The following is a 111,474-nucleotide window of genomic DNA, read 5'->3' as shown; positions in this document are numbered from 1 at the left end:
CAGCACGACAAAGCCACGGAACAATGACATTGGACACTCCCTGTTCAATACACCGGAAAAACGCCAGCCGAGCCTAGCAATGCAGACCTTCGTGCGGCGTTAAACAAAAAACGGCGCCCTGCGGCGCCGTTCTTCTGCTCCCGGTGGAATTACTCCACCACCACCGGAATCTTGCCGATGCGGGCCTGCCATTCGCGCGGGCCGGTCTTGTGCACCGATTCGCCGGTGGAATCGACCGCCACGGTCACCGGCATGTCCTGCACGGTGAATTCGTAGATCGCTTCCATGCCAAGGTCAGCGAAGCCGACGACCTTGGCCGCCTTGATCGCCTTGGACACCAGGTAGGCCGAACCACCGACGGCCATCAGGTAGGCCGACTTGTGCTTCTTGATCGCCTCGATGGCGGCCGGGCCCCGCTCGGCCTTGCCGACCATGCCCAGCAGGCCGGTCTGTGCCAGCACCTGCTCGGTGAACTTGTCCATGCGGGTGGCCGTGGTCGGGCCGGCAGGGCCCACCACTTCGTCGCGCACCGGATCGACCGGGCCGACGTAGTAGATGAAGCGACCCTTCAGATCGACCGGCAGTTCCTCGCCCTTGTTGAGCATGTCGACCATGCGCTTGTGCGCGGCGTCGCGGCCGGTCAGCAGCTTGCCGTTGAGCAGCAGGGTCTGGCCCGGCTTCCAGTTGGCCACGTCTTCCGGGGTGATCGTATCCAGGTCCACGCGGGTGCCCTTGGACGCGTCGTAGGTCAGCTTCGGCCAGTCTTCCAGCGACGGCGGGTCCAGCATCACCGGGCCGCTGCCATCCAGGGTGAAGTGCGCATGGCGGGTGGCCGCGCAGTTCGGGATCATCGCCACCGGCAGGTTGGCCGCGTGGGTCGGGTAATCGTTGATCTTGATGTCCAGGACGGTGGTCAGGCCACCCAGGCCCTGTGCGCCGATGCCCAGCGCGTTGACCTTCTCGTACAGCTCCAGGCGCAGTTCTTCGATGCGGTTGGACGCACCACGGGCCTGCAGCTCAGTGATGTCGATCGGCTCCATCAGCGCTTCCTTGGCCAGCAGCATCGCCTTTTCAGCGGTGCCGCCGATGCCGATGCCCAGCATGCCCGGCGGGCACCAGCCAGCGCCCATGGTCGGCACGGTCTTCAGCACCCAGTCGACGATGGAATCAGACGGGTTGAGCATGGCGAACTTGGTCTTGGCTTCCGAACCACCGCCCTTGGCGGCGACGATGACGTCGACGGTGTTGCCCGGCACCACCTTGACGTTGACCACGCCCGGGGTGTTGTCCTTGGTGTTGACGCGCTTGCCGGCCGGATCGGCCAGCACCGAGGCGCGCAGCTTGTTCTCCGGGTGCAGGTAGGCACGGCGCACGCCCTCGTTGGCCATGTCTTCCACGCCCATGGTCGCGTCATCCCAGCGCACGTCCATGCCGATTTCCAGGAACACGGTGACGATGCCGGTGTCCTGGCAGATCGGACGGTGGCCTTCGGCGCACATCCGTGAGTTGATCAGGATCTGGGCCATCGCTTCCTTCGCGGCCGGCGACTCCTCGCGCTCATAGGCGGCGGCGAGGTTCTTGATGTAGTCGACCGGGTGATAGTACGAGATGTACTGCAGCGCGTCGGCGATGGACTGGATGAGGTCTTCCTGCTTGATCGATGTCACGGCTTGCTCGCTTGCTCGAGGCTGGCGGGGGGTAATCCGCCCATTTTACCCCCTCCCCCGGCCGCAGGATCACAATCGCGGGGTCGGATCCCTTGCAGAGGGCTCCGACCCCACACTCTCTGTCACGCTTGCCACCTCCCCGGCGTCCTGGTCGCATGAACACTGAAGCCACCTTCCAGACCCATCGCCCGCGCCTGATGGCACTGGCCTACCGCCTGCTCGGCAGCCGCAGCGATGCCGAGGACGTGGTCCAGGATGCCTGGCTGCGCTGGTCCGGCGCCGATGCGTCCGCCGTCCGCGACCCCGAGGCCTGGCTGGTCACCACCACCACCCGGCTGGGCCTGGACCGGCTGCGCGCGGCCCGGCGCGAGCGGGTCCACTACGTTGGCCCGTGGCTGGCCGAGCCGCTGGAGATCAGCCTGGAACCTGAACCGTCCAGCGACCCGGCCCTGGCCCATGCCCGCGCCGATGAGGTGTCGGTGGCCTTCCTCACCCTGCTGGAGCAGCTCGGCCCGGAGGAACGGGCCGCCTTCCTGCTGAAGGAGGCCTTCGACCACGACTACCGGCAGATCGCCGCCCTGCTCGGCCTCAGCGAACCGAACTGCCGCCAGCTGGTACACCGGGCAAAACAGCGCCTGCAGGCCGGGCGGCCGCGCTTCAACGCCGACGCCGGCCAGCACCGGCAGTTGCTGGCGCGCTTCATGGATGCCACCCAGCAAGGCGACAGCGAGGCCATCCAGGCGCTGCTGCATGCCAACGCGCGGCTGGTGTCCGATGGCGGCGGCGTGGTCACCGCGGCGGTGCGCCCGCTGCTGGGCGCCGAGCGCATCGGCCGCCTGTTCTGGGCCATCGCGCGCCGCGGCCTGGGCCATACCGCGCAGCTGGGCTGGGTCAATGGCGAGCCGGCGATCCTGCGCTTCCAGGGCGATCGCCTGCACTCGGTCACCACCATCGAAGTGGCCGATGGCCGCATCGCCAACGTGTACAGCGTGCTGAATCCGGAAAAGCTGCACGGGACTGTCACGAACGCGGACGGTGCGGCGTCCTTGTAATGAAAGACGGCCACCGTGGCCGTCGTGGAGCTGAAAATGTCCGACCACGCCTCTCCCCGCGTCCCCTACACCCGCCTGGCCGCCGAGGCCTTCAAGGGCCTGCTGGCCACCAGCAAGGCGGTGCATGACAGTTCGATCGACCCGACGCTGATGGAACTGCTGTTCCTGCGCGTGTCCCAGCTCAATGGCTGCGGCTACTGCATGGACATGCACGGCACCGCGCTGCGCAAGGGCGGCATCGAGCCGCGCAAGCTGGACACCCTGCCGGCCTGGCATGAAAGCCGTTTCTTCGATGCGCGCGAACGTGCCGCGCTGGGTTGGGCCGAGGCCCTGACCCGGCTGACCGAAGGCGCACCTTCGCAGGCCGCATTCGATGCGCTGGCACCGCACTTCGATGAGAAGGGCATCAGCGACCTGAGCATGGGCATTGCGGTGATCAATGCCTGGAACCGGCTGGGTGCAGGGCTGCTGCCGCCGCTGCCGTAAGAGGCGAACGGGGTCAGAGCCCTTTGCGTCGCAAAGGGATCTGACCCCATCTGCACCGGTGGGGTCGGATCCCTTCGCATGGCGAAGGGCTCTGACCCCGAAGCGCGGTAGTGGGGTCAGAGCCCTTTGCGATGCAAAGGGATCTGACCCCATCTCCACGACCCCATCTGCACGCCGCACGCGCGCACAATGGCGGCATGCCTGCTGCCCCCGAGAAGAAACCGAGCCTGCGCCAGCGCTTCAAGGCGATGCGCAACCTGCCGCCCTTCCTGCGCCAGGTGTGGCAGACCAGCCCCGCGTTGACCCTGACCAGCCTCGGCCTGCGCCTGATCCGCGCGTTGCTGCCGGTGGCGATGCTGTACGTGGGCAAGCTCATCATCGATACCGCGCTGCACCTGAGCCAGCACGAGGCCGGCTTCCCGCCGCTGGGCGAGGCGCTGTCCAGCGGCTTACTCAATCCGCTGCTGGGCCTGCTGGCGCTGGAATTCGGCCTGGCCATCGCCTCGGACCTGCTCGGCCGGCTGGTCAGCTATGCCGATGCCCTGCTGTCGGAACTGTTCGCCAACGCCACCAGCGTGCGCCTGATGGAACACGCCGCCACCCTGGACCTGGAGGACTTCGAAGACCCCGACCTGCAGGACAAGCTGGACCGCGCGCGGCGGCAGACCATGGGCCGGATGAACCTGATGAGCCAGTTGTTCGGCCAGGTGCAGGATGCGATCACCGTGGCCAGCCTGGCGGTGGGCCTGCTGGTCTACGCACCCTGGCTGATCCTGCTGCTGGCCCTGGCGCTGGTGCCTGCCTTCATCGGCGAATCGCATTTCAACGCAGCCGGCTACAGCCTCAACTTCCTGTGGACGCCCGAACGGCGCCAGCTGGACTACCTGCGCCAGCTTGGCGCGAGCGTGGAAACGGCCAAGGAAGTGAAGATCTTCAACCTGCACCGCTTCCTGGTGGATCGCTACCGGCGGCTGTCGGCGGCGCTGTTCCTGGCCAACCGGGCACTGGCGCGGCGGCGCGCGTTCTGGGGCACGGTGCTGGCCGCACTGGGCACGCTGGGTTACTACACCGCCTATGCCTACATCGCCTGGCGCACGGTGCGCGGTGATTTCTCCATCGGCGACCTGACCTTCCTCGCCGGCAGCTTCCTGCGCCTGCGCCAGTTGCTGGAAGGCCTGCTGATCGGCTTCTCGCAGGTGGCCAGCCAGGCGCTGTACCTGGACGACCTGTATTCGTTCTTCCAGATCGAACCGGAAATCCATTCGCGCGAGAGCGCGGTGGCCGTGCCGCGGCCGATCCGCGAGGGCTTCGTGTTCGAGAACGTGGGCTTCCGCTACCCGGATGCCGAGCAATGGGCGGTGCGCCACCTCGATTTCCAGCTGCACGCCGGTGAAGTGCTGGCCCTGGTGGGCGAGAACGGCGCGGGCAAGACCACCCTGGTCAAGCTGCTGGCGCGCCTGTACGAACCGGACGAAGGCCGCATCCTGCTCGATGGCCGCGACCTGCGCGACTACGACCTGGACGACCTGCGCGCCAACCTGGGCGTGATCTTCCAGGACTTCGTCCGCTACAACCTGACCGCTGGCGAGAACATCGGCGTCGGCCAGGTGGAGGCGATGGCCGACCAGGCGCGCATCGCCGATGCCGCACGCCGGGGCATGGCCGAAGAAGTGATCGATGCCCTGCCCGGTGGCTACGGGCAGCTGATCGGCCGCCGCTTCAAGCAGGGCGTGGACCTGTCCGGCGGGCAGTGGCAGAAGATCGCCATCGCCCGTGCCTGGATGCGCGACGCGCAGGTGATGATCCTCGACGAACCGACTGCCGCACTCGATGCACGCGCCGAATTCGAGGTGTTCCAGCGCTTCCGCGAACTGGCCGACAAGCGCACCGCGGTGCTGATCTCACACCGTTTTTCCTCGGTACGCATGGCCGACCGCATCCTGGTGCTGGCCGAGGGCCGGCTGGAAGCCAGCGGTACCCACGACGAACTGATGGCCCAGGGCGGGCGTTACGCCGAGCTGTTCGAACTGCAGGCCGCCGGCTACCGCTGAACGGCCCTGAGAACGCCTCTCGTTCCGGATAATGAGAACCCCTCTCATTTGAGGTAGAATGGCGGGGACGAATCCATTGCCTGAATGTGCCCCCATGTCTTCCGCTTTCGGCGCCGAAACGGTGCTTGAGGTCCGCCACTGGACCGATGCCTACTTCAGCTTCACCCTCACCCGCGACAGCGGTTTCCGTTTCGAGAACGGCCAGTTCGTGATGATCGGCCTGGAAACCGAGGCCCGGCCGCTGCTGCGCGCGTATTCCATCGCCAGCGCCAACTGGGAAGAGCACCTGGAGTTCTTCAGCATCAAGGTGCAGGACGGCCCGCTGACCTCGCGCCTGCAGCACATCAAGCCGGGTGACAAGGTGCTGGTCGGCAAGAAGCCCACCGGCACCCTGCTGATCAGCGACCTGCACCCGGGCAAGAACCTGTACCTGCTGGGTACCGGCACCGGCATGGCACCGTGGCTGTCGGTCATCAAGGACCCGGAAACCTACGAGCGCTTCGAGAAGGTGATCCTCTGCCACGGCGTGCGCTACGAAAAGGACCTGGCCTACCGCGATTACTTCGAGAAGGAACTGCGCGAGCATGAGTTCCTCGGCGAGATGATCGGCGACAAGCTGCTGTACTACCCGGCCGTCACCCGCGAGCCGTTCGCCAACCAGGGCCGCCTTACCCAGCTGATGGAAAGCGGCGAGATGCAGCGCACCCTCGGCCTGCCCGAACTGAGCCCGGAAAACGACCGCGCGATGATCTGCGGCAGCCCGCAGATGCTGGCCGACCTGCGCACCGTGCTGGATGCGCGTGGCTTCCAGGTGTCGCCGCGTATCGGCCAGCCGGGCCACTACGTGTTCGAACGCGCCTTCGTCGAAAAGTAAGCCGCCGCGGTAGCGCCGGGCCATGCCCGGCGGATGAGTCAGTAGAGCCGAGCCGACGCTCGGCTTGCGCGCGCAGCGCGCCTGCATCGTTCGCCAAACAGCAGCCGAGCGTGGGCTCGGCTCTACAGGAGCGCTTCATCGGTAGCGCCGGGCCATGCCCGGCGGATGACGGTCAGAGCAGCGCTTCGATCGCGCTGCGCAGCTGCTCCGGTGCGGTGGTCGGCGCATAGCGCGCCACCACCTGCCCCTGCCGGTCGAGCAGGAACTTGCTGAAATTCCACTTGATGCGGGCGATGCCGAGCAGGCCGCGCTTCTCGTGCGACAGCCACGTCCACAGCGGGTCGGCGCCCTCGCCGTTGACCTCGATCTTCTGCGACAGCGGGAAGCTGACCGGATAGTCCAGCGAACAGAACTGGCGGATCTGCGCCGCGTCACCCGGCTCCTGCCCACCGAACTGGTTGCAGGGGAAGCCGATCACCACCAGGCCACGATCGCGGTACGCCTGCCACAGCTGCTCCAGGCCGGTGTACTGCGGGGTGAAGCCGCAGCGGCTGGCGACGTTGACCAGCAGCATCGGGCGGCCCTGGTACTGCGCCAGCGCCTGCGGCTGGCCGTCCAGGTCCACGAAACCGAAGTCGAAGGCGTTGGGCATGGCATGCGGTCCGGGTGGGGTGTCCCATGGTAATCGCAGGCCGTGCCGGTTGGCGCTGCCGGGCATGCCTTTTGACACAAGTGGCGCCCGCGCCCGGCGGGTTACCCTCGGGCACTTGTTTGCCTTACCGGAGTACCGCCTTGACCACCCGCCTTGCCCTTGCCGTGGCCATGACCCTCGGCCTTGCCCTGCCCGCCTATTCGGCCAGCGCCGCCACCCCGGCCGCTGCTGCCAACGCCCAGCAGGCCAACCCGTTCTTCGCCGAAAGCCCGCTGCCGCTGCACTTCCCGCAGTTCGACAAGATCAAGGACAGCGACTTCGCCCCGGCCTTCGACGCCGGCATGGCGCAGCAGCTGAAGGAAGTGGAGGCAATCGCCAACACCAAGGCCAAGCCGACCTTCGACAACACCATCATCGCCCTGGAAAAGAGCGGTGACGTGCTGGACCGCGCGACCACCGTGTTCTTCAGCCTGGTCGGCGCCGACACCAACGATGCGCGCAAGAAGCTGCAGGCCGACTACTCGGCAAAGTTCGCCGCGCACAGCGATGCGATCGCGCTGAACGGCAAGCTGTTCGCCCGCATCCAGGCGCTGTATGACACCCGCAACCAGCTGGGCCTGGACGCCGAAGGCGTGCGCGTGGTCGAGAAGTACTACGACAACTACGTGCGCGCCGGCGCCAAGCTGTCCGAGGCCGACAAGGCCACGCTGAAGGGCATGAACGCCGAGCTGGCCAACCTGGGCACGAAGTTCAGCCAGAACGTGCAGTCGGAAGTGAACGCTTCGGCGATCACCGTCGACGACGTCAAGCAGCTCGACGGCCTGTCCCAGGAACAGATCGCCGCCGCCGCCGAAGCCGCCAAGGCCCGTGGCCTGGACGGCAAGTACGTGATCACCCTGCTCAACACCACCGGCCAGCCGCCGCTGACCAACCTGGCCAACCGCGCGCTGCGCCAGAAGATCTACGAAGCCTCGATCACCCGCGGCAGCCGCGGCGGTGAGTTCGACAACACCGCACTGGTCTCGCGCATCATGCAGCTGCGTGCCGACAAGGCCAAGCTGATGGGCTTTGCGAACTTCGCCGCCTACAACCTGACCAACCAGACCGCCAAGACCCCCGAAGCGGTCAACGCGATGCTGGGCAAGCTGGCCCCGGCCGCCGTGGCCAACGCCAAGCGCGAAGCCGCCGACCTGCAGGCGATGATCGACAAGGAACAGAAGGCCGCCGGCAAGAAGACCTTCGCCCTCGAGCCGTGGGACTGGGCGTTCTACAGCGAGAAGGTGCGCCAGGCCAAGTACAACTTCGACGAATCCCAGCTCAAGCCGTACTTCGAAATGAAGAACGTGCTGGAGAACGGCGTGTTCTTCGCCGCCAACCAGGAATTCGGCCTGACCTTCAAGCAGCGCACCGACCTGCCGGTCTACCACGACGACGTCACCGTCTATGACGTGTTCGATGCCGACGGCAGCCAGCTGGCGATCTTCATCTTCGACCCGTACGCGCGTGCATCCAAGCGCGGTGGCGCCTGGATGAACTCCTACGTCTCGCAGTCCAAGCTGACCGGCTTCAAGCCGGTGGTCGCCAACCACCTGAACATCCCCAAGCCGCCGGCCGGCCAGCCGACCCTGCTGACCTGGGATGAGGTGAGCACCACCTTCCACGAGTTCGGCCACGCCCTGCACGGCATGTTCTCCAACGTGAAGTACCCGTACTTCTCGGGCACCGCCGTGCCGCGCGACTTCGTCGAGTTCCCCTCGCAGGTCAACGAAATGTGGGCCGACAACCCGGCCATCCTGAAGAACTACGCCAAGCACTACCAGAACGGCTCGGCGATGCCGCAGGCGCTGCTGGACAAGGTGCTGGCCGCGGCCAAGTTCAACCAGGGCTTCGCCACCACCGAGTACCTGGGTGCAGCGATGCTGGACCAGAACTGGCACCAGCTGGCCGCCGACAAGGTGCCGGCGGCCAAGGACGTGATGGCCTTCGAGCGCGCCGCGCTGGAGAAGGACGGCATCTACTACGCGCCGGTTCCGCCGCGCTACCGGACCCCGTACTTCAGCCACATCATGGGCGGCTACTCGGCCGGCTACTACGCCTACATCTGGTCGGAAGTGCTGGACGCCAACACCCAGAAGTGGTTCAAGGACAACGGTGGCCTGAGCCGCAAGAACGGCGACCACTTCCGCGCCACCCTGCTGTCCAAGGGCGGCAGCGTGGATGCCATGCAGCTGTTCCGCGATTTCGCCGGCCACGAGCCGCAGATCGAACCGCTGCTGGAAAAGCGTGGCCTGACCGGCGCCGGCAACTGATCGCCCGCGCAGTCGCGTGAAACGAAAATCGCCCGGGAAACCGGGCGGTTTTTTTCCATCCGCCGGGGTCAGAGCCCATTTCCATGAAATGGGATCTGACCCCGGGGTCGGATCCCTTTCCAACGGAAAGGGCTCTGACCCCGACCATGAACTCAACGCGGCGCCACGTACCCGCCGCGCACACCTTCCGGCGACAGCACCAGCTGCCACAGCTGCGCATGCCGGCAGCGGAAGGTGGCCATCGACCCGGCCAGGTAGAACCGCCACATGCGGCGGAAATGCTCGTCGTAGCGCGCATCCAGCTGCGGCCACGCCGCTTCCACGTTGCGCCGCCAGGCCTGCAGGGTCAGGTCGTAGTCGGTGCCGAAGTTGTGCCAGTCCTCCAGCACGAAGCGCCCCTCGAAGGCCCGGGTGATCTGCACCGCCGAAGGCAGCATCGAATTGGGAAAAATGTAGCGGGCGATCCACGGATCGGTGCGGTGCCGCGACACATTCGTGCCGATGCTGTGCAACAGCAGCAACCCACGGGGCGACAGGCAGCGCCGGGCCACCTCGAAGAAGCTGTCGTAGTTCTTGTCACCCACGTGCTCGAACATGCCGATGGAAAACACCGCATCGAACGGCTCGTCCAGTTCGCGGTAATCCTGCAGGCGGATCTCGATCGGCAGGCCAGCGCACAGCTCGCGCGCGTAGGCCGCCTGCTCCTGCGAAATGGTCACGCCCACGCCACTGACGCCATGGCGCTCAGCAGCAAACTTCAACGCCTCGCCCCAGCCACAGCCGATGTCGAGCACGCGCTGGCCCGGCCGCAGGCCCAGCTTGCGGCAGACCAGGTCGAGCTTGGCCTCCTGCGCGGCATCCAGGTCGGCGGCATTGCGCCAGTAGCCACAGCTGTACACCATGCGCCTGCCCAGCATGGCCCGGTACAGGTCGTTGCCAAGGTCGTAATGGCGGCGGCCGACTTCATAGCTGCCCTGCCCGGCCTGCAGGTTGAACAGCCGCGCCTTCAGCGCATCGGCCACCTCGCGCCAGCCATGCACGCGTTCGTCCAGGTGCGCCATCATCAGGTGGACCAGGAAATCATCCAGGACGTTGGCATCCCACCAGCCGTCCATGTAGCTCTCGCCCAGGCCGAGCGAGCCGTGGCCCATGACCCGCGCGAAGAAGCGCGGGTCATGCACCTGGATATCCTGTGGCTGGGTGCCGCCGATGCGGACCCCGGCTTCCTGGAGCAGGTCGGCAACCCGCTCCTGCAACCCTGTGTCCACGCGTCCTCCGTCTGCGGTTACCCGCGTGCGAACAGCGCCACGTAATCCTTGGCCACGTGCGGCAGCAGCACTGCGGCCGGCACATCGGCCGTCTGCGTGCCGTCCGAATACGGGCCCACCTGGTAGGGCGGGAACACGAAACGCAGCGCCGTGATCTGGCCCTTGTCGTCGGTCAGCGGCTGGAACTGGCTGAAGTTCTCGGCCTGCGGGCCGGTGCCCTCGGCAATCATCCGCGAGGCGTTGCGCAGCGATTCCTGCAGGTCCGCCGGCTCCATGTCCTCGCCGCTGAGGCGGGTGGCCACGCGCTCGCGCAGCTGGTCGGCAACGAAATCGCTGATCGCCTTCCAGCCCTTGTCATCGGCCACCAGCGTGCTGGCGCTCAGCATCTGCTGCTGCTGCGGCAGCCATACGAAGCGCGCCACCAGCGGCTCGCCGTGGGCGCCACCGGTATAGCGGCTGCCATCGGCACTGACCACCACCAGCTGCGGGGTCTCCAGCACCTTCTCGAAGCTCAGCGACAGCTCGTAGGGCATGGTCGGCTTGTCGTTGCCCAGGCCGTCCAGCGCCTGCTGCAGATCGCCGCGGGCGGAGGTGGCGTATTCCTGCAGCGCGCGCGCCAGGCCCGGGTAGCGGTCGATGCCGGCCGGGTAGCTGATGCCGACGACTTCGCGTTCGTTGTTCTCCACCACATCGCGCAGATCCAGCGGTGCTTCAGTGGCAGGCGTGGGTTCGGCCGCGGTGGCTTCTGCCGCCGGCGCCGCCTCGGGGGCCGGAGCCGCCTCTTCGCCACGCTGGCAACCGGCCAGCAACAGCACGCCCATTGCGCCGGCCAGCGCGCTCGCACGCAGTGGCCGGTTGTTTCCAGTCTTCATCGGGATCCCCTGTTCATGTTCGTACATCATCGCCTGCGATGGCTGAAGCGTGGCCCGCTGCATTCAGCCTACCAGCAGGTCGTGAAACTCCTCGTGGCGCTGCAGGAAGGCCTCGGCGTAGGCGCAGGCCGGCACCACCTTGTACTTATGCTCGCGGGCGAAGCGCAGCGCGACGCGGGTCAGCTCACCGGCGATGCCGCGGCCGGCGATCGGCTCGGGCACCTCGGTATGGGTGATGACCATGCGCCTGCGCTTGATCTGGTAGTCCAGCAGCGCCCGCTGTCCACGCACATGGGCGATGAAACGGTGGTTGGCCTGGTCGTGCTCGACCTCGTAGGCCAGACCGGGGGGCGTGACCGAAGCCATGGGACTGTCTCCTGCGACGACTGCGCGCATGGTGCGCAGCGGGGCGCCATGACCGCGTGAAGCCTGAACAGGGGCAGGTCTGGACGGTTTGCGTCATATCCCGCCCTCAAGCTGCAGCAATGGCGGTCGCTAACCCCTCTGGAGGGATACGGCCCGATTGGCACGCCCCTTGCGAATGTTGCCCCTGTGTCATGCCTTTGGAGGCCCGCCATGCACCCCAGCGATTCCCACACCGACACCGACCACGCCCTGCTGGAGGGCCTGCTGCAGCTGGCAGTGGAAGGTCAGACCGACGACCAGGATTTCCAGCGGATCGGCGAGGAAGTGTTCTCGCGCCTGCTCGACACCTACGGCCAGCAGACCCGGGCGGCCTGAGCCGCCACGCGGGCCGGATCCTGATGGATCCGACCCGTGCCCCTCAGCGGCCGAACCCGAAGGTCGGGTTCGACAGCTGGGCCAGGAAGTGGCTGAAGATGGCCGGCTGCATGGCCAGCATGAAGATCACGCCAAAGGCGGCACCGGCCAGATGCGCGCTGTGGTTGATGCGGTCACCGCCACGCTTGTCCATCCAGATGCTGTAGCCGACGTAGAACACGGCATAGATGATGGCCGGCGCCGGAATGAAGAACACCAGGATGATCGTCCACGGGCTGAGCAGGATGAAGGCGAACAGCACCGCCGACACCGCGCCCGACGCACCCAGGCTCAGGTAGTTCGGGTTCTTCTGGTTCTTCAGGTAGCTGGGCAGGATCGATACCAGCAGCGCGCCCAGGTAGAACGCCGGGTAGGTCAGCCAGCTGCCGGTCAACGCCAGCATCACCTTCTCGATCTGCCCGCCGAAGAAGAACAGCGTGATCATGTTGAAGATCAGGTGCGACCAGTCGGCGTGGATGAAGCCGTAGGTGATCAGGCGGTCGTACTGGCGGTGGCGATCCACCGCCGGCGGCCACAGGATCAGGCGGTCGGCCAGCTTGCGGTTGTTGAACGCCATCCACGACAGGACGGCTGTGATGGCGATCAACAGCAGATTGACGGGGGTCATGTCAGCTCAGGCTCAGGCAGTGCGGTAGTTGTCGACCATACGATAGCGTTTTGCATACCAACCGAAGGCCAACGCCGCAACGAACGCGAACCCGGCGAAGAAGAACATCAGGAACGCCGCCTCGCTGAGGCCGGTCCCGGCGATCTTCTCGGTCACCGTGTGGTTGCGCACCGCTGCATTGGACAGCAGCACCCACAGGTTGCCGATGGTGGTGGTCAGGTTCCAGAAACTCATCACCACGCCCTTCATGGCCTGCGGCGCCTGGCTGTAGGCGAACTCCAGGCCGGTGGCCGAGACCAGCACCTCGCCGAAGGTCAGCAGCGCGTACGGCAGCATCTGCCAGAAGATGGACATGGCGTTGCCGCCATCCATCACCACCTGGATGCCGCCCACCACGATCCAGGCCAGGCCGCTGAAGGCGATGCCTGCGGTCATCCGGCGCAGCGCGGTCGGCTCGAAGCCGAAGCGGCGCAGGGCCGGGTACAGCACCAGGTTGTTGAACGGGATCAGGATCATCACCAGCAGCGGGTTCAGTGCCTGCATCTGCGAGGCGGTGAACCAGCTCGGCATCTGCATCTGCTGGCCCTGCAGCACCCAGGTCGAGGCCTTCTGGTCGAACAGCGAGAAGAACGGCGTGGTCAGGGCGAAGATGACCAGCACGCGCAGCACCGAGCGCACGCCTTCCACGGCCTCGGCCGGGTGCTGGGCACGGGCGCGGTCCAGCTGCATCCAGGTACCGCCGCCGATGCCGGCCAGGATCAGCACCAGCGCGATGCACAGGCAGATGACGATGCCCAGGCTGCCGACCAGCCCCAGCGAGGCCACGGCCAGGACCACGCCGGCCACGGCGATGGCCAGGCCCGGACGCCCCTGCCCGGCCACGTGCGTGGTCAGCGCGGTGCGCACCACGTTGGCGAACGAATGCGGATCCTTCGGCGGCAGCGGCACCAGCACGTAGCGCTTGCGGCCCAGCCAGAACACGAAGGTGGCGATGAACATCAGGATGCCCGGGATGCCGAACGCCCACTGCGGGCCCCAGTTCTTCAGCACCAGCGGGATCAGCAGCGAGGCGAACAGCGAGCCGAAGTTGATGATCCAGTAGAAGGCATCGAAGACGAACTTGGCCAGGTGCTTGTTGCTCTGGTCGAACTGGTCACCCATGAACGAGGCCACCAGCGGCTTGATGCCACCGGCGCCCAGCGCGATCAGGCCCAGACCGAGGAAGAAGCCCTCGCGGCTGTTCTCGAACAGCGCAAGGCAGAGGTGGCCGGCGCAGTAGACCAGGCTGAACCAGAGGATGGTGTGGTACTTGCCGAAGAACTTGTCGGCCAGCCAGCCACCGAGCAGCGGGAAGAAGTACACGCCGATCATGAAGCTGTGCATGATGTCCTTGGCTTCACCGGCGCGGCCTTCTGCAGTGATTTCCTGCAGCAGCAGCGAGGTGATCAGGAACTGCACCAGGATGTTGCGCATCCCGTAGAAGCTGAACCGTTCGCAGGCCTCGTTGCCAATGATGTAGGGGATCTGGCGCGGCATCTTTCCCTGGCCGGCGATGGGGGCGACTGCGTCGTGGCTCATCCTGTAAGGCATTCCTGCAAAGCGAAAGGCGCAAGTTTACGGAAGGCGTGCTTGCGAAGCACGCTGCAGGGCTGCATGACAGCGCCGCCGATCCATGGCAGGCCGCCGCGACCCTGCCGGAAGTCACGGCACATGCACGGCAAAAGCGTAAACTTATCGTTATGCGCCGCCTTCCCCCTGCCCGCCTCCTGCTCGGTTGCTTCGTGCTTCTGCTGGCCGTGCCCGCGTGGGCGCGACCGCAGGCGACGCCGCTGGCCGGCGGCGCGGGCGACGAGGGCCGCCAGCTGACCGTGGCCGCACTGGAACTGCCCAGCCGCGATGACGCGCTGTGGAAGCAGCGCCGCGAGCAGGTGCTGCAGCTGCTGGCCGAACTGCAGCCGGATGTGATCTCGGTGCAGCAGGTACTGCAGCAGCAGGGCCGCAACCCCGCCTGCTGGCTGGCCAGCCGGCTGCGCTACAGCTGCGATTTCGTCACCGCCGACCCGCCCAGCCAGCCCCTGCGCCATGGCAACGCCATGCTGACCCGCCTGCCGGTGAGCGAGGACGGGGTAACCCTGCTGCACCCGCCAGGCACCTTCAGTGCGGCCGGCATGATGCGCGTGCGGCTGGGCGATGCCCAGCTCAACGTCTACGTGGCCCGCCTGCGCCCGGACCCGGATGAGGCCACGGCACGCCAGCACCAGACCAGTGACCTGATGACCTGGATCGGCGCCACTTCCGAGGGCATGCCGAGCCTGATCGCCGGTGATTTCGCTGCCGGCACCAGCGAACTGGTACGCAGCACGCCCGGCTTCCAGCCGGCCCGGCGCAACCCCGGCGGCAAGCCGGAAGCACCGGCCGCCAGCGGCGGCGGCGCCAGCGGCCACGGCCTGGACGTGCTGTTCCAGGTCAAGCATTTCGGCGGCATCCGCCAGCAACCGATTCTGCTGCCCGCCGACGGCGACCTGCCCGGCCTGCGGCTGGGAGTGATGGCCACGCTGCGGCTGCAGGGTGTGCAGGCTGCAACCGAATGAACGCACCGCTGCGCTCGCCGGGCACGGCCCGGCGCTACCCCCGTTTCCGGCGCCGCGTCACCCCGTTTCCGGCCCGGCGCTACCCCCGTATCAGGTAGCGCCGGGCCATGCCCGGCGGATGCGGTCGCACGAAAACAAAAAGGCCGGGGTTTCCCCCGGCCTCTTCGTTTCATGCCGTTACGGCAATCAGGCGATCGCTTCCTGGTAACGGCGCTCGACTTCGTTCCAGTCGATGACGTTGAAGAACGCGCCGATGTATTCCGGGCGACGGTTCTGGTACTTCAGGTAGTACGCGTGTTCCCACACGTCCAGGCCCAGGATCGGCGTGTTGCCTTCCATCAGCGGGCTGTCCTGGTTGCCGGTGCTTTCCACCACGACCTTCTTGTCCGGGGTCACGCTCAGCCAGGCCCAGCCGCTGCCGAAGCGGGTCAGTGCGGCCTTGGTGAAGGCGTCCTTGAACTTGTCGAAACCGCCCAGGTCCTTGTCGATGGCCTTGGCCACGTCGCCGACCGGGTTGCCGCCGGCGTTGGGAGCCATCACGGTCCAGAACAGCGAGTGGTTGGCGTGGCCACCACCGTTGTTGCGCACCGGACCCTGCAGGTTCTCCGGCAGCGACTTCAGCTTCTTCACCAGCTCTTCGACCGGCAGGTCAGCGTACTCGGTGCCTTCCAGTGCCGCGTTGACGTTGTTGATGTAGGTCTGGTGATGCTTGGTGTGATGGATTTCCATCGTTGCCGCATCGATGTTCGGTTCCAGCGCGTCGTAGGCGTAGGACAGCTTGGGCAGGGTGTAGGCCATGATGCATCTCCTGATAGCGAGGGCACCCGACGGCGTCGTCGGGCGGTGCGCGTTGAATGATGGGGACAGACCGCCAGATTACCAAGGGGGATGTAAAGGAAATTGCGTCCTGCAGGTGATTGCACTGGCAATTGTTACGCAGCGGTGACGCATCGGCCGATCCTCATGCACGGTGCAGCGCGCAGGCGCTACAGTGCACGCATTCCCTTCGCCCGCCCGCCCATGCGCAACCCCCGGCTGTTGATCACCGCCATCGCCCTGCTGCTGCTCGGCCTGGTCGCCAACCATTTCCTGCAGCGGCCACCGGCACCGCAGTTCGCACCGGACCTGCAGGGCACGGCCAACCGCAGCACACCGGCTGCGCGTAGCGGCGGCGACCGCAACGACGGCCTGCCCGCCTTCCTGCCGGCCGAGGCGCGCCAGACGATCCCCCTCATCCAGCGCGGCGGGCCCTACCCGCACCGCCAGGACGGCACCACCTTCGGCAACCGCGAGCAGCGCCTGCCGCAGCGGCCGCGCGGCTACTACCGCGAGTACACGGTCGACACCCCCGGTGCCTCCAACCGTGGCGCGCGCCGCATCATCACCGGCGGCGATCCGCCGCAGGCGTGGTACTACACCGACGATCACTACGATTCGTTCCGCAGCTTCACCGTACCGGCCCCGGGAGAACGCCCATGAGCCACGACGATTTCGGCCTCGGCCTGCATGACATCAACAACGCCGGCGTCTACGCCATCGACACCGGCGACATCAGCGACCTGGCTGCGGCCATGCGCGATGCTTCGCTGAAGGTGATCCGCATCGACCTGCACGGCGTGGCCGACAAGCGCACCCTGCTGGCGCGGCTGGCCGCACAGCTCGATTTCCCGGCAGGCTTCGGCGGCAACTGGGATGCGCTGGCCGACAACCTGCGCGACCTGCAGTGGCTGCCCGCACCGGGCTATGCACTGTTCCTGGCCGACGTGGATGCGCTGCGCGCAGGCGCGGCGAAGGATTTCGACACGCTGCTGGATGTGATGGACGAAGCCAGCCGCGACTGGGTCGGGCGTGACGTGCCGTTCTGGGTGTTCCTCTCGCAGAGCGAGTAAACGGTAGCGCCGGGCCACGCCCGGCGAGCGCGCAGCGCGGCATGCGGCGTACAGTCCGCCGTTACCGGCTGCCGTTATCTTCCTGCAGCTCTTTCTTGAACGGGATGTCCGGTGGCGGCCTTGCCACCGCCGGCTGGTCCTGCATGTTCGGGTCAGTCAGGCCGCAGCCACCACCGGCCTGCAGGATCGAGATCACGCAGGAGATCTTCGTGCTGGTACCCGGCAACGGGATCTCCATCGCCTTGACGCCCTTGCGCACCCATTCGGCCAGCAGCGATTCCTGCGGCACCCAGTACTTGTCGAACGAGGTGGGCGTGTAGTCGTACGGCGGCCGCTTCAGCCATCGGCCCGACTCGGCGATGCGCTCCTTGGTCCAGCCATCGTTGGCCCCACCCGGGGCACCACGCTCGGCCTCACCCTTGCCTTCCCCGCCCGGCACCTTCACGCTGCCATCGGCATTGAACAGCCCCTGCCCCGCACCCTGCCCCGCACCCTGCGTGCTGGCCTGCGCTGCACCGCTGCGCGCGCCGTCACGGTTGCGGTCCGAGGCACCCCAATCATCGCCCTTTGCCGGCGTTGCCCAGTTGCCCGGGTCCGGCGCAGGACGCGCACCGGCCTGCGCGGGGGTCGCCGAACTGGTGGCCGGTCGCGCCGATGCCGTACTGGATTGGCGGGCCGCACTGCCGGCCGGGGCCGGCGTCGGTGCATTGCTGGCGCCACTGGAGGGCGACGGCGCAGCGACCGGCGCGTTAGCCACGCTGCGTTCGCGCACCTGCACCTCACGACCGGTCTGCGCACGCACACTGGGTTCGCGGCCAGGCACGGCCGCCATCCGCACCTGCGGGTCGACCACCGCCTGCACTTCGCGCTCGCGCACCTGCACCTCGCGCTGCTGCGGCAGGCGTACCTGCACGTCAGCACTGCGCAACGGCTGCGGCGCCACCGGAGCTTCAAGCGTGGCGACCTCACGCTCCTGCACCTGCACCTCGCGGACCGCCGGGGCAGGCACGGCCAGCGGCACCTGCCGCACCTGCATCGGTACGGCTGGCGCCTGCACGGTCTGTACGCTGCGCTCGCGCACGGCGGGCGTGGTGTCACGCGGCACGATGTTCACTTCGGTGCGCGGCACGCTGACCGGTGGTACCACGAAATCAGTGGTGGCCTCGGCCACTTCGGTGGCCTGCACCGGTGTCGGCGGGGGCGAAGCCTGCGGCGCGGGTTCGCTCTGCACCGGCGGTGGCGGGGTCACCGCGGCGCTGGCGGCCACGGCCGGGGCGGCGACGGCAGGCGCGGCCGGCTGCGGACGTGGCGCACTGGCCTCGCCCGCCGGCTGCCCACTGGCGGTGGCACCGGTTTCGGCAGCGGCCGCCGCCTCGGCGCCGGGCTGGTCGCCGCCGCCCTCCTGCGCACCACGGCCGACAAATTCAATCTGCACGCGCTCACCTTCGGCACCGGCATCCTCCGGCGCACGGGTGCGGATCACTGCCACCCACAACAGCAGCAGGAAGAACAGCAGGTGCAGCAGCGCACTGGCCACGGCCGAGGTCCAGCGCATCCAGCGCTGGTCGCGCGGGGCCGGTTCCCAGTCCTGCCACAGCAGGCGCCGCGCGGCGCCCCATGGGCCCAGCGCCGGCAGCACGCCGGGACGACCGGGCAGCGGTCGTGGCAGCAGCACTGCGATCACATCGCCGGCGTGGAACGGCCGCGCGATCGGTTTCAGCGAGCGCAGCCAGATCGCCCAGCCATACGGCAGGCGCGTGCGTTTTTCGAGGATGAGGGGGTGCTGCTGGCGCGCCAGCAGCAGATCGATGAGTTGCTCGGCTCTGGGCAGAGGCACGCGTTGGCGATCAGGCGGCGTTGCCGCGGGGGATGTACGGCGCGTGGCCGCTGTCATGGTCGGTCGCATCGCGCACGGCGGTGACGCCCGGCACGCGGCCCATCAGGGTCTTCTCGATGCCCTGCTTGAGCGTCACGTCGGCCATGCCACAGCCCTGGCAGCCGCCGCCGAAGCGCAGCAGCACCACGCCATCGGCCGAGACTTCCTGCACCGCGACCTTGCCGCCATGCGAAGCGAGCTGCGGGTTGACTTCGTTTTCCACGACCCAGTGCACGCGCTCGACCAGCGAGGCGGCTTCACCGGGCGCTTCGCCCTTGATGCGCGGGGCCTTGATGGTCAGCTGCTGGGTGCCGGCGTTGCCCGGGACGATGTCGATCTCGGCACCGTCGAGCCAGCCCACGCTGAGTGCGTCGACGTAGAGGGTGAAGCCATCGCAGTCCACCGCCCACTCGTCACCGAGCAGGTCGCTGGGTTCGGCGAACTCCAGGCGGGCGTCTGCGCGCGGGGTGCCGGGGTCGACGGCGCTCAGGCGCACGCCCATGCCGGGCACGCCCTCGCGTTCGATCAGCTTGCGGAAGTGGGTCTGGGCAGTGTCGGAGATCTGGATCATCAGGCTATTCTAGCCAAGTCAGCGTCGGTCGCTCATACGGTTTATACACCGCCCGGCGCATTGTTCAGTCAACACGAGGTGGAGGAACCCATGTCCGACCTGATTCCGCTGGCGCAGGCGCGTTGCGTGCCGCGCAAGGGCAGCGATCACAAGCTGGGCGAGGCCCGCCTGGCCGAACTGCTGCCGCAGGTGCCGGGCTGGGAACTGGCCGAGGCCGGCCAGGCGCTGGTGCGCACGTTCCGCTTCAAGGATTACTACGCCACCATGGCCTTCGTGAACGCGCTGGCCTGGATCGCCCACCACGAGGACCACCACCCGGACCTGGGCGTGCATTACGACCGCGCCGTCGTGCGCTACTCCACCCATGACGTGGGCGGGCTGAGCGAGAACGACTTCATCTGCGCAGCCAAGACCTCGGCCCTGACGGAGCACGTGAAATGAATGTTCGACTGCTGAGCCTGTCCCTGCTCGCCGCCACCGGCCTGGCCGGCTGTGGTTCGTCCGAGCCGCCGGCGCCGCCGGCCGCCCCGCCCACCGAGGTGGCGGCAGTGAAAACCCCGCCGCCGCAGTACCCCATGGAACTGGCCTGCACCGGCGTGGGCGGCACCAGCACCTTCAAGGTCACCATCGGCACCGATGGCCGCCCCAGCGAGGTCCTGCTGCTGACCGGCGCCGGCAACGCGCAGCTGGACGACCTGGCCCGGACCGCCGTGCAGGCCTGGGAGTTCAAGGCCGCCACCCGCAACGGCCAGGCCGTGCCCGCCACCATCCAGGTACCGGTCAGCTTCAACCCGCCGCAGCCGAAGCCGGACCAGTGCTTCGCCATCGAAGAGCGGATGCGCCGCGGCGGCTGAAGGCCGCGTAGCGACGAGGCCAGCCGACGCCCGCCTCGCCCCCGCCTCCCCGGCTTGCCCGGGGCGGTTGCTGAATGACCAGGAACGCGTCGGTAAATGCTGCAGATCTCCCCGGAAAACTTCTGGATCGCGCTTGCGGTCACCCTTGCTGCCGGCCTGGCGACAGCCATCGGCAGCCTGCTGGTGCTGTTCTCGCGCCGGCCCAGCCCCCGCCTGCTGGCCTTCGGCCTGGCCTTTGCCGGCGGCGCGATGGTGTATGTCTCGCTGTCGGAAATCCTGAACAAATCGATCGCATCGTTCGCACTGGCCTATGGCGAGCGCAGCGGTTTCACCTACGGCACCATCGCCTTCCTGCTGGGCGTGCTGGCCATCGTGGCGATCGATCACCTGATCCCGAACCCGCACGAGACGCTGGATTCGAAGGAACCGGCGTTCCTCGACAACAACAAGGCCTACATCAAGCGCGTCGGCCTGCTGACCGCCGTGGCGATCACCGCGCACAACTTTCCCGAGGGCCTGGCGACCTTCTTCGCGACCGTGGAAAGCCCGTCAGTGGGCATGCCGCTCGCCTTCGCCATCGCCATCCACAACATTCCCGAGGGCATCGCGATCGCGGTGCCGGTGTACTTCGCCACACAGAGCAAGCTGCATGCCTTCCTGGCCAGCCTGCTGTCGGGCCTGGCCGAGCCGGTGGGCGCGGTGCTCGGCTACTTCCTGCTGAAGGGCTCGCTGTCGCACGCCACGTTCGGCTGGGTGTTCGGGCTGATTGCCGGCGTGATGGTGTTCCTGGCGCTGGATGAGCTGCTGCCTGCAGCCAAGCGCTATGCCAAGGGCCACGAGACGGTGTACGGGCTCGTGGCGGGCATGGGCACGCTGGCGATCAGCCTGGTGTTGTTCAAATGGTGATCGGTTCCCGGCCAACGGGCTGAGCCCCCTCGCGGCCGGCCATCTAGAGCATCGGTCGAGGTCACGGGCGGGGCCGGCTTGCAGGGGACGCCGTGAACCCATCCATGGGGGCTTGTCCGCGGCATCCATGCCGCAGACACCCCTGCAAGCCGACCCCGCCCGTGCCCCGTCATTTTTCCGTGCACGCCAGCCGCGCGATGAAAAAACTGAAGAGCGAAGCGCGCGCTGCGCGCGTAAGTCGAGCGTGGCTCGACTCTACAAAGGTTCCCTACTTCAGCCGGTCCAGCGCTTCGACCAGCTCATCGGCCAGCGGTGCGTTCAGCACGTACGGGGTCTTGCCGGCGTCCAGCGCAAACTCCAGCGAGGCCGCGTGCAGGAACAGGCGCTTCAGCCCGATCTGCTCACGAAGCCGCTTGTTCACTGCCGGATCGCCGTATTTGTCGTCACCGGCCACCGGATGACCCAGATGCTGGGCATGCACGCGGATCTGGTGGGTACGCCCCGTTTCGATGCGCACTTCGCAGTACGAATGGCCGCCCTTGCGCTCAAGCACGCGGAAGTGGCTGATCGACTCCTTGCCGATCGCGTTGACCTGGACGTGGCGCTCGCCACCCTGGCGCAGGCCCACGTGCAGCGGCGCGTCGACCGTCATCACGCCGTCGGGCATGCGGCCAGCCAGCAGGGTCAGGTAGCGCTTGCGGATGCCGGCGCCGTGGTCTTCACGCAGCAGTGCCTGCAGCTCGCTCAACGCTGAACGCTTCTTGGCCACGATCAGCAGGCCGGAGGTGTCGCGATCCAACCGGTGGACCAGCTCCAGGGTCTGCCCCGGGCGCAGGGCGCGCAGGGTCTCGATGGCGCCGAAGCTGATGCCGCTGCCGCCATGGCTGGCCACGCCGGTCGGCTTGTTCAGGGCCAGCAGGCGCGCATCCTCGAAGACAATGGCCTGCTCCAGGCGGCGCATGAAGGACTCGGGCGGACCGGCCTTGTCTCCTTCTTCAGTGAGACGAACCGGCGGCACACGCACCTCGTCGCCGGCCTCCAGCTTGCGCTCGGCCTTGGCGCGGCCGCCGTTCACGCGGACCTGGCCGCTGCGCACCAGCTTGTAGACCAGGCTGCGCGGGGCGCCCTTGAGCTGGCCCAGCAGGAAATTGTCCAGGCGCTGCCCGGCACGGTCCTCGGGAACGGTGATCATGCGCACGGAAGGCTTGTCGCCGGCTGGCTTGGTAGGGTCTGAGGCAGTCATCTGGCTGTTTATTCTGTTACACTCGGGGGGCGAGATAAGGGATTGATTTTGTTGGAAGTTACTCAGGGCCAGAAGCCCAGCTTCCGACGAATCCGGCACAGTGCGCGACCACCGCCCGCGGGGCGGCCATGTTAGCGGCTCACCGGCCTTCCCGGCCATCGCCGGATGCCTGACACGCAACCGTGCTGAACATGTCCCGCGCGGCGCTCCAGCCTGGCTGACAGCTGCCGCCGGCCCTGCAACACCCCAAAACCAGAAAAGTGAAGCGCTCCCGCGGCCTGCCGTGGTGTCGTAGCGCTGGAAACCCAAGCCGCCCTCCCCGCGCATGCGCGAATGGGCGGCGAACCGTGTCCAGAGGCGAAACCCCATGGCGTTCCGCGCGGTAGCCGCTTGCGAGGAACGCAACAATGAAGCGAATGCTGATCAACGCCACGCAGGCTGAAGAGCTGCGTGTTGCCATCGTCGATGGCCAGTCGTTGTATGACATCGATATCGAGCAGCCGGCGAAGGAACAGAAGAAGTCCAACATCTACAAGGGCCGGATCTTCCGCATCGAGCCCTCGCTGGAAGCGGCCTTCGTCGAATACGGTGGTGGCCGCCATGGCTTCCTGCCGCTGAAGGAAATTTCCCGCGACTACTTCCAGGCCGGTGTCGACCACAACAAGGCCGGCATCCGCGAGCTGCTGAAGGAAGGCCAGGAAATCGTCGTCCAGGTGGACAAGGAAGAGCGTGGCAACAAGGGCGCCGCCCTGACCACGTTCATCTCGCTGGCCGGCCGTTACATGGTGCTGATGCCGAACTCGCCGAGCGCGGGCGGTGTCTCCCGTCGCATCGAAGGCGAAGACCGGGCTGCCCTGAAGGACGCCCTGGACAAGCTGAACATCCCCGACGACATGGGCGTGATCATCCGCACCGCCGGCGTCGGCCGCGATGCCGAAGAACTGCAGTGGGATCTGGACTACCTGCTGAACGTCTGGCGCGCGATCGCCGAGGCGGCCCTGAGCAAGCCGGCACCGTTCCTGATCTACCAGGAATCGCGCCTGATCGTGCGCGCCCTGCGTGACTACCTGCGCGCCGACATCGGCGAGATCCTGGTGGACACCGAGGAGATGTACGAGCACGCCCGCGAGTTCATGCAGCAGGTGATGCCGCAGACCCTGCGCAAGCTCAAGCATTACAAGGACGACATCCCGCTGTTCAACCGCTTCCAGATCGAATCGCAGATCGAAGGCGCCTACGAGCGCAACGTGCGCCTGCCGTCAGGCGGCTCGATCGTGGTCGACCAGACCGAAGCGCTGACCGCCGTCGACGTCAACTCCTCGCGCGCCACCAAGGGCAGCGACATCGAGGACACCGCCTTCCAGACCAACCTGGAAGCGGCCGAGGAAGTGGCCCGCCAGCTGCGCCTGCGCGACCTGGGCGGCCTGGTGGTCATCGATTTCATCGACATGGCCTCCAACAAGCACCAGCGTGAGGTCGAGAACCGCCTGGCCAACGCGCTGAAGTACGACCGCGCGCGCGTCCAGGTCGGCCGCATCTCGCGCTTCGGCCTGCTGGAAATGAGCCGCCAGCGCCTGCGCCCGAGCCTGGGTGAATCCAGCCAGATCGTCTGCCCGCGCTGCGACGGCCACGGCCGCATGCGCAGCGTCGAGTCGCTGTCGCTGTCGATCATCCGCGTCGCCGAAGAGCATGCGATGAAGGAGAACACCGGGCAGGTGCTGGTCCAGGCCCCGGTGGAGATCGCCAATTACCTGCTGAACGAGAAGCGCAGCGCCCTGCGCGAGATCGAGAAGCGCCATGAGGCGCCGATCGTGATCGTCGCCGACGAACAGCTGCACACCCCGCACTACACCGTGACCCGCCTGCGCGAGAACGAGCTGGGTGAAGAGAGCAACAAGCCGAGCTACCAGCGCGGCACCCCGCGCAAGCTGCCGGTGCACGCGCTGACCAAGGGCCAGCTGAACATCCCGCCGCCGGCGGTGACCCAGGTCAAGCACACCGCACCGGCCCCGGTGCGTGCCGAAGCCGAACCGGTGGCCGCTCCGGCCCCGGCACCGGTCGCCGCAGCCCCGGCACCGGCCGCCAGTGGCGGCGTGGTCGGCTGGCTGAAGCGCATCTTCGGTGGCGAACCGGCTCCGGCCGCCGCGCCGGCTCCGGCTGCCCGCCAGCCGCAGCAGGACGGTGGCCGCAAGGACCGCAACAAGGATCGCAACAAGGACCGCAAGGACCGTCGCGACGACAGCCGTGGCAATGGCGGCAACGCCAATGCCCAGCAGCAGAAGGACGGCGGCAACCGCAAGGACCGCGGTGAGCAGCGCAAGGACGGCCGCCAGGGCGGCAACAACAACGGCAACGCCCAGCAGCAGCCGCAGCAGGGCAAGCAGAAGGACGCCCAGCAGAAGGATGGCCAGCAGCAGCCGCAGCAGCAGAAGCCGCCGCGCAACGAGCAGCAGGGCCAGAACCCGCAGCAGCAGCCGAAGCTGAAGCAGCCCAAGCAGCCGCGTCCGCAGCAGGACGGCGACAAGCCGGCCGAGAAGCCGCAGCGCACCGCCGCCGAAGCACCGGTCGATACCGCAACGGCAGCGGCCGCTGTCGCCGCCACCGCCGTCGCCGCCAATGCGGTGACCGCGCAGGAAGGCACTGCACCGGCCGCTCCGGTGGCACCGGCTGCACCGGCCGCCGACGTGCTGGTGACTGATGCCGCACCGGCCGCCGATGCCGTCGCCAACGCAGGCGCTGACGCCGACGCGACGGCCGTGTCCGGCGAAGACGCAGCAACCGACGCCTCGGGCGAGCAGGCAGGCGAAGGCGCGACCCGCCGCCGTCGTGGCCGTCGCGGTGGCCGTCGTCGTCGTCGCGGTGGCGCCGAGAATGCCGCCGGTACCGATGCCCTGGGCGATGACCAGGACGACGGTGACGAAAGCGATGACAACGACAACGACAGCACCGAACAGGTCGCCGACCACGCTGCCGAGGCCGCCCCGGTCGCTGCCGCGCAGGCGGGCCGTTCGCAGCCGGAATTCGATTTCGATGACGAAGTCGAGCCGGTGGCCGTGGAAGCCGGGAAGCCGGCCCGTGCGCCGGTGGCTGTTGCCGCTGCCGCCCCGGTGGTTGCCGTGAGCAGCGCCGTGGTCGACGCGGTGGCCCCGCAGGATGCTGCCGCCCAGGAATCTGCCGCCAAGGCCGAGCCGAAGCCGCAGCCGGTGCAGACCAGCATGCTGGACGAGATCGACGCCGCAACCCCGGCCCAGCCGGCAGCGCCGGTGGCCGTGGTCGCCGAGGCCAAGCCGGTTGTCGAGGAGGCCGCTGTTGTGGCCGCGCCGGCACCGGTGGTCGTCGAAGCCGCTCCGGTGGTTGAAGTGGCTCCGGTCGTCGAAGCCAAGCCGGTGATTGCTGAAACCGCCCCGGTGGTTGAAGCCGCACCGGTCGTGGCGGACGTCGCTCCGGTGGTGGAAGCCGCTCCGGTGGTTGAAGCAAAGCCGGTCGTCGAGGCCGCCCCGGTGGTCGAAACCGCACCGATCGTCGAGCAGCCGGCCGCGCCGGTGGCTGTCGAAGCCGCGCCGGTTGAAGCTGCCGCACCGGTGGCCGAAGCCGTGGTGACGCCGTCCATCGACCCGGTGGCCGACGGCCACGCCGATTCGGCCAGCCAGGCCGCCGATGCCCAGGCATCGGACGAAGACGAAGAGGCCGCCAAGCGCACGCCGCCGGCGAACTGATCGTTCTTTGATCGCTTGAAACGAAACGGCGGGGATCGATGATCCCCGCCGTTTTTGTTTGTACGTCCGGCACTGCATGGGTGGATGCCAACCGTGGTTGGCGCCGTTGATTCAACGCACGCGGACACGCCCGTGCCAACCAAGGTTGGCACCTGCCAGAGGGCCGGAGCTCGGGCACCGCCTTGGTAGATGCCAACCTTGGTTGGCGCCGTCGATTCAACGCACGCGGACGCGCCCGTGCCAATCAAGGTTGGCACCTACCAGAGCGCCTTTGATTCAACGCACGCCGGCCCTGCCGGAGCACGGGCACCACCCTGGTAGATGCCAACCTTGGTTGGCGCCGTCGATTCAACGCACGCGGACGCACCCGTGCCAACCAAGGTTGGCACCTACCAGAGCGCCGTTGCTTCAACGCGCGCGGACACGCCCGTGCCAACCAAGGTTGGCACCTGCCAGAGCGCCGTTGATTCAACGCACGCGGACGCGCCCGTGCCAACCAACGTTGGCACCTGCCAGAGCATGAAATCCCGCGGCGTCAGCGCGCCGGGGCGAACTGCAACCGGGTCCAGACGCCGTAATGGTCCGAGGCAAAGCGGCCGCTGTCGTCGGGCTGGTCGAACAGGATCTTCGCTTCGCGCGCGACCATCCGGTCCTGCTGGAAGAAGATGTGGTCGATACGCGAGGGCGCCTGGTAATAGTGGCGGTTCAACGTGCTCACACCGGCCAGGTCGGTATTCACGTGCACGCTGCCATAGCTGTCGCCGTAATGGCTGCGCAGCTCGCTCAGGTCGCCCGCGTCCACCAGCGCGTTGAAATCACCGGCGATCACCACGGGCGCGCCCGCCGATGTCCCGGTGATGAAGCGCAGCAGGTCTTCCACCTGGCTGCGGCGGATGCCTTGGCCACGCTCGTCGCTGCGTTCGTTCAGATGCGTGGCATAGACGTTCACCGGCTGTCCGTCCACGTCGATGCGCAGATGGGCCACGGTGCGGTAGTCATCCAGCGGCTGCAGCAGGTGCTCGCCATGGGCCAGGATCGGGCGGCGGGTCAGCAGCGCGTTGCCGTAGCGCTTGGGCGCCCCCACCGGATCGGTGGAAACGAACACGTACTTGTAGCCGAGCTGGCTGGCCAGCCACTGCGCCTGGTTGCGCACATTGCGCCGCTGGATCACTTCCTGCAGCGCGATGGCATCGGGTTGCAGGCGCTTGAGCTCGGCCAGGATCGTGCGCCGACGGGTCGGCCAGTCCTCGCGGTCGTGGTGCAGGTTGAACGTCACCATACCCATGCCGGGCGCAGTGGACACCTCGGCCGCGACCGGCGCCGCCTCTGCCGCCTGCTGCGCCGGTGCCAGCCCCGGCAGGGCCAGTGCGATTGCCAGCCCCAGGCCGCGCAATGCCACGCGCGCCCTCCCCTGCTTCAACGCCATGCTTACTGTCCCTTGCGTTCTGCGCGGCGCACCGCGCTGGGCACGTCGATCTCGACCCGCGCCGGCAACTGGTGCACGCGCAGTTCGCGGTTGTTCCACTCGGCCGGCTCGCCATTGATGGTGGCCTCACCCGGATCGCCGCTGTACGGCCACGGCAGCACCACGCCACCGGGCGGCGGCACCAGGCCCGCTTGCAGCTCGAGCACCAGCTGCTTGTCGCTGCGCTTCAGGCGGTAGTTCAACTGGCCCTGCGGCGTGCGCAGGCCCTGCACGGCGATGCCATCCCCCTGGAACCAGGCGGTTGGAATGCCCGCCGCCAGCACCAGCGCCTCATCGGCGTCGCGGTTGTAGGCGAACATGTCCAAGGCCGAGCGCACGAAGTCCGACGCTACCCAGGCATGCGGCAGGTCACCGACGAAGAACGGCTTGCGCGGCGTGCGCGAGACCACTTCGGCCCACTGGTTCCAGGGCTGCGGCGCACGGTCCTTGAAGAAGAACTGGGTGGCCTGCCAGGCACGATCGCGCCAGCCCAGGCGCACGAAGGCCGCCACGTTGCGCCATTCGTAGGGCGTGTAGTCCTTCCACTCGCGCTTGCCATCGCGGCGCGCGACGAACTCGTTCCAGTAGCGCTCGAAGGTCGCCTCCAGCGCCTCCTGCGGCAGCCGGCCCTGCTCGCCACCCGGCGCCAGCGCGATGGTGGTGGAGGTGGCATCGAAGTCACCCAGCTCGGCCGAACCGGGCAGGTAGTCGATCCTGTGCTGCTGCATGGCGGCCAGCAGCGAAGCCTGCAGGTCATCGCGGAACTGGTCGCGCGACTCGCTGATCTGCATCGCCTCCACCTTGCCCAGCTGTGCCGCCACCTGCGCAGCATCCTTGTAGCCGCGCAGCGCCCAGAAGTTGTCCCAGTACGAGTGCATCGGCTTGGCCGAATAGCCCTCATGGCTGATCGAGGCCGGCATCATCCCGTAGAAAGCGGGGTTGCGTGCGCGGTTCTCCTCGGTGCGCTCGCTGGCGCGCAGCTGCTCCATGTAATTGTAGGCGCCCTGCACGTGCGGCCACATCAGTTCCAGGAACGTGCCGTCGCCGGTGTAGCGCCAGTACTCGGCGATGTTGTAGATCAGCTCGCCGTGGCTGTCATTCTCGGGTACCGGGTCGCTGCCGCGGGCGTCGACACAGCACGGCACCTTGCCATTCTCGAACTGGAACGGCGCATACCAGGTCACGTAATCACGCACGGCATCGCTGCGGCCCATGCGCAGCAGGCCCTCGGAAATCATCGCGCCATCGCGGATCCAGCTGCGTGCATACGAACGCGTGCCCGGCTGCAGGCGCGGGCCCACGCGCGAGATCAGCATGTGCGCCACGGCGGTGCGCAGGGTTTCAACCAGTGGCTGGCCGGCCGCCGGTACCTGCAGGTTGACCACGCCCAGCTTGTCGCGCCACATCGCCGCCACCTGCTGCTGCGCCTTGGCCACGTCCAGCGCCTGCGGCTTCCAGCCGCCGGTCTGCGGCAGCACCACGGCCACCTCCCGGCTCTGCCCCGGCTCCAGCTTGATGGTGTACAGCATCGCGCCGGAGGCCAGGCCCGTGCTGTCCTTCACCGCCGTGGTCGCCGGGAAGTTGCCCGACGCCAGGTGCATCGCATCGAGCTTGCCGTCGAAGGTCGTGGCAAAGCGCGCGTCCGGGACCTGCAGCGGGTAGATGCGCGGTTCGCCGTTGACGCGCACCAGCTGCTCGCCCACGTCCAGCGCTTCGATGCGGCTGAAGCCACCAGTGGTGTTGAGGAACTGGGTCGGCGGGTTGACCTGCCAGGGCCGGATCGCCAGCGCCAGGGTGTATTCGTGGGCGACCTTGTCCGGGTTGCTCAGGCGGTAGCGGCCGATCAGCTGGGCGCGCTCGGGCGTGCCCTGCACGAAACTGGTCACCGACAGGCCGGCCTTCTCATGCACCCAGTCGACCGTGGCGATGGGCAGGTAACGGTCCTGCAGCGACTGCGCGGTGGCCACGCTGGACCAGTCCAGCAGCTTGCCGTCCATGCGGATGAACGGCTCGATGCTGAAGCTGCCCTTGGCCGGCTCCAGTGCGCCATCCTCGCTGATCAGCGCTTGCTCCTGGCCACCGTCGAGGCCCAGCAGGGTCCAGTACGGCTGCTCGCCCACGTAGGCACGCGGCAATGCACCGCGCGGCAGGTCGGCGGCCACCGAGGACAGGAAGGCATTGGGCGTGGCCGCGAAGGCCAGCGGCTTCAGCGCGATATCGCGGATGCCATAGCGCCAGTTCGGCCCATCCTGCAGATCGAAGCGCACGTAGCGCGCATCGGTATCGGGCAGCGCCAGCCAGTCACGGCCACCGCCGCCACCGGTGACTTCGCGCACCGTACGCCAGTCGCGGCCGTCCTCGGAGGTGCGCACCGTGTAGCGGGTCGCCTCCAGGTTGGGCAGCCAGTCGATCACCGCACCGCCGATCTCGCGGCTCTTGTGCAGATCCAGGCTGATGGTCTGCTGCTTGACCCCGCCACTGACCCAGAACGTATCGCTCTTGCCATCGATCATGCGGTCCTGCAGCGCGGTGGCCGTGTCGGCGATCACCGACGGCATCAGCGCCGACTCGTCCTGCGGCGGCAGGCCCTGCAGGGTCAGCTTGTCGAAGCACACGGTGCCGCGGCCACCGACCTTGCTGTAGATCGTGAACTCGACCGCGGCGCTGCGCGCCATCTCCTTCTCGGCCGAGGGGCCCCAGGCCTTGTCGATCTGGCGGCGGCGGTACTCCACCGGCGCCCAAGCCTTGCTGAAGCTGTAGCCCGGCCGGTTGACCCACCACACATTGTCGCCGCTGGCATCGATCAGCTTGAACTGCAGGTCGTTGCGCGGGGAATCGCCGCGCAGCTGGAAGCCGAAGCGGTAATTGGCCGGGTACTCGATGTTCAGCGCGCGGCGCAGGCCGACATAGCCGGAAACCTTGTGGAAGTCGTAGTCCAGGCACAGCGCGCGGCCGCCACCGGCGCCGCTGACCGGCCGCAGCGAACCGCTGACCTGGTCGGACAGCACCAGCTTCCACGCGCTGATGTCATCGAAGTCGTCCAGCACCTTGGGCGCCGGCAGCGCCGGTGGTGCGGCGATCGCCAGGGAGGTCCACAACAGGCCCAATCCAACGGCGATCGCTCGCTTCATCCCTTGACGCTCCCCAGCAACAGACCTTGGATGTAGTACCGCTGCAGCACCAGGAACAGGGCCAGCACCGGAACCACGGTGACCACCGCGCCGGCCATCATCATTTCCACGTCCATGATGTGCTCGCGCGAGAGGGTGGCCAGCGCCACCGGCAAAGTGTAGTGCTCCTGATCGGTCAAGACGATCAACGGCCACATGAAATCGTTCCACGCGCCCATGAACGTAAAGATCGCCAGGGTCACCAGCACCGGCTTGAGCATCGGCAGCACGATCTGGAAGAAGATGCGCAGCTCCCCTGCCCCGTCGATGCGGGCCGCTTCCAGCAGCTCGTCCGGGATGGAACGGGCGTACTGGCGCACCAGGAAGATGCCGAACACGCTGGCCAGCGCCGGCACGATCACGCCGCCGAAGCTGTTGACCAGGCCCAGCTGCTTCATCAGCAGGAACAGCGGCAGCATCGCCACCTGCGCCGGGATCACCAGCGCCGCCATCAGCACCTGGAACAGGCGCTCGCGGCCGACGAAGTTCAGCTTGGCGAACGCATAGCCGGCCATGGTGTTGAGCAGCAGCGAACCGAAGGTGATCGCCACCGACACCAGCAGGCTGTTGGCGAAGTTGCCACCCATGCCGGTGCGCGCGAACAGCTCGGTGTAGTTGTGGGTGGTGACGTGCGAAGGCAGCAGCGGCGGCGGGAAATGGGTCGCCTCGCCCTGCGGCATGAACGACACCGAGAGCATCCACAACAGCGGTGCCAGGCTGACCAGGGCCAGCACCAGCAACGTGCCATTGATCATCCACGGGTGCCAGCGCGACTGGCCGATCTCACGACTCATACCAACTGCCTCTTGCGGCCGAAACGCAGCATCACGGTGGTCACCGCCAGGATGATCAGGAACAGCAGGAACGCCACGGCGGAGGCGCGTCCCAGGTTCCACCACTTGAAGCCTTCCTCGAACATGAAATACAGCACGCTGACGGTGCTCTGCAGTGGGTCGCCGCGGGTCATGACGTACGGTTCGGCGAACAGCTGGAAGTAGCCGGACACGGTAATGACACCAACCACCAGCAGCACCGGGCCGAGCATCGGCAGGGTGATGTGCAGGAACTGCTTCCAGCGCGAGGCGCCATCGATGCGCGCGGCCTCGTACAGGTCATGCGGGATGGCCTGCAGGCCGGCCAGGAAGATCACCATGTTGTAGCCGAAGTTCTTCCACACAGCGAACAGCATGATGGTGGGCATCGCCCAGTTCGGGTCGCCCAGCCAGTCGATCGGGCTGATGCCGATATGGCCCAGGCCGTAGTTCACCAGGCCGTAGCTGGTATGGAACAGGTAGCGCCAGATCACCGCCACCGCCACCAGGGTGGTCACCACCGGGGCGAACAGCGCGGTACGGAACAGGGCCTTGAAGCGCGCGGCCGGTGCATTGAGCAGCATGGCCGCACCCAGCGACACGCCGATCGACAACGGCACGCCGATCACCACGAAATAGGTGGTGTTCCACAGCGACTTCCAGAACATCGGCGTCTGCAGCAGGTCGACGTAGTTGCCCAGCCCGACGAAGCGCAGGTTGCCGCCGTCAGCCAGCGCGTACAGGTCGAAATCGGTCACGCTCAGGGCGAGCGCCGATGCCACCGGCAGGCCGAAGAACACGCCCAGCACGATCAGCGAGGGGCCGGCGAAGATCCAGCCGGCGAGGGACGAACGTTTCATTGCGGGCTCCCGGCCGCGACTGCACTGGTCGAGCCCGGGGGGGCATCGCTGCGCTGCAGGCGTTGTTGTTCATGCATCCAGCGGCGCTTGGCCAGCACCTTGTCCACGCGCTGGTCCAGCTCTTCCACGGCCTTGTCCTGCGGCATGCCGCCACGCACCACCTTCTCGGTGACGATGCGCATTTCCTGCACGATGCGCTCCCACTCGAGCACCTTCGGCGTGGGCTTGACGCGCTCCAGCTGGTCACGGAACGCGGCGGCCAGCGGATCGTTGGCCAGCGACGGGGCGTTCCAGGTACTGCGGCGCGGCGGCAGGTCACCGATGATCGAGTGGAACCGGGCCTGGATTTCCGGGCGCGACAGGAATTCGATCAGCTTCCAGGAGGCTTCCTTCTGCTGCGACTTGCGGAAGATCACCAGGCTGGTGCCACCGGCGATGCCCGCGCCCGGGCCGTCCGGGCCCGGCAGGGCGGCGGTGCCCCACTTCCCTTCCAGTTCCTTGGGCTGCAGCTTCTTGAACTCGCGGATGTTCCAGGGGCCGGAGATGTAGAACACGTTGAAGCCGCGGAAGAACTCATCCCAGACGTTGGAGATCTGCGTCTCGGACATCTTCGGCGCCCAGCCCTGCTCGAACATGTTGGCGTAGAAGGCCAGGGTGCGACGGAAACCAGGGCTGGAGAAATTGCCGCGGGTGTCCTCGTCGCGCAGCAGCGGATCGGGCTGCTGCAGGGCCAGCGACAGCTGCTGCTCGAACTCGTTGATCGGCATCAGCACCGCATAGCGGTTCGGGCCCTGCATCTTCTTGATCGCGGCCATCTGCTCGTCCCACTCCGCCCAGGTGCGCGGCGGATGGTCGAAGCCGGCCTGCGCCAGCAGGTCCTTGCGGTAGAAGATCAGGCGGGTGTCGACGTACCACGGCACGCCCACCAGCTCGCCGTGGATCACGTTGGTATCCCAGATACCCTGGAAGTAGTCCTTCGGATCGACCACGGACGACTGCTGCACGAACGGCTGCAGCGGGGTCAGTGCATTGAGTTCGGCGAACTCGGGCACCCAGGTGTTGCCGAGCTGGCAGACATCGGGCAGGCCGTCGGCCGCAAAGGCGGTCAGCAGCTTCTCGTGCGCGGCCGTCCAGGGAATGTTCTGCACATCCACCTTTATGCCGGGGTTCTCGGCCTCGAACTCGTGGATGAGTTCACTGACCACTTCGGCCTCGCGGCCCATGGCCCAGAAGCGGACCGTCGTGGTGCCCTGCTCGGTGCGCGCGCAGCCGGCCATGGCCAGTGCGGCCATCGCAGGCAGGGCCCAGCGTCGCAGGCGGTCAATCCAATCGTGCACCTTGTTACTTCCCCTGGCCCGTGTTGCGGTTGGCATTGTTCTTCTGTTCCTGCGCGGCAGCCGCGCGCGATTCTGCGATACCGACCGCGCGTGCCGCCGCAGCCTTCTCATCCTTTTCCAGCACCAGGGGCTGGAACGACCCTTCCGGGGCAAGCCAGCCACCGCTGAAACCGGCCCGTTCCAGGCCCTTGCGGATGTACGGGTTCTTCTTCATCACTTCCCAGACGAAGTCATCGCGGTAGTTGGCGATCATCGTCAGGATCGGGCCCTGGTCGATGGCGATGTAATCGCTGGCCACCCAGCCGCGGTCCGGCACCATGCGGCCGGTCTTGATCGGGATGTCGTAGTTGAAGCTGGGGTTGAACGAATCCAGGAAGCCATAGCTGGAATAGGCGTAGTCGCCGTAGCGCTTGTGCATCTCCAGCGTGGCCGGGATCACTTCCTCGGGCGCGAACACGATCGAGGAGATCGCTGCGGTCGGGGCGATGGTGCCGTCATCAAAGTTTTCGCGCAGGCCGGCGCCGCGCGAGGAGTAATGGCGGAACTGGCGCTGCTCGCCGCGGTATTCCTGGGTGGTGTTCTGCGGGCCGTCGCTGGCGGTCAGGCCCCACACGTTCTCGCCATAGTCCTTCCACTGCATCGGGTTGGCGATGGCGTACTCGCGGTGCGCCAGCGCCGCCGAGCGGCTGTTGAGGAAGTAGGTGCTGCCACGCTCGCGCATGTAGGCATCCTGGATATCGCGGAAATCGATCCAGACGTGGCTGTACTGGTGGCCGAACAGCGGGCCGAAGGACAGGTATTCCTGGCCCTGGTAGACGCCCCAGTCGTTGTCATAGGTGCGCGTCCACACCGTCCACGCATCCGGGCTCACCGGGTGGCTGGGCGAGCCGAGGGCGAGGATGTAGACCATCATCGCCTCGTTGTAGCCCATCCAGTCGTGGTCGATGAAGCCGCTCTCGGGGAACCAGCCCATCGAGATCAGCGGCGCACGCTGCTGCAGCCACGGCCAGTCGACCTGCTTGTACAGCTGGTCGGCGATCTGCCGGATTTCCTTTTCGCGCGGGTCGTCGCCGTCGTAGTACGACTGGGCGAACAGCACGCCCATCATCAGCAGCGCGGTGTCGACCGAGGACAGCTCGACCCAGCTGTCGTAGCGGCGGCCTTCCTGCATGTCCAGGAAGTGGTAGTAGAAGCCCTTGTAGCCGGCCTTGCCGGTGCGCTGCGGGCCCATCGGCACGTCGCGGAAGAACTTCAGCGTGGTCAGGGTGCGGTCGATTGCCTGGTTGCGGCTGACCCAGCCGTTTTCGATGCCGATCGGGTAGGCGGTCAGCGCGAAGCCGACCGAGGCGATGCTGGCGAACGGGCGCGACGGGTAGCGGTCCGGGGTCAGGCCGTTGAGTTCGTTGGTGGTGTCCCAGAAGAACTGGAACGTGCGGCGCTCGATGTCATCGAACAGCGGCGGAAGTTCCGGCTTCATCGGCCGCGGCGGCGCGTCTGCTTCCAGCAGGATCACCGGCGGCTTGGGCTTTGCAGGCTCCTGCTGGGCCGGTTTGCAGGCGGCGATGGCCAGGGTCATCGCAGCGGCGGTCAACAGGTGGCGTGCCTGCATGGCGCGGTTCCTCCAGTGGGCTGATCGATGGGAAAGCATAACGTCCAATGGCCTGAAATCGTTTACAAACCAGACTCTTAAAAAACCACGCATTCGTGGCCGATTCAACACAGGCATTGTCCAGTCCCATGCAGCGCCGCAGCGACGCCGCAGGGGGCTGGACAATGGACCGGCCCGCAGGCCGGCCATTGCCAGGTTCCGTTGCCAGCGGCGGACCGCTGGCAACGGGGTGGTGCGTACGTCGTTGCTTAGAAGCGGAAGCCCACTTCGGCCTTGACCTGGCGCGGAGTACCGATGATGTCGCCGGTCTCGTTGTAGCTGGCCTGCAGCTTGCCGTTCGTCTTGACGTAGTTGTAGGTGGAGAAGTTGTCGAAGTTGAACACGTTGATGATGTCGATACGAGCGTACATCTCGGTGTCGCCCGGCATCTTGAACGTCTTCGTCGCCTGCAGGTCGACCGAACGGTAGCCGAAGATCTTGCCACCCAGCAGGAACTTGCCATTGGCATTGGGCACGGCAGCCTGCGGGGTCGGCAGGTTGAAGCCGCTGGCCTGCGGCACCGGGTACCAGTCGTTGACGGCGGTCGGGGTGGCCAGGGTGATCTTGCCACCGAAGGTGATGCCCCAGAAGCCAGCGTACGAACCGGTCATCACCAGGCGGTGGCGCGGTGCACCGTTGGAACGGATGGTCGGGTAGTCGCCGATCAGGCCGCGGTCAAAGGCGTACTTCTCGTTGATGTCGCGGTTGTGGCGCGCGGTCGTCCAGGTGTAGGCGATCGAGGTGCCCCAGCCGCTTTCCTTGGTGAACGGCTTCTGCGCCGACAGCAGGACCTGGGTCGCACGGGTCTTGATGCCCTGCTGGCCGATGATCAGGCTGCCGAAGCCCGGCACGTTGCAGCTCCAGGCCTGGCTCAGGCCCGCCTCGGTGCCACCGCACAGGCGCGGGTCATCGAAGAACTGGCCGGTCGGGTAACGGTTGCCCAGGGTGAAGGCGAAGCCGTCGTAGCTCAGGGTGCGGGCGATGGTGGCGTCGGTCAGCCAGTCACCGATCTGGTTGCTCATGCCCAGGCTGAACTGATCCGAGTACGGCGCCTTCAGCTTGTTGTTGAGCAGGTCGACTTCCAGGCCGGCATTGCTGGTCGAACCGACCAGGTCCTGCAGGTTGCCGATGCCGTTGAGCAGGTTCGGGTTCCAGTCATAGCAGGCGGCCTGGCCGTTGATGCAGGTGCCGGTGGCCGGGTTGCGGAAGTAGATGGTCGGCTGCGGCAGGGCCAGCTTGGTGGTTTCCAGCTGCAGGTTGTCGAACAGGTCGCGATCGTACGAACGGCCGGCACCACCGTGGATCACGTGCTGCTCGTCGGCGTTGATGTCATACGAGAAGCCCAGGCGCGGCTGCCAGGCATCCTTGAATGCCTTGCGGTTGTGGCCGTTGCTGATGTAGTTGCTGATGTCCAGGCCGCCCAGCGCCAGCGAATCGGCGTAGGTCTGGCCAGCCGCAGCGCGCGGATCCTGCGAGTAGATCGCATCGACCACGGCCTGCGGGGTCACGAAGTCCAGGTAGGACGGGGTGACTTCGTAGTCCCAGCGCAGGCCGAGGTTGATCTGCAGGTGGTCGTTGACCTGCCAGTCGTCCTGGATGAACACGCCGTACTGCTTGGACTTCGAACGCACTTCACCCGACACGCCGTCCACGCCGGTCACCGGCTTGACGAACTGCGCCTTGTACGGGATGGAATCCGGGAAGTCCGGATCGCCCAGGCTGTAGGTGAAGGTCGGGTTGATCTGCGCCGCGTCGGAGGCGTACAGGTCGATGGCCTTGTACTTCACGCCCATCTTGATGGTGTGGTCGCCGGCCCACTGGATGCCGTCCAGGGTCAGGTTGTCTTCGATCGACCAGCCCTTCTGGCCCTTCACCTGCGAATCCAGTGCCGAGGCGCCACCGATCTTCACCACGGTGCGGTCTTCGGTGCCGTCCGGTGCGGTGTAGGTGATGCCGTTGGCCAGGGTCAGCGGGGTCGGGTTGTTGAAGGAATCTTCATGGGTGACCATCATTTCGTTGTAGAAACGCTCGCCGCTGTGGTTCCAGCGCAGGGCGTAACGACGGTCGGTGTTGACCACTTCACGGCCGGCTTCCGGCGAGGTCTGGCCACTGAACTGCGACTGGGTTTCGTCGCGGTCCTGGAAGGTCAGCTCGATGCGGTCGTTGTCGGTCGGCTCGAAGTCGATCTTGCCGAAGATCAGGTCCTGCTGGAACGGCTGGCTGGCCGGGCCCAGGCCGGCGGCGCCCGCGGGCGGCAGCAGGCTGGCGGCACCGGTGACGGCACCGTCCGGAGCGATGGTGACCGGCAGGTCGAAGCGCTTGGCTTCGTAGGTCACGAAGAAGTGCGCCTTGTCCTGGATGATCGGGCCGCCCAGGGCGAAGCCGTATTCCTTCTCGGCCGAGACCATCTTGTCCTTGCCGCCCTGGCGCTCGGCCGGGGTCTTGGCGCGCATGTCTTCATCGGTGTAGCGGTAGAACGCCTCACCCTTGAATTCATTGGTACCGGACTTGGTGGCAGCGGTCACTGCGGCGCTCGACACCTGGCCGTACTCGGCCTTGTAGTTGCCGCTGATGACCTTGTATTCGCCGATGGCCAGCTGCGGGAACGGGTTGCCGGCGCTGCCGGACTGGCCGGCCACGCCGCCGCCCTTGACGTAGCTCTTCTGGCCCACGCCGTCGATGTAGACGTTGGTGCCGTCGGAATTGGTGGCACCGCCGCGCAGCGAGGTGTTGCCCTTGGCATCACGGGTGAAGATCAGGCCCGGCACGGCATCGGCGAACTCCAGGAAGTTGCGCGACACCTGCGGGGTGGTCTGGATCTGCTGCAGGCTGACGGTCTTGCCGACTTCAGAGGTGCGCACTTCCTGCAGCAGGGTCGGCGCGACGACGTTGACGGTGTCCAGGTTGGTCGCGGCGCTGCCACCGGCAGTACCACCGGCGGCGGCCTCGCTGAAGTTCAGCGTGGAGGTCGAGGCCACGGTGACGGTGACCTTCTGGGTCTGGCCATTGGCGGCCACGTCATAGGTGCCCGGGTCCAGGCCCATCAACGAATAGGTGCCATCGGCGCGCACGGTGCCGCGACGGACGGTGCCGGTGGCGACGTTGGTAGCGGTGACTTCCGAACCGGCCTGGGCGCCGGCCACCTGGCCGCGCAGGCTGGCGTTGGCCGACTGCGCCATGACGTTCGGGGCGGCGGCCAGCATCAGGCAGCTGACCAGTGCGGTGCTCAGCAGCCGGCGGGCCGGCATGCGGATCGTGGAATGCATCATCAACTCAATCTCCGGGTGGCGGTATCCGCGAATGCGGTACCTGCGATCAATCAAGAAAGAAGGAACGCCTCTGGCTTCAATGGCCCGATGGCGGAGTGGTGGAATCGCGAACGATGAGGCGGGGAACGAGCGTCTGCTTGTCACCTGCCCCTTCGGGGGTGTTGCCGTCCATCAACTGCATCAGACGCGTCATCGCCCTATCGCCCAACTCGGCGATACTGACCTGCATGGTGGTCAACGAGGGGTGTACGAACCGCGCCAGTGGAATGTCATCGAAACCCGCCAGGGCGACATCGGTGGGCACATGGATGCCTGCCTGCGCGAATGCGTAGAGGCAACCCAGGGCCATCATGTCGTTGGCGGCGAACACGGCATCGGGCAGCGCGCCGGCTGCCAGCATCTCCTGACCGGCGCGATGGCCGGAAGCTTCGTCGAAATCACCGGGCAACTCGATGCCTTCGGCGCCGTTGCCAAAAGCCGCCAGCGCGTCACGGAAGCCGCGCAGGCGCTCACGCGCGTCGAAGTTGAGATCCGGGCCAGAAATGAACGCGATGCGGCGGTGGCCGGCATCGAGCAGGTGGCGGGTCATGGCCATCGCACCGGCGTGATCGTCGATGCTCAGGACCGGGTGATCCTGCCCCGGCAGATAGGTATTGATCAGGACCGTGGGCAGCGACTGCGGCAGGTTGTCGGTGAGGAAGCCGGGGCTCTCGGCATAGGGCGAGAGCACCAGCAGGCCATCGACGCGGCCGCGCATGGCACGCAGGGCGGCGCCCTGCTGTACCTGGTCGCCGTGGTAGCTGGACACCAGCAGGTGCTGGCGACGGTTGCGGGCAACGTTGTCGATGCCGCGCATCAGCTCGGAGAAGAATTCGCCGTACAGATCGGGCAGCACCACGCCCACCGTATTGGTGCGGCGGCTGCTCAGGCTGCGTGCGGCGGCGTGCGGGGTGTAACGCAGCCTCGCGGCGACCTCCAGCACAAGCTGGCGGACCGGTTCGGCGACATTCTCATGCCCGTTCAGCGCGCGGGAAACCGTGGCCACGGAGACCCGGGCTTCTCGAGCGACGTCTTTGATTGTTATGGCTGCCTTGTTCACGAAGCCGCCCTCCACGGCTTGGACCTACCAGCTTGGCGCGGAATGTAAGCGTTTCCATCTGCGCTTGTAAACACTCCGTTAGACGAATGTCCCCGGATGGACACAGAAATCTGACGTGGACAGGTCTGTTGCTGGACCTGGCAGGACTTTGCGGGACAGGCCATCAGCCCTGCTCGGACAGGGTGTATGCGCGGATGGACAGCGCATGGATATCGGTCTCCATCAGCCCGCCCAGCGCGGCATACACCGCGCGATGGCGCGCCAGCGGAGCCATGCCGGCGAACTGCTCGCTGACCACCAGCACGTTGAAATGGCCCCGCCCGTCACGTGCACCGGCGTGGCCGGCATGGCGGTGGCTGTCGTCTTCGATCTCAAGCGTGCTTGGCGCCAATGCCTGCTGCAGCGCAGCACGGATCAGATCGATGCGCTGCGCACTCATGGCAGCACCTTGCGGAACGGCCGCACGTCGATGCGGGTGTAGACGCCGGCTGCCACATAGGGGTCGGCATCGGCCCACTGCCGGGCCTGTGCCAGCGAGTCGAACGCGGCAATCACCACCGATCCGCTGAAGCCGGCCGGACCCGGATCCTCGCTGTCGATCGCCGGGCACGGCCCGGCCAGCAGCAGGCGGCCTTCGTCGCGCAGCGCGTGCAGCCGCGCCAGGTGTTCGGGCCTGGCCTGCAGCCGCTGCGCCAGGACATCCTGGCCGTCGTAACCTTCAATCACATAGAACACGGGCATTCCTCGTTCATGTTGCGGTGCGTCGATTCTAGCCAATGGGCCACCGCCACCGGCCCGGCTGGACACTGGCCCGGCAAAGCCGTACCCTAGGCACCATTGCACGTGGCTTGATGCAGCAGCCCGTCGGTTTTTGCGGCCAACGCAGCCCCCGACGACCGTACCGCTGCTTCGAACCGGGCCAACCGGCCGGGCCACGTAGACGACCTCCCCGTAGTTCCGTCGCCGCCGTTTCCTGCGGCGCGTCCTGCTGTTTGATATGTGTGGAATCGCGCCGATCCCGGCGTGACTGGTGCCTGGGGCGCCGTGGCGCAGGCCCGGCAGGTCCGGTACCGCGACTGGTCCGTTGCAATCCTATTGTCCATTAGATGACTTCCGAACTCGCGCTCGACGCGAACCCGCCAACCCGGCCGCCCGCCCCCCAGCAGCAGGAAATGCCGCTGGCCGTGGTGCATGGGCAACCGGTCCTGCAGATCCCGCAGGACCTGTACATCCCGCCGGATGCGCTGGAAGTCATCCTGGATGCCTTTGAAGGTCCGCTGGACCTGCTGCTGTACCTGATCCGCCGGCAGAACCTGGACGTGCTGGACATTCCCGTGGCCGAGATCACCCGGCAGTACGTGGAATACATCACCGTGATGCGCGAGCTGCGCTTCGAACTGGCCGCCGAGTACCTGGTGATGGCCGCGATCCTGGCCGAGGTGAAGTCGCGCATGCTGCTGCCGCGCCCGGTCAGCGAGGAAGGCGATGAAGCCGACCCGCGCGCCGAGCTGGTGCGCCGGCTGCAGGAGTACGAACGTTTCAAGCAGGCTGCCGAGGATATCGACGCCCTGCCCCGCCAGGACCGCGACACCACGGTGGCGCACGCCTTCATGCCCGAGCGGGCGACGGTGAAGCTGCCGCCGCCGGTGGACCTGAAGGAGATGCTGCTGGCCCTGCACGACGTGCTCAAGCGCGCCGAGCTGTTCAGCGGCCACGCCATCAAGCGCGAGGCCCTGAGCGTGCGGCAGCGCATGGGTGAAGTGCTCGGCCGGCTTGAAGACGGCAGGTTCTACCGCTTTGAAGGGCTGTTCACCGCCGAAGAAGGCAAGCTGGGCGTGCTGGTCACGTTCCTGGCCGTGCTGGAACTGGCCAAGGAGCAGCTGCTGGACCTGGTCCAGGAAGAACCGCTGGCGCCGATCTACGTGAAGTCCCTGGCCGCCGGCAACACCAACGCCCCGCTGCAGTTCAGCAGCGAGTTCGACGACAACGACGCCGCCAATGAAAACGAGTGAGCGCTGACTGCCGATGGACCAGACGCTGATCAACCGCATTGTCGAAGGTGCCCTGCTGGCCTCCAGCCAGCCGCTCACCCTGGCCCAGCTGAAAGACCTGTTCCCGGAAGAGGAACCGGCACCGCCGGGCAGCATCGAACGTGCGCTGGAGCGCCTGCGCGAGGGCTGCGAAGGCCGCGGCGTGGAGCTGGTCGAGGTCGCCTCCGGCTTCCGCTACCAGGTGACCGGCGAAGTGCACGGCTGGATCAGCCGGTTGTGGACCGAGCGCAAGACCCGTTACACCCGCGCCACCCTGGAAACCCTGGCGCTGATCGCCTACCGGCAGCCGATCACCCGTGGCGAGATCGAGCAGGTGCGCGGCGTGGCGGTCAGCAGCAACATCATCCAGGCACTGGAAGAGCGCGAGTGGATCCGCGTGGTCGGCCACCGCGACGTGCCCGGCAAGCCGGCGCTGTTTGGCACCACCAAGGGCTTCCTGGACTATTTCGGCCTGAAGCGCCTGGACGAACTGCCGCCGCTGTCGGAACTGAAAGACCTGGGCGAGCTGGAACCGCAGCTGGCGCTGGACCGTGATGGTCCCGCCGTTGCCGGTGCCGCCGGCCCGGACATCAGCGCCGACCCCGACGCGGCCACCAACGATGACGCCGGCCTGCAGGGCGGCGATGGCAACACCCCCGATTCCGCCGACGCAGCTGCTGCGCCGGCCACCGATGAGCAAGCACCTTCGCCCCTCGATGATGGGCACCCCGATTCCGCGCCGGGCGAGCGCGCGGTGCCAGTGAACGAACGCGAAGACAACGCCGTCGCGACGACGACCGTGGCTGTTGACCAAGCCGATTCCGAACCAGAGGCCGACCTCGAAACCGTCGGCCGGAGCAAAACTGATGAGTGACACCCCCCGTAACAAGCTCTCGCTGAAGCGCGAAGCCACCTCCGAACAGTTCAAGCTGGAAGAGCGCCTGCACAAGGTGCTGGCCCAGGCCGGCCTCGGCTCGCGCCGCGCGCTGGAACAGCGCATCGCCGAAGGCCTGGTCAAGGTCAACGGCGAAGTCGCGCAGACCGGCATGTCGGTCAAGAGCGGCGACAAGATCGAGCTGGATGGCCGTGGCTTCGTCGCCACCGCGCTGGCCGAGCCGTCGCGCGTGCTGGTCTACAACAAGCCGGAAGGCGAAGTGACCACCCGCGAAGATCCCGAAGGCCGCCCGACCGTGTTCGAATCCCTGCCGCCGCTGAAGGGCGCGCGCTGGATCGCCATCGGCCGCCTGGACATCAACACCACCGGCCTGCTGCTGGCCACCACCGACGGTGAACTGGCCAACGCCATGATGCACCCGTCGTTCGAGGTCGAGCGCGAGTACGTGGTGCGCGTGCGTGCCCCGGAAGGTGAGGAAAAGGTCTCCGACGCCATCGTCGACCGCCTCGCCCGTGGCGTCGCACTGGAAGACGGCCCGGCCAAGTTCGACGAGGTCGAACGCATCGGCGGCACCGACTCGCACGACTGGTTCCGCGTCGTGGTGAAGGAAGGCCGCAACCGCGAAGTGCGCCGCCTGTGGGAATCGCAGGGCTGCCAGGTCAGCCGCCTGAAGCGCACCCGCTACGGCAAGGTCAGCCTGCCGCGCGAACTGGTCCGTGGCCATTCGGTGGAACTGCCGACCGCCCAGGTCGAAGCCCTGCGCGCGCAGCTGAAGCTGGAAGAAGGCGCGCCGTCGGCGCTGACCCTGCAGCCGGTGATCGGCCAGCGTCGCGCTGCCAAGACCACCGTGCGCGTGCGCGAAGGCGGTCGTGGCAATGCCTACGTCAACGGCCACAGCACCGCCGATGAAGGTCGCGAACTGCGCCGCTTCGACAACGTGCGCGAAGACCGCGGCCGTGGTCGCGGTGGCAAGGGTGGCGGCTTCAAGGGCGGCCTGACCGTCAGCGGCGAAGCAGCCGCCAAGCAGTCGCAGAAGCCGTTCAAGCAGCGCGCGCCGAAGAACGACCGTTCGCTGCCGGAAGGCAACCCGGCCGCGTTCCGTACCTGGTACGTGCCGGACGGTGTCAGCACCGGCCCGAGCGGCCACCGCAACGCCGGTCCGGGCGCACGTGGCCCGGGTGCCCGTGGTCCGGGCGCTGGCGCGGGTGGCCAGGGCCGTCCGTACGGCAAGCCGAAGGGTCCGGGCGCCGGTGCAGGTGGCGGCCAGGGTCGCGGCAGCTTCGGCGGTGAAGGCCGTGGTGGCGCCGGTGGCGGCCAGGGTCGTCCGGCCGGTGCGGGCAACCGCTCGCAGGGCCAGGGCAACAAGCACCCCTACGGCCATCCGGGCAACGCCCCGAACTTCCCGTCCGACCACGCCAATCCGGGCTTCAGCCCGTACGGCAGCACGCGTCCGGCAGGCAACGGTCGTCCGGGCGGCAACGCCAATGCACGTCCGGGCGGCAATCGCGGTCCGGGCGGTAACCGTGGCCCGGGTGGTCCCGGTGGCAACCGTGGTCCCGGCGGCCCGGGTGGCAACCGTGGCCCGGGCGGCCCCGGCGGCAACCGTGGTCCGGGTGGCCCGCGCCGCAGCGGCCCGCGCGGCGGCTGATCGCACGCCGTGCTGAAATGAAAAACCCCGGCTCCGGCCGGGGTTTTTCTTTATTCGGTGGAACAGATTCCTGGTAGATCCACGCCATGCGTGGATGGACCGGGATCAGCGACGGCTGATGGTGAACGCGGTGCCGTCCACGCCCAGGTCCCAGCCCTTGCCGGTGCCGGACAGGGCCAGCGAAACGTCGCCCTTGGTCATCACCTGCGCGTTGCTGGATTTCACAGCGCCTGCGTGCGCGCCCACCGAAGCGTAGGTGCCCAGCAACTCGTTGATGCCCACCGCGCCGGTGAAGCTGCCGCGGCCGTTGCTGATCTTCGACTTGCCCACGGTCAGGCCGCCGCCCTTGAGCTGGATGTGCACCGGCATGCTGGCGCCGTTGCTGCACTGGATGGTGCCGTTGCCCGAGGCGGTCTTGTAGATCAGCGACCAGCCGGACAGGTTGTAGCGCAGCTGGCAATCAAGGTTGCCACCGGCATGGGCGGCCGGGGCCAGCGAGGCTGCGGCCAACGCCAGCAGCAGGACAAGGGGCTTGTTCATCGGCAGGACTTCCACTTCAGGTCGGACTGCCGGCGAATCTAGCAGCGCGCGCGTGCACGGTGGATGCAGGCACGCGCGCCGGTGCGGCAAGCGTTCAGCCGCCGGTCGAGCGCCCGCTCAGGCGCGCTCGTCCAGGTGGAACGCATCGGCATCGAGCATCGCCGGGAAGCGTGCGCGGTGCGCGGCCAGGGCCTCGGCCGAGATGGTGGTGGTGACCACCTGTTCGCGCTCGCGGATCTCCACCTGCGGCTGGCCGAGGAAGTCGATCACCGCGCTGTCGCCGGCGTAGTGCAGCTGGTTGCCGTCCACGCCGATGCGGTTGACCGCGGCCACGAAGCACAGGTTTTCGATCGCCCGCGCGCGCAGCAGGGTCGTCCACGCATAGGCGCGCGCCGACGGCCAGTTGGCCACGAAGATCTGCAGGTCGAAATCCATCTGCCCTGCCCGCTCCACGTTGTAGCGGTTGCGGCAGAACACCGGGAAACGCAGGTCGTAGCAGACCTGCGGATTGATCCGCCAGCCCTTCCATTCCACGCTCAGGCGGTCGCGCCCGGCGGCATAGCGCTCGTGCTCGCCGCCGTAACGGAACAGGTGGCGCTTGTCGTAGTACTGCAGCCCGCCATCGGGCGTAGCGAACAAGAGGCGGTTGTAGACGCCTTCGCCATCGCGCAGCTGCACGCTGCCGATCACCGCCGCGTCCAGCGCCCGGGCCTGCTCGCGCACCCAGGCGACGGTCGGGCCGTCCATGCCTTCGGCCTGGGCGATGGCCTCGTTGGAGAAGCCGCTGGTGAAGGTCTCCGGCAGGATCACCAGGTCGGTGCTGCCGGCCAGCGGCGCGAGCAACGCGCCGTAGTAATCACGGTTGCCCGCCGGGTCATGCCAGCGGGTGTCGCCCTGGACGAGGGAAATGCGCAGGTCATTCATGATCATGGATTCGCAGAGTATGAAGGTGCAGTAGGTGGCGTTGACGCGATCAAACGACGCGACATCACCCTTCGTTTTCGATGAATCGGCGCAACTGCGCCCTGAGCGAGCTTGCAGCCGGAGCCGCCCGCTCCAACCCCTGGTGAGCCAGTGCCAGAGCCTGTTCCTTACGCTGCAGATTGGCCGCTATGCGCGCCAAAGTGAGCAGCTCGATGGCCCGAGCCTGCTCGAAATCTGCCTTGTCCAACATGGCCTGGTAGTCGTCGGGGAAGGTCTGGTGAGCTGTGAAGAAGTCGCTGCCAGCGCTATCCCATGCGGAACAGAGCGCTTTCGCTGAGGTGACACTCTCCTGTTCGGAATCCCCATAGGCCCAGCCACCTCCCACAATCGCGCCATCACCGGCAAGCCGCTCGCGGAAGACACAGCCGGATTCGCCAATCGTCGTCGGCGAAAACTCGCCACCGCCGTGCTGAGGCAGGAACGCCAGATGCACCCCCATCTCCAGGTAGCACCCCTCCCCACTGGACCCGGGCTGGCACTCGACGACATGAATCAGCGGGGCGCGGATTCTGCGGAAGGTCCGCCTTTTGCGAACGAACCCCGCCTCCAGCAGGCGCGGAAAGAACTCCGACTCAAGAAGCTCGAAGAATCTCTCCCTGTCCGCCGCCCGGCCGGCTCCCATTACAGCAGACGCAGGCGTTCGATCGCCGCGTCCAGGGTCGCTTCGTTCTTGGCAAAGCACAGGCGCACCAGGCGCTGGCCGACCGGCGCGGTTTCGTAGAACGGCGACAGCGGGATGGCAGTGACGCCCTTCTCGATGGTCAGCCACTTCACGAATTCGTGGTCGGGCAGATCGCTGATGGCCGAGTAGTCGACCAGCTGGAAATAGCCACCCGGCACCGGCAGCGGCTTCAGGCGGGTGCTGGCCAGCTGCTCGCGGAAACGATCGCGCTTGGCCTGGTAGAACGCACCCAGCTCCAGGTGGTGCTCCGGTTCGTCGCGGATCATCGCGGCGAAACCATACTGCGCGGGACCGAAGCTGGTGAAGGTGTTGTACTGGTGCACCTTGCGGAACTCAGCGGTCAGCAGCGGCGGCGCCACGGCGTAGCCGATCTTCCAGCCGGTGCAGTGGTAGGTCTTGCCGAAGCTGGAGATGACGAAGGTGCGCTCGCGCAGTTCGGGGTAGCGCAGCGCCGATTCGTGGCGGCGGCCGTCGTAGATGATGTGTTCGTACACTTCATCGGAGATCAGGTAGATCTGCGTGCCACGCAGCAGGTCGGCCAGCGCCTGCATGTCGGCCTCGTCCAGCATCGCGCCGGACGGGTTGTGCGGGGTGTTGACCATCAGCATGCGGGTGCGCGGGGTGATCGCCGCACGCACGCGGTCCCAGTCCACGGCGAAGGTCTGCGGATCCAGCGGCACGTGCACGGCGATGGCGCCGGCCAGTTCGATGGCCGGTTCATAGCAGTCGTAGGCCGGGTCCAGCACGATCACTTCCTCGCCGGCACGCACCACGGCGTGGATGGCGTTGAAGATCGCCTCGGTGGCACCGCTGGTGACGGTGATCTCGGTGTCCGGGTCGATCGTCGCACCGTACAGGTCCAGCGACTTCTGCGCGATGGCCTGGCGCAGCGGTGCCACGCCGGTCATCGGCGGGTACTGGTTCAGGCCGGCGGCCATCGCCTTGGTGGTCTCGTCGATCAGGCGCTGCGGCGCGGAGAAATCCGGGAAACCCTGGCCCAGGTTGACCGCGCCGTGTTCGGCGGCGAGCTGGGACATCACGGTGAAGATTGTGGTACCGACCTTGGGCAGCTTGGTGGTGGGTTGCATCGGCCTGGGGGAATGGGGAGACAAGGTCTGAAAGTGTACGAAATCCACGCCCTGCCCGTGGGCTCAGCCGGTAGCGCCGGGTCATACCCGGCGGCTCTTTGCATATTCCCTGCCGCCGCCGGGCATGGCCCGGCGCTACCGGGGCAGGTTTCATCGCTACAATTGCCGCCGCACTCCGGCACGAAGACCCCTGCCCCTTGAACACCCCAGCATTGCTGGCCGCCAGCGGCCTGAGCTTCTCCCGCAATGACGAACCCGTGTTCGGCCCGCTGGATTTCCACGTGGACGCCGGCGAGGCGCTGCTGGTGCAGGGCGGCAATGGTGCCGGCAAGACCACCCTGCTGCGCGTTTTGGCGGGATTGGCCCGGCCGGGCGCCGGCCAGGTCCGCATTGACGGCAAGCAGGCCAGCAATGCCGAGCGTGCCCGCTATGTCGCCTACCTCAGCCACCTGCCGGCGCTGAAGCCGGACCTGGACACGCTGGAGAACCTGCATTTCCTCTGCGGCCTGCATGGCCGCCGGGCCAAGCAGATGCCCGGCAGCGCGCTGGCCATCGTCGGCCTGGCCGGCTACGAGGACACCCTGGTGCGCCACCTGTCGGCCGGCCAGAAACGCCGCCTGGCGCTGGCCCGCATCTGGCTGTCACCGGCGCCGCTGTGGCTGCTCGACGAACCCTACGCCAACCTCGATCTGGATGGCATCAACCTGGTCAACCGGATGATTTCGGCCCATCTGCGCGGCGGCGGTGCCGCCCTGGTCACCACCCACGGCGCCTATGCTGCGCCGCCGGTGCGCACGCGCCTGCTGGAACTGCGTGCGCCCGGGCAACCGCCCGCCACCACGCAGGGAGCTGCGGCATGATCGCCCCGGGTACCGAGCCGGGCCTGTGGCAGACCGCCCGCGCCCTGCTTTCGCGCGACCTGCGCCTGCTGTGGCGCCGTCGTGGTGATGCGCTGCAGCCGGTGCTGTTCGCCCTGCTGGTGGTGGTGCTGTTCGCCCTGGCACAGGGCCGCGACCCGCAGCCGCTGGCCGCCACTGCCGGTGCGGTGCTGTGGCTGGCGGTGCTGCTGGCCGGGCAGCTGGCGCTGGATTCGCTGTTCCGTTCCGATGCCGAGGATGGATCGCTGGAACAATGGCTGCTGGCACCGGTGCCGCTGGCCTGGCTGGTGCTGGTGCGCGTGCTGCTGCATTGGGCCACCACCGCGTTGCCGCTGATCGTGGTCAGCCCGCTGCTGGCGGAAATGCTGCATCTGCCACATGACCAACTGCCGATGTTGCTGGCATCGTTGCTGCTGGGAACACCGGTGCTGAGCCTGATCGGTGGCGTGGTCGCCGCGCTGACCGTAGGCATCCGGCGCTCTGGTATTCTCGTGGCGTTGCTGTCGTTGCCGCTGTACGTACCGGTGCTGGTGTTTGGTGCGGGCAGCCTGGCGGCGGCCAGTCGCGGGCAGGATCCGGTGGGTGCGCTGCTGATGCTGGGCGCAGGACTGGTGGTCGCGTTGCTGCTGGCACCGCTGGCGACGGCTGCGGCCATCCGTATTTCCCTGAGTTGAACGGGCAGAGAGCCAATCCACCCTTGCTGGATAGCCGTCACGCATGAATCCGATCGTCCGCTGGTTCCATCAACTCGGTTCGCCGCCCACGTTTGATCGTTTCGCTGCCCGCTGGTCGCGTGTGTTCTACATCGCCGCGCTGCCAGTGCTGCTGGTCGGCCTGTGGCAGGCACTGCTGGTGGTTCCGCCGGAGGCACGCCAGCTGGACAGCTTCCGCATCCTCTACATCCACGTGCCCAGTGCCTGGATGAGCCTGTTCGTGTTCGCGCTGATGGCGCTGTATGCCGCCATCGCGCTGATCTGGCGCATCAAGATCTGCGAGATCCTGGCGATGGCCTGCGCGCCGATGGGCGCTGGCTTCACCCTCATCACCCTGCTCACCGGCAGCATCTGGGGCAAGGGCACCTGGGGCACCTGGTGGGACTGGGACCCGCGCATGACCAGCGAACTGGTCCTGCTGTTCCTCTATCTGGGCGTCATCGGCCTGTACCACGCCATCGAGGACCGCCGCAGCGCCGCGCGTGCGGCCGGCCTGCTGGCGATCGTCGGCGTCAGCCTGCTGCCGGTCATCCGCTATTCGGTGGACTGGTGGGGCGGCCTGCACCAGCGCCAGTCGATCAGCGTCTTCGGTGACTCTGCCATCAGCAGCGCGATGATCGCGCCGCTGTGGTGGATGGTGATCGGCACCAAATTCTGGTTCGCCGGCTCGGTGCTGGCCAAGGCACGCGCCGACAACCTCGACCGCGAGGCCGGCAAGGCCTGGGTCGGCCAGCGCGTGGAGGAGACGCAGCGATGACCCACCTGCCCTTCGTGATCGGCGCCTATGCGGTGTTCGTGCTGGTGTTGCTGGCCGATGCCATCGGCTCGTGGCTGCGCCTGCGCGCCGCCCGCCGCCAGGCACAATCGCGCCAGCAGCGGCAGCAGGCGCGGCAGACCGCCCAGCAGGCCGCACCGACCCTGTCGGCGGAGCTGGAACGATGACCCCGGTACAGCGCCGCCGTCTGGCCTGGGTGCTGCTGGCCCTGCTCGCCTCCGGCCTGGCCACCGCGCTGGTGGCGATGGCACTGGAACGCAACATCGCCTACCTCTACACCCCGTCCGAAGTTCTGCGTGGCGACGTCGATGCGCAGACCCGCTTCCGTCTCGGCGGCATGGTGGTGAAGGGCTCGTTCAACCGCCCGGTCGGTTCGCTCGATGCGCGTTTCGAGGTCACCGACGGCGACGCCCAGCTGGCCGTGCTCACCTCGCGCATCCTGCCGGACATGTTTGCCGAGGGCACTGCCGTGGTCGCCAGCGGGCGCCTGCAGGACGGCGTGTTCGTGGCCGATGAAGTGCTGGCCAAGCACGATGAGAAGTACGTGCCGAAGGAAGTGGCCGACAAGATGGGCGATGCCCATCGCAAGCACGACGTGCCGGTACCGGCCACCGAGGTGCGCTGAGTGCTGCCAGAGCTGGGCCAGATCCTGCTGCTGTGTGCGTTGCTGGCCTCGCTGCTGCAGGCCGGCCTGCCGCTGGTGGGCGCGCAGCGCGGCAATGCGGCGTGGATGGCGGTGGCGCGCCCGGCCGCCTTCGCCCAACTGCTGCTGGTGGCCGGCGCGTTCGCGGTGCTGACTGCCGCCTTCGTGCAGCAGGACTTCTCGGTGCGCTACGTGGCCGAGAACTCCAATTCACTGCTGCCGATGATCTACCGCTACTCGGCGGTCTGGGGCGCGCACGAAGGCTCGCTGCTGATGTGGGCGCTGGTGCTGGCGCTGTGGACCGGCGCTGTTGCGTTGTTCTCGCGGCACCTGCCCGCCCCGGTGCAGGCGCGCGTGCTGGCGGTGATGGGCGTGGTCAGCGTCGGCTTCCTCGCCTTCCTCATCTTCACCTCCAACCCGTTCCTGCGCCTGAATCCGGCGCCGCTGGAGGGCCGCGACCTCAACCCGCTGCTGCAGGACCCGGGGCTGATCATCCACCCGCCGATGCTGTACCTGGGCTACGTGGGCTTTGCGGTGCCGTTCGCCTTCGCCGTGGCCGCCCTGCTGGAAGGCCGCGTGGATGCGCGCTGGCTGCGCTGGACGCGGCCGTGGACCAACGTGGCCTGGGGCTTCCTGACCCTGGGCATCGCGCTGGGCAGCTGGTGGGCGTACTACGAGCTGGGCTGGGGCGGCTGGTGGTTCTGGGACCCGGTGGAGAATGCCAGCTTCATGCCGTGGCTGGTCGGCGCCGCGCTGATCCACTCGCAGGCCGTCACTGAAAAGCGCGGCACGTTCGGCAGCTGGACCCTGCTGCTGGCCATCGCCGCCTTCGCCCTGTCCCTGCTCGGTACCTTCCTGGTGCGCTCGGGCGTGCTGACCAGCGTGCACTCGTTCGCCGCCGATCCCTCGCGCGGCCTGTTCATCCTCGTCTTCCTCTCGCTGCTGGTCGGCGGCAGCCTGCTGCTGTACGTGCTGCGCGCCAGCGGCCTCAGCGTGGACGCCGGTGATCCGCGCCGTGGCTTCACCGCCACCTCGCGCGAGACCCTGCTGCTGGCCAACAACCTGCTGCTGGCCACGGCCTGCGCGATGGTGCTGCTGGGCACGCTGTACCCGCTGCTGGCCGACGCGCTGTCGCTGGGCAAGATCTCGGTCGGCCCGCCCTACTTCGGCAGCCTGTTCCTGCTGCTGATGGCACCGATGGTGCTGCTGCTGCCGTTCGGCCCGCTGGTGAAGTGGCAGCGCGACCAGCCATCGCGTGCATTCGCGCTGCTTGCACCGTGGCTGGGGCTGGCCGTGCTGCTGGGCGCGCTGGCGTGGTGGCAGGCGCCGCAGAACGGCTGGAAGGCCGGCCTCGGCGTGGCCGCCGCCGCCTGGGTCGGGCTGGGTACCGCGCGCTTCGTCTGGCAGCGCCTGCGCGGCAATGGCCGCTTCACGGCCGAAATGCTCGGCATGATCGTCGCCCACGCCGGCATCGCGGTCTTCCTGGCCGGCGCGCTGCTGGTGGAAGCGCTGAACGTGCAGCGCGAAGTCGCGCTGGCGCCGGGCCAGCAGGTGGTGGTCGGTCGCCACGAAGTGCGCTTCGAGGGCGTGGACCATCGCGAGGGCCCCAACTTCACCGCCGATCGCGGCCACCTGCGGGTGTTCCGCAACGGTCGCGAGCTGGCCCTGCTGCATCCGGAAAAGCGCCAGTACGCCAGCGGTGGCCAGGTGATGACCGAGGCCGGCATCGATGCACGCCTGAGCGGTGATGTCTACGTGGCATTGGGCGAGCCGCTGGGCAACAATGCATGGGCGGTACGGGTCCACATCAAGCCGTTCGTGCGCTGGATCTGGCTGGGCGCGCTGCTGATGGCCCTGGGCGGATTCATCACCGCCGCCGACCGCCGTTTCCGCCGTCCGTAGGAGTTTCCATGTCCGAGTCCCCCGCCCCGCGTCCTTCCCGCCCGCTGCCGCCGGTAGCCATCGTGATCGGCGTGCTGTTCTTCTTCGGCCTGCTGGGGCTGATGATCTACGGGGTGATGAAATCGGGCGACCCGCAGCGCGACGTGCTGCCGTCGGCGCTGATCGACAAGCCGGCACCGGCCTTTGCGCTGCCGGTGCTGCACGACCCCAGCATGACCGTGCGCAGCGAAGAGCTGCGCGGCGCGCCCTACCTGCTGAACGTGTGGGGCAGCTGGTGCGCGGCCTGCCGCGAGGAACACCCTGTGCTGACGCGCTTCGCCGAAAGCAAGCGCGTACGTGTGATCGGCTACAACTGGAAGGATGAACCGACCGACGCGCTGCACTGGCTGGAAACGCTGGGCAACCCGTTCATGGTCGTGCTGAGCGATGTTGAAGGCCGCACCGCCATCGACTGGGGCGTGACCGCCGCGCCGGAAACCTTCCTGGTCGACGGCAGTGGCATCGTGCGCTGGAAGTACAGCGGCGCGATGACCCAGCAGGTGGTGGACGAGAAGCTGATCCCGGCGCTGCAGAAGATCGAGAAGGCCCAGGGCAATGCCGATGCCGGCCTGCACGGCAATCCATAAGCGCGGCCGCGGGCTGCTGCTTGCGCTGCTGATGGCCGCAGCGCTGCCGGCGCTGGCCCAGCAGCCGCTGCACGACCCGCGCCCTCTCGCCTTCCGCGACGCTGCCGAAGAATCGCGCTTCCACGACCTGGCCGCGCAGCTGCGCTGCGTGCAGTGCCAGAACCAGTCGCTGGCCGATTCCAACGCACAGATCGCCCAGGACCTGCGCCGCGAGGTGCTGCAGCTGATGCAGCAGGGCCACGACGACGCGCAGATCAAGCAGTTCCTGGTGGCCCGTTACGGCGAGTTCGTGCTGTACCAGCCGCCGCTGCAGCCGGGCACCTGGCTGCTGTGGGGTGGCCCGTTGCTGCTGCTGGGTGCCGGCGGCCTGGTGGTGCTGGGCATCGTCCGCCGCCGTGGCCGCAACGTGGCGCCTGCACCGGCCGGCAACACCGACGAAGGAGATGGCTGGTGAGCAACGCATTGCCGGTGTTGGCTGGCCTGGTGGCTGCGCTGATGGCCGCACTGGTGCTGTGGCCGCTGCGCCAGCAGGGCCGTCGCGGTTTCATGCTGGGCGTGCTGGCACTGGGCGTAGTGGGCGCCTGCCTGTACGTGCTGGTGGGCGACCCGCGCGCCGCACGCATGCAACCGGCACCATCGGTGGCCACCCTGCGTGATGGCGTGAGCGCACTGCAGCAGGCACTTGAGCGCGATCCGCAGCGTGCCGATGGCTGGGCACTGCTCGGCCGTTCGCAGAGTGAGCTGGGCAACACCGCTGCAGCGGCCGAGGCGTTCGCCCGCGCCGTGGCCCTCGCCCCGGATGATGCCGGTGTCCTGGTGGAAGCCGCACAGGCGCGCGCCCAGGCCGATGCCGGCAAGCAGTTCGACGATACCGCGATGGACTGGCTGCAACAGGCGCGTCGCCTGGCACCGGACGCGGAGCGCGCCAGCTGGCTGCTCGGCATCGCCCTGCGCCAGCGCGGAAAGAACGCCGAGGCGGCCGATGTCTGGAGCAGCCTGCTGCCGCGCCTGGAGCCCGGTGCTGCACAGGCCCTGCAGGCGCAGATCGCCATCGCCCGCGAGGCCGCGGGCCAGGCCCCGCAGGCACCGGCCGCGGATGCGCCCGCGCTGCTGCAGGTTCGCGTACACCTGCCCGCATCGCTGGCGCAGGGCGATTGGCCGGCCAGCACCCAGGTATTCGTGCTGGCCCGCGCCGCAGGCGGCCCGCCGATGCCGGTGGCCGCACGCAAGCTGCCGTTGGCGGATTTCCCGGCCACGGTCGGGCTGGGTGACGGTGACAGCCCGATGCCGACCGCCCCTTTGTCGGCGCACGCCGAAGTGGAGGTGCTGGCACGCATTTCGCGCAGCGGCAGCGCCAACCGCAGCGAAGGCGACCTGCAGAGCGACGTGGTGCGGGTGAAGCTGCCGCATGACGGCGTGGTCGAGTTGCGCTTCCCGTAACGTGCACCGCTGCGCCCGCCGGGCATGGCCCGGCGCTACCCACGTACCCACCCCCGGTAGCGCCGGGCCATGCCCGGCGGATGCATGCGGCCCCAATGGAAACCAGCGTGTCGCCAGCTGCACGGGCGGCCCCGCTAGAATGCCCGCATGACCGAATTCATCCCGCCCGGCACCCGCTTCCATGCCCTGCCCTCGCCCTTCCCGTTCAAGCGCGGCGGCGCACTGCACGGCGCGCGCGTGGCCTACGAAACCTGGGGCACCCTGGCTGCCGACGGTCGCAATGCGATCCTGATCGTCACCGGCCTGTCGCCGGACGCGCACGCCGCCGCCAACGCCGGCAACCCGGCCCCGGGCTGGTGGGAAGCAATGGTCGGCGCCGGCAAACCGATCGATACCGACCGCTGGTTCGTGGTCTGCGTCAATTCGCTGGGCAGCTGCAAGGGCTCCACCGGCCCGGCGTCGCAGAACCCGGCCACCGGCGAACCCTATCGCCTCGATTTCCCGGAACTGTCGGTGGAAGACGGTGCGCGCGCCGCCATCGAGGTGGTGCATGCCCTGGGCATCGCGCAACTGGCCTGCGTGGTCGGCAATTCGATGGGCGGCATGACCGCACTGGCCGTGCTGATGCTGCAGCCGGGCATCGCCCGCAGCCACGTCAACATTTCCGGCAGCGCGCAGGCACTGCCGTTCTCCATCGCCATCCGCTCGCTGCAGCGCGAAGCCATCCGCCTGGACCCGCAGTGGAACGGTGGGCGCTACACCGAAACCGACTACCCCGAATCGGGCATGCGCATGGCGCGCAAGCTGGGCGTGATCACCTATCGCTCCGCGCTGGAATGGGATGGCCGTTTCGGCCGCGTGCGGCTGGATTCGGACCAGACCGACGATGATCCGTTCGGGCTGGAATTCCAGGTCGAAAGCTACCTCGAAGGCCATGCACGGCGCTTCGTGCGCTTCTTCGATCCGAACTGCTACCTGTACCTGAGCCGCTCGATGGACTGGTTCGACCTGGCCGAGTATGCCGATGGGGACGTGCTGGCGGGGCTGGCACAGATCCGTGTCGAAAAGGCATTGGCCATCGGCGCCAACACCGACATCCTGTTCCCGGTGCAGCAGCAGCAACAGGTCGCCGACGGCCTGCGTGCCGGCGGCGCCGATGCGCAGTTCATCGGCCTGGATTCACCGCAGGGCCACGACGCCTTCCTGGTCGACTTCGACCGCTTCGGCCCGGCCGTGCGCGGCTTCCTCGACGCGCTGTAAGTGGCCTGGCGGCGCAACCTGGCGTTGGCCGCGTTCGGCGCGCTGGTCGCGCTGACGCTCTGCGCTGTGCTGCCGCTGTGGCTGGGCGGCTGGTGCCTGCTGGCCAGCGCGGTGTCGTTCGGGTTGTACGGGCATGACAAGCGCGCGGCACAGCGCAAGCAGTGGCGCATTCCCGAACGCACGCTGCAGCTGCTGGCGTTCGCCGGTGGCTGGCCCGGGGCGCTGCTGGGCCAGGCGCTGTTCCGCCACAAGCACCGCAAGGCGGAATTCCAGTGGGTGTTCTGGCTGTGCGTGGTGGCGAACGTCGCATCGATCGCAGTGATGCTGCGCGAATTCGCGCGGTAACCACCCGGATGGGTAGATCCACGCCATGCGTGGATGTGCCGGCCGGCACGCCATCACGCAAACGGCCGCCGGGCATGGCCCGGCGCTACCTCGGGAGGACGGCACACGTAAATCCGCGGCGATTACGCTTCGCGCTCCAGCACGCCGTCACGCAACCGGTACTGCGCATCCACCACGCCGTCGGGAAGGTCGTCGTGGGTGATCATCAACAGGCTGCGGCCCTCCAGCAGGCCGGCCAGATCCTGCAGCAGCGCGCGCGCGGTATCCACATCCAGGCCTTCGGTCGGTTCGTCCAGCAGCAGGATCGGCGCGTTGCGCAGCAGCGCCCGCGCCAATGCCAGGCGCCGCGCCTGCCCGGCCGACATCGTCGCGCCGTTCTCGCCTACCCACGCCTGCAGGCCGCCATTGCGCTCGGCCCACTCACCCAGGCGCACGCGGCGCAGCACCGCCCACAGGGCGTCATCGCCGGCTTCGGGGTCGCCCAGCCGCAGGTTCTCAGCCACCGTGCCGGCAAATACCGGCGCGTTCTGCGGCAACCACGCCAGCTGCCGATGCCAATCGGCCTGGGCGAACCCGCGCAGATCGTGTCCGTCGTAGCTCAACCGTCCTTGCTGCGGATCCCACAGGCGCAGCAGCAGGCTGGACAGCGTGGTCTTGCCACTGCCGCTGTCGCCGCGGATGGCGATGCGCTCACCGGGTGCCAGGGACAACTGCAGGCCCGACAGCACCGGCCGCGCCGCGCCCGGCCAACGGAAATGCACGTCTTCCCACCGCACGGTGGCGGCCTGCGGCACCGCCTGCGGCAGCGACGGATCTTCCACCGTCGGCGCCTGCTCGACGATGGACTGCAGGCGGTCCGCGGCGATGCGACCGGACTGCAGCGACTGCCACGCCAGGCCCATGCCTGCCCACAACTCGATCATCGCCACGGTCAGGAACACCAGTCCGGCGGCCATCTCCGCAGGAACGCGCTGCTGTTCTGCCGCATGCAGGGCCAGCGCCAGCATCGCCACCAGGCCCAGCCCGGCCACCAGGCCATGCAGGGTCGACGCCGCGATCAGCCGCCAGCGCCGGCGCCGGTCGCGCGAGGCCAGCTGCTTGGCCGCCACGCGCACCTTCAACTGCCACGCGGCATCGGCATGCAGCGCGGCCAGGTCGCCCGCACCCTCCAGTCCTTCGAATGCAGCCGTCCGCAGCGCAGCGCGATGCGCGGCACGATCAGCTTCTTCATTGTCATGGCCGCGCACGCCCAGCCACGGCACGCCGAAGCCGATCAGCAGCGCCAGCACGGCCAGCAGCGCGGCGGCCGAGGGCAGGATCATCGCCGCCGCGCCCACCGCCACCAGCGACAGCGCACCCAGCGCCACCAGCGGCCCGATGGCGCGCACCAGCAGGCCATCAACTTCGCCGATATCGCCCAGCAGGCGGGCCAGCAGTTCACCGGTGCGCGTGGCCCCCAGCCGCGCCGGTGCCAGCGGCAGCGCGCGCCGGAAGAACCACACGCGCAGGTCGCGGGCGATGCGCAGCGTGGCATCGTGGCCGACCAGCTTTTCGAAATAGCGCGACACGATGCGCGCCATGGTCAGCCCGCGGATGCCGGCCGAAGGCGAGAAGAAGTTGAAACCCTGCGCCAGCCCTGCCGCACCGGCCAAGGCGGCGGCGGTGAGGAAACCACCGGACAGGCCCAGCAGCGCGGTACCGGCCAGCATGGTGATCCACAACAGCAGCACCGTCAGCAGCAGGCGCGGCCGGTGACGCAGGAACACCGCGCGCAGCGAATCGGGCGAACGGCTCATGCGCGCACCGCCTGTGCCGGGTCGACCAGGCGTCCTTCGGGCAGCAGCAGGCAACGGTCGGCCCAGGCGATCACCACCGGGCTGTGGGTGGCCACCACCACGCTGCGGCCGCGCGCGTACGCGGCCAGGCTGCGCAGCAACGCGGCTTCGGTATCGGCGTCGAGGAAGGCCGTGGGCTCGTCCAGCAGCAGCACCTGCGGGTCGCGCAGCAGCAGCCGGGCCAGGCCGATGCGCCGGGCTTCGCCGCCGGACAGGCCGAAGCCGCGCTCACCGATCACGGTGTCCAGCCCATCGGGCAGGCGCTGGGCGAACTGCAGCACCTGCGCCGCCTCGGCCACCGCGCGCAGGCGTGCATCGCTGGCCGCGGGGTCGGCCAGGCGCAGGTTGTCGGCAATCGAGCCATGGAACAGATAGGGACGCTGGCTGGCATAGGCCACCTGCACGCCAGGGCGCAGCTGTACCCGCCCCGCACGCGGCGGCAGCCACCCGGCCAGCGCTTCCAGCAGCGTGCTCTTGCCCGAGCCACTGGGGCCGACAAGCGCGAGCCGCTGCCCGGGCTCCAGCCGCAGGTCCACGCCCTGCAGCACATCCTGCGGGGCACCCAAGGGGCGCAGCACCAGCCCCTGTGCCAGCACCGGCGGCAAGGCCGCCTCGGCCGGCTCCACCGCCAGCGGTGCGACCGGCACCTCGGCCATCACCGGCTCATCCGGCAGCGAAAGCAGCAGGCGCTCCACCTCGGCCGCTGCGGCCAGCGCGTTGGCGCGGTCGTGGTAATGCGCGGCCAGCCGCCGCAGCGGCGCGTAGAACTCCGGGGCCAGCAGCAGGCAGAACAGGCCCGCGCCCAGCGTCGGCACCGCTGCATGCAGCGACATTAGGCCCAGGTAGCTCAGGCCCAGGTAGAGCGCGACCATCGCCACGCTCACCGAGGCGAAGAATTCCAGCACGGTGGATGACAGGAACGCGATGCGCAGCACCTTCATCGTGCGCACGCGCACGCCCTCGGCCGCCGCTTCGATGCCAGCCAGTTCGGCCTCGCCACGCCCATACAGGCGCAGCAGACCCAGTCCCTTGATGCGATCGGCGAAGTGGCCGCTCATGCGTGCCAGTTCACCCAGCTGTGCGCGGCCGGCCGCTTCGGCGCCCCAGCCCACCAGCATCATGAAGAACGGCACCAGTGGCGCGGTGAACAGCAGGATCAGCGCCACCACCCAGTCGACCCAGGCCACCGCGGCCAGGATCAGCAGCGGCACCACCACCACTTCGGTACGCACCGGCAGGAAGCCGCTGTAATAGCTTTCGATGGCATCGCCGTGGTGCAGCATCAGCTCGCCCAGCTCACCGGTGCGGCGCTGCCGCAGCCACAGCGGGCCGTGGCCGAGCAGGCGCGCGAACACACGCTCACGCAGGGCCAGCCGGGCGGCATCGGCCACATCACCGGCGGCGGCCTGGGTGGCGCTGCCCAGCAGCGTGCGCAGCACCAGGATGACGGCCAGCGCGGCCAGGACCGGCAGGCCGCTGGCCAAGGGCGCGCGTTCCACCAGCACGGTCTGCACCAGCCAGGCGATCGCGGCGGCCTGGCCGACCAGCAGCGCGCCGGAGAGGCTGATGCACAGGGCGGCCAAGCGCTGCCGGCCGCGCGCGGCATGGGCCAGGCCGGCCAGCCACGCCGTGCGGGCGCGCCGCTGCAGGGCCGATGCTTCTTCTGCAGTAGGTGGCTCGGCAGCAGTGGGTTGGGCAGCGCTCAAGGTCTTCACAGATGGCAGGGAATGCCCCGCATTGTAGGCGCAGGCAACAGTGTCCCCCTGCGGCCGGCGGTCGCAGTGGTCACGGGAATGGCATACGATCCTCTTGGGTTCCCATTCATACATTGATCTGGATCAAGGCTGTTTGAAGTAGTCGGTCACATCATTTACCCGTAGACCACCCTTCCCGCCACCCGCAACGGCACTATCCACGAGGTAGCCAGGCCATGATTGATCAGACAGTCGTAGAACTGTCGCGGCTGCAATTCGCTCTGACCGCGATGTACCATTTCCTATTCGTCCCTCTCACGCTTGGCCTGTCCTTCATGGTGGCCATCATGGAGAGCGTGTACGTCATGACCCGCAAGCAGGTCTGGCGGCAGATGACCCTGTTCTGGGGCACGCTGTTCGGCATCAACTTCGCCATCGGCGTGGCCACCGGCCTGGTGATGGAATTCCAGTTCGGCATGAACTGGTCCTACTACAGCCACTACGTAGGTGACATCTTCGGTGCGCCGCTGGCCATCGAAGGCCTGATGGCCTTCTTCCTGGAAGCCACCTTCATCGGCCTGTTCTTCTTTGGCTGGAAGCGCCTGAGCCCGGTCAAGCACCTCACCGTCACCTGGCTGATGGCACTGGGCACCAACCTGTCGGCGGTGTGGATCCTGATCGCCAACGGCTGGATGCAGAACCCGACCGGTGCGGTGTTCAACCCGGACACGATGCGCATGGAAGTGGTGGATTTTGCCGCCGTGCTGCTCAATCCGGTGGCACAGGCCAAGTTCGTGCACACCGTCAGTGCCGGCTACGTGACCGGCGCCATCTTCGTTATGTCCATCAGCGCCATGTACCTGCTGCGCAACAAGCACAAGGACATGGCCCGCCGTTCGTTCGCGGTGGCCGCAGCCTTCGGCCTGCTGTCCTCGCTGTCGGTGGTGGTGCTGGGTGACGAAAGCGGTTACGCCGCCAGCGAGCACCAGAAAATGAAGCTGGCCGCGATCGAAGCGATGTGGGAAACCGAGCGTGCGCCGGCCGACTTCACCGCCTTCGGCATTCCCAACCAGGCCACCCACCAGAACGATTACGCGATCAAGATCCCGTACCTGATGGGCCTGATCGCCACCCGTTCGCTGGACCAGCCGATTCCCGGCATCCTGGAACTGGTGGAACGCGCCGAGCACCGCATCCGCGGTGGCCAGATCGCCTATGGCGCGCTGGAGCGGATCAAGAAGGACAAGACCGACCTGCAGGCGCGCGAGATGTTCGACCGCCATTGGCAGGACCTGGGCCACGGCCTGCTGCTGAAGCGCTACCGCGAGGACATCCTCAACGCCACGCCGGAGGAAATCTCCAAGGCGGCGATGGATACCGTGCCGCGCGTGGCACCGCTGTTCTGGACCTTCCGCATCATGGCGGGCCTGGGCTTCTACCTCATCGCCTTCTTCGCCCTGGCGTTCTACTACTCGTGCCGCAACAACTTCCAGGACAAGCGCTGGTTCCTGAGGCTGGCCGTGTGGAGCCTGCCGGCACCGTGGATTGCGATCGAATGCGGCTGGTTCGTGGCCGAGTACGGCCGCCAGCCGTGGGCGGTGGATGGCGTGCTGCCCACCTTCTACGCGGCATCGGGCCTGGCCCTGCATGAAATCCTGACCACGCTGGCGGTGTTCACCGCGCTCTATACGGTGCTGCTGATCATCGAGATCAATCTGATGCTGAAGGCGATCCGCACCGGCCCGGACGACATCCTGCCGACGCTGCAGGCTGACATCCGGCCTGTTTCCCCCACTGCAGCCGCTGCCGGACAGGCCTGAGGCAGGAGAATCCAGATGGAATTCATTGCACTTGATTACACCACGCTCCGCGTGATCTGGTGGCTGCTGCTCGGCATCCTGCTGATCGGCTGGGCGGTGATGGACGGCTTCGACCTCGGCGTTGGCACCCTGCTGCCGTTCGTGGCGAAAACCGATGAAGAACGCCGGCTGGTGATCAACACCGTCGGCCCGGTCTGGGAAGGCAACCAGGTCTGGCTGGTGCTGGGAGGCGGCGCGATCTTCGCCGCCTGGCCGCCGCTGTATGCGGTCAGCTTCTCCGGCTTCTACCTGGCGGTGTTTGCCATGCTGTTCGGCCTGATCCTGCGGCCGGTCGGCTTCAAGTACCGCAGCAAGATGCCGTCCAAGCGCTGGCGCGACAACTGGGATCGCGTGCTGTTCGTGGGTGGCCTGCTGCCGGGCCTGATTGCGGGCGTGGCGGTGGGCAACGTGCTGCTGGGCGTGCCGTTCCACTTCGATGACACCCTGCGCGTGACGTACACCGGTTCGTTCTTCGGCCTGCTCACGCCGTTCGCGCTCATCGCCGGCCTGGTCAGCGTGGCCATGCTGGTGTCGCACGGTGCGGCCATGCTGGTCATCAAGACCGACGGCCCGGTGGCCGAACGTGCCGCACGCTACGGCAGCATCGCCGCGCTCATCAGCTTCGTGCTGTTCGCCGTGGCGGGCGTCTGGGTGGCCTTCGGCCTGCCCGGCTACCAGATCACCTCGCAGGTAGTGACCGATGGCCCGACCAATCCGCTGCTGAAGACCGCAGCGATCGGCACCGCTGCCGGTGGCTGGCTGCGCAACTACAGCAGCATGCCAGCCACGATCGTGTTCCCGGTGCTGGGCCTGCTGGGTGCGCTGGCCAGTGCGGTGCTGCTGCGTGCACGCCGCGGCGGCCTGGCCTTCATCGCCTCGGGCGCCTCCATCGCCGGCATCATCCTCACCGTCGGCTTCGCCATCTTCCCCTTCCTGCTGCCGTCCTCCAGCCAGCCCACCTCCAGCCTGACCGTCTGGGACAGCTCGTCCAGCCACCTCACGCTGTGGATCATGCTGCTGGCCACGGCCATCTTCCTGCCGATCATCCTCGCCTACACCACCTGGGTGTACCGCGTGCTGAAGGGCAAGACGACGGTTGAAGAGATGGGCGACAACCCGAACGCGTATTGATGGATTGCCTATGTGCCGACCAACGGTCGGCACCCACCATGAGCACTCTGTGCCGGCCACGGTCGGCACATGCCCCGAACGAAGGAGATACGAGCATGTGGTATTTCGCCTGGATCCTCGGTACTGGCCTGGCCTCCACCGTGGCCATCCTCAACGGCATGTGGTTCGAATCGCGCGAGCGGAACCGCCTTGAGAAAGAAAACAGTCGCTGAGCTGTAAAAAAGCCTTGCCGCCTTGGCCTTCACACGGTATCTTAGGCGGCTCCTTCGGGGTGTAGCTCAGTCTGGTAGAGCGCTACGTTCGGGACGTAGAGGTCGCAGGTTCGAATCCTGTCTCCCCGACCACTTCGGTGGTCGCATTGAAGCCTGGTGAAGTCTTCCAGGCTTTTTTGTTCCCTGAAGGGTTCCATTGCCCCGGCAATGTGAAGAAACACCATTTACCCCTTGCCGCCATCGGGGTGAATGGATAGAATAGGCGGCTCCCTTCGGGGTGTAGCTCAGTCTGGTAGAGCGCTACGTTCGGGACGTAGAGGTCGCAGGTTCGAATCCTGTCTCCCCGACCACTTCAGTGGTCACCAAGAAGCCTGGAAGACGACAGTCCTCCGGGTTTTTTTGTGCCTGTCGCCCCGGGCCTGCAACGGGGCAAGGCAGCCGCCCTGCCCCGCCGCGTTCCTTCAGCAGGGCCGCACGTTCAGGCTGGCATACATGGCCAGCGCCCGGCAGGCCTGCATCAGCCCCTCCACGATGCGCTCGCCCACATCCTGGTCCGGCCCGCCATCCTGCCGCGCCCGCTCGGCCGCCAGCAGGATGTCATGCACGGTGCGCAGCCCCACCAGCGCACAATCCAGATCGGCCAGCGCGATGCGCCGGCCTGGGGCCAGCTGCCGCTCCGGCCAGGGGCGGCCATCGGATGCGCCGCCGCTGTCGATGCCACGCAACTGCGCGACGAAGGTGATGGGCTCGCCCGAGGTATCGGCATTGGCCGACGCGTGACCGGTGGGCGGGAAGGAAGTATCAGACGTCTTCATGGGCATTCTCCATGCAAGGAACACGGTGATGCCGCCGGACAAAGGCGGCGGGCGATACGTGGCTGCAAAAACCCGGCTTCAGCGTTCGGGCGGATGTGCTCGCGCACACCCCCACGCACCGCCCGCCATGGAACGCGGACGGATTGCCAGCCGGCGCCGCGCGAAGCGACGCCGGCTGGCAAGCGTAAAACACGCTGAAGCTCGGGTTTGCAGTCCCGGCCACCCTTTTCCGGTGGCATGCGAAGGTGTAAACGCCAGCGCACGATGTGCCAATGGGCAAACGCGCCACTGCAACAATTCGTACGATTCGCGACATTGTTGCACAGCGTCTGCGGGCGTCCAGAACCTAGGGGCGCAAAGGCTTGGCAGGTGTTAAGCCGCAAGCGCCGTTGTGCCGCGCGGCAGGATGGGGGTCGTGCGGATTACGACACACTGCGCGCGGTAGAAGCGCTTCGGGTGGATGAGGGGCGGCCGTGGTCGTGCTCAGCCCTTGAAGTGAGGATCTGTCACCGGCAACAGATCGTAGCTGGCCAGATCCATTTCGACGCGGTGCACCTTGTCCACCTGCGCGTCATCGGTGGGGTCAAACACACCCGGCACCGAGACGATCACCGTACCCAAGCCCTCGACCGGATGGACGGCATGCGCGTCGCGGATCTGCGCGTGGGTGATCTGCGCGGGCACGAAGCCCATCCAACCGAAGAATTCCCGGTGTTGATACAGGCGCCGGTCTATTTGATAGGTCACAAGCCCCTTCTCGGGCGTTCTGGACTTCACATCAACGCACGCGAAATTCGGCCGTATTGTCTTCACCAGCCCAATTAAAGCGTTGACCATCAGGGAAGGAGTTGCCTCCCCAAAGGGCTCGGGCCTGACAAGACTGAAAGAGTTGAATCCTGTTGTTGGGTTCAAATCCAACACGGCCAATCCCGGCTTGCGCCAGTCCCGATCATTGTCCACGTTGGCCAGCGTCACGGAAGCACCCAACTCTTCAAAATCACCGAACCGTCTACGATCCTTGTCAAGATCCTTTTCCATTCGAGCCAGGAGCGCACTCGAATCGTCGAGTGAAATACACTCTTCCTTGGGACTTGAAGGCAGTGCATACCATCTTTTCAGCAATGGGTGCAGTAGTGCGAGGCTTTGTGCTGTTAGCAAGGCCAAGCCCAGCACCTCACTCGGTGAACGTGAGACGGGAGTGGTCCACAGATTTTCCTGAGCACGAATGATCATCTGCTTCCTCCATGGATACGCGACGGAAGCGCTTCGGGTGGGGAACAGGGCTGGCGGTGGTCGTGCTCAGCCCTTGAAGTGAGGATCGGTGACCGGCAACAGATCGCGGCAGGCCAGATCCCTTTCGAGCCGATGAACGCGCTCCACCTGCGTGTCATCGCAGGGATCGAATACGCCTGGCACGGAGACGATGACCGTACCCAGGCCATCGACGGCATGGACTGCGTGCGCATCCGGGAGCTGCGTCTGATCGACCCGAGCCGGGACATACCCCATCCAGCCGAAGAAATCCCGATGCTTATACTGGCGTCTGTGTATCTGGTAGTAGGTCAATTCGCTTTCAGGCGATCGCGCCTTGACATCGGTACAGGCGAAATCAGGCTGGATGACCTTGACCGATTCGATCATTGCGCCAAGCACGATTGAAGAGATTTCATCTCCAAAGGGCTCCAGCCCATCAATGCTCAAACTATGCCTCCCAAGACCAGGACGCACGCCGAGCACAACTACCCCGGGCTTACGCCAGTCACGGTCATTGTCTACGTTGGCCAGCAACAATGAAGCGCCAAACCCCTCGAAACCTCCGAATCTCCTCCGCGTCTTCTGGATATCCCGCTCCATCATGTACAGCATTGCCGCAGAGTCTTCCAAGGCAATACACTTTTCCTTCCTTCGCGAGGGCAACGAATACCAGCGTTTCATCAAAGGGTGCAGGCGGGCCAGTCTTTCTGTCAGATCGACGGCCTTGATCAGCACCTCTTCCGGTGTACGGCACGCAGCCGGAGTGCGTAGATTTATCTGAGCGCCAATGATCATATGCGTGCTCTTCAACCCTTGATGCTCGGATCTGTCACCGGCAACAGATCGTAGCTGGCCAGATCCATTTCAACGCGGTGCACCTTGTCCACCTGCGCATCATCGGTGGGGTCGAACACGCCCGGCACCGAGACGATCACCGTACCCAGGCCATCAACCGGGTGGACAGCATGCGCGTCGCGTATCTGCGCGTGGGTGATCTGCGCGGGCACGAAGCCCATCCAACCGAAGAATTCCCGGTGTTGATACAGGCGCCTGTCAAATTGATAGGCCACAAGGCCCTTATCGGGAGTTTCGGCTTTGACGTCCGTGCAGGCGAACGCAGGCTTCATCTCCTTTACCAAGCAAATCATCGCGTTGAGCATGATCGACGAGACGGCTTCTCCGAAAGGCTCAATCCCACTTATCCTAAAGTAGCTAGAGCCGTTTCTCGGATTCAACGAAAGAACTACAACCCCAGGCTTGCGCCAGTCCCGATTGTTGTCAACGTTACTCAGAATGATGGAGGCACCGAGCTCTTCATAATCACCAAATCGAGTGCGAAGGCCTTCAATCTTTCTCGCCATTTTCATTAGGATCGCCTCTGAATCCTTTAGCGACACCGTCCTCTCCTCCCGGCTGGAAGGAAGCGCGTACCAGTCTGTCATCGAAGGACAAATCCTTGCCAGGCCCTTGGTAATGTTCACAGCCATAGTCAGAACCTGCTCCGGTGATCGCGACCCCGGTGTTGTGCAGAAGTTGGTTTGCGCATCGATAATCATAGACCTCCTCCCGAGAAGGGCTCGTATCTGCAGATCACGGGGTCGACACGGCCAAGAGCGATGGCAGCTTGCATCGTCCGTGCCTGCATAAAACACCACAAGAGCTTCGCTTGCGGACCGGCAATAGCAATTGCAGCGCGCTGTCTCATCATCTCGTCCCTAAAGGGAACAAAAACACCATCCTCTACAAAGTTGTACTTTGGCCTACCTTTCTCATCCAGAAACTGCTCATACCTTCCCTTCGCCTCCACCACCGTGCAGTCCTTCAACCAGAACCCATCAAACTCACAGGCGTTGAAGTGCCACTCCTGCACGGTACGGGAGAACCCATCGCGCTCAAGGTAGTCAAACAGTGTATCCACCGAGAACAACCGCCGATCTGGATCGGCCTTGTCCGCCACCATGAATCCAAATCGCAGCGGCGCCGAGCGAAGGTTGGCAATGTATAGCTGGTACTCGTAGTTGATCAGATTGTCCTGGGTAACGAAGCGCGGTGTGATCGGCGGTCCAATGAACCCCTCCTTCAGCAGGCACTCGTTGCACGCGGTCTCGTCGGGCATCTGCGAGCAGTCCACGTCCCGCGCCTTGGCCGTCGGCTCAGCGCGCGCATCCGGCTTGGCTTCACCGCGCACCCGCCGCTGGATACCGCCCACTACATCGCGGATGCCATCGGCCACGTCACCGGTAGTTGGCCCGCCATAGGGGTCCACCGGGTTGCCGTCTTCATCCACGCTGCCGTTACCGCCTCCCATGCCGGGCCCAAGCCAGGGCCGCGGGCCGATGATTCTGGTGCCCATCGTTGCTCCTAGTGTCCTGCCAGATTCGACAGCAGATCCGCCGCTGCCAGATTCGGGTTCTTTGCGCTGCGCATCCACATGTCCGCTGCTGGGACAGCCCGCAGACCGCGCGCCCATGCCACGTCCGCCTTCACCCAGCGCACCAGCACCGGCAGGTGGGTGATACGCAGCACATAGGCCGCGTGGTCGTGGCTTTTCACCGCGTCGTCCATCAGCGCCGCATCGCTCAGATGGCCGACCTGGCGGGGGTGCTCCGCGCGGATCTCCCGGCACAACAGCGGGAAGAACGTGGAGGGATCAGGCAGGCGCAGCAGGGCTTCCTGTTCCTTTGTGATCTCAAACATCAGCCGGCCTCCGTTGCATGCAGCGCTTGGCGATCGAGGGTGTAGCGCTCGCCCAGCATCTGGAAACGCCATTGCCGCAGCGGGCCCATCAACTGCCTGCGCTGCTGCAGGGTGAAGGCGGCCTGCAGGCGCAGGAATACGCGGCCATCCCAATAGCGCAGCAGCGCCAGCGTGCCGTTGGGGCGGCGCAGGTCCAGGCAGGTTTCCAGGTGCTGGTACACCGCTTCAAAGCCGGCGTCGCTGCGCAGCCAGGCCACCACTGGCCTGTCCCTTTCCAGCGCGCGCAGCCATCCATCCACCTGGGTGTGGGCTTGTGCGGGCAACTGCAGCAGCCACGGGCCGACGGATGCGTGGGCGGCCTCGGGCTGGCGCGCAAGCAGTGCGCGGTGTGGCAGGTCCTGGGCGTACCAGGCCAGCGCTTTGGGCGTATCGGCGTAGGCCGCGGCATCGACAATGACGTATCGGTTCATCAGCGCCCCAGGAAGGTTGCGCCAGCGCGGGCACCGGCCAACAGGCAGGCCTCGCACACCGGCGCCTTGTCAGCCATCGGTGCGGCAGGCGCAAGCGCTGCGGGTGAAGTGGCACCCGCCGCCTGCGCGGTCTGCGCCACCGGCCCGCGGTCCGCGCCACCGCCGCCCGCATCCACGAACACCAGGGACTGCTGCCCAGCGATGAGCGAACATCCGCACGACAGCCTGTCGCCGTCACGCGCCACCGGCTGGCCCTCGAACACGAGGGTGGAATCTCCACTGACGATGGAGGCCACGACCTGATGTTTGGGGCAGGTGGCTTTGTCACCTACCCGTGCAACAGGCTTGCCCTCGATGTCGGTCGCAGGCGAACCGGTAATGACCCGGCCCCCGCTGCTGGTCGCATCCCCCACCACAATCAACGTCCTTGCCACCCCACCATCCTTCCGTATTGGATTCGGCCCGAACCTAGCAATGGCGCAAACAGCCTGCACTTGAGCGCAGCGCAGCGTGCCCTCCCATTGGCTGGGCGTGCGCCGCGCAAACGCTGTAAGCACAACGGATTCGCTGGAACAGAGCGAATTTCCGGCGCGCTGCGACAACGGACATCAGGATGTGCGGATCGCGACAGTCAGCGCCGACAGGACCGGGCGCATCGCGCCACGTACAATGGCCACCTTTCCCCCACCCACCTCACCGGCACTGTCCGGTGCGGCGCTGCACGCCCACGTTGCGGCGTGCGCCACCTGCAAGGACCCCCGCATGACGTCCCCCACTTCGCCCTCACCCTCGCTGCTGCATGGCCGCCTGCTGGCCTTCGTTGCCATCCTGCTGGCGGCGGTCAACCTGCGTACGGCGGTCACCTCCATCACCCCGCTGCTGGACGTGCTGGGCCAGCAGTTCGGCTTCGGCACCACCATGACCGGCGTGCTGGGCATGCTGCCTACGGCCTCGTTCGCGCTGTTCGGCGTGGCGACCCCGGCCGTGGCCCGGCGCCTGGGCCTGGAGCGCACCACGCTGCTGGCGATGACCCTGGCCATGGCCGGCCTGCTGCTGCGCTCCAGCGCGGGCAATGTCGGCACCCTGCTGCTCGGTTCGGTGATCGCGCTGGCCGGCATGGGCATCGGCAACGTGGTGGTGCCGCCGCTGGTGAAGCGCTACTTCGCCAACAAGGTGGGCACGATGAGCACGCTGTACATCAGCGTGCTGCAGCTGGGCACGATGACCCCGGCGCTGCTGGCGGTGCCGGTGGCCAATGCCGCTGGCTGGCGCGTGTCGCTGGGCATGTGGGCGCTGTTGGCCCTGGCCGCCGCCCTGCCCTGGCTGCTGCTGGCCAAGCGTGCGCCCAGGCCGGTGCAGGACAGCAGCGACCCCAGCGCGCAGCCGCACGGCAAGGTCTGGCGCACGTCGCTGGGCTGGAGCATGACGCTGATGTTCGGCATGACCTCGCTGATGACCTATTCGATGTTCACCTGGCTGCCGCGCATCGTGGTCGAGGCCGGCGCCACGCCGGCGTTCGGTGGCGTGATGGTGGCGGTGTTCTCGGCGCTGGGCCTGCTGCCGTCGCTGGTCATCCCCTCGCTGGCGGTGCGCCTGCCGAACCCGTTCCCGCTGGTGCTGATCGGCTTCTTCGCGTTCGTCATCGCGTTCACCGGCCTGCTGCTGGCACCGCTGAAGGCGCCGCTGCTGTGGGCGGCGCTGCTGGGCGTGGGGCCGTCCACCTTCCCGCTGGCGCTGACCCTGATCAACCTGCGCACGCGTACGCCTACCGGGTCGGCGGCGCTGTCCGGCTTCATGCAGGGCGTGGGTTACAGCTTCAGCTGCCTGGGGCCGTTCCTGGTGGGCTGGCTGCATACGGTCAGCAATGGCTGGGGGCTGCCGTTCGGCTTCCTGTTCGGCTGCGCGGCGCTGATGCTGGGCGCGTCGTGGGTGGCGTGCAAGCCGCGCAAGCTGGAAGACCTCTGGTAAACCACCGCCGGGGTAGAGTCGAGCTTGCTCGACTGTTCCGGCAAAACGCAGTCGAGCAAGCTCGACTCTACACATCGCTTCGGCATCTGCTGACGTAGGGTGTCCAATCATGACGCGGAGGGGCTGCCGTTCTGGGCGGCTCCAGACACCGGGTCAGGGCGCGGCGGCGCCCGGCGGGCGCCTTGGGCGCCGCTGAAAGACCTGAAAAAGTGTTTGGTTGTCAGGGAGTTGCGATGAGTTTGACCGGTCTGGCGGGACTATTGCGTCTTAGCTGTAAAGGCAGGCTCTGGCCAGCTTGGGAGACGGCCAGGCACAGTTGGCATGTGATGTGCGTCACACTTTAAGCACATCGTTGAAGTAGGGATGCTAAGGGGGTTTCATGATTGTCCACCGTCCGCTGGCGCTCTGCGTCGGCCTGGCCTGCGCCGCGCTGGCGTTCGGGGCCCATGCCGCTTCGCCGCCACCCGCCGCCAGCCGCGCTGACCGGCTGGCTGAAATCGGCCACTACCGTGACCAGGCCCGCTGGGTCGATGCCCTGGCCGCCATCGAGCGCTCGCAGCTGCAGGAGCCCAACGATCCGCTGCTGTACAAGCTGCAGGTCCTGACCCTGGGTGATATCGGCAACGCCGACCGCGCCTGGCGCCTGTACCAGGCGCGGCCCGACCTGTTCGATGCCGACCAGAAGGCACGACTGGAAGCGAACTACATCGCCAAGCGGGTGAACTGGAGCCTGGCCTACGGCCAGAGCGAGGACAGCCGCCTGGACGAAGCCGAAGCATCGCTGGCGGAAATGGAGCAGTACGTGCAGCGCGATGGCACGCCGCTGGCGCAGGCTCCCCTGCGCATCCGCATGGACCGCCTGATCCTGCTCAACCGCCTGTCACGCCATGCCCAGGTGCGCGACGAAGCGCGGGCCCTGCAGCACGAAGGCCATGCCCTGCCCGACTACGTGCTGCCGGCAGTGGGCGATTCGATGATGGCCACCCAGCACCCGGACGAGGCGATTCCGCTGCTGGAAGCGGCAGTGAAGAACGATCCTTCGCGCTTCGAGTCCCGTTCCGAGCTGGCCTACGCCTACCTCGAGACCGAGCAGGCCGAGAAGGCCATCGGCTACCTGGACGCCTGGCAGAAGGATGAGCCGGCATGGCGCTGGGGCGGCGGCAAGAGCCCCTATGCCAACTGGGCGCGCTACGAGGCCGACCTCAACCTGTCGATGATCCGCGCCTACAGCGGCGATCTGCCCACCGCACAGCGCGAGCTGGAAGCCCTGGTCGATGTCGGGCCCGGCAACGGCGGCCTGCAGACCGCACTGGGCAGCGTCTACCAGATGCGCGGCTGGCCGCGACGGGCGCTGGAGCGCCACCAGATGGCCTACACGCTGGACCCGCGCGACGTGTCGCCGCGGATCGGCATGTACGAATCCTACGTGCAGCTGCAGCGCGACGACCTCGCCCGGCCGCTGCATGACGATCTGCTCGAGCGTTACCCCAACCAGCCCTCGGTGCAGCGCATGGACCGCGACTGGCGCGCGCACCGCGGCTGGCAGCTGCAGGCCACGGTGGAAGGCGGCCGCAGTTCCGGCGGCGGCGGCAGTTCGCCGCTGGGCAACGACGACCTGCATTACGGCACCGAAGTAGCTTCGCCGATCCTCGACGACCGCTGGCGCCTGTTCGCCTTCGCCGACCGTCGTTCGGTTACCTTCCAGGACCAGAAGATCAACCCGCTGTGGATGGGCGCGGGCGCACGTTACCGCTTCGGCCGCGTCGATGCCGAGGCCGCCGTGCTGCGCCCCAACGACAGCATCGGCGACACCGGCCTGCGCGGCGGCTTCGGCTGGCAGTTCAACGACCAGTGGCACGCCGGCGTGACCGCCGCGCGCAACGATCCGGAAGCGTCGATGCAGGCGCGCGTGTCGGGCATCACCGCCGACAGCGTGGCGGTGGCGGTTGATTACACCCGCAACGAGCGCACGCACTGGAGCCTGGGTGGCAGCCAGTTCCGCTACGACGACGGCAACCGCCGCGACACCCTGAACACCGCGATCGAACAGCGCCTGCTGACCCGCCCGCGCGTGGTGGTCGACGGCCTTGGCAGCCTCTACACCAGCCGCGGCTCGCTCGACGATGCGCCCTACTTCAATCCCTCGCGCGACCGCTCGGTGGAAATCGGCCTGCGCATCGACCAGCAGCTGTGGCGCCACTACGAACGCCACTTCCGGCACCGCCTGACGGTGTCGCTGGGCGACTACTGGCAGGAAGGGTTCGGCAGTTCGCTCATCCCCACGGTGGCCTATCGCCACGAGTGGCAGTTCGGCCAGGGCAGGATACTGGAGTACGGCGTGAGCTGGTCGCGGCCGGTCTACGACGGCCAACGTGAACGTCACATCGGCTTCGATGCCGCGCTGCGCTGGGGAGAGTGAGATGGAACGGATGCTTCGAAACCTGATGACCGTGCTGCTGCTGGGGCTGGTGCTGCTGGCCCTGCCGGCCGCTGCCCAGGAGCGCGACCTGGATTCGGCCGACAACGGCCTGCTGGTGCTGAGCTACCACGACATCCGCGACGATGTGCGTGAGAAGGGCGATGCCGATGCCTATGCGGTCAGCACGCAGAACTTCGCTGCGCACCTGGACTGGCTCAGCGCGCACGGCTACCACCCGATCTCGCTGTCGCAGCTGATCAAGGCCTCGCGCGGCGAAGCCCAGCTGCCGCCGCGGCCGGTCCTGCTGACCTTCGATGATGGCCTGCGCAGCGTCTACAGCCGCGTCTACCCGCTGCTGCGCGCCTACAACTACCCGGCGCTGGTGGCGGTGATCACCGACTACGTCGACATGGCCCCGGGCCGCACCATCGACTACGGCTACCGCCCGTTCGGCCACGATGATTTCCTGACCTGGGACCAGCTGCGGGAAATGCAGGCCAGTGGCCTGATCGAACTGGCCAGCCACACCGACAACCAGCACCACGGCGTGCAGTCCAACCCGCAGGGCAACCAGACCCCGGCGGTGATCACCCGCACGTACGACCCGCAGACGCAGCGCTACGAGACCACGCAGCAGTATGAAAAGCGCCTGCGCGACGACCTCTCGCTGAGCGTCAAGCGCATCCAGAAGGAACTGGGCGTCACCCCGAAGGCGATCGTGTGGCCGTATGCGGCCTACAACCAGCTGAGCAACGATATCGCCGAACAACTGGGCATGCCGGTGTCGTTCGACCTGGAGGGCCGCAGCACACCGGTCACTTCCGACCTGCATGGCCTGGCCCGCCTGCTGGTGACCAACAACCCGAACGTCAGCTCGCTCGCTTTCGAACTGCGCCGCAATGTCAGCCTGGATGGTACCCGTGCCCTGCAGATCGACCTGGATGCGGTCTACGACCCGGACCCGGCACAACTGGCACGCAACCTCGACAAGCTGATCGACCGCGTCAAGACGGTGGGCCCGACCCACGTCTACCTGCAGGCCTTCGCCGATCCCGATGGCAACAACACCGCAGACGCGCTGTACTTCCCCAACCGCCACATGCCGATGCGCGCGGACCTGTTCAACCGCGTGGCGTGGCAGCTGAAGACCCGCGCCGGGGTGAAGGTCTACGCCTGGCTGCCGGTGCTGGGCTACGAGCTGCCCGATGCGGCGCAGCGCACCGCGCTGGGCATCGCCAGCCCGGAACGCGACGGCATGTACCGCCTGGACTTCACCAAGCCGCAGGCGCGGCAGATCATCAAGGACATCTACGAAGACCTGGCGATCAACTCGTACTTCGAAGGCCTGCTGTTCCATGACGATGCCTATGTGCGCGACACCGAACTGGCGCAGCTGCCGCAGGAAGGCGCCGATGGCGGCCGCACCCAGGCGCTGATCGACTTCACCCTGGAGCTGCGCGATACCGCCCAGCGCTGGCGGCCGAAGCTGGGCACCGTGCGCAACCTGTACGCGCAGCCGGTACTGGAACCGCAGAGCGCCAGCTGGTTCGCCCAGCGCCTGGACCTGTTCAACCACGCCTATGACCGCACTGCACTGATGGCGATGCCGTGGATGGAAGGCAGCAAGCACCCCGAGCGCTGGCTGGACCGCCTGGTCACCGCCGTGCGCGCGCACGACCCCGAGCTGAAGCACACGCTGTTCGAGCTGCAGACCGTGGACTGGCGCACGCAGACGCCGATCAGCGGCCAGCGCCTGCGCGCGCAGGTACGCCGCCTGCAGGCGCAGGGCGTGCGCCATTTCGCGTGGTACCCGGACGATTTCATCGCCGACAAGCCGTCGACCACGGACGCGCGCGCCGCGATGTCCGCGCGCAACTTCCCGTACCCGGAGAAGTGACATGGACATGAGCCCCTGGCTGTATGCCCTGTTCCAGTTCGCCTTCTTCTACCCGATGGTGATGGCGTTCTTCTGGATGTCAGGCGGCCTGTACTACTTCTTCCGGCGCGAGCGGAGGTCGCGACCGCGCAACGATCCGCCGCCGATGGACAGCTACCCGTTCGCCACGCTGCTGATTCCCTGCCACAACGAATCGGACAACCTGGACGACACCATCGGCGCGGCTCTGGCGCAGCGGTATCCGGATTTCGAAGTGATCGCCATCAACGATGGCAGCAGCGACGATACCGGCGCCCGCCTGGACGCACTGGCCGCCCTGCACCCGCGCCTGCGGGTGGTGCACCTGGACCGCAACCTGGGCAAGGCCAATGCGCTGCGCATGGGCGCCCTGGCCTCGCGCTCGGAGTACCTGGTGTGCATCGACGGCGATGCGATGCTGGAAGAGTACGCCATGCACTGGATGGTCTGGCACCTGACCAGCGGCCCGCGCGTGGGTGCGGTGACCGGCAACCCGCGCATCCGCAACCGCTCCACGCTGCTGGGCCGCCTGCAGGTGGCCGAGTTCTCCTCGATCATCGGCATGATCAAGCGCGCGCAGCGCGTGTATGGGCGCATCTTCACCGTGTCCGGGGTGATTGCCGCGTTCCGTCGCACGGCCCTGCACCGCATCGGCTACTGGGCCGACGACATGGTGACCGAGGACATCGACATCAGCTGGCGCCTGCAGCTGGACCACTGGGACATCCGCTACGAACCCAACGCGCTGTGCTTCATCCTGATGCCGGAGACGCTGAAGGGCCTGTGGCGGCAGCGCCTGCGCTGGGCGCAGGGCGGCGTGGAAGTACTGCTGCGGCACGGCGCATCGTTGTTCAGCTGGCGCAAGCGGCGCATGTGGGGCGTGCTGCTGGAGTACATCCTCAGCGTGTTCTGGGCGTACACCATGCTGCTGATCGTGGTGCTGTGGGCGCTGGGCAAGTTCATGCCGCTGCCGGCCCCGCTGTACATCGACACGCTGCTGCCGCAATGGCACGGTGTGATCCTGGCGCTGGTCTGCCTGCTGCAGTTCGCCAGCAGCCTGATCATCGATCGTCGTTACGAAACACACATTGGACGCAACTACTTCTGGGTCATCTGGTACCCGATGGCGTACTGGCTGATCAGCCTCTTCACCACCCTGGTGGCGTTGCCGAAGACGTTGTTCAAGCGCCGCGGCAAGCGTGCCACCTGGGTCAGCCCTGACCGGGGGATCCGATGAGCACCGTCCGCGGCACCACCAAGACAAAGTCGTCCAACCGCTTCGATTCGCGGTTGATCCAGAAGTCGCGCCAGCAGCCGCGCCTGCAGCGCACGGCCTGGGGCTTCGTCACCCTGGCGTTCTGGGGCTTCTACTTCTACCTGTGGGCACCGCTGGTGACCCTGGTTTCATGGCTGCTGGGCGGGCACCTGGCCTACGTGCAGCTGTACCAGCACAGCCAGCACGTGGATCCGTTCGTGATGATCGCGCTGCCGGTGATCCTGGTCTGCTGCTCGCTGCTGCTGATCGCCTGGGCCGAGTACAACCGTTTCCGGTTTGGTGGCAAGGAACGGCGTGCGCCGCGCGAGGATTCCAGCCGCCAGGACATCGCCCGCGCACTGGGTGCGAGCGATGCGCTGGCCGAGCAGCTGATGCACGCGAAGGCGGTGACGCTGCACATGGATGACAACGCACGGCCGGTGGGGCTGACGCGGCAGCCGCTGTTGTAAGGGGTGGGTGTTTTTTGCAGGGCCTGCAGCCTTGCACCTGCCGAATCAACGTCAACGTCAAATGCCTGCATTCCGTGGGATGGCGGGGCGGTTGGCCGGTGGCTGTTGGTGGGTGCCGACCGTTGGTCGGCACATCTGTCAGATATCGAATTTCATCTGGGGTCAGAGCCCGTTGCGCAGCAACGGGATCCGACCCCGTGCCGACCAACGGTCGGCACCCACCAAAGCAGAACGCCGTTCCGACAGATCGCAGGAAACTGTCGAAGGCGGGGTGGGTCCGGTTGAGGGGGTGTGAGCGGCATGGATGCCGCGACCAAGCCCCCATGGATGGGTTCACGGCGTCCCCCTCAACCGGACCCACCCCGCCATCCCACGGAATGCCCGCCTTTGACGTTGACGTTGACGTTGCCGTTGATTGCAGCAGGTGCAGGGCTGCAAGCCCTGCAAGACAAACCCCTACCGCGTCTGCCCTTCGCCGCGAACCACGAAACGTTCCACCGTCAGCGCTTCCAGGCCCATCGGCCCATACGCGTGCAGGCGCGTGGTGGAAATGCCGATCTCGCTGCCCAGCCCCAGCTGCCCGCCATCGGAGAAACGCGAGGACGCGTTGACCATCACCACGGCAGAACGCAGCGTGTTGACGAAGCGCTCGGCATGGCCGCTGTCTTCGGTGGCGATCACTTCGGTGTGGTCGGAGGTGTAGGTGCGGATGTGGGCGATGGCGGCGTCCAGATCATCCACCACCCGTACCGCCAGCACCAGGTCGAGGAACTCGGCGGCGTAGTCTTCATCGGTGGCGGCACTGCTGCCGGGCAGCAGCGGCTGTGCGCGTTCGTCGGCACGCAGCTGCACGCCGCGTTCGCCCAGTGCCTGCGCCGCGCGCGGCAGGAAAGTGTCAGCCACGTCCTGGTGGACAAGCAGCGTTTCCAGCGAATTGCAGGCCGCCGGGCGGCTGCACTTGCCATCCACCAGCAGGCCGATGGCCTTGTCCAGGTCGGCGCTGGCATCCACGAACAAGTGGCAGACACCCTTGTAGTGCTTGATCACCGGCACGCGCGCGTGCTCGGCCACGAACCGGATCAACCCTTCGCCACCGCGGGGAATGGCCAGGTCGATCAGTTCGTGCAGCTGCAGCAGCTCCAGCATCGCCTCGCGGCGCAGGTCGGTCAGCACGGTCACTGCGGCCGGCGGCACGCCATTGGCCTGCAGGGCCGCCGCCAGTGCCTGGGCGATGGCGGTGTTGGAATGGATCGCCTCCGAGCCGCCGCGCAGGATCACGCCGTTGCCGGCCTTCAGGCACAGCGCCGCCGCTTCGGCGGTCACGTTCGGCCGCGCTTCGTAGATCATCGCGATCACGCCCAGCGGCACGCGAACCTTCTGTACGCGGATGCCATTGGGGCGCACGTCGTCGCGGGTCACCTGCCCCACCGGGTCCGGCAGTGCGGCCACTTCGCGCACGGCCTCGGCCATCGCGAACAGGCGCGCCGGGTCCAGTGCCAGGCGGTCGAGCATTGCGCTGCCGACGCCCTTCTCGCGTGCCGCCGCCAGGTCACGGGCATTGCCGGCCAGGATCAGCCCGGCGTTCATTTCCAGTGCCTGGGCCATCGCCTGCAGCAGCTTGCCGCGTGCGGCGCTGTCCAGGCCAGCGACCACCTGGGCCGCATCACGGCAGGCACGTGCCTGCGCTTCAATCTCACTCATGGGGGTGTCCTGCTGTCCGGTCATGGCAGCACCAGATCGTCGCGATGGACGACGGTACCGCCGTAGTTGTAGCCGAGCACGGCCTGGATGTCGCGCGAATGGCGGCCAGCGATGCGGCGCACATCATCGGCGGCGTACTGGCTGACGCCACGGGCGACGCAGAGGCGGCCCTGCGGCGTGTTCCAGCACACCTGCACCATGTCGCCGCGGCGGAAATCGCCGTCGGCACCGGTGATGCCGCCGGGCAGCAGCGAGGCACCCTTTTCGCGCATCGCCTGCGCCGCACCGGCATCGACCAGGATCGCGCCATCGGCCAGCGGTGCATGCCGCAGCCAGTGCTTGCGTGCGGCCTCACGGCTGCGCGCGGCATGGATGCGGGTGCCGAACAGGCGATCCTGCGCCAGCGCGCGCACGACATCGCCGCTGCGGCCGTTGAACAGGTAGGTTTCGATGCCGAGCCGGCCGGCCTTCGCCGCGGCTTCCAGCTTGGTCCGCATGCCACCGGTACCGGCACGCGAACCGGCGCCGCCGGCCATCGCCAGCACCGTGTCATCCAGCTCGGGCACGTCATGCAGCGGGCGCGCATCGGCCACGGTACGCGGGTCGGCGCTGTACAGGCCGTCGATGTCGGTGGCGATGAACAACGCATCGGCATCGACCAGCGCGGCCACGGTGGCGGCCAGGTTGTCATTGTCGCCAAGCTTGAGTTCGTCCACCGACACGGTGTCGTTCTCGTTGACCACCGGCAACGCGCCCAGGCGCAGCAGCTCGGTGAGCGTGGCGCGTGCATTGAGGTAGCGACGGCGGTTGCGCAGGTCGTCGTGGGTCAGCAGCACCTGGGCCACCGGGCGCTCGAAGAAGCGCTGCCAGAGGCCGATCAACTGTGCCTGGCCCAGCGCGGCCAGTGCCTGCCGCGCGGCCATCGCCGCGCCGGGCTCGTCGGCGCGCGGCAGGATGGCGCGGCCGGCGGCGACCGCGCCGGAGGAGACGATGACCACTTCGCGCCCGGCCAGCACGTTGGCCGACACGAACTGCGCCAGGCCCAGCGCATGCCGCGGCGACAGGCCACCGCCGTCGGCGGCCAGCAGGCTGCTGCCCACCTTGAGCACCGCACGCCGCCACGGCGGCAGCGCTTGTTCGGGGAACGGCGAGGCGACGTGGGTGGCGTGCAGGGTCATCAGGTGCGCCTCAGCGGGTGTTCCATTCGTGCACGGTCAGGTGCGAGGCCTGCATCGTCACCAGCGGATCGGTGGCGACGATGGCCTGTGCATCGGCCAGGCTGGCCACATTGCACAGCACGTAGGCGCCGCCACTGCCATCGGTGAATCCGCCGGTCAGCTGCAGCTGGCCCTGCGCGCGCAGCGCATCGAGGAAATCCAGGTGCGGCTGCACGGCGGCGGCGTTGAAGTCGGGCCGGCGCATGGCCAGCACCAGGTAGACGGTGCCCGCCATCAGGCCAGCGCCTGCCAGCGCGTGCGCAGTTCGTCCAGGCGCAGGTCGGCGGCCGAACCGGGCGACACGCGCGCGGCCAGGCTGCCTTCCGGCGTGCGGCCCTGCCCTGCGCTGTCGGCACCGGCCGCAGCGGCCTTGTAGGCCTCGCGGAACGGCACGCCCGCCACGGCGGCTTCAACGGCGACGTCGGTGGCGTACATGCCCGAATCGATGGCCGCGCGCAGCTTGTCGTCACGCCATTCCAGGTTGGCCAGCAGCGCCGGCAGCAGTTCCAGCGCGGCCAGGCCGCGGCCGAAGCCGTGGAAGATGGCGCCCTTGGACGACTGCAGGTCGCGGTGGTAGCCCGAGGGCAGCGACAGCAGCTGCTCGATCTCGGTGCGCGCGGCGGCGACGCTGGCGTGGGTGGCACGCATCAGCTCGATCACGTCCGGGTTGCGCTTGTTGGGCATGATCGAGCTGCCGGTGGTGTACTGCGCCGGCAGTGCGACGAAGCCGAACTCGGCGCTGGTGAACAGCGACAGGTCCCAGGCGATGCGGCGCAGGTCCAGGGTGGCGCCGCCCAGTGCTTCCAGCGCGGCCAGCTCGAACTTGCCACGCGACAGCTGCGCGTAGATGGGCGAGATCTGCATGCGCGCAAAGCCCAGCGCGGCCGTGGTGTGTTCGCGGTCCAGCGGCAGGTTCACGCCGTAACCAGCGGCGGTGCCCAGCGGGTTGGCATCAACCAGTGCGTGGGTGTCACGCGCACGCACGGCATTGTCGATGAAGGCTTCGGCCCAGCCGGCCCACCACATGCCCGCCGAGGACACCACGGCGCGCTGGATGTGGGTGTAGCCGGGAAGCGGCACGTCCTTCTCGGCCTGCGCGCGGTCCAGCGCGACCTTGGCCACTTCGGCGCTGAGCTGGGCAACGCGCTGCAACTTTTCCTTCAGCCACAGGCGGGTGGCCACCAGGATCTGGTCGTTGCGGCTGCGGCCAGTGTGGATCTTGCGGCCGGCATCGCCCAGGCGCTCGGTGAGGCGCGCTTCGATGGCCGAGTGACCATCCTCGTACTGCGTATCGAGCACGAAACGGCCTGCGCGGAAGTCCTGTGCCAGCACCTCCAGTTCGCGCAGCAGGCCTTCCAGCTCGTCGGCGCTGAGGATGCCGATGTGCTGCAGGCCCTGCGCGTGCGCGGCGCTGGCGGCGATGTCGTGCAGGAAGAATTCGCGATCGAGGATCACGTCATCGCCGGCGAGGAAGGTCTGGATCTGGGCGTCGACGGCGACGCCGGGCTTCTGCCAAAGAAGGTCTGCCATGGGGGGCTCCGGGAAGGCGGTGTCTGGGCGGTATCAGTGCGGGATCGACGTCAGTTCGTCGATGCCCAGCGCGAGGTTGAGGTTCTGCATGGCCTGGGTCGCGGCGCCCTTGAGCAGGTTGTCCAGGGTTGCCACGACCACGACCCGCTTGTTGCCCGGGGCCAGGGTGAAGCCACCCACCTGCGCGCCATGGCGGCCGGCGATGCGGCTGACCCACGGCGCTTCATCCACGATTTCCACGAGTTCTTCCGCGGCGTAGGCCTGCTGGAAGCGCTCGACGATCTGCTCGCGGGTCTGCGCGCGGTTCAGCCACAGGTTGGCGGTAAGGGTGATGCCACGGAAATGCGGCGCCACGTGCGGCATGAACTCCACCGGCACGCCCAGCTGCGCCGACACTTCGCGTTCGTGCATGTGATTGGTCAGCGCGTAGGGCATCAGGTTGTCGGCCAGCAGCTCGGGGTTGTTCTTGTCCGAGGGCGAGGTGCCGGCACCGGAGTAGCCGGACACGCCGAAGCACTGCGGCGGGCCGGCCAGCAGGTCCAGCAGCGGATGGATCGCCAGCTGCATGGCCGTGGCGTAGCAGCCCGGGTTGCTGATGTGCTTCTGGCCCTGGTAGCGGCCACGGGTCAGCTCCGGCAGGCCGTAGTACCACTGGCCGTCGAAGCGGTAGTCGGCCGACAGGTCGATGATGACGGTGTCCGGCTTGGCCGCCTGCAGGGCGGCCACGAACGGGGCGGCCAGGCCATTGGGCAGGGCCAGGATCACCGCGTCCACGCCCTTGGCGGCCACGGCATCGGCGTCCAGGTTCTCGTAGTGCAGCTCGCCCTGGTACTCCGGGTGATGATCGGCCAGGCGCTTGCCAGCGAGCTCGCGCGAAGACACGAATGCCAGCTGCAGGCGCGGGTGCGCGGCCACCAGCTTGATCAGCTCGGCGCCGGTGTGGCCGCGGGCACCGACAATGCCCAGGGTGAAAGTCGAATCGTTCATGCGTGATGGTCCAGGCGGTGCTGCAGGTGGCGCTTCACGCCCTGCCATTCCGCGTCGATGATGGAGAAGATGACGGTGTCACGCGGCGTGCCGTCGGCATGCCGGGTGTAGTTGCGCAGCACGCCGTCCTGCTTGGCGCCCAGGCGGGCGATGGCGGCGCGCGAGGTGTGGTTGAACCAGCTGGTTTCCAGCACCACGCTGATGCAGCCCAGGGTCTCAAACGCGTGCTGCAACAGCAGCAGCTTGGCCTCGGTGTTGACCCCGGTGCGCTGCACGCGCGGGGCGTACCAGGTGTAGCCGAGGCTGAGCCGGGGCACGCCCGGCTCCAGCGCATAGAAGCGCGTGCTGCCGACGATGTCGCCGGCCGCATCGCGGATCACGAACGGCAGCACCTTGCCTTCGGCCTGCACGTCCAGCGCAGCCTGCACGTAGTGCCCTGCCTGCTCCGGCGAAGGCACCTGGGTGTACCAGAGCTGGTCCAGGCCGCTGCCTTGCAATGCCGCCGCCAGGCCGGGCACGTGGTCACGCTGCAACGGCTCCAGCATCACGTGCTGGCCGCGCAGGGTGGGAACGGTGGTCCAGGCGTCGGCGTGGCTCATCGCACTCAGTCCTGCAGGCTCGGCGGGCGCGCCGCGCAGTGGTCCACATAGGTCTTGATGCGGTCGATGCCATCGGCGCCGAACCAGAACACCTTCCAGGTGTTCTGCTTGTAGCAGCCGTCGGACTCGGCGTAGTAGAAATGGTTGATCGGGTTGCCGTTGCGCGAGCGCCAGAACAGCTGCGGGGTTTCTTCCAGCATCACGTTCCAGACGGCACGCCCCAGGCCCTCACCCTGCGCATCGTCGAGCACGGCGAACTTGTCCAGGTACACGCCTTCGGCTTCGTCGGTGAGGATGACCGCGGTGCGGTAGTTCTCGCTGACATAGGCGCGCAGCAGCTTGGTCTTCTCGAAATAGTCCGGCACCAGGGTGCGGCCGAAGCTGGATTCGATCAGGCCCTTCAGGCGCGGCAGGTCCAGTTCGTCCCAGCCGGTGGCGCGCAGCACTTTCTCGCCCTTGCGCACCAACGTGCCCGAGCCCTTGTGGGTGAACAGTTCCTTGGCCAGGTCAGCCGGCCGGGTGATCGACACCGACGATTCCAGCGGCAGGCGATCCAGCAGATCCTTGATCTGCTCGATCTTCACCTTCATACCGCCGTGGATCCACGGCTGCGCGATCAGGTGGTCATATTCGGTGGACAGGTTGATCGAATCGATCACGCTGCCCGACTCGTCCAGCAGGCCGCCGGTGCCGGTGAGGAAGATGATCTTGTACGGCTGCAGTTCCTGCACCAGCTCGTTGGCGGCGAAATCGGCGTTGACGTTGAGGATCTGCCCGCCGGCGGTCTCGCCCAGGCTGGTGATGACCGGGATCGAGCCGGCGCGCAGGCTGGCCTCGATCGGGGCCAGGTTGACCCGCTTCACTTCACCGACCAGGCCGTAGGTGTCCACGTCCAGGTACTCGGCCTCGAACACGCCGCCGGTGATGGAAGTGGCGCGCGCACCGTTCTGCTGCAGGGCCTCGACCAGGCGCAGGTTGGACTGCTGGAACACGCGGCGCACGATCGCCAGCGCTTCCGGCGAGGTCACCCGCAGGCCGTTGACGGTCTGCTTCTCGATGCCGGCCGCCGACAGTTCGGCATCCAGCTGCGGGCCGGCGCCGTGCAGCACGATCGGGGTCAGGCCGACTTCCTGCAGGAACGACAGCGAGGAGGTCAGCGCTTCGAGATCGTCGCGCAGCACCGCGCCGCCGACCTTGACCACGGCGAAGCGCTTGGCGTCCAGCTGCGAGAAGCGCTTGAGGTACTGGCTGATCTCCTTCGCGCTGGCCATGCTGGAAAGCAGGCGCACGATGGTCTGGCGGGTCTGGCGGTGGGGCTGGAGGGCAGGAGACATTTCGGTTTCGTCAGAAGGTAGGTATCAGGCGCCGGCGGCGATGATGCGGTGCACGGCGTCGGTATAGCGCTGCAGCTGGTCCAGCGTCACGAACTCATCGGCGGTGTGGGCCTGGGCGATGTCACCCGGCCCGAACACCAGCGTGGTGTAACCACCGGCGGAGAACAGCGAGGCTTCGGTCCAGAAGTCCACGGCGTTGCCGATCGGCAGGTCCAGCGCATCGGCCACGTCACGCGCCAGCAGGCGACGGTGTTCTGCTTCGGCGATGTCACCGGCCGGCAGGCTGGGGCCACGGAAGGTTTCGGTGAACAGTGCGGCGTCCGGGTCGGCGAAACCGGCGAAGGTTGCCAGCAGCGCATCGATGTCCATCGACGGCAACGGGCGGAAGCCGAAACGCACTTCGGCCGCCGGGGCGATCATGTTGGCCTTGATGCCACCCTCGACGCGACCGATGTTGAAGCGCAGGCCGGTGAGGCCGCCGAAGCGCGCCGAGGCCAGCGATTCCACATGGTCCAGCGCGCGGTTGCCCCAGCGCATGGCCTGGTGCAATGCACTGGCGGCCGCATCCTGCTTGCCCGAGGCATGGCCGGCGCGGCCGGCAAACTGCATCAGCACCGAGCTGATGCCGCGGTGGGCCAGCACGGCCTCGCTCATGGTCGGCTCGGCCACCAGCACCGCTTCGTACGGCAGGCCACGGGCCAGGAACGCAGCGATGCAGCGCGGGTCGTTGGCTTCTTCGTCGCTGGAGAACAGGAACGCAGCATCGCCCTCGCTGGCATTGGCCGCGGCCACCAGCGCCGCAGCGGCGCCCTTGATGTCACACACGCCCAGGCCGACCACGCGGTCGTCCAGGCGGCGCATCACGTGCGGGTCGGCACTCCAGTGCGGCGAATCGGGCACGGTATCCAGGTGCACGTTGAACAGGTACTTCGGCGTGCCGCGCACGGCATACAGGCTGACCGCACCGGCGCCGTGGTCGATCACCTCGACGTTGAAGCCGGGCAGGTTCGCACGCAGGTAATCGAAGATGCCACCGGTGGTGATCGCACGCGGCGGGTTGCGGGTGTCGAAGGACACCAGGGCCTGCAGGTGATCGAGCGTCTGTTCAAGCATGAATCAACAATCCTGTGGAATTCCGCCGGGCATGGCCCGGCGCTACCGTGATGCGTCTGGTGGAGAGCCCCCTTCTTGTTGAAGGGGGCGCGCCAACGGCGCAGGGTTAAGGCGGAATGCGTGGTCAATCGCTCAGCGATTGACCTGCGCGTACAAGGTCGAGCTCATGCCGAACAGCTTGATGAAGCCTTCGGCCTCTTCCACGCCCCAGTCGGCCGACTGCGCGTAGGTGGCACCCTTGGTGTTGAGCAGGTGCGGCGACTTCACGGCCACCGCATCGACGCGGCCGCCACGGGTTTCCAGCACCACTTCACCATTGACCTTGGCCTGCGAGGACTTCAGGAAGGCCTCGATGTCGGTCTTCAGCGGGTCGTGGTAGAAGCCTTCGTACACCAGCTCCACCCACTTGCGCGCCACGTCCGGCTTGAAGCGGTTCTGCTGCTTGGTCAGCACGGCGTCTTCCAGGGCGCGGTGCGCGGCCAGCAGCGAGACCAGGCCCGGGGCCTCGAACACGATGCGGCCCTTCAGGCCGATCACGGTATCGCCGGTGTAGACGCCGCGGCCGACGCCGTACGGGGCAAACAGCTTGTTGAGCTGGGCCAGGATCTGGTCACCCGGCAGCGCCTTGCCGTCCAGTTCGACGGCTTCGCCTTCGACGAACTTCAGGGTCACGGTCAGGGCCTGTTCCGGCCACTCGCTGCGCGGCGAGCACCAGCCACGCGCGCCCTCGCCCGGGGCTTCCCAACGGTCGATCTCGCCGCCGGACATGGTCAGGCCCAGCAGGTTCTCGTTGATGGTGTAGGCCTGCTGCTTGGCGCGCACGCCGAAGCCGCGTTCTTCCAGGTACTTCTGCTCGTAGGCGCGGGTCTGGGTGTGTTCCTTCTGGATCTCGCGGATCGGCGCGATGATCTGGTAGTCGCCCAGCGCCTTCACGGCCAGGTCGAAGCGGACCTGGTCGTTGCCCATGCCGGTGCAGCCGTGGGCGATGATGTTGGTGCCCAGTTCGGCGGCACGCTTCAGCGCGGCGTCGACGATCAGGTAGCGGTCGGAGACCAGCAGCGGGTACTGGCCCTGGTAGCCTTCGCCGGCCCACACGAACGGCTTGACGAAGCCTTCCCAGATGGCCGGGCCACCGTTGACGGTCTGGTGGCTGGCCACGCCCAGTTCGGCAGCGCGCTTCTCGATGAAATCGCGCTCTTCATCATCCACGCCGCCGGTGTCGGCGAACACGGTGTGCACGTTGTAGCCACGCTCCTGCAGGTACGGCACGCAGAAGCTGGTATCCAGGCCGCCGGAGAAGGCGAGAACGACGTCTTTGTTGCTCATGGGGATCGGGTCCACTTGGGGGATGGGAATTCGGTAGAGCCGACCGTTGGTCGGCTGGAATGTTGGATGCACCGCTGTGGGAGCAGCCGACCAACGGTCGGCTCGACCCTTTGTTAGATCTAGCGCCCGGCAACCGCCGCCATGATCGCCTTCTGCACGTGCAGGCGGTTCTCGGCTTCGTTGATGGCGATGCACTGCGGCGAGTCCATCACGCCGTCGGTGGCCTTGACGTTGCGGCGCAGCGGCAGGCAGTGGCTGAACACGCCGTTGTTGGTCAGCGCCATCTTGCGTTCGTCGACGATGAAGTGCTTGAACTGGTCGCGGATCGGCTTTTCCGGCTCCCAGTTGCCGAAGAACGGCAGCGCGCCCCAGCTCTTGGCATACACGACGTCGGCGCCGGCGTAGGCGCTGTCGATGTCATGGCTGATCTTCAGCGAACCACCGCTCTCGGCCACGTTCTGCTCGGCCCAGCCCATGTAGCGGTCGTCGAGGATGTAGTCGGCGGTCGGGCACAGCAGGGTCACGTCCATGCCCATGCGGGTGGCGATGGTCAGCGCCGAGTTGGCCACGGCGGTGTTCAGCGGCTTGGGGTGGTAGGTCCAGGTCAGCACGTACTTCTTGCCGCGCAGGTCCTGGGTACCGAAGTGCTCCTGCAGCGCCATCACGTGGGCCAGTTCCTGGCACGGGTGGGTGATGGTCTCCATGTTGATGACCGGCACCGGCGAGTACTTGGCGAAGCTGTTGAGGACGATGTCCTGGCGGTCGTAGGCCCAGTCGATGAACTTGGGGAACGCACGCACGGCAATGATGTCGCAGTAACGCCCCAGCACCTTGGCCACTTCCGCGATGTGCTCTTCCGTGTCACCGTCCATCACCGTGCCGAGGTTGAACTCGATCGGCCACGCATCCTTGCCCGGCTGCAGCACCACCGCGTGGGCACCGAGCTGGAACGCGCCCAGTTCGAAGCTGGTGCGGGTGCGCATGGACGGGTTGAAGAACACCAGCGCGATCGACTTGCCCTTGAGCTGGTCGCCGAGCTTGTTGCGCTTGAACAGCGCGGCCTGGGTCAGCAGCGCGTCAAGATCGCTGCGGCTCCAGTCCTGGGTGTTCAGGAAGTGCTTGGGGGACATCATCTTTCCTTGCGTGGCGGCGCCGGGGGTGCGGCGCGGTGGAAGGGAGAACAGGGAACAGGGTGGGACGAAAAAGTTTCAGATGAAGCTTTCGGAACGCGGAAACGAAAAAACCCAGCCGGGAGGCTGGGTTTTCATCGGACGAACAGCAGAAAGCTCCGGTTACCCAGCGAGGATGTGGGGTTCCGGTCGACGGGCACGCGACGTCATGCCAGTGGCCTGGCGGGCGGCGCTGCTGTCGTGCTGGAAGTCGGTGAGCTTCATGGTCGATTATCTTTGCATGGGGGCGGGGTGGGCGCAAGACCCCGCGCTGCCGGCAGCGCACAGCCCCGGCCGGTCAGGGGGAACTGGCCGCCGCCTGCTCCGGGCCCACCCAGGGGGTGATCGAGACCCGGATCTTCAACCGGTTGCCGGGGTCTTCCGGCAGCCGCGAACGGTATTTGGTGCCCTTGTAGACGTAGTCCACGTCGTAGGCGATGGGCCGGCGGAACTCGCGGCCGACCGGCACGATCTTGCAGTCGCGGGTCAGCATGGGGCCATTGTTGGCCGGGGCCGGCGCCGGATTCTCGGCGACCACCTCCTGGGCGGCCTCCTCGTCGCTGTGCTTGAACATCGAGCGCACCGAGTCCCAGAAGCGACCGATCCGCCCCTTTTCCTCCACCGGCTCCTCGCCGGTCACGTTGACCGGGGCCAGGGTGCGGGTCGAGACCGGCTCGCAGTGCTCCTCGGTGCGGGTCGCGCGCAGGGTCTGGAAGACCGGCTCGACGTTCAGCACCTGGGCGTAGTCGAACTTCACGTTCTCCACGATCACCACCCGGTTGCGCGGTTCGGCCTCCTGGGCCTGGGCCACGACCGGCGCCGCCGACAGGCAGGCCAGGGTCAGCAACGCGGTGGATTTCATTGGCGATGGAAGAAAGGGCACGGCGATAGTGTAGGCAGTGACGACCGCGAGGGGCTGAACATTACCCGTCCGCGCAGCTCCTGCCCACCCCTCGGCGGCCCCCCTGCCCCGCCCGGCCGCCGCCAGCCATCCCCCCATTGGGGCCCGACACGTTCTAAAATCACAGGCTTGTCCCCCAGCCACAGACCCATGTCCCTGCGCCTGCACAACAACCTGACTCGCCAGCTCGAACCGTTCACCCCGATCGACCCGGCCTGTCCGACCCTGTATGTGTGCGGCCCGACGGTCTACAACTACGTGCACATCGGCAATGCCCGCGGCCCGGTGGTGTTCGGGGTGCTGGCCGACCTGCTCCGGCGGCGCTTTGGTGGCCTGCGCTACGCGCGCAACATCACCGACGTGGACGACAAGATCAACAACGCCGCGCGCGAGCAGGGCGTGCCGATCAGCACCATCACCGACAGGTTCGCCGCCGCCTACCGTGAAGACATGGCCGCGCTGGGCGTGGTGCCGCCGGACATCGAGCCGGAAGTGACCGCGCACATGCCGCAGATCATCACCATGATCGAGCAGCTCATCACCAACGGGCACGCCTACGCCGCCGAGGGCCACGTGCTGTTCGCGGTGGCCAGCTTCGATGGCTACGGCAAGCTGTCGCGCCGTGATCCGGAGGAAATGCTGGCCGGTGCCCGCGTCGAGGTGGCCCCGTACAAGCGCGATGCCGGCGATTTCGTGCTGTGGAAGCCCTCCAGTGACGACCTGCCCGGCTGGGAATCGCCGTGGGGCCGTGGCCGCCCCGGCTGGCACATCGAATGCTCGGCGATGGCCGCTGCCCACCTGGGCGAGACCATCGACATCCATGCCGGTGGCGTGGACCTGCAGTTCCCGCACCACGAAAACGAGATCGCGCAGAGCGAGTGCGCCCATGGCGGCAGGATCTTCGCCCGGTTCTGGATGCACAACGGCATGCTCAACTTCGGCGGCGCCAAGATGAGCAAGTCGCTGGGCAACATCGAGCGCGTGCATGACCTGGTGCGCCAGCATCCGCCCGAGGCGCTGCGCCTGGCCCTGCTCTCGGCCCACTACCGACAGCCGCTGGACTGGTCCGATGCGCTGATCGAACAGTCCGCGCGCACCCTGGACCGCCTGTACGGCACCCTGCGCGACCTGGCCGATGTGACCGCCACGGCGGCGATCCCGGCCGCCGTCGAGGCGACCCTGGACGACGATCTGAACACCCCGCAGGCGCTGGCCGAAGTGGCCCGCATCGCCGGCGAGGCGCGCCGCGCGACCGATCCGGCCGAGCGCACGCGCCTGAAGGGCGAGCTGCTCGGTGCCGGCCTGGCGCTGGGCCTGCTGCAGGCCGACCCGGCGCAGTGGTTCGGCACCGCCGCCAGCGAAGGCGACGACGATGCGCGCATCCAGGCGCTCATCGACGAGCGTGCCGCCGCCAAGCAGGCCCGTGATTTCGCCCGCTCCGACGCCATCCGCGACCAGCTGGCCGCCGAAGGCATCGTCCTGGAAGACACCCCGCAGGGCGTGCGCTGGGTGCGCAAGCGCGCCTGACCCGCCCTGCCCCGTGGCCGGCGCGTCCGGCCACGCCCCCACTGTAGAGACCGTTGTGACCGACTCCCCGTTCCCGCTTGAACCCACCGCCGCCGAGGCCCAGGCCGCCATCGCCGAGGAATTTGCCTTCTTCGGCGACTGGTCCGAGCGCTACCAGTACCTGATCGACCTGGGCCGCAAGCTGCCGGCCTTCGCCGACGCCTGGAAAACCGAAGAGCACCGCCTGCTGGGCTGCCAGTCGATGGTCTGGATCGTGCCCGAAGGCAACGCGCAGTCGCTGCGCTTCCACGCCATCAGTGATTCGGCCATCGTCTCCGGCCTGATCTTCCTGGCCCTGCGCGTGTATTCCGGGCGTTCGGCGCAGGAGATCCTCGATACCGAACCGAGCTACATCCAGGACATCGGCCTGGCCCGCCACCTCTCGCCCACCCGCAGCAACGGCGTGGCAGCGATGCTGGCCTTCATCCGCGAGACCGCGCAGGCCCAGCTGCAGCGCGAACAACCGTGACCGCCGCCGCCACCGGGGACGAAGGCGCGCTGGCCCTGCTGGGCCGGCCGGGCTTTGCCAAGCTGCTGGCGTACCGCATCTTCGCGATGCTGTCCTACCAGGTGGTGGCCGTCACCGTCGGCTGGCACATCTACGAAGTCACCCGCAATCCATTCTCGCTGGGCCTGGTCGGCCTGGCCGAGGTACTGCCGTTCTTCTGCGTGGCGCCGTTTGCCGGCTACCTGGTGGACCACCTGCCGCGCCGCCGGCTGGGCATGGTCGCCTGCGCCGGCCTGGTCGCCACCGCCGTGGTGCTGACCGGCGTGGCCACCGGCTGGCTGCCGTTCCAGGGCGTTTGGCCGATCTACGCCGCCATCGCGCTGACCGGCATGGTGCGCGCGTTCCTGTCGCCCATCTACAACGCGCTGTTCGCCCGCGTGCTTGAGCGCAGCCAGTTCGCCCGCGGCGCCGGCCTGGGCAGCGTGGTGTTCCAGTCGGGCATGGTGGTGGGCCCGGCGCTGGGCGGCATCCTGGTCGGCTGGGGCGGCAAGGGCCTGTCCTATGGCGTGGCCACCGCCTTCGCCGTGGTGGCGATGGGCTGCCTGGCCACGCTCAAGGTGAGCGAGCCGGTGCACGACGGCCCGGCCGCGCCGATCTTCAAGAGCATCGCCGAGGGTGCCCGCTTCGTGGTCGGCAACCGCATCATGGTCGGTGCGATGGCACTGGACATGTTCTCGGTGCTGCTGGGCGGCGTGGTGGCGATGCTGCCGGCCTTCCTGCAGGAGATCCTGCACTACGGCCCCGAGGGCCTGGGCATCCTGCGCGCGGCGCCGGCACTGGGTTCGATCGCGGTGGGCCTGTGGCTGGCCCGCCACCCGCTGCAGAAGAATGCCGGCCGCGTGCTGCTGTTCGCCGTGGCCGGTTTCGGCCTGTGCGTGGTCAGCTTCGGCCTGTCCCAGCACTTCTGGCTGTCGGCGCTGATCCTGCTGTTCTACGGCGCCTTCGACGGCGTCTCGGTGGTGGTGCGCTCGACCATCCTGCAGCTGGCCACGCCGGAGGAAATGCGCGGGCGGGTGTCGTCCATCAACGGCATCTTCATCAGCTCGTCCAACGAGCTGGGCGCGTTCTACGCCGGCACGATGGCGAAACTGCTGGGCCTGGTGCCGGCGGTGGTGCTGGGAGGGTTTGCCGTGTTGAGCGTGGCCGGGATCACGGCGTGGAAGAACCCGACGCTGCGAAAGTTGAACCTGCGCGACCTGCAATGAACCTGTAGAGCCGAGCCGATGCTCGGCTGGCTTCTTTGTAGAGTCGAGCCATGCTCGACTGCTTTCCAGAGCCAGTCGAGCATGGCTCGACTCTACAAGAGCCAGGAATACCCAACAAAAAACCCGGTCGAGGCCGGGTTTTTCGCATGACCAGACAACGAACTGGAATCAGTCGCCCTGCTGCTTCTGCAGGTGCTCCCAACGCTCCTGGGCGTCGATGGTGCGCTCGGCGGTCAGGCGCGCTTCGAGGCGCTCCAGGCCGATTTCCTCACCGGTGTCCACGCAGTAACCGTAGTCGCCGGCTTCCAGGCGCTTCAGGGTGCTGTCGATCTTGCCGATCAGCTTGCGGTAGCGGTCACGGGTACGCAGTTCCAGCGAGTTCTCGGTCTCGCGGGTCGCACGCTCGGCTTCATCGCCGATGTCACGCACTTCCTCACGCAGGTTCTCGATGGTCTGCTTGGACTCTTCCACCAGGTCGGCGCGCCAGTTCTGCAGGCGCTGGCGGAAGTATTCCTGCTGCAGCGGGCTCATGTACTCCTCGTCCGAGCCGGGCTTGTAGCCGGTCGGCAGGATCGGGCGGCCGGTGGCCTCGTCGGTCTTGTATTCGACGACCTTGTACTTGCTGCGCGGGGCCGGCGCCGCCGAACGGGCGGTCACAGCCACGGCAACCTTGCCCACTGGGCGCGACACGGTCTTCGGAGCGGGATCTGGTTTCACGGCAGTTTTCACAGCGGTCTTGGCAGGCGATTTCGAAACGGGCACGGGATTCTTGGATTGCGGGGCCGTCGATGCTGCAGGGGTGGCGGCCGGGGCCGGCTTGGAAGCCGGTCTGGCTGCTGCCACTGCCGCGGTCTTGGCCGGGACAGACTTGGCCGGAGCTGCCTTGGCGGCGGGCTTCGGTGCGGTTTTCACTACCGGGGCCGGGGCCGGCTTGGCAGCCGGCTTGGCGACATTCTTGGTTACCTTCTTTACAGCGGCAGGCGTGGCGGCGGGTTTAGCCGTTGCACCCTTTTTCACCGCCGGCTTGGCTGCCGGCTTGGCCGCGGCCTTCTTTGCCACCGGCTTCGGTGCGGGCTTGGCGGCGGCCTTCTTCGGTGCCGGCTTGGCCACGGCCTTCTTGACCGGTGCAGCCTTGCTGGCAGCCTTCTTTGCCACCGGCGCCTTCTTGCTGGCCGCCGCTGGCTTGGACTTGGCCGGCGCTGCGGCCTTCTTTGCCGCGGGCTTGCTGGCCTTGGCCGGTGTTTTCGTTGCGGTGGCCTTCCTGGCCGCCGGTTGTGAGGATGCTGCCTTTGGGGCCGCCTTGCTGGCCGGCTTCTTGGCAACAGGCTTGGCCGCCAACTTCTTCACAACAGGCTTGGCGGTTTTCTTGGCGGCCTCGACGGCCTTCTTTGCAGTTTTTTTAGCAGCCACGAAACGCTCTTCCTTGGATTCCCCGGGGCCCGGGAAAGCGGGCCTTTATAGCCTACCCGACCCGCAGCAGCAACCTTGGGGGCCTGCTCCATTCAGTCCTGGAGCCAGCGGCCCAAAGCGACGGTCCGGCGAACCTGGACCGCCTTGCGCGGTACGGAACCTGGCCGGCACCTCACGGTGCCGGTACCGGTCGCAGGCCATGGGCGACATGCGACCAACGGCCCATCCTGCACAAATGCGGGCTTCATGCCAACTGGCATAAGATGACTGGGTGATCTCGCGCCTGCTCATTGCCCTGCTGCGCTTCTACAAGCGCTTCATCAGCCCCCTGCTGGGGCCGCGCTGCCGTTTTGTGCCCAGCTGTTCTGAATACGCCATGGACGCCATCTCGATGCATGGCCCGCTGCGTGGCAGCTGGCTGGCCGCGCGCCGCCTCGGCCGCTGCCATCCGTTCCACCCCGGCGGCTTCGATCCGGTGCCCGAATCGCCCAACGCCCCCTCTTGCCGTTGCACAGGAAAACACTGACATGTCCTCCACCCTCATTACCAATGCCCGCATGGTCAACGAAGGCCGAACCTTCGACGGCGACCTGCGCATCGAGAACGGCCGCATCGCGCAGATCGGCAGTGGCCTGGCCCCGCGCGACGGCGAGCAGGTGGTGGACGCAGCCGGGCGCTGGCTGCTGCCCGGCATGATCGATGACCAGGTGCACTTCCGCGAGCCGGGCCTGACCCACAAGGGCGACATCGCCAGCGAATCGGCGGCCGCCGTGGCCGGTGGCCTGACCAGCTTCATGGACATGCCCAACACCAACCCGCCGACCCTGGATTCGACCATCCTGGAAGCCAAGTACGAGCTGGCACGCGGCCGCGCCTGGGCCAACTACGGCTTCTACCACGGCGCCAGCAATGACAACCTGGAAGCGATCCGCGCGCTCGACCCGAAGAAGGCACCGGGCGTGAAGGTGTTCATGGGCGCTTCCACCGGCAACATGCTGGTGGACAACCCGGAAACGCTGGATGCGATCTTCCGCGAATGCCCGACCCCGATCATCACGCACTGCGAAGACACGCCGATGATCGATGCCAACCTCAAGGCCTTCCAGGAGAAGTACGGCGATGCGCTGACCCCGGACATGCACCCGGACATCCGTTCGCGCGAGGCCTGCATCAAGTCGACCCGCCTGGCCATGTCGCTGGCGCGCAAGCACGGCACCCGCCTGCACGTGCTGCACATCTCCACCGCCGACGAGCTGGCGCTGTTCGAGAAGGGCCCGCTGATCCGCGCCGACGGCAGCCGCAAGCAGATCACCGCCGAAACCTGCGTGCACTTCCTGCATTTCGCGCGCCCGGATTACGCGACCAAGGGCAACCTGATCAAGTGCAACCCGGCCATCAAGGAAGTGTCCGACCGCGAGGCGATCACCGCCGCGCTGGCCGATGACGTGCTGGACGTGCTGGCCACTGACCACGCCCCGCACACCTGGGAAGAGAAGCAGAAGCCCTATGCGCAGGCACCGTCGGGCCTGCCGCTGGTGCAGTACGCGCTGGTGGCCGCGCTGGAGCGCGTGCACGAAGGCAAGCTGACCCGCGAACAGGTGGTGCAGAAGTTCGCCCACGCCCCGGCGCAGCTGTTCGACGTGGAAGAACGCGGCTTCCTGCGCGAAGGCTACTTCGCCGACCTGGTGCTGGTGGAAGACGTGCCGTTCACCGTCAAGCGCGAGGACGTCCTGTCCAAGTGCGGCTGGTCGCCGTTCGAAGGCACCACCTTCCGTTCGCGCGTGGCCTCCACCTGGGTCAACGGCCAGCTGGTGTGGGACGGCAGCAAGCTGGTGGGCGAACCCGCCGGCCAGCGCATGACCTACGACCGCTGATGCGTTCGGCACTGATGATCGGGGCGCTGCTGCTGGCCGCGCCCCTGCTCACCGCACCCCAGGCGCAGGCACAGGATGGCATCGGCAGCCTGATCGACAGCCGCGTGGTGTTCCCGGCCAGCGCTTCGCAGGGCGCGCTGGTGATCGGCAAGGTGCCCGCCGGCAGCCGCGTGCAGTACGCCGGCCGGCAGTTGCGGGTGAGCAGCTACGGCAGCGTGGTGTTCGGCATCGGCCGCGATGAGAAGGGTCCGTTGCAGGTACAGGTGCAGCGCCCCGACGGTGGCAGCGAGACGGCCACCATCACCGTGACCGCGCGCGACTGGCCGACCGAGCGCGTCAACGGCGTGCCGCCGAAGACGGTCAATCCGCCACCGGCGATTGCCGAGCGGATCAAGCGCGAACAGGCGCAGGTGACCGCTGCGCGTGCCCGCGATGACGACCGTACCGATTTCACCCAGACCTTCATCTGGCCGGTGCAGGGCCGCATCAGCGGTCGCTTCGGCAATGCACGCGTGTACAACGGCCAGCCCGGTGCCGGTCATTCGGGCATGGACATCGCCGTGCCCACCGGCACCCCGGTGAAGGCACCGGCCGCCGGCGTGGTGACATTCGCTGGCCCGGACCTGTACCTCACCGGCGGCACCCTGCTGATCGACCATGGCTACGGCGTCAGCTCGAACTTCCTGCACCTGTCACGCATCGACGTGAAGGTCGGCGACCGGGTGACCCAGGGCCAGGTGATCGCTGCTGTCGGCGCCACCGGCCGTGCCACCGGCCCGCACCTGCACTGGGGCATGAACTGGTTCGACACCCGCATCGATCCGTTGCTGGTGCTGGAGCGCAAATAACGGCCTTGCACCCTGGTTGCCGGCCAGCGGCCGGCACTACCCGAAGCATGAACGAACCGATATCCGCCGGGCATGGCCCGGCGCTACCCGATTACCGCGCCCGGTAGCGCCGGGCCATGCCCGGCGAGCGCAGCGGCAGCGGCATCAACCGCGGGCGGCCCACCACACACGCAGCAGCGTGCGCACCGGGGTCGCTTCAATCGGTTTGCCGGCCGCCTGTGCGGCCACGCGGGCGCGGGCCAGGCTGGCCCAGACGCGGCGCGCGCGCGGACCGGGTACGCGGGTGCCCCAGCCCTTCAGCAGAGCCTGTGCCCACCGCTGCGCGGCGGTGCTGGCGTCCTGGTCCAGCAGGCTGCGCGGCACACCGGCCACGCCGGCATCCTGCAGGCGCTGGGCCAGGGTCTGCAGCTGCACTGCACGGCTGGCGCCGTTGCGCGGCGTGTCGTTGAACAGCACCGCTTCCACGGCGGCAACCGCTTCGGCGTAGTTGGCCAGCGCGCGCTCGGCGCTGGCGGCATCGAGGGCAACCGTGCGCGCCTCGACCAGGTCCGGCAGCGTCCCGGCCAGCTGCGCCCACGGCGCACGCACCGGCTCCAGCAGGCGGCCCAGCGGATGGCGCGAACGCTGCCCCGCCCAGCTGCGCAGCTCCTCGCCCCACCACGCCAGCTTGGCGTCGGCCGGCAGCGGGTCGCCGCTGGTGTTGAGCATGTCGTCGAACTCCTGCAGCAGCGCAAACCACGCCACTGCGAGCTCGCGTTGCGATTCGGCCACGAACGGGGCGGCCACCGACCATTCCGGCCAACGGCTGCGCCACTTGTCGAGGAAACTGTCCAGCGCGGTACTGCTCACTACGTCATTCCTTACGGCTGGGCCGGGGCTGCCGGCCGGGTCGGCCAGAGACTGGCCAGTTGCAGAAGTTCGGCGTTTTCCACCAGCACGTCGGCCTGCCAGGCCAGCGGATCGTCGCTGTGCAGGCGGTAGCCCCACAGCGCTGCCACCGAGGGCATGGCCGCCGCGCGTGCGGCGATGATGTCGCGCTCGTCGTCGCCTACATACACGCAGTCCTCGGCGGCGATGCCGATCGCCTGCGCGGCATGCAGCAGCGGCAGCGGATGCGGCTTGCGCTCGGCCAGGCTGTCACCGCCCACCAGCACCGCGCAGCGCTGCTGCCAGCCCTGTTGCGGCAGGATCAGGCGCGCCAGGTATTCCGGCTTGTTGGTGACGATGCCCCACACGGTACCTGCGGCGTCCAGCGCGGCGAGCATGCCGGCCACGCCGTCGAACAGCACCGCGTGCTGGCCGATCAGCGCTTCATAGCGCTGCAGGAACTCGGGAATCAGGGCATCGCGCTCGGCCGCGTCCAGATCCGGGAAGGCGGCGGTCAACATCGCACGCGAGCCCTTGGACACCACCGGGCGCAGCTGCGCCGGGTCGATCGGCGCACGCCCGCGCTCGGCCAGCATCGCATTGCAGGTGGCGACGAAATCCGGCGCACTGTCCAGCAGCGTGCCGTCCAGGTCGAACAGCACCGCCCGCGGGAAGCTGGCCGTGGTCATGCAGGCTTGACCGCGTAGGCCAGGTAGTTGATGTCGGTGCGGCTGCTCAGGCGGGCATGGTTGCGCCACGGCTCATAGGCCATGCCGCTCACATCCACCAGCTGCACATCGGCCTCGCGCAGCCAGCGTGCCAGCTCGGCCGGCTTGATGAATTCCTGGTAGTGGTGGGTGCCCTTGGGCAGCAGCCGTGCCACGTACTCGGCGCCGACAATCGCCACTGCGAACGCGGCAGCGGTGCGGTTGATGGTCGACAGGAAGAGGTGGCCACCGGGCTTCAGCAGCCGCTTGCAGGCCTCAATGATCGCGCCCGGATCGGGCACGTGCTCGAGCATTTCCATGCAGGTGACCACGTCGAAGCTGCCCGGCTGTTCGGCGGCCAGGTCCTCGGCGGCCTGCACCCGGTAATCGACCTTGGCACCGCTTTCCAGCGCATGCAGGCGCGCCACCTTGACCAGCTCCGGGGCGAGGTCGATCGCGGTGACGTCGGCGCCGGCCTGGGCCAGTGCTTCGCTCAGCAGGCCACCACCGCAGCCGATGTCGAGCACGCGTGCACCGCGCAACTGCACGCGGTCAGCCACGTACTTCAGGCGTACGGGGTTCAGCGCATGCAGCGGCTTCTGCGGGCCGTCAGCGTCCCACCAGCGGTTGGCCAGCGCGGCGAACTTGTCCAGCTCGGCCTGATCGAAATTGGAGGAAGCGTGGGGGGCAGTCATGAGAAAGTCCTTGCAGCGCCGGGGTTCAGGCGCGGATATGACGGATGCGCTCGCGCCACTGGCGCGCATTGGCGATGATGCCCGGCAGGTCCATGCCGACCAGCTCGCGCTGCACCAGCTTGGGCTTGCCGGCAATCCAGACATCGCTGACCTGCTGGCGGCCGGTGGCGTACACCAGCTGCGACAGCACGTTGTGCAGCGGCTGGGTTTCCAGCGCGGACAGGTCGACGCAGACCAGGTCGGCCTGCTTGCCGACTTCGATCGAGCCGATGCGTTCGCCGAAGCCCAGCGCGCGGGCACCGCCCAGGGTGGAGGCGCGCAGCGTGGTGGCCGCGTCCAGCGCGGTTGCATCGTCGGCCACGGCCTTGGCCAGGATCGCCGCGGTACGGTTCTCGCTGAACATGTCCAGGTCGTTGTTGCTGGCGCAGCCGTCGGTGCCGATGGCCAGGTTCACGCCGGCGCGCTGCAGGGCGCAGGCCGGGCAGAAACCGGAGGCGAGCTTCAGGTTCGATTCCGGGCAGTGCACCACGCTGACGCCACGCTCGGCGCAGAGGTGGATTTCGGCGTCGGTCAGCTGGGTCATGTGCACCGCGATCAGGCGGTCGTTGACCAGGCCGAGGCGATCCAGCCGCGCCAGCGGGCGCTGGCCGTGCAGCTTGATCGAATCGTTGATCTCCTGCGCGGTCTCGTGGGTGTGCAGGTGCACCTGCATGTCGAGCTGGTCGGACAGCATCCGCACCCGCTCGAAGTTGGCATCGTTGACCGTGTACGGCGCATGCGGCGCGAACGCGGTGCCGATCAGCGGATCGGTGCGCCACTGGTCATGCAGTTCACCGGCCTTGGCGAAGTACTCGTCGTCGGTCTTGGCCCAGGCGGTGGGGAAATCGATGATGACCGCGCCGACCAGCGCGCGGAAACCGTGCTTCTTGTAGACCGCGGCCTGCACGTCGCCGAAGAAGTAGTTCTCGTTGGCGCAGGTGGTGCCGCCGCGCAGCATCTCGGCGATGGCCAGGGTGGTGCCGTCGGCGACGAATTCCGGGCCGATCACCGCCGCTTCCACCGGCCAGATGTGCTGCTGCAGCCAGGTCATCAGCGGCAGGTCGTCGGCAACGCCGCGCAGCAGGGTCATCGGGTTGTGCGTGTGCGCGTTGACCAGGCCGGGCATCAGCGCCGCGTCGGGGCGGCTGACCACCTGGGTGGCGCGGAAACGCGCGCGGGCCTCGGCTCGCGGCAGGATGGCGACGATTTCGCTGCCACGCACGGCGACGGCATGATCTTCCAGCACCACCGCATGCGGCTCGATCGGAACGACATAACCGGCTTCGATGAGCAGGTCGCAGGCTTCGGGGAGGTGCGGGCTATCGCTCATGCGGGCTCACTGGCTATTGGAGAAGGGCCTGGCGGGAGGCGGTAGCGCCGGGCCATGCCCGGCGGCCGTCCGTTGCGGCGCCATCGGCGCCGGCAACGGGTTCCGGGCGGTGCCCGGAAAGCCGAGCGTGGGCTCGGCTCTACAGGTAATCCGGCGCCGGGGTTACCGGCCAGCGGCCGGCTCTACAGGTAATCCGGCTGCGCCGGATTACTTGACGCGCGCGGAGTATTCGCCCGAGCGGGTATCAACCTTGACGATTTCATCCTGGTTGACGAACAGCGGCACGCGGACCACGGCGCCGGTTTCCAGGGTGGCCGGCTTGCCGCCGCCGCCCGAGGTGTCGCCACGGACGCCCGGATCGGTCTCGGTGATCTTCAGCTCGACGAAGTTCGGCGGCTGCACGAAGATCGGCGAACCGTTGAACAGGGTGACGATGCAGGACTCTTCGCCCTTCAGCCACTTCTCGGCGCCGCCCATGCCGGCCTTGTCGGCCTGCACCTGCTCGAAGGTTTCCGGGTCCATGAAGTGCCAGTACTCGCCGTCGCTGTACATGTAATCCATGTTGGTATCGACAACGTCGGCCACTTCCACGTCATCGGTGGCTTTCATGGTCATTTCCACGGTGCGGCCCGAGCGGATGAAGCGATAGCGCACGCGGGTGAAAGCCTGGCCCTTGCCCGGCTTGATGAACTCGGTCTCGGAGATGACGGCCGGTTCATTGTTGACCAGGATCTTCATCCCGTTCTTGACATCGTTCATGCCCGCAGTGGCCATGCTCAAGCTCCTCAAATGGCGAAACCGCCGCGCGTGCGGCGAGCCGGTAGAATGGAAAACCCACCGGAACCCCGGTGGGCAACTGTTTATGCCCCCATGATAACCGCAGGCCCCCTCTCCATGCAGCTTTCCGCCTTCCCCCGGCCCCAGTCGCCAGGCGCGCCCGCGCGCTGGCAGCAGCTCTGGCGCCAGGCGCTGCGCGACCCGCACGCCCTGCTGGCCCGGCTGCAGCTGGACCCGGCGGCGCTGGGGGTCTCGGAGGCGGCCATGGCCCAGTTCGCCCTGCGCGTGCCGGAAGGCTTCGTGGCGCGCATGCGCCCCGGCGATGCCGCCGACCCGCTGCTGCGCCAGGTGCTGCCGATCGACGAGGAAATGCGTCCGGCGCCCGGGTTCAGCTTCGACGCGGTGGGCGATGGCGCGGCAAAGAAGGCCACCGGGGTCATCCAGAAGTACCGCGGCCGGGCCCTGCTGGTGGCCACCGGCAGCTGCGCGATCAACTGCCGCTACTGCTTCCGCCGCCACTTCGACTACGGCGCGGAAAACGCCGCCAAGGGTGGCTGGCAGGAGGCCGTGGCGGCCATTGCGGCCGATCCGGACATCGACGAGGTGATCCTGTCCGGCGGCGATCCGCTGTCGCTGGCCACGCACAAGCTGGCCGAGCTGACCGACGCCCTGCGCCAGATACCGCACATCCGTCGCCTGCGCATCCACACCCGCCTGCCGATCGTGCTGCCCGAGCGCGTGGACGAGGAGCTGGTGGCCTGGCTGGGCAGCCTGCCGTGGCCGCTGGCCATCGTGGTGCATGCCAACCATGCCAACGAATTCGATGCCAGCGTGGATGCCGCGATGGCACGCCTGCGCGGCCTCGGCGCACAGCTGCTGAACCAGGCCGTGCTGCTGCGCGGGGTCAACGACAGCGTTCAGGCACTGCAGGACCTGAGCGAGCGCAGCTTCGCCGCGGGCGTGCTGCCGTATTACCTGCACCAGCTGGACAAGGTCGAAGGCGTGGCCCACTTCGAAGTGGACGACACCCGGGCCAAGGCCCTGATCGCCGGCCTGACCGCACGCCTGTCCGGCTATCTGATCCCCAAGCTGGTGCGCGAGCTGCCCGGCGACCCCAGCAAGCGCCCGGTGTAACCCGGAACGCGCCGGGCCGGTAGATCCACGCCATGCGTGGATGGGTTTCCGGGGAAAAGCAGCCACGCATGGCGTGGCTCTACTGCCACGCCATCCGTTACAGGCCCGAATCGATCATCCGCACCACTTCGGTGGCGGTGACCGGGTGGCTCAGCCAGTAGCCCTGCCCCAGGTCGCAGCCGCGCTGGGCCAGCAGTTCGAACTGCGCTTCCTGCTCGATGCCCTCGGCCACCACGGTGATGCCCAGTGCATGGGCCATGGCGATGATCGCCGTGGTCAGCGCCAGGTCGTCCGGGTCGCGCTGCATGTCGGCCACGAAACTCTTGTCGATCTTCACGCCGTCCACCGGCACCTGGCGCAGGTGGCTGAGGCCGGAGAAGCCGGTGCCGAAGTCATCCAGCCAGACCTTCACGCCGGTGCGGTGCAGCTTGTCCAGCAGCTGCGCGGCCAGCATCTCGTCGCCGATCACCGCGGTTTCGGTCAGCTCCAGGTGCAGGCGCGAGGACGGCAGCCCCGATTCGTGCAGGCACTGCGCCACCAGCGCCGGCAGTTCGCCGCCACGCAGCTGGCGCGGCGACACGTTCACGGACACGAACAGTTCGTCGCCGGCTGCGCCACGCGGCCACTGCGAGGCCTCCATGCAGGCCGCACGCAGCACCTTCGGGCCGATCACCTCGATCAGGCCACTCTGCTCGGCCACTTCGATGAACACCGACGGCGGGATCGTGCCCAGGGTCGGGTGCTGCCAGCGCAGCAGCACTTCCACGCCCACCAGGCGGCGGTCGCGCATGCGGAAGATCGGCTGGTAGGCCAGGCGCAGCTCGCCGCGCTCCCAGGCACCGCGCAGCTCCTGCTCCATGTGCACGCGGCGCTCGACCGCGTGGTCCATCGCCCGGCTGTAGTAGCGGTAGCAGTTCTTGCCGGCCATCTTCGCCTGGTACATGGCGATGTCGCCGTTCTTCAGCAGCGTGGTAGCGTCGGCGGCATCGTCCGGGTACAGCGTCACGCCGATCGAGGTGCCCAGGAACAGCTCCCTGCCCTGCACCACCAGCGGCTTGCCCAGCTCGCGCACCAGCACTTCGGCCAGCAGCCGGGCATTGGCAGCCACGTCGCCATCGCCGACCAGGATGACGAACTCGTCGCCACCGAAACGCGCCAGCAGCGCGTCGTCGCCGCCCGCCTCGGCCACGGCATGGCCGATGCGCTGGGCAAACTGCAGCAGCGCCTCGTCGCCCGCCTCGTGGCCCAGCGTGTCGTTGACCCGCTTGAAATCATCGATGTCGGCAAACAGCAGGCCCAGCCGGTGCTTGGATGCCCGCGCGGCCATCAGCCGGTGGTCCAGCGCCTCACGGAACGCGAGGCGGTTGGTCAGCCCGGTCAGCGCATCGGTGTAGGCCATGTGCCGCACTTCGCGGTCGTGGCGGGCAATCGCATCGCGCATGCGGGCAAACCCGCGCACCAGCTCGCCGACCTCGTCGTCACGGGTGTTTTCCCGCAGCGGTGCCTGGTAGTCACCGGCCTCGATGCGGCGCGCGGCGGCGGCCAGGTCCCGGATCGGCGCCACCAGGGTGCGCTGCACATACAGGATGACAACCACCCCGATCACCACCAGCAGGCCCAGCATCAGCAGCAGCCAGCCCAGGTGGCGGCTGCCGACCTGCTGCAGGCGCTCGCCGAGGGTGGCGTTGGCGGCCAGCTCGCGCTCCCGCACTTCATCCAGCGCCATGCCCACGCGGACGCCGCCGATGCGCTGCTTGCCGACCATGATCGGCATGGTGTTGTCGAGCACGGTGGCCGACTGCTGTACCACCAGGCCCTGCGCGGCGGTCGCCGCCGCGGCCAGCGGGTCGGTCATCGGCTTGCCGAAGCCGGGCACGCCGACCGAGCCGTCATGCACCAGCCGGCCCTTGCCGTCGAACACCAGCACATAGCGGATGACCGGCTGCCGCGAGGTCGAGCGCACCAGCGCGCCCACCTGGCCCAGGTCGTTGTAATAGAGCGGGTTGGCCAGCGAATCGGACAGCTCGCGCGCCAACGCCTCGCCGCGGCTGCGCACGCTGCGGTCGAACAGTTCATGGATGACGCCGCCGCTGAGGCTCTTCACCTCGCTCTGCATCGTCGCCTGGCGGCCCAGCAACACCGCCAGGATCGCCACCACCACCAGCATCGCCCCGCCCATCGCGAGCAGGAAACGGGCCTGCATCCCCGAGCCGAGCCACTTCATGCCACTTCCATCCGTACGTGTCCCGACTGCACTGCCCATTCCAATCCACTCCACCGCGCATGCGCGGCCGCCGGACGCTGCAGCAGCGCCCGGCCCTTCATTGTTTCTGTGACCTTGTCGATCCGATACCACGCCCGAAGCATCTCCGCCGCAGCCGTGGCCGCGCGGACAGGCCGCCATGGAACCAGGCTCAGCAATCCCCACTGCGTTGCCTTGCATGAAGCCGACACAAGCATCATCCCCCCAGGGTATCCAGACAGACTACCCGAAAAAATGAGAACGTCGTCAGCCTTCCTTGCCGTGGTTCCCGGCCAGCCGCGCCATGCGCTGGGCGTCGGCCAGGATGCCGCGCAGCAGGCGCACTTCCTGTTCGCTCGGCTCGCTGCGCAGGAACAGGCGGCGCAGCTTGCGCATGGCCGATTCGGGCGCACGGCCCTTGTGGAAATCGATCTCGTCCAGGGTGTCGCCGAGCTGGGCGAAGAAGCTCTCCATCTGCTCATGGCTGGCCACCGGTTCACGGGAACCGGCCTCGGCCTCCACCGCCGGCTGCGCGCCAAGCAGCTGCATGCGCGTTTCATAGGCCAGCACCTGCACGGCGGCTGCCAGGTTGAGCGAGCTGAACGCCGGGTCGGACGGGATATGCACCGCCGCATGGCACAGCTGCAGCTCTTCGTTGGTCAGGCCGGTGCGCTCACGGCCGAACACCAGGGCCACTTCGGCGCCCTCGCCGGCCTTGGCCACGGCCCGGGCGGCGGCGTCGGACGGCAGGTACTCCTCCAGCTGGACCCGGCGTGCACGCGCGGTGCAGCCCAGCACCAGGGTGCAGTCGGCGACGGCTTCGGCCAGGGTGGCTACCACCGGGGCGTCGCCGAGCACATCTTCGGCACCGGCCGAGCGGCGGAAGGCCTCCTCGTCCAGCGGCTTCTCGGGGGCGACCAGGACCATGCGGGCCAGGCCCATGGTCTTCAGGGCTCGGGCGGCAGCGCCCATGTTGCCGGGGTGCTGGGTCCCGACCAGGACGAATCGGAGGCGGGTGGCGGCGGAAAACTGGGACATGAACAGGGAAATGTCGAGCTGGACGAAGACCAATGGTAAACTGTGCGGCCGGCCACTGCGCCGGACCCGCTCTTTTCCCCCGCCAGCCCTACCTCTTCTGCCTTTCCGGGAGCCCACGCCATGCAGAAACCCGCCGTCACCGTCATGGTCAAGGCCGCCCGCCTCGCCGGCAACGTCCTGTTGCGCAACATCAACAAGCTCGAGGCGCTCAATGTGGTGCAGAAGGGCCGGATGGATTACGCCAGCGAAGTCGATGCCGACGCTGAAAAGGTGATCGTCAAGGAACTCAAGCGCGCCTACCCCGAGTACGGCGTGTTCGGCGAAGAAGGCGGCGTGCAGGGTGGCCACCGCAACATGTGGGTCATCGACCCGCTGGACGGCACCAGCAACTACCTGCGCGGCGTGCCGCACTACTGCGTGTCGATCGCCCTGGTCGAGAACGGCGAGCCGACCGATGCGGTCATCTTCGATCCGCTGCGCAATGAACTGTTCACCGCCAGCCGTGGCGCCGGTGCCGTGCTCAACGACCGCCGCATCCGCGTGGCCGACCGCAAGGACCTGGGCGGCACCATGATCCACACCGGCTTCGCCCCGCGTGAGCGCGCCCGTGCCAGCGCCCAGCTGAAGGCCGTCGACGCCCTGCTGGTGCAGGCCGAGGACATCCGCCGCAGCGGTTCGGCCGCCCTGGACCTGGCCTACGTGGCCTGTGGCCGCGCCGACGCCTACTTCGAAGCCGGCGTGAAGGCCTGGGACATCGCTGCTGGCGTGCTGCTGGTCCGCGAAGCCGGCGGCAAGGTCTGCGACTTCAAGGGCGCGACCCTGGCCCGCATGGACAACCGTGGCCCGGACACCCAGCAGGTCGTCGCCGGCAACCTGAAGGTGGCCGAGTCGCTGCAGAAGGTGCTGGTCAACACCGGCTACGCGGCCGAGTTCGACGCGAAGTTCTAAGCGTCCAGGCAGCGCGGCTCACTGAAACGGCATCCGAGAGGGTGCCGTTTCTGTTTGTGCCGCGCACCCTTTGTAGAGTCGAGCCATGCTCGACTGCGTCTGCGTTCAGGGATCGATATCGCGGAAGCCCTGCTCGTCGAGCACCGCCTGCACCTTGCCGGAGCGCTCGTCGATGATGCGCAGCCCCGCGGGGGGTGCATCGCTGCTGCCGGTCAGCACGTACGCCGAACAATGCGCCAAAAGATAGCGGTGCTGCCAGGGAACGTTGTTCCAGGTCTCCATGGTCATCACGTTGCCGCCGCGCTTGCCCGCGTGGCGCAGGCTGATGACGCCGTACCGCTCGCTGTCCCTGATCAATTCGGGGCAGAACGAGTGCATGGAAGGCGGAAACGGGGGAGACGGGCCATCCGGCCCCTTGTCACGCGCAGCGGCCGATGCGCTTGCCACCAACAGCAACGGAAGCCAAACCCTGGCGTATCGCATGGATCTCTGTCCTTGAGCATTGCCGATATGCGGCGCTGGGACGTTACCACGGGCGCATTGCCAGCGCCGCAGACAAAAACGCCCGGCACAAGGCCGGGCGTTCGTGTTTCCAGGTTCAGCCCGACGCTTATGCGGCGGTCGAAGCGCGCAGCGCGGCGATGCGCTCTTCCAGCGGCGGGTGGCTCATGAACAGCTTCTTCGCCGTCGAACCGGCAATGCCGAAGGCCGCGATCTGGGTCGGCAGCGTGCTCTGGCCGTGATTGAGCTGCAGGCGCTCCAGCGCGGCGATCATCTTCTGGCGGCCGGCCAGCGAGGCACCACCGGCGTCGGCGCGGAACTCGCGGTGGCGCGAGAACCACATCGAGATCATCGTGGCGAACAGGCCGAACACCATCTCCAGCACGAACACGATGATGAAGTAGGCGAAGCCACGGCCGCCGCCTTCGCGGTTGCCCGACAGCGCGCTGTCGATGACGCCGCCGACCACGCGGGCCAGCACGATCACGAAGGTATTCAGCACGCCCTGCAGCAGCGCCATGGTGATCATGTCACCGTTGGCGACGTGGGCGATCTCGTGGCCCAGCACAGCCTCGGCCTCGTCTTCGCTCATGTTGTGCAGCAGGCCGGTGGACACCGCCACCAGCGCGTTGTTGCGGTTGGCACCGGTGGCGAACGCGTTGATTTCCGGACCGTCATACACGGCCACTTCGGGCATGCCGATGCCGGCCGCCTTGGCCTGGCGCTCGACGGTGGCCAGCAGCCAGCGCTCGGTCGGGTTGCGCGGTTCGGTGATGACCACCGCACCGGTGGAACGCTTGGCCATCCACTTGGACAGCAGCAGCGAGATGAAGGAGCCACCAAAGCCGAAGATGCCGGCCATGACCAGCAGGCCGCTCATCGAACGGGAGTCCACGCCCAGGATGGACATCACGATGCCGGCGAGGATCAGCACCGCAAGGTTGGTGGCCAGGAAAAGGGCTACGCGGGTAAACATGGGGAATTCCGGCTCGGAAGGGGTCGATATCTGCCAATTTGCGGTGCAGTCAGCTTGAATTCAAGCGCCAACCTGACCGACGATTCAGCCAGCATGACCTCGCCTATCCCCTGCGGCCGCTTTGCGCCCTCGCCCACCGGCCTGCTGCACCCCGGTTCCCTGCTCGCCGCCCTCGGCAGCTGGCTGCTTGCGCGCCATCACGGCGGCCTGTGGCGGCTGCGCATCGAGGATGTCGACCCACCCCGCACCGTCGCGGGCGCGGCGCAGTCACAATTGCAGGCGCTGGCCGCCTTCGGCCTGGATCACGACGGCGACGTGCTCTGGCAGAGCGAACGTGGCGATGCCTACCAGGCCGCGCTGGACGTGCTGCTGGCCAGCGGTCTGGCCTTCGTCTGCCACTGCAGCCGCAGCGAAGTGGCCGCCAGCGGCGGCATCCACCATCGCTGCGTGGCGCGGCAACCGCGACCGGACCCCGCCGTCCGCTTCCGCGTGCCACCGGGCAGCGTGGTGCAGTTCGAGGATGGCCTGCGCGGCCTGCAGATCCAGGATGTGCACGCCGACGTCGGCGATTTCGTGCTGCGCCGCGCCGATGGCTGCTGGGCCTACCAGCTGGCCGTGGTGGTGGACGACGCCGCGCAGGGCGTCACCGAAGTGGTGCGCGGCGCCGACCTGCTCGATTCCACCGCGCGGCAGATCCTGCTGCAGCAGGCACTGGGGCTGGCGGTGCCGCGCTACTGGCACCTGCCCCTGCTGCTGGATGCGCCCGGCCACAAGCTGTCCAAATCGCTGGCCGCGCTGCCGGTAGACAGCGCGCGGCCGGTACCGGTGCTGCGCCAGCTATGGCAGCTGCTGGGCCAGGCGCCGGCTGCGCTGGAGGGCATCGACGAGGTACACGCGCTGCTGGCCGCCGCGCGCCGGGCCTTCGACCCCCAGCGGCTGCCACGCAGCGACATCCTGCTGCCACCGGGCGCACTTTCCGCGCCGATGTTGCAGAATCCCCTTTCCCCCACCTGAAACCCGGACAGCATTCCATGACTTCTCGCGTCGCACTGGTCACCGGCGGAACCGGCGGCATCGGCACCGCCATCTGCCAACGCCTGGCCGACCAGGGCCACCGGGTCGCCACCAATTACCGCGACGAGGCCAAGGCCCGCGCCTGGCAGCAGGCCATGACCGAACGCGGCTACAACGTGTCGATCTTCCCCGGCGATGTGTCCGACCCGGTCAGCGCCGAAGCGCTGATCCGCGCGGTTGAAGCCGAGCTGGGCCCGGTCGAGATCCTGGTCAACAACGCCGGCATCACCCGCGACACCACCTTCCACCGCATGCGCGCGGACCAGTGGCACGACGTGATCAACACCAACCTCAATTCGGTGTTCAACGTCACCCGTCCGGTCATTGAAGGCATGCGCCGCCGCGGCTGGGGCCGGGTCATCCAGATCAGCTCGATCAACGGCCTGAAGGGCCAGTACGGCCAGGCCAACTACGCCGCGGCCAAGGCCGGCATGCACGGCTTCACCATCTCCCTGGCGCGCGAGAACGCCGGCTTCGGCATCACCGTCAACACGATCTCGCCGGGCTACGTGGCCACCGACATGGTGATGGCGGTGCCGGAGGAAGTGCGCGCCAAGATCATCGCCGACATCCCCACCGGGCGCCTGGGCAAGCCGGAGGAAATCGCCTACGGCGTGTCCTTCCTGGTGGCTGACGAGGCCGCCTGGATCACCGGCAGCAACCTGGACATCAACGGCGGCCACCACATGGGCTGGTAAGGCCGCGCAGGCACCGGCAGCGGGCACGCGAAGGCCCCCTGCCGTTGGTCATGCTGCGCAGCACGCAAACCCTTGCTGCGCAACATGATCGGGCGTGAAACCCAAGCCCGGCGGGGGCTGCGGCGGTTGCCAAGGCTTGTGCACTGCGCCATGCTGCACATCTACAGTGACGAGTGACCGCTTCATGGCTGCGACCCGCATCATCAAGAAGTATCCGAACCGCCGTCTCTACGACACCGAAATTTCCAGCTACATCACCATAGAGGATGTGCGCCAGCTGATCCTGGACGGTGAAGACTTCGAGGTCCGCGACGCCAAGAGCGGCGATGACCTGACCCGTTCGGTCCTGCTGCAGATCATCGCCGACCAGGAACAGGACGGCGAACCGATGCTGTCCACTCAACTGCTGAGCCAGCTGATCCGCTTCTACGGCGATTCGCTGCAGGGCTTCATGGGCAACTACCTGGAGCGCAGCATGCAGGTCTTCCTCGACCAGCAGCAGCAGTTCCGCCAGCAGATGGGCAACCTGCTGGGCCAGACCCCGTGGGCGATGATGAACCAGCTGACCGAGCGCAACCTCGAGCTCTGGCAGGAATTCCAGCGCAACATGGGCACCGGCTTCGGCGGCCCGCGCCCCGGCGGTACGGGCACCGGCACCGGCACCAAGCCGAACGAGCCGGGTACCGGCACCGGCACCGGCGGCAAGACCCGGCGCTGAGACCACTGCCCAGCCCGAAACGAAGACGGCGCGCCCTGAGGCGCGCCGTTTTGTTTTGGATGCCGGCATCCCAGCGGGTAGAGTCGACCGTTGGTCGACTGCTCTTCGGTAGAGTCGACCGTTGGTCGACTTATGCGCGTAGCGCGGGCATTTCCGCCATCCGACCGAAAAGCAGTCGACCAACGGTCGACTCTACCCTCAACGCTTCGGCTTGCACCCCGTGCACACGCGCTCGACCTTGTAGCCCTTGGCCTTCAGCTTTTCCACGACCCCATCGCTGCCCAGCAGGTGCAGGCCGCCGACCACCACCAGCGTGCCGCCCTGCCCATCCTGCAGGTACGGAAGCAGCTTGGGCACCCAGGCATCGTTGCGCGCGGTGTTGATGCGCTGGTAGAGCTGCGGGTACTGCTGGCGCATTTCCACCGCCATCTTGTTCCACAGCAGGCGGTCATCGCCACGGCGCCAGGCGTCGTGCAGCATCAGCGACTGCGCATCGCCCTTCTCGGCCTGGTCCAGCGCCTCGGCCATCATCTGCCGCTGCTCCTGCAGGCTCATGCCATCGAGCAGGTTGATCTGGCTCTGCATGTCCTCCAGCCCGCCGGTCTGCTTGCCTGCCTTCTTTGCCTGCGCCATGAAGTAGCGGTCCAGGCCGAGGTTCGCATCCAGGCCCATCTTCTGCATCTGCCCGATGGTGATGTTGAGCGCGACGAACCAGCTCTTCATGCCCTGCAGCTGCGCCAGCGGCAGCTTGTTCTGCGTGGCATAGGCCTGCAGTTTCTGCCAGGTGGCATCATCCAGGTCACGCTTCAGTTCACTGCCATCGCGGCGGATGGCGGTCTGCACCATCTGGGTGGCGGCCTGGGTCGATTCCATCTCCTCCGGCGACACTTCGAACAGCACGCGCTTGGACGCGGTGAAGGCCTGCTCGACATCAGCCGACAAGGGGTAATCGGTGGGCTTGAGCAGGTGGAACGAGCCAAGCAGGTAAACGCGGGCATCGCCCGGGCCGGTCACCTTCCACAGCAACGGCACCGGCGGCTTGGCGGCCGGCGCTTCGGCCGGTGCGCCGCGGGCGGCGGCCAGGGGAGCGACCGCGCAGGCCAGCAACAGCACGGCACCGCGCAACAATGATCTGATCGACATGGTCAGCCTTCTCCTTCAGGCAGGTGATACGCCTTCTCACCAGCGTCCACGCGCAGGTCCAGCCGGTTTTCCGGCGGTGCCAACGGGCAGGTCGCATACGGGGTGAAAGCACAGGGCGGGTTGTAGGCGTGGTTGAAATCGATGCGCACGCTGCCATCGGCGGCCGGTGCATCGATGTCCAGGTAGCGCCCGGCCGGGTAACTGCCGTGGCCGCTGGTGCGGTCGGCAAAGACCAGGAACAGGGGCTCGCCCGGCGCGCCGATCGCTTCCAGGCGCCAGCTGCGCCCGTCGCGTTCGAATTCCACCGCACCTGCATTGGGCATTTCGGTGGTCAGACCGGTGATGTCCACGATCGGCAGGGTCTTGCCAGCGGGATGGGCGATGAAGCGTGCCTGCACCTGCCAGCCGGCACCGCCTGGCCAGTACTGCAGGCCGGCGAAATCGCGGCGCGCCGCGGCGTCGGCATGCTTCACCCGCAGCGCATCGCGCGGGCCGCGCCGGATGATGCTCAGATGGCCCTTGCCGCCATCGAAGGCGAGCACGGTGGGCGCCGGATCCTTGTCGGTGTTGATGCGCACGCGGCCACGCACCGGCTGGCCGTCCTGGCTGACATCCACGCCGGCTTCGGGACTGAACCACCACTGGTCGCCTTCGCGCCGCAGCAGGCCCAGCTTGTCCGGGCCCACGCCCAGGCGGATGCCGCTGCTGGCGCCGCTGCCGATGAAGTGCGACTTGTACTGCAGCCAGTGCAGGCCGACCAGCGCCGTCCAGCCGTCGGGCCGGGTCAGGTCTTCATAGCGCTGCACGCGCCATTGCTGCTGCGCGGCCGCGAACGCCGGATCTTCCTTCACCACCGCCACAGGCTCCGGTGACGGGCTGCAGGCGGCCAGCAACAAGGCGACCAGCAGTCC

At 67.4% G+C, this 111,474-nt stretch carries 105 protein-coding genes and 2 tRNA genes (2 of these 107 running past the window's edge); 48 read left to right on the top strand and 59 right to left on the bottom strand.

The annotated features are described in order from the left end of the window. A protein-coding gene (locus tag C1926_RS03305; RefSeq protein ID WP_159095026.1) for a hypothetical protein crosses the window boundary here: on the bottom strand, positions 1–30 show its start. 303 nt of this gene lie to the left of the window's left edge; only the first 30 of its 333 coding nucleotides appear in the window; the start codon lies at positions 28–30; its stop codon lies off the left edge, out of view. A 119-nt stretch (positions 31–149) separates the two neighbouring features. Further along, positions 150–1,667, bottom strand: coding sequence for a fumarate hydratase (locus tag C1926_RS03300; protein ID WP_108758240.1), 1,518 nt, complete (start codon positions 1,665–1,667; stop codon positions 150–152). Positions 1,668–1,822: 155 nt separating this feature from the next. Between C1926_RS03300 and C1926_RS03295 the strand changes: the two genes are divergently transcribed. The 4 genes from C1926_RS03295 to C1926_RS03280 all read left to right on the top strand — a co-directional run bounded on the left by C1926_RS03295 (position 1,823) and on the right by C1926_RS03280 (position 6,130). Then, entirely contained in the window at positions 1,823–2,719 is an 897-nt protein-coding gene (locus C1926_RS03295) for an RNA polymerase sigma-70 factor (protein ID WP_079222456.1), read from the top strand. Between the two features lie 36 nt (positions 2,720–2,755). Continuing rightward, positions 2,756–3,205, top strand: a complete 450-nt coding sequence (locus C1926_RS03290) for a carboxymuconolactone decarboxylase family protein (RefSeq protein ID WP_079225289.1) — start codon at positions 2,756–2,758, stop codon at positions 3,203–3,205. A gap of 197 nt (positions 3,206–3,402) precedes the next feature. After that, positions 3,403–5,256: an ABC transporter ATP-binding protein gene (locus C1926_RS03285; RefSeq protein WP_108758239.1), complete on the top strand. Its 1,854-nt coding sequence runs from the start codon at positions 3,403–3,405 to the stop codon at positions 5,254–5,256. Between the two features lie 94 nt (positions 5,257–5,350). Continuing rightward, positions 5,351–6,130 (top strand): ferredoxin--NADP reductase, encoded by a 780-nt coding sequence (locus C1926_RS03280; protein ID WP_049434844.1) that lies wholly within the window; start codon positions 5,351–5,353, stop codon positions 6,128–6,130. 172 nt (positions 6,131–6,302) lie between these two features. Here the strand turns inward: C1926_RS03280 and C1926_RS03275 are convergent, their stop codons facing one another. Then, a complete protein-coding gene (locus C1926_RS03275) occupies positions 6,303–6,782 on the bottom strand; it encodes a glutathione peroxidase (RefSeq protein ID WP_108758238.1) in 480 nt (159 codons plus the stop codon). Positions 6,783–6,922: 140 nt separating this feature from the next. Here C1926_RS03275 and C1926_RS03270 point away from each other — a divergent pair, with 140 nt between their 5' ends. Further along, on the top strand, positions 6,923–9,091 hold the full coding sequence (locus C1926_RS03270) for a M3 family metallopeptidase (protein ID WP_108758237.1): 2,169 nt from the start codon (positions 6,923–6,925) through the stop codon (positions 9,089–9,091). Between the two features lie 152 nt (positions 9,092–9,243). Here the strand turns inward: C1926_RS03270 and cfa are convergent, their stop codons facing one another. The 3 genes from cfa to C1926_RS03255 all read right to left on the bottom strand — a co-directional run bounded on the left by cfa (position 9,244) and on the right by C1926_RS03255 (position 11,597). Next, positions 9,244–10,359 carry a cyclopropane fatty acyl phospholipid synthase gene (gene cfa, locus C1926_RS03265; protein ID WP_079222460.1) on the bottom strand — a complete coding sequence of 372 codons (1,116 nt, stop codon included), beginning with the start codon at positions 10,357–10,359 and terminating at the stop codon, positions 9,244–9,246. Between the two features lie 17 nt (positions 10,360–10,376). Continuing rightward, the gene (locus tag C1926_RS03260; protein WP_174214075.1) at positions 10,377–11,231 is read right to left on the bottom strand and encodes a DUF3298 and DUF4163 domain-containing protein; all 855 of its coding nucleotides are present in this window, start codon (positions 11,229–11,231) and stop codon (positions 10,377–10,379) included. Between the two features lie 63 nt (positions 11,232–11,294). Beyond that, positions 11,295–11,597: a GNAT family N-acetyltransferase gene (locus C1926_RS03255; protein WP_079222461.1), complete on the bottom strand. Its 303-nt coding sequence runs from the start codon at positions 11,595–11,597 to the stop codon at positions 11,295–11,297. Positions 11,598–11,807: 210 nt separating this feature from the next. On the opposite strand from C1926_RS03255, the gene C1926_RS21655 reads away from it, so the two are divergent. Next, positions 11,808–11,972, top strand: a complete 165-nt coding sequence (locus C1926_RS21655; RefSeq protein WP_174208690.1) for a hypothetical protein — start codon at positions 11,808–11,810, stop codon at positions 11,970–11,972. Positions 11,973–12,015: 43 nt separating this feature from the next. On the opposite strand, the gene C1926_RS03250 is transcribed toward C1926_RS21655, so the two are convergent. Both C1926_RS03250 and C1926_RS03245 read right to left on the bottom strand, forming a co-directional pair. Continuing rightward, entirely contained in the window at positions 12,016–12,639 is a 624-nt protein-coding gene (locus C1926_RS03250; protein WP_079222462.1) for a rhomboid family intramembrane serine protease, read from the bottom strand. A gap of 12 nt (positions 12,640–12,651) precedes the next feature. Then, the gene (locus C1926_RS03245; protein ID WP_108758236.1) at positions 12,652–14,217 is read right to left on the bottom strand and encodes an oligopeptide:H+ symporter; all 1,566 of its coding nucleotides are present in this window, start codon (positions 14,215–14,217) and stop codon (positions 12,652–12,654) included. A gap of 161 nt (positions 14,218–14,378) precedes the next feature. Between C1926_RS03245 and C1926_RS03240 the strand changes: the two genes are divergently transcribed. Next, positions 14,379–15,230, top strand: coding sequence for an endonuclease/exonuclease/phosphatase family protein (locus tag C1926_RS03240; protein ID WP_108758235.1), 852 nt, complete (start codon positions 14,379–14,381; stop codon positions 15,228–15,230). 186 nt (positions 15,231–15,416) lie between these two features. Here C1926_RS03240 and C1926_RS03235 read toward each other — a convergent pair whose 3' ends face one another. Further along, positions 15,417–16,028 carry a superoxide dismutase gene (locus C1926_RS03235; protein ID WP_079222465.1) on the bottom strand — a complete coding sequence of 204 codons (612 nt, stop codon included), beginning with the start codon at positions 16,026–16,028 and terminating at the stop codon, positions 15,417–15,419. A 222-nt stretch (positions 16,029–16,250) separates the two neighbouring features. On the opposite strand from C1926_RS03235, the gene C1926_RS03230 reads away from it, so the two are divergent. After that, complete coding sequence (locus C1926_RS03230; RefSeq protein ID WP_108760619.1) at positions 16,251–16,709, top strand: ribonuclease domain-containing protein; 459 nt, start codon at positions 16,251–16,253, stop codon at positions 16,707–16,709. Continuing rightward, positions 16,706–17,119 carry a barstar family protein gene (locus C1926_RS03225; protein WP_079222467.1) on the top strand — a complete coding sequence of 138 codons (414 nt, stop codon included), beginning with the start codon at positions 16,706–16,708 and terminating at the stop codon, positions 17,117–17,119. Before C1926_RS03230 ends, C1926_RS03225 begins: the two co-directional genes overlap by 4 nt. A 61-nt stretch (positions 17,120–17,180) precedes the next feature. Here the strand turns inward: C1926_RS03225 and C1926_RS03220 are convergent, their stop codons facing one another. Then, on the bottom strand, positions 17,181–18,956 hold the full coding sequence (locus C1926_RS03220; RefSeq protein ID WP_108758234.1) for a hypothetical protein: 1,776 nt from the start codon (positions 18,954–18,956) through the stop codon (positions 17,181–17,183). Between the two features lie 10 nt (positions 18,957–18,966). After that, positions 18,967–19,566 (bottom strand): NfuA family Fe-S biogenesis protein, encoded by a 600-nt coding sequence (locus C1926_RS03215; RefSeq protein ID WP_079222469.1) that lies wholly within the window; start codon positions 19,564–19,566, stop codon positions 18,967–18,969. A 90-nt stretch (positions 19,567–19,656) separates the two neighbouring features. On the opposite strand from C1926_RS03215, the gene C1926_RS03210 reads away from it, so the two are divergent. From C1926_RS03210 to zupT, 3 genes are all read left to right on the top strand, one after another. After that, complete coding sequence (locus C1926_RS03210; RefSeq protein WP_079222470.1) at positions 19,657–20,007, top strand: 4a-hydroxytetrahydrobiopterin dehydratase; 351 nt, start codon at positions 19,657–19,659, stop codon at positions 20,005–20,007. Next, positions 20,004–20,420 (top strand): energy transducer TonB, encoded by a 417-nt coding sequence (locus tag C1926_RS03205; RefSeq protein WP_079222471.1) that lies wholly within the window; start codon positions 20,004–20,006, stop codon positions 20,418–20,420. The genes C1926_RS03210 and C1926_RS03205 overlap by 4 nt, the downstream gene beginning before the upstream one ends. Before the next feature lie 96 nt (positions 20,421–20,516). Next, positions 20,517–21,326, top strand: coding sequence for a zinc transporter ZupT (zupT, locus tag C1926_RS03200; RefSeq protein WP_079222472.1), 810 nt, complete (start codon positions 20,517–20,519; stop codon positions 21,324–21,326). A gap of 268 nt (positions 21,327–21,594) precedes the next feature. Here zupT and C1926_RS03195 read toward each other — a convergent pair whose 3' ends face one another. After that, positions 21,595–22,569 (bottom strand): RluA family pseudouridine synthase, encoded by a 975-nt coding sequence (locus C1926_RS03195; protein WP_108758233.1) that lies wholly within the window; start codon positions 22,567–22,569, stop codon positions 21,595–21,597. Between the two features lie 407 nt (positions 22,570–22,976). On the opposite strand from C1926_RS03195, the gene rne reads away from it, so the two are divergent. Continuing rightward, positions 22,977–26,285, top strand: coding sequence for a ribonuclease E (gene rne / locus C1926_RS03190; RefSeq protein ID WP_108758232.1), 3,309 nt, complete (start codon positions 22,977–22,979; stop codon positions 26,283–26,285). Between the two features lie 535 nt (positions 26,286–26,820). Here the strand turns inward: rne and C1926_RS03185 are convergent. The 10 genes from C1926_RS03185 to C1926_RS03140 form a co-directional block, all read right to left on the bottom strand. Next, entirely contained in the window at positions 26,821–27,711 is an 891-nt protein-coding gene (locus C1926_RS03185) for an endonuclease/exonuclease/phosphatase family protein (RefSeq protein WP_108758231.1), read from the bottom strand. Positions 27,712–27,713: 2 nt separating this feature from the next. After that, positions 27,714–30,881 (bottom strand): discoidin domain-containing protein, encoded by a 3,168-nt coding sequence (locus C1926_RS03180; protein ID WP_108758230.1) that lies wholly within the window; start codon positions 30,879–30,881, stop codon positions 27,714–27,716. Next, on the bottom strand, positions 30,878–31,714 hold the full coding sequence (locus C1926_RS03175) for a carbohydrate ABC transporter permease (RefSeq protein WP_108758229.1): 837 nt from the start codon (positions 31,712–31,714) through the stop codon (positions 30,878–30,880). The genes C1926_RS03180 and C1926_RS03175 overlap by 4 nt, the downstream gene beginning before the upstream one ends. Beyond that, entirely contained in the window at positions 31,711–32,592 is an 882-nt protein-coding gene (locus C1926_RS03170; protein ID WP_108747025.1) for a sugar ABC transporter permease, read from the bottom strand. The genes C1926_RS03175 and C1926_RS03170 overlap by 4 nt, the downstream gene beginning before the upstream one ends. Continuing rightward, positions 32,589–33,929 (bottom strand): sugar ABC transporter substrate-binding protein, encoded by a 1,341-nt coding sequence (locus C1926_RS03165; protein WP_079222479.1) that lies wholly within the window; start codon positions 33,927–33,929, stop codon positions 32,589–32,591. Before C1926_RS03165 ends, C1926_RS03170 begins: the two co-directional genes overlap by 4 nt. A gap of 4 nt (positions 33,930–33,933) precedes the next feature. Next, positions 33,934–35,538 (bottom strand): glucoamylase family protein, encoded by a 1,605-nt coding sequence (locus C1926_RS03160; RefSeq protein ID WP_108758228.1) that lies wholly within the window; start codon positions 35,536–35,538, stop codon positions 33,934–33,936. Between the two features lie 248 nt (positions 35,539–35,786). Beyond that, positions 35,787–38,846 carry a TonB-dependent receptor gene (locus C1926_RS03155; protein ID WP_108758227.1) on the bottom strand — a complete coding sequence of 1,020 codons (3,060 nt, stop codon included), beginning with the start codon at positions 38,844–38,846 and terminating at the stop codon, positions 35,787–35,789. A 76-nt stretch (positions 38,847–38,922) separates the two neighbouring features. Beyond that, positions 38,923–39,960 (bottom strand): LacI family DNA-binding transcriptional regulator, encoded by a 1,038-nt coding sequence (locus C1926_RS03150; protein WP_079222482.1) that lies wholly within the window; start codon positions 39,958–39,960, stop codon positions 38,923–38,925. Between the two features lie 148 nt (positions 39,961–40,108). Next, positions 40,109–40,384, bottom strand: coding sequence for a BolA family protein (locus tag C1926_RS03145; RefSeq protein WP_079222483.1), 276 nt, complete (start codon positions 40,382–40,384; stop codon positions 40,109–40,111). Beyond that, complete coding sequence (locus C1926_RS03140) at positions 40,381–40,680, bottom strand: YciI family protein (protein WP_108760618.1); 300 nt, start codon at positions 40,678–40,680, stop codon at positions 40,381–40,383. Before C1926_RS03140 ends, C1926_RS03145 begins: the two co-directional genes overlap by 4 nt. A gap of 371 nt (positions 40,681–41,051) precedes the next feature. Here C1926_RS03140 and C1926_RS03135 point away from each other — a divergent pair, with 371 nt between their 5' ends. Genes C1926_RS03135 through C1926_RS03125 form a run of 3 tightly spaced genes read left to right on the top strand, consistent with a single transcriptional unit; the run spans position 41,052 to position 44,518 of the window. Further along, positions 41,052–41,957 carry a ScpA family protein gene (locus C1926_RS03135; RefSeq protein ID WP_079222484.1) on the top strand — a complete coding sequence of 302 codons (906 nt, stop codon included), beginning with the start codon at positions 41,052–41,054 and terminating at the stop codon, positions 41,955–41,957. 13 nt (positions 41,958–41,970) lie between these two features. Next, complete coding sequence (scpB, locus tag C1926_RS03130) at positions 41,971–42,849, top strand: SMC-Scp complex subunit ScpB (RefSeq protein WP_108758226.1); 879 nt, start codon at positions 41,971–41,973, stop codon at positions 42,847–42,849. Further along, a complete protein-coding gene (locus C1926_RS03125; RefSeq protein ID WP_108758225.1) occupies positions 42,842–44,518 on the top strand; it encodes a pseudouridine synthase in 1,677 nt (558 codons plus the stop codon). The genes scpB and C1926_RS03125 overlap by 8 nt, the downstream gene beginning before the upstream one ends. Before the next feature lie 105 nt (positions 44,519–44,623). On the opposite strand, the gene C1926_RS03120 is transcribed toward C1926_RS03125, so the two are convergent. The 4 genes from C1926_RS03120 to C1926_RS03105 all read right to left on the bottom strand — a co-directional run bounded on the left by C1926_RS03120 (position 44,624) and on the right by C1926_RS03105 (position 47,812). Then, positions 44,624–45,058: a hypothetical protein gene (locus tag C1926_RS03120; protein WP_079222487.1), complete on the bottom strand. Its 435-nt coding sequence runs from the start codon at positions 45,056–45,058 to the stop codon at positions 44,624–44,626. 117 nt (positions 45,059–45,175) lie between these two features. Next, positions 45,176–45,982 (bottom strand): amidohydrolase, encoded by an 807-nt coding sequence (locus C1926_RS03115; protein ID WP_108760617.1) that lies wholly within the window; start codon positions 45,980–45,982, stop codon positions 45,176–45,178. Positions 45,983–46,046: 64 nt separating this feature from the next. After that, positions 46,047–46,664, bottom strand: coding sequence for a DUF4304 domain-containing protein (locus tag C1926_RS03110; RefSeq protein WP_108758224.1), 618 nt, complete (start codon positions 46,662–46,664; stop codon positions 46,047–46,049). Next, on the bottom strand, positions 46,664–47,812 hold the full coding sequence (locus C1926_RS03105; RefSeq protein ID WP_079222489.1) for a pyridoxal phosphate-dependent aminotransferase: 1,149 nt from the start codon (positions 47,810–47,812) through the stop codon (positions 46,664–46,666). The genes C1926_RS03110 and C1926_RS03105 overlap by 1 nt, the downstream gene beginning before the upstream one ends. Positions 47,813–48,009: 197 nt before the next feature. Between C1926_RS03105 and ccmA the strand changes: the two genes are divergently transcribed. The 11 genes from ccmA to C1926_RS03050 all read left to right on the top strand — a co-directional run bounded on the left by ccmA (position 48,010) and on the right by C1926_RS03050 (position 56,394). Next, on the top strand, positions 48,010–48,672 hold the full coding sequence (gene ccmA, locus C1926_RS03100; protein ID WP_079222490.1) for a heme ABC exporter ATP-binding protein CcmA: 663 nt from the start codon (positions 48,010–48,012) through the stop codon (positions 48,670–48,672). Further along, on the top strand, positions 48,669–49,364 hold the full coding sequence (ccmB, locus tag C1926_RS03095; protein WP_079222491.1) for a heme exporter protein CcmB: 696 nt from the start codon (positions 48,669–48,671) through the stop codon (positions 49,362–49,364). Before ccmA ends, ccmB begins: the two co-directional genes overlap by 4 nt. Positions 49,365–49,407: 43 nt before the next feature. Continuing rightward, the gene (gene ccmC / locus C1926_RS03090; RefSeq protein WP_079222492.1) at positions 49,408–50,160 is read left to right on the top strand and encodes a heme ABC transporter permease CcmC; all 753 of its coding nucleotides are present in this window, start codon (positions 49,408–49,410) and stop codon (positions 50,158–50,160) included. Next, a complete protein-coding gene (ccmD, locus tag C1926_RS03085) occupies positions 50,157–50,345 on the top strand; it encodes a heme exporter protein CcmD (protein ID WP_108758223.1) in 189 nt (62 codons plus the stop codon). The genes ccmC and ccmD overlap by 4 nt, the downstream gene beginning before the upstream one ends. Continuing rightward, complete coding sequence (gene ccmE / locus C1926_RS03080) at positions 50,342–50,803, top strand: cytochrome c maturation protein CcmE (protein WP_079222494.1); 462 nt, start codon at positions 50,342–50,344, stop codon at positions 50,801–50,803. The genes ccmD and ccmE overlap by 4 nt, the downstream gene beginning before the upstream one ends. Next, a complete protein-coding gene (locus C1926_RS03075; protein ID WP_108758222.1) occupies positions 50,804–52,723 on the top strand; it encodes a heme lyase CcmF/NrfE family subunit in 1,920 nt (639 codons plus the stop codon). An 8-nt stretch (positions 52,724–52,731) separates the two neighbouring features. After that, positions 52,732–53,349 (top strand): DsbE family thiol:disulfide interchange protein, encoded by a 618-nt coding sequence (locus C1926_RS03070; RefSeq protein WP_079222496.1) that lies wholly within the window; start codon positions 52,732–52,734, stop codon positions 53,347–53,349. 31 nt (positions 53,350–53,380) lie between these two features. Beyond that, positions 53,381–53,803 carry a cytochrome c-type biogenesis protein gene (locus C1926_RS03065; protein ID WP_108747853.1) on the top strand — a complete coding sequence of 141 codons (423 nt, stop codon included), beginning with the start codon at positions 53,381–53,383 and terminating at the stop codon, positions 53,801–53,803. Next, entirely contained in the window at positions 53,797–54,789 is a 993-nt protein-coding gene (locus C1926_RS03060) for a tetratricopeptide repeat protein (RefSeq protein WP_108760616.1), read from the top strand. The genes C1926_RS03065 and C1926_RS03060 overlap by 7 nt, the downstream gene beginning before the upstream one ends. A gap of 147 nt (positions 54,790–54,936) precedes the next feature. Beyond that, positions 54,937–56,049 (top strand): homoserine O-acetyltransferase, encoded by a 1,113-nt coding sequence (locus C1926_RS03055; protein WP_108758221.1) that lies wholly within the window; start codon positions 54,937–54,939, stop codon positions 56,047–56,049. Further along, entirely contained in the window at positions 56,050–56,394 is a 345-nt protein-coding gene (locus C1926_RS03050) for a DUF1294 domain-containing protein (protein WP_108747030.1), read from the top strand. 122 nt (positions 56,395–56,516) lie between these two features. Here the strand turns inward: C1926_RS03050 and cydC are convergent, their stop codons facing one another. After that, entirely contained in the window at positions 56,517–58,190 is a 1,674-nt protein-coding gene (cydC, locus tag C1926_RS03045) for a thiol reductant ABC exporter subunit CydC (protein WP_108758220.1), read from the bottom strand. Further along, complete coding sequence (gene cydD, locus C1926_RS03040; RefSeq protein WP_108758219.1) at positions 58,187–59,935, bottom strand: thiol reductant ABC exporter subunit CydD; 1,749 nt, start codon at positions 59,933–59,935, stop codon at positions 58,187–58,189. Before cydD ends, cydC begins: the two co-directional genes overlap by 4 nt. 224 nt (positions 59,936–60,159) lie before the next feature. Between cydD and C1926_RS03035 the strand changes: the two genes are divergently transcribed. The 5 genes from C1926_RS03035 to C1926_RS03015 all read left to right on the top strand — a co-directional run bounded on the left by C1926_RS03035 (position 60,160) and on the right by C1926_RS03015 (position 63,475). Further along, complete coding sequence (locus tag C1926_RS03035; protein WP_108758218.1) at positions 60,160–61,743, top strand: cytochrome ubiquinol oxidase subunit I; 1,584 nt, start codon at positions 60,160–60,162, stop codon at positions 61,741–61,743. Between the two features lie 15 nt (positions 61,744–61,758). Beyond that, positions 61,759–62,913, top strand: a complete 1,155-nt coding sequence (gene cydB / locus C1926_RS03030; RefSeq protein WP_079222502.1) for a cytochrome d ubiquinol oxidase subunit II — start codon at positions 61,759–61,761, stop codon at positions 62,911–62,913. 95 nt (positions 62,914–63,008) lie between these two features. Further along, complete coding sequence (cydX, locus tag C1926_RS03025; RefSeq protein WP_079222503.1) at positions 63,009–63,125, top strand: cytochrome bd-I oxidase subunit CydX; 117 nt, start codon at positions 63,009–63,011, stop codon at positions 63,123–63,125. Between the two features lie 55 nt (positions 63,126–63,180). Then, positions 63,181–63,257 (top strand) — tRNA-Pro (locus C1926_RS03020). A gap of 141 nt (positions 63,258–63,398) precedes the next feature. Then, positions 63,399–63,475 (top strand) — tRNA-Pro (locus C1926_RS03015). Between the two features lie 111 nt (positions 63,476–63,586). On the opposite strand, the gene C1926_RS03010 is transcribed toward C1926_RS03015, so the two are convergent. The 8 genes from C1926_RS03010 to C1926_RS02975 all read right to left on the bottom strand — a co-directional run bounded on the left by C1926_RS03010 (position 63,587) and on the right by C1926_RS02975 (position 68,774). Beyond that, the gene (locus tag C1926_RS03010) at positions 63,587–63,940 is read right to left on the bottom strand and encodes a hypothetical protein (protein ID WP_254057361.1); all 354 of its coding nucleotides are present in this window, start codon (positions 63,938–63,940) and stop codon (positions 63,587–63,589) included. Positions 63,941–64,423: 483 nt separating this feature from the next. Then, complete coding sequence (locus C1926_RS03005) at positions 64,424–65,173, bottom strand: Imm52 family immunity protein (RefSeq protein ID WP_108758216.1); 750 nt, start codon at positions 65,171–65,173, stop codon at positions 64,424–64,426. A gap of 66 nt (positions 65,174–65,239) precedes the next feature. Beyond that, the gene (locus tag C1926_RS03000) at positions 65,240–65,989 is read right to left on the bottom strand and encodes an Imm52 family immunity protein (RefSeq protein ID WP_108758215.1); all 750 of its coding nucleotides are present in this window, start codon (positions 65,987–65,989) and stop codon (positions 65,240–65,242) included. An 11-nt stretch (positions 65,990–66,000) separates the two neighbouring features. Then, positions 66,001–66,750, bottom strand: coding sequence for an Imm52 family immunity protein (locus C1926_RS02995; RefSeq protein ID WP_108758214.1), 750 nt, complete (start codon positions 66,748–66,750; stop codon positions 66,001–66,003). Beyond that, positions 66,747–67,547, bottom strand: a complete 801-nt coding sequence (locus tag C1926_RS02990) for a Tox-REase-5 domain-containing protein (protein ID WP_254057360.1) — start codon at positions 67,545–67,547, stop codon at positions 66,747–66,749. The genes C1926_RS02995 and C1926_RS02990 overlap by 4 nt, the downstream gene beginning before the upstream one ends. A gap of 8 nt (positions 67,548–67,555) precedes the next feature. Then, positions 67,556–67,891, bottom strand: a complete 336-nt coding sequence (locus tag C1926_RS02985; protein ID WP_108758213.1) for a hypothetical protein — start codon at positions 67,889–67,891, stop codon at positions 67,556–67,558. Continuing rightward, a complete protein-coding gene (locus C1926_RS02980) occupies positions 67,891–68,361 on the bottom strand; it encodes a DUF4123 domain-containing protein (protein ID WP_108758212.1) in 471 nt (156 codons plus the stop codon). The genes C1926_RS02985 and C1926_RS02980 overlap by 1 nt, the downstream gene beginning before the upstream one ends. Beyond that, positions 68,361–68,774 (bottom strand): PAAR domain-containing protein, encoded by a 414-nt coding sequence (locus tag C1926_RS02975; protein ID WP_254057403.1) that lies wholly within the window; start codon positions 68,772–68,774, stop codon positions 68,361–68,363. The genes C1926_RS02980 and C1926_RS02975 overlap by 1 nt, the downstream gene beginning before the upstream one ends. Positions 68,775–69,123: 349 nt before the next feature. Here C1926_RS02975 and C1926_RS02970 point away from each other — a divergent pair, with 349 nt between their 5' ends. The 5 genes from C1926_RS02970 (at position 69,124) to pgaD (ending at position 76,388) form a co-directional block, all read left to right on the top strand. Then, a complete protein-coding gene (locus C1926_RS02970; RefSeq protein WP_108758210.1) occupies positions 69,124–70,329 on the top strand; it encodes an MFS transporter in 1,206 nt (401 codons plus the stop codon). A gap of 379 nt (positions 70,330–70,708) precedes the next feature. Continuing rightward, positions 70,709–72,748, top strand: a complete 2,040-nt coding sequence (gene pgaA / locus C1926_RS02965) for a poly-beta-1,6 N-acetyl-D-glucosamine export porin PgaA (RefSeq protein WP_108758209.1) — start codon at positions 70,709–70,711, stop codon at positions 72,746–72,748. Between the two features lies 1 nt (position 72,749). Beyond that, positions 72,750–74,645, top strand: coding sequence for a poly-beta-1,6-N-acetyl-D-glucosamine N-deacetylase PgaB (pgaB, locus tag C1926_RS02960; protein ID WP_108758208.1), 1,896 nt, complete (start codon positions 72,750–72,752; stop codon positions 74,643–74,645). Between the two features lies 1 nt (position 74,646). Continuing rightward, entirely contained in the window at positions 74,647–75,900 is a 1,254-nt protein-coding gene (pgaC, locus tag C1926_RS02955) for a poly-beta-1,6-N-acetyl-D-glucosamine synthase (RefSeq protein ID WP_108758207.1), read from the top strand. Further along, positions 75,897–76,388 (top strand): poly-beta-1,6-N-acetyl-D-glucosamine biosynthesis protein PgaD, encoded by a 492-nt coding sequence (pgaD, locus tag C1926_RS02950; protein ID WP_079222511.1) that lies wholly within the window; start codon positions 75,897–75,899, stop codon positions 76,386–76,388. The genes pgaC and pgaD overlap by 4 nt, the downstream gene beginning before the upstream one ends. A 456-nt stretch (positions 76,389–76,844) precedes the next feature. On the opposite strand, the gene C1926_RS02945 is transcribed toward pgaD, so the two are convergent. From C1926_RS02945 to C1926_RS02895, 11 genes are all read right to left on the bottom strand, one after another. After that, positions 76,845–78,113, bottom strand: coding sequence for a glutamate-5-semialdehyde dehydrogenase (locus C1926_RS02945; protein WP_108758206.1), 1,269 nt, complete (start codon positions 78,111–78,113; stop codon positions 76,845–76,847). Continuing rightward, complete coding sequence (proB, locus tag C1926_RS02940; RefSeq protein ID WP_079222513.1) at positions 78,110–79,267, bottom strand: glutamate 5-kinase; 1,158 nt, start codon at positions 79,265–79,267, stop codon at positions 78,110–78,112. Before proB ends, C1926_RS02945 begins: the two co-directional genes overlap by 4 nt. A gap of 10 nt (positions 79,268–79,277) precedes the next feature. Continuing rightward, on the bottom strand, positions 79,278–79,541 hold the full coding sequence (locus tag C1926_RS02935) for a YciI family protein (protein WP_079222514.1): 264 nt from the start codon (positions 79,539–79,541) through the stop codon (positions 79,278–79,280). Beyond that, on the bottom strand, positions 79,541–80,836 hold the full coding sequence (gene argH, locus C1926_RS02930; protein ID WP_108758205.1) for an argininosuccinate lyase: 1,296 nt from the start codon (positions 80,834–80,836) through the stop codon (positions 79,541–79,543). The genes C1926_RS02935 and argH overlap by 1 nt, the downstream gene beginning before the upstream one ends. Before the next feature lie 33 nt (positions 80,837–80,869). Further along, complete coding sequence (gene argC / locus C1926_RS02925) at positions 80,870–81,823, bottom strand: N-acetyl-gamma-glutamyl-phosphate reductase (protein WP_108758204.1); 954 nt, start codon at positions 81,821–81,823, stop codon at positions 80,870–80,872. Then, entirely contained in the window at positions 81,820–82,422 is a 603-nt protein-coding gene (locus C1926_RS02920; RefSeq protein ID WP_079222517.1) for a GNAT family protein, read from the bottom strand. The genes argC and C1926_RS02920 overlap by 4 nt, the downstream gene beginning before the upstream one ends. Positions 82,423–82,427: 5 nt before the next feature. Then, complete coding sequence (locus C1926_RS02915) at positions 82,428–83,756, bottom strand: acetylglutamate kinase (protein WP_108758203.1); 1,329 nt, start codon at positions 83,754–83,756, stop codon at positions 82,428–82,430. A 24-nt stretch (positions 83,757–83,780) separates the two neighbouring features. Next, positions 83,781–84,869, bottom strand: a complete 1,089-nt coding sequence (locus tag C1926_RS02910) for an acetylornithine deacetylase (RefSeq protein ID WP_108758202.1) — start codon at positions 84,867–84,869, stop codon at positions 83,781–83,783. A 132-nt stretch (positions 84,870–85,001) separates the two neighbouring features. Then, entirely contained in the window at positions 85,002–86,195 is a 1,194-nt protein-coding gene (locus tag C1926_RS02905; RefSeq protein ID WP_108758201.1) for an argininosuccinate synthase, read from the bottom strand. Positions 86,196–86,314: 119 nt separating this feature from the next. Beyond that, positions 86,315–87,325 carry an N-acetylornithine carbamoyltransferase gene (locus tag C1926_RS02900; RefSeq protein WP_053443310.1) on the bottom strand — a complete coding sequence of 337 codons (1,011 nt, stop codon included), beginning with the start codon at positions 87,323–87,325 and terminating at the stop codon, positions 86,315–86,317. 337 nt (positions 87,326–87,662) lie between these two features. Further along, complete coding sequence (locus C1926_RS02895; RefSeq protein ID WP_108758200.1) at positions 87,663–88,226, bottom strand: hypothetical protein; 564 nt, start codon at positions 88,224–88,226, stop codon at positions 87,663–87,665. Between the two features lie 189 nt (positions 88,227–88,415). Here C1926_RS02895 and cysS point away from each other — a divergent pair, with 189 nt between their 5' ends. The 3 genes from cysS to C1926_RS02880 are packed head-to-tail and all read left to right on the top strand — an operon-like array spanning position 88,416 to position 91,544. Beyond that, complete coding sequence (gene cysS / locus C1926_RS02890) at positions 88,416–89,792, top strand: cysteine--tRNA ligase (protein WP_108758199.1); 1,377 nt, start codon at positions 88,416–88,418, stop codon at positions 89,790–89,792. A gap of 55 nt (positions 89,793–89,847) precedes the next feature. Beyond that, positions 89,848–90,300: a SufE family protein gene (locus C1926_RS02885; RefSeq protein WP_079222523.1), complete on the top strand. Its 453-nt coding sequence runs from the start codon at positions 89,848–89,850 to the stop codon at positions 90,298–90,300. Further along, the gene (locus C1926_RS02880) at positions 90,297–91,544 is read left to right on the top strand and encodes an MFS transporter (protein WP_108758198.1); all 1,248 of its coding nucleotides are present in this window, start codon (positions 90,297–90,299) and stop codon (positions 91,542–91,544) included. Before C1926_RS02885 ends, C1926_RS02880 begins: the two co-directional genes overlap by 4 nt. 168 nt (positions 91,545–91,712) lie before the next feature. On the opposite strand, the gene dksA is transcribed toward C1926_RS02880, so the two are convergent. Beyond that, a complete protein-coding gene (gene dksA / locus C1926_RS02875) occupies positions 91,713–92,954 on the bottom strand; it encodes an RNA polymerase-binding protein DksA (protein WP_108758197.1) in 1,242 nt (413 codons plus the stop codon). A gap of 271 nt (positions 92,955–93,225) precedes the next feature. Between dksA and yidD the strand changes: the two genes are divergently transcribed. Genes yidD through C1926_RS02860 form a run of 3 tightly spaced genes read left to right on the top strand, consistent with a single transcriptional unit; the run spans position 93,226 to position 95,676 of the window. Next, positions 93,226–93,480: a membrane protein insertion efficiency factor YidD gene (gene yidD / locus C1926_RS02870; RefSeq protein ID WP_108747043.1), complete on the top strand. Its 255-nt coding sequence runs from the start codon at positions 93,226–93,228 to the stop codon at positions 93,478–93,480. Between the two features lies 1 nt (position 93,481). Next, positions 93,482–94,828, top strand: a complete 1,347-nt coding sequence (locus tag C1926_RS02865; protein ID WP_079222527.1) for a dihydroorotase — start codon at positions 93,482–93,484, stop codon at positions 94,826–94,828. After that, the gene (locus tag C1926_RS02860) at positions 94,828–95,676 is read left to right on the top strand and encodes a M23 family metallopeptidase (RefSeq protein ID WP_079222528.1); all 849 of its coding nucleotides are present in this window, start codon (positions 94,828–94,830) and stop codon (positions 95,674–95,676) included. Before C1926_RS02865 ends, C1926_RS02860 begins: the two co-directional genes overlap by 1 nt. A 144-nt stretch (positions 95,677–95,820) precedes the next feature. Here C1926_RS02860 and C1926_RS02855 read toward each other — a convergent pair whose 3' ends face one another. The 5 genes from C1926_RS02855 to efp form a co-directional block, all read right to left on the bottom strand. Then, positions 95,821–96,525, bottom strand: a complete 705-nt coding sequence (locus C1926_RS02855) for a squalene/phytoene synthase family protein (RefSeq protein WP_108758196.1) — start codon at positions 96,523–96,525, stop codon at positions 95,821–95,823. Between the two features lie 11 nt (positions 96,526–96,536). Continuing rightward, entirely contained in the window at positions 96,537–97,232 is a 696-nt protein-coding gene (locus C1926_RS02850; RefSeq protein WP_108758195.1) for a phosphoglycolate phosphatase, read from the bottom strand. Continuing rightward, positions 97,229–97,945 carry a bifunctional 2-polyprenyl-6-hydroxyphenol methylase/3-demethylubiquinol 3-O-methyltransferase UbiG gene (ubiG, locus tag C1926_RS02845; protein ID WP_088026601.1) on the bottom strand — a complete coding sequence of 239 codons (717 nt, stop codon included), beginning with the start codon at positions 97,943–97,945 and terminating at the stop codon, positions 97,229–97,231. The genes C1926_RS02850 and ubiG overlap by 4 nt, the downstream gene beginning before the upstream one ends. A 25-nt stretch (positions 97,946–97,970) precedes the next feature. Continuing rightward, the gene (locus C1926_RS02840; RefSeq protein ID WP_108747050.1) at positions 97,971–99,314 is read right to left on the bottom strand and encodes a TRZ/ATZ family hydrolase; all 1,344 of its coding nucleotides are present in this window, start codon (positions 99,312–99,314) and stop codon (positions 97,971–97,973) included. A gap of 207 nt (positions 99,315–99,521) precedes the next feature. Then, the gene (efp, locus tag C1926_RS02835) at positions 99,522–100,088 is read right to left on the bottom strand and encodes an elongation factor P (RefSeq protein ID WP_079222535.1); all 567 of its coding nucleotides are present in this window, start codon (positions 100,086–100,088) and stop codon (positions 99,522–99,524) included. Positions 100,089–100,208: 120 nt separating this feature from the next. On the opposite strand from efp, the gene epmB reads away from it, so the two are divergent. After that, positions 100,209–101,225 (top strand): EF-P beta-lysylation protein EpmB, encoded by a 1,017-nt coding sequence (epmB, locus tag C1926_RS02830; RefSeq protein ID WP_174214074.1) that lies wholly within the window; start codon positions 100,209–100,211, stop codon positions 101,223–101,225. Between the two features lie 97 nt (positions 101,226–101,322). Here epmB and C1926_RS02825 read toward each other — a convergent pair whose 3' ends face one another. Both C1926_RS02825 and C1926_RS02820 read right to left on the bottom strand, forming a co-directional pair. Next, entirely contained in the window at positions 101,323–103,449 is a 2,127-nt protein-coding gene (locus C1926_RS02825) for an EAL domain-containing protein (RefSeq protein WP_108758193.1), read from the bottom strand. Positions 103,450–103,734: 285 nt separating this feature from the next. Further along, positions 103,735–104,505 (bottom strand): RNA methyltransferase, encoded by a 771-nt coding sequence (locus tag C1926_RS02820; RefSeq protein ID WP_108760614.1) that lies wholly within the window; start codon positions 104,503–104,505, stop codon positions 103,735–103,737. A 120-nt stretch (positions 104,506–104,625) separates the two neighbouring features. On the opposite strand from C1926_RS02820, the gene C1926_RS02815 reads away from it, so the two are divergent. After that, positions 104,626–105,453 carry an inositol monophosphatase family protein gene (locus C1926_RS02815; protein ID WP_079222538.1) on the top strand — a complete coding sequence of 276 codons (828 nt, stop codon included), beginning with the start codon at positions 104,626–104,628 and terminating at the stop codon, positions 105,451–105,453. A gap of 105 nt (positions 105,454–105,558) precedes the next feature. Here C1926_RS02815 and C1926_RS02810 read toward each other — a convergent pair whose 3' ends face one another. Then, positions 105,559–105,936, bottom strand: coding sequence for a hypothetical protein (locus C1926_RS02810; protein WP_152027102.1), 378 nt, complete (start codon positions 105,934–105,936; stop codon positions 105,559–105,561). A gap of 127 nt (positions 105,937–106,063) precedes the next feature. After that, complete coding sequence (htpX, locus tag C1926_RS02805) at positions 106,064–106,930, bottom strand: protease HtpX (RefSeq protein WP_079222540.1); 867 nt, start codon at positions 106,928–106,930, stop codon at positions 106,064–106,066. Positions 106,931–107,023: 93 nt separating this feature from the next. Here htpX and gluQRS point away from each other — a divergent pair, with 93 nt between their 5' ends. The 3 genes from gluQRS (at position 107,024) to phaR (ending at position 109,420) form a co-directional block, all read left to right on the top strand. Next, the gene (gene gluQRS / locus C1926_RS02800) at positions 107,024–107,944 is read left to right on the top strand and encodes a tRNA glutamyl-Q(34) synthetase GluQRS (protein ID WP_108758191.1); all 921 of its coding nucleotides are present in this window, start codon (positions 107,024–107,026) and stop codon (positions 107,942–107,944) included. A 17-nt stretch (positions 107,945–107,961) separates the two neighbouring features. Next, positions 107,962–108,702: an acetoacetyl-CoA reductase gene (gene phbB, locus C1926_RS02795; protein ID WP_108758190.1), complete on the top strand. Its 741-nt coding sequence runs from the start codon at positions 107,962–107,964 to the stop codon at positions 108,700–108,702. Positions 108,703–108,886: 184 nt separating this feature from the next. After that, positions 108,887–109,420: a polyhydroxyalkanoate synthesis repressor PhaR gene (gene phaR, locus C1926_RS02790; RefSeq protein WP_079222543.1), complete on the top strand. Its 534-nt coding sequence runs from the start codon at positions 108,887–108,889 to the stop codon at positions 109,418–109,420. 198 nt (positions 109,421–109,618) lie between these two features. Here phaR and C1926_RS02785 read toward each other — a convergent pair whose 3' ends face one another. Next, a complete protein-coding gene (locus tag C1926_RS02785; protein ID WP_079222544.1) occupies positions 109,619–110,563 on the bottom strand; it encodes a TraB/GumN family protein in 945 nt (314 codons plus the stop codon). A 2-nt stretch (positions 110,564–110,565) separates the two neighbouring features. Beyond that, positions 110,566–111,474, bottom strand: partial view of a DUF1684 domain-containing protein gene (locus C1926_RS02780; RefSeq protein WP_108758189.1) — the 3' portion only. Its footprint extends 21 nt past the window's final position; only the last 909 of its 930 coding nucleotides appear in the window; its start codon lies beyond the right edge, outside the window; its stop codon occupies positions 110,566–110,568.

Source organism: Stenotrophomonas sp. ZAC14A_NAIMI4_1, assembly GCF_003086915.1.
Classification (GTDB): Bacteria; Pseudomonadota; Gammaproteobacteria; order Xanthomonadales; family Xanthomonadaceae; genus Stenotrophomonas.
This window is presented reverse-complemented; position numbering and strand designations above follow the sequence as displayed.

Excerpts from the sequence above, each read along its gene's own strand:
- C1926_RS03295 (WP_079222456.1), top strand. The coding sequence starts at position 1,823 with ATGAACACTGAAGCCACCTTCCAGACCCATCGCCCGCGCCTGATGGCA.
- C1926_RS03290 (WP_079225289.1), top strand. The coding sequence starts at position 2,756 with ATGTCCGACCACGCCTCTCCCCGCGTCCCCTACACCCGCCTGGCCGCC.
- C1926_RS03285 (WP_108758239.1), top strand. The coding sequence starts at position 3,403 with ATGCCTGCTGCCCCCGAGAAGAAACCGAGCCTGCGCCAGCGCTTCAAG.
- C1926_RS03280 (WP_049434844.1), top strand. The coding sequence starts at position 5,351 with ATGTCTTCCGCTTTCGGCGCCGAAACGGTGCTTGAGGTCCGCCACTGG.
- C1926_RS03275 (WP_108758238.1), bottom strand. The coding sequence starts at position 6,782 with ATGCCCAACGCCTTCGACTTCGGTTTCGTGGACCTGGACGGCCAGCCG.
- C1926_RS03260 (WP_174214075.1), bottom strand. The coding sequence starts at position 11,231 with ATGAAGACTGGAAACAACCGGCCACTGCGTGCGAGCGCGCTGGCCGGC.
- C1926_RS03255 (WP_079222461.1), bottom strand. The coding sequence starts at position 11,597 with ATGGCTTCGGTCACGCCCCCCGGTCTGGCCTACGAGGTCGAGCACGAC.
- C1926_RS21655 (WP_174208690.1), top strand. The coding sequence starts at position 11,808 with ATGCACCCCAGCGATTCCCACACCGACACCGACCACGCCCTGCTGGAG.
- C1926_RS03250 (WP_079222462.1), bottom strand. The coding sequence starts at position 12,639 with ATGACCCCCGTCAATCTGCTGTTGATCGCCATCACAGCCGTCCTGTCG.
- C1926_RS03245 (WP_108758236.1), bottom strand. The coding sequence starts at position 14,217 with ATGAGCCACGACGCAGTCGCCCCCATCGCCGGCCAGGGAAAGATGCCG.
- C1926_RS03240 (WP_108758235.1), top strand. The coding sequence starts at position 14,379 with ATGCGCCGCCTTCCCCCTGCCCGCCTCCTGCTCGGTTGCTTCGTGCTT.
- C1926_RS03235 (WP_079222465.1), bottom strand. The coding sequence starts at position 16,028 with ATGGCCTACACCCTGCCCAAGCTGTCCTACGCCTACGACGCGCTGGAA.
- C1926_RS03230 (WP_108760619.1), top strand. The coding sequence starts at position 16,251 with ATGCGCAACCCCCGGCTGTTGATCACCGCCATCGCCCTGCTGCTGCTC.
- C1926_RS03225 (WP_079222467.1), top strand. The coding sequence starts at position 16,706 with ATGAGCCACGACGATTTCGGCCTCGGCCTGCATGACATCAACAACGCC.
- C1926_RS03215 (WP_079222469.1), bottom strand. The coding sequence starts at position 19,566 with ATGATCCAGATCTCCGACACTGCCCAGACCCACTTCCGCAAGCTGATC.
- C1926_RS03210 (WP_079222470.1), top strand. The coding sequence starts at position 19,657 with ATGTCCGACCTGATTCCGCTGGCGCAGGCGCGTTGCGTGCCGCGCAAG.
- C1926_RS03205 (WP_079222471.1), top strand. The coding sequence starts at position 20,004 with ATGAATGTTCGACTGCTGAGCCTGTCCCTGCTCGCCGCCACCGGCCTG.
- zupT (WP_079222472.1), top strand. The coding sequence starts at position 20,517 with ATGCTGCAGATCTCCCCGGAAAACTTCTGGATCGCGCTTGCGGTCACC.
- C1926_RS03195 (WP_108758233.1), bottom strand. The coding sequence starts at position 22,569 with ATGACTGCCTCAGACCCTACCAAGCCAGCCGGCGACAAGCCTTCCGTG.
- rne (WP_108758232.1), top strand. The coding sequence starts at position 22,977 with ATGAAGCGAATGCTGATCAACGCCACGCAGGCTGAAGAGCTGCGTGTT.
- C1926_RS03185 (WP_108758231.1), bottom strand. The coding sequence starts at position 27,711 with ATGGCGTTGAAGCAGGGGAGGGCGCGCGTGGCATTGCGCGGCCTGGGG.
- C1926_RS03180 (WP_108758230.1), bottom strand. The coding sequence starts at position 30,881 with ATGAAGCGAGCGATCGCCGTTGGATTGGGCCTGTTGTGGACCTCCCTG.
- C1926_RS03175 (WP_108758229.1), bottom strand. The coding sequence starts at position 31,714 with ATGAGTCGTGAGATCGGCCAGTCGCGCTGGCACCCGTGGATGATCAAT.
- C1926_RS03170 (WP_108747025.1), bottom strand. The coding sequence starts at position 32,592 with ATGAAACGTTCGTCCCTCGCCGGCTGGATCTTCGCCGGCCCCTCGCTG.
- C1926_RS03160 (WP_108758228.1), bottom strand. The coding sequence starts at position 35,538 with ATGCAGGCACGCCACCTGTTGACCGCCGCTGCGATGACCCTGGCCATC.
- C1926_RS03155 (WP_108758227.1), bottom strand. The coding sequence starts at position 38,846 with ATGATGCATTCCACGATCCGCATGCCGGCCCGCCGGCTGCTGAGCACC.
- C1926_RS03145 (WP_079222483.1), bottom strand. The coding sequence starts at position 40,384 with ATGAGTGCGCAGCGCATCGATCTGATCCGTGCTGCGCTGCAGCAGGCA.
- C1926_RS03135 (WP_079222484.1), top strand. The coding sequence starts at position 41,052 with ATGACTTCCGAACTCGCGCTCGACGCGAACCCGCCAACCCGGCCGCCC.
- scpB (WP_108758226.1), top strand. The coding sequence starts at position 41,971 with ATGGACCAGACGCTGATCAACCGCATTGTCGAAGGTGCCCTGCTGGCC.
- C1926_RS03125 (WP_108758225.1), top strand. The coding sequence starts at position 42,842 with ATGAGTGACACCCCCCGTAACAAGCTCTCGCTGAAGCGCGAAGCCACC.
- C1926_RS03120 (WP_079222487.1), bottom strand. The coding sequence starts at position 45,058 with ATGAACAAGCCCCTTGTCCTGCTGCTGGCGTTGGCCGCAGCCTCGCTG.
- C1926_RS03115 (WP_108760617.1), bottom strand. The coding sequence starts at position 45,982 with ATGAATGACCTGCGCATTTCCCTCGTCCAGGGCGACACCCGCTGGCAT.
- C1926_RS03110 (WP_108758224.1), bottom strand. The coding sequence starts at position 46,664 with ATGGGAGCCGGCCGGGCGGCGGACAGGGAGAGATTCTTCGAGCTTCTT.
- C1926_RS03105 (WP_079222489.1), bottom strand. The coding sequence starts at position 47,812 with ATGCAACCCACCACCAAGCTGCCCAAGGTCGGTACCACAATCTTCACC.
- ccmB (WP_079222491.1), top strand. The coding sequence starts at position 48,669 with ATGATCGCCCCGGGTACCGAGCCGGGCCTGTGGCAGACCGCCCGCGCC.
- ccmC (WP_079222492.1), top strand. The coding sequence starts at position 49,408 with ATGAATCCGATCGTCCGCTGGTTCCATCAACTCGGTTCGCCGCCCACG.
- ccmD (WP_108758223.1), top strand. The coding sequence starts at position 50,157 with ATGACCCACCTGCCCTTCGTGATCGGCGCCTATGCGGTGTTCGTGCTG.
- ccmE (WP_079222494.1), top strand. The coding sequence starts at position 50,342 with ATGACCCCGGTACAGCGCCGCCGTCTGGCCTGGGTGCTGCTGGCCCTG.
- C1926_RS03070 (WP_079222496.1), top strand. The coding sequence starts at position 52,732 with ATGTCCGAGTCCCCCGCCCCGCGTCCTTCCCGCCCGCTGCCGCCGGTA.
- C1926_RS03065 (WP_108747853.1), top strand. The coding sequence starts at position 53,381 with ATGGCCGCAGCGCTGCCGGCGCTGGCCCAGCAGCCGCTGCACGACCCG.
- C1926_RS03055 (WP_108758221.1), top strand. The coding sequence starts at position 54,937 with ATGACCGAATTCATCCCGCCCGGCACCCGCTTCCATGCCCTGCCCTCG.
- cydC (WP_108758220.1), bottom strand. The coding sequence starts at position 58,190 with ATGAGCCGTTCGCCCGATTCGCTGCGCGCGGTGTTCCTGCGTCACCGG.
- C1926_RS03035 (WP_108758218.1), top strand. The coding sequence starts at position 60,160 with ATGATTGATCAGACAGTCGTAGAACTGTCGCGGCTGCAATTCGCTCTG.
- cydB (WP_079222502.1), top strand. The coding sequence starts at position 61,759 with ATGGAATTCATTGCACTTGATTACACCACGCTCCGCGTGATCTGGTGG.
- cydX (WP_079222503.1), top strand. The coding sequence starts at position 63,009 with ATGTGGTATTTCGCCTGGATCCTCGGTACTGGCCTGGCCTCCACCGTG.
- C1926_RS03010 (WP_254057361.1), bottom strand. The coding sequence starts at position 63,940 with ATGAAGACGTCTGATACTTCCTTCCCGCCCACCGGTCACGCGTCGGCC.
- C1926_RS03005 (WP_108758216.1), bottom strand. The coding sequence starts at position 65,173 with ATGATCATTCGTGCTCAGGAAAATCTGTGGACCACTCCCGTCTCACGT.
- C1926_RS03000 (WP_108758215.1), bottom strand. The coding sequence starts at position 65,989 with ATGATCATTGGCGCTCAGATAAATCTACGCACTCCGGCTGCGTGCCGT.
- C1926_RS02995 (WP_108758214.1), bottom strand. The coding sequence starts at position 66,750 with ATGATTATCGATGCGCAAACCAACTTCTGCACAACACCGGGGTCGCGA.
- C1926_RS02990 (WP_254057360.1), bottom strand. The coding sequence starts at position 67,547 with ATGGGCACCAGAATCATCGGCCCGCGGCCCTGGCTTGGGCCCGGCATG.
- C1926_RS02985 (WP_108758213.1), bottom strand. The coding sequence starts at position 67,891 with ATGTTTGAGATCACAAAGGAACAGGAAGCCCTGCTGCGCCTGCCTGAT.
- C1926_RS02980 (WP_108758212.1), bottom strand. The coding sequence starts at position 68,361 with ATGAACCGATACGTCATTGTCGATGCCGCGGCCTACGCCGATACGCCC.
- C1926_RS02970 (WP_108758210.1), top strand. The coding sequence starts at position 69,124 with ATGACGTCCCCCACTTCGCCCTCACCCTCGCTGCTGCATGGCCGCCTG.
- pgaA (WP_108758209.1), top strand. The coding sequence starts at position 70,709 with ATGATTGTCCACCGTCCGCTGGCGCTCTGCGTCGGCCTGGCCTGCGCC.
- pgaB (WP_108758208.1), top strand. The coding sequence starts at position 72,750 with ATGGAACGGATGCTTCGAAACCTGATGACCGTGCTGCTGCTGGGGCTG.
- pgaC (WP_108758207.1), top strand. The coding sequence starts at position 74,647 with ATGGACATGAGCCCCTGGCTGTATGCCCTGTTCCAGTTCGCCTTCTTC.
- pgaD (WP_079222511.1), top strand. The coding sequence starts at position 75,897 with ATGAGCACCGTCCGCGGCACCACCAAGACAAAGTCGTCCAACCGCTTC.
- C1926_RS02945 (WP_108758206.1), bottom strand. The coding sequence starts at position 78,113 with ATGACCGGACAGCAGGACACCCCCATGAGTGAGATTGAAGCGCAGGCA.
- proB (WP_079222513.1), bottom strand. The coding sequence starts at position 79,267 with ATGACCCTGCACGCCACCCACGTCGCCTCGCCGTTCCCCGAACAAGCG.
- C1926_RS02935 (WP_079222514.1), bottom strand. The coding sequence starts at position 79,541 with ATGGCGGGCACCGTCTACCTGGTGCTGGCCATGCGCCGGCCCGACTTC.
- argH (WP_108758205.1), bottom strand. The coding sequence starts at position 80,836 with ATGGCAGACCTTCTTTGGCAGAAGCCCGGCGTCGCCGTCGACGCCCAG.
- argC (WP_108758204.1), bottom strand. The coding sequence starts at position 81,823 with ATGAACGATTCGACTTTCACCCTGGGCATTGTCGGTGCCCGCGGCCAC.
- C1926_RS02920 (WP_079222517.1), bottom strand. The coding sequence starts at position 82,422 with ATGAGCCACGCCGACGCCTGGACCACCGTTCCCACCCTGCGCGGCCAG.
- C1926_RS02915 (WP_108758203.1), bottom strand. The coding sequence starts at position 83,756 with ATGTCTCCTGCCCTCCAGCCCCACCGCCAGACCCGCCAGACCATCGTG.
- C1926_RS02910 (WP_108758202.1), bottom strand. The coding sequence starts at position 84,869 with ATGCTTGAACAGACGCTCGATCACCTGCAGGCCCTGGTGTCCTTCGAC.
- C1926_RS02905 (WP_108758201.1), bottom strand. The coding sequence starts at position 86,195 with ATGAGCAACAAAGACGTCGTTCTCGCCTTCTCCGGCGGCCTGGATACC.
- C1926_RS02900 (WP_053443310.1), bottom strand. The coding sequence starts at position 87,325 with ATGTCCCCCAAGCACTTCCTGAACACCCAGGACTGGAGCCGCAGCGAT.
- C1926_RS02895 (WP_108758200.1), bottom strand. The coding sequence starts at position 88,226 with ATGAAATCCACCGCGTTGCTGACCCTGGCCTGCCTGTCGGCGGCGCCG.
- cysS (WP_108758199.1), top strand. The coding sequence starts at position 88,416 with ATGTCCCTGCGCCTGCACAACAACCTGACTCGCCAGCTCGAACCGTTC.
- C1926_RS02865 (WP_079222527.1), top strand. The coding sequence starts at position 93,482 with ATGTCCTCCACCCTCATTACCAATGCCCGCATGGTCAACGAAGGCCGA.
- C1926_RS02860 (WP_079222528.1), top strand. The coding sequence starts at position 94,828 with ATGCGTTCGGCACTGATGATCGGGGCGCTGCTGCTGGCCGCGCCCCTG.
- C1926_RS02850 (WP_108758195.1), bottom strand. The coding sequence starts at position 97,232 with ATGACCACGGCCAGCTTCCCGCGGGCGGTGCTGTTCGACCTGGACGGC.
- ubiG (WP_088026601.1), bottom strand. The coding sequence starts at position 97,945 with ATGACTGCCCCCCACGCTTCCTCCAATTTCGATCAGGCCGAGCTGGAC.
- C1926_RS02840 (WP_108747050.1), bottom strand. The coding sequence starts at position 99,314 with ATGAGCGATAGCCCGCACCTCCCCGAAGCCTGCGACCTGCTCATCGAA.
- efp (WP_079222535.1), bottom strand. The coding sequence starts at position 100,088 with ATGGCCACTGCGGGCATGAACGATGTCAAGAACGGGATGAAGATCCTG.
- epmB (WP_174214074.1), top strand. The coding sequence starts at position 100,209 with ATGCAGCTTTCCGCCTTCCCCCGGCCCCAGTCGCCAGGCGCGCCCGCG.
- C1926_RS02825 (WP_108758193.1), bottom strand. The coding sequence starts at position 103,449 with ATGAAGTGGCTCGGCTCGGGGATGCAGGCCCGTTTCCTGCTCGCGATG.
- C1926_RS02820 (WP_108760614.1), bottom strand. The coding sequence starts at position 104,505 with ATGTCCCAGTTTTCCGCCGCCACCCGCCTCCGATTCGTCCTGGTCGGG.
- C1926_RS02815 (WP_079222538.1), top strand. The coding sequence starts at position 104,626 with ATGCAGAAACCCGCCGTCACCGTCATGGTCAAGGCCGCCCGCCTCGCC.
- C1926_RS02810 (WP_152027102.1), bottom strand. The coding sequence starts at position 105,936 with ATGCGATACGCCAGGGTTTGGCTTCCGTTGCTGTTGGTGGCAAGCGCA.
- htpX (WP_079222540.1), bottom strand. The coding sequence starts at position 106,930 with ATGTTTACCCGCGTAGCCCTTTTCCTGGCCACCAACCTTGCGGTGCTG.
- gluQRS (WP_108758191.1), top strand. The coding sequence starts at position 107,024 with ATGACCTCGCCTATCCCCTGCGGCCGCTTTGCGCCCTCGCCCACCGGC.
- phbB (WP_108758190.1), top strand. The coding sequence starts at position 107,962 with ATGACTTCTCGCGTCGCACTGGTCACCGGCGGAACCGGCGGCATCGGC.
- phaR (WP_079222543.1), top strand. The coding sequence starts at position 108,887 with ATGGCTGCGACCCGCATCATCAAGAAGTATCCGAACCGCCGTCTCTAC.
- C1926_RS02785 (WP_079222544.1), bottom strand. The coding sequence starts at position 110,563 with ATGTCGATCAGATCATTGTTGCGCGGTGCCGTGCTGTTGCTGGCCTGC.